We start from the raw sequence: 113,904 nt of genomic DNA, 5'->3' as shown, positions 1-113,904 counted from the left end.
ACCGAGGTGGCCGCAGGAGCTTCGTTACCGACCATGAAAATCGATACGGTCTCAGTCGACTTTACCGACGAGCAGAAACGCTATCTCGAAGGCTTCACGACGGGCTTGCAGATCAGCCGCGTCGGTCGCGGCCTTGGTGGCGGCGGCGGCAAGGCGAATGCCGAGCCGACCGATCCTGATGCCGTGCACATCAAGGCGCAGGACAAGGTCACCGCAGCAGGCAAGAAGCTCGCCGACCAGGAGAAGTTCAAGCGCGACGAGCATCCCTTCGATGCCTATCCGCGCCTTCGCCAGCAGGCGCTCGACAACACCCCGCCGAGCCCTGCGGACAATTTCCGCTGGCGCTATTACGGCATCTTCTACGTCGCGCCGACGCAGGATTCCTACATGTGCCGCCTGCGCATCCCGAACGGCATCATGAAGCACTGGCAGCTGTCGGGTCTTGCCGATCTCGCCGACGAGCTCTGCGGTCCCTACAGCCATGTCACGACCCGGGCCAATCTCCAGCTGCGCGAGATCCCGCCGAAGCACGCGATCAGAATGATCGAAGGCATCCAGGATCTCGGCCTGTGCTCGCGCGGCTCCGGCGCCGACAACATCCGCAACGTCACGGGAACGCCGACCGCCGGCATCGATCCGCAGGAGATCATCGACACGCGGCCCTATGCGCGCGAGTGGCACTACCACATCCTCAACGACCGCTCGCTCTACGGCCTGCCGCGCAAGTTCAACGTCGCCTTCGACGGCGCCGGCAAGATCGCGGTGCTGGAAGAGACCAACGACATCGCCTTCACCGCCTATGAGGTGAGGGACGGTTTCGGCGTCGAGCCCGGCGTCTGGTTTCGGCTCGGCCTCGGCGGCATCACCGGCCACAAGGATTTTGCAAAATATTCCGGCATCATCGTCAAGCCGGAGCAGGCGACTGCCGTCGCGGATGCCATCGTTCGTGTCTTCATCGATCATGGCGACCGCACCAACCGCAACAAGGCGCGGCTGAAATATGTGCTCGACGCGATGGGCCATGACGGCTTCCTCAAGCTGGTCGAGGAGCGGCTGAAGACGCCGTTCACGCGCGTGCCGGAAGAGGCGTTTCTCCCGCGGCCCGCCGCGGATCGCATGGCCCATATCGGCGTGCAGAAGCAGAAGCAGGACGGCCTCAATTGGATCGGCGTGTCGCTGACGCTCGGCAAGCTCACCTGCGACCAGATGCGCGGCCTTGCCAAGGTTTCGCGCGACCTCGGCGACGGCGAAATCCGCCTGACGGTCTGGCAGAACCTTCTGATCTCGGGCGTGCGCGACGAGAATGTCGAGCTCGCCATTGCCGCAATCAAGCAGATCGGGCTCGCGGTCGAGGCCTCGCACATCCGTGCCGGCCTGATCGCCTGCACCGGCAATGCCGGCTGCCGCTTCGCGGCGTCCAACACCAAGCGCAACGCGGCCGAGATCGGCGACTGGTGCGAACCGCGCGTCGCCATGGACAAGCCGGTCAACATCCATCTGACGGGCTGCCACCATTCCTGCGCACAGCACTACATCAGCGACATCGGACTGATCGGCGCGCGCGTGCCCGTGAACGAGGAGGACACCGTCGAGGGCTATCACCTCTTCACCGGTGGCGGGTTCGGCCCCGACGCCGATGTCGGGCAGGAGGTCTATCACGACCTCAAGGCCGAGGATGCGCCGAAGACCGTCGAGGCGCTGCTCAAGGCCTATCTCGCCCATCGCTCTTCGCCCGACGAAACCTTCCTCTCCTTTGCGCGCCGCCACGACGGCGAAACGCTGCGCAAGCTTGCCGATGCACAGGTGTCCGCATGAACCAGATCACCCCTCCGCCGAAACTCGATATCATTCCCGCCAGCGCGCCGTTCTCCGACGCGCAGCGCTCCTGGCTGAACGGCTTCTTTGCCGGACTGCTCTCGCCTGATGTCGCAACGCCATTGTCGGCGGAGCAGGGCGCCGCCGTCATGCAGGCCGGCGACGGCGACGACGGCGAAGCGCCATGGCACGACCAGACCATGCCGATCGCCGACCGGATGAAGCTCGCCGAGGGCCGTCCCGTCCGCCGCAAGATGATGGCGGCGATGGCGCAGCAGGATTGCGGTCAGTGCGGCTACAATTGCCACGATTATTCGGAGGCGATCGCGGGCCGCAGCGAAGCGCGGCTCAATCTCTGCGTTCCCGGCGGCAAGGAAACCGCGCGGATGCTGAAGTCGCTGTACGAGGAGCTCGACAAGGCGCCTGCGGCAAAGGCACCTGAGAAGACGGACACAGTGGCCACGCCCGCGGTGACGGTGACCATCGCCGAGCCGGGCCGTTCGCGCGATAATCCGACCGAGGCGACCTTCCTGTCGCGCCGTCTCCTCAACAAGGGGAAGTCGGAGAAGGAGACCTATCACATCGAGTTCGATCTCTCCGCGAGCAAGCTCGACTACGTGGTCGGCGATTCCTTCGGCGTGTTCGCGCGCAACGACGTCGGCCTCGTCGACCAGATCATCGCGCTGCTCGGCGCCTCCCACACCACCAAGGTCAACGGCAAGACGCTGCGCGAGGTTTTGATCGACGACGTCTCGCTGTCGCCGGCACCGGACTCGCTGTTCGAGCTGATCTCCTTCATCACCGGCGGCGCGCAGCGCGAGAAGGCGCGTGCGCTGGCGCAGGGCGAGGATCCCGATGGCGATGCGGCGACGCTCGACGTCATGGCGGCGCTGCAGAAATTCTCGGGCACACGGCCGCATCCCGAAGCCTTTGTCGAGGCGCTGGAGCCGCTGCAGCCGCGGCTTTATTCGATCTCGTCCTCGCACAATGCGACGCCGGGAAAACTGTCGCTGACAGTCGATTCCGTGCGCTACGTGATCGGCAAGCGCAAGCGCATCGGCGTTGCCTCGACCTTCCTCGGCGAGCGCATCGCCGAAGGCGAGAAGCTCAAGGTCTATGTGCAGAAGGCGCACAATTTCGGCCTGCCGCAGGATCCGAAGACGCCGGTCATCATGATCGGCCCCGGCACCGGCATCGCGCCGTTCCGCGCTTTCCTGCTCGACCGCAAAGCGACCGGTGCGCCCGGCAAGAACTGGCTGTTCTTCGGCCACCAGCGCAGCGATTGCGATTTCTTCTACCAGGAAGAACTCAATGCGATGAAGACGTCGGGCCAACTGACGCGGTTGTCGCTGGCCTGGTCGCGCGACGGCGAGAAGAAGTTTTACGTGCAGGACCGCATGCGCGAGGTCGGCCGCGAATTGTGGACCTGGCTCGCCGAGGGCGCGCATCTCTACATCTGCGGCGATGCCAAGCGCATGGCCAAGGACGTCGAGCGCGCGCTGGTCGACATCGTCGCCCAGTTCGGCGCGCGCTCGACCGATGAGGCCGTCAGCTTTGTCGCCGAGCTCAAGAAGACCGGCCGCTTCCAGGCTGACGTCTACTAAGCTTCAGCTAGATCAGGACGAGGATACTCGTTTCGAACTTGCTGGTGCTGTAGGGTGGGCAAAGGCGCGCCCTTCGCGCGCCGTGCCCACCATCCCTAAGTGGTGGGCACGCTTCGCTTTGCCCACGCTACGAGAGCTGTCATCCCAGCGTCATCCAGCGGGTTCCAACTGGCTTGGATCTTAACGAATAAGATTCTCGGAACCCAGACTTCAGAAGAATTTGCGCCTGCGATGGGGGGCTTTCAGAGAACCCTCATCGCTATTTCCGCCGCCGTCTTGCCTCCCGCCAGGGTTGATCCTTCATACTCCCGCAAATGGGGCGTTGGAGATCGACCATGCGCGAACTATCGGCGGAAGCCAGACTGCATTTCTACGCGCGCTCGCTCTCGCGTCGGACCGGGGCGAGCGCCCATCATCTGGCGCTCTACAGCGCCTTTGCCGTGATCGCAGCGATCGTGTTCGGCACGCTGTCGGTGCATCCGTTCTAACGAAGCTGCACTGCTCTCGTAGGGTGGGCAAAGGCGCTCTTCGCGCCGTGCCCACCATCTTTCAACATCTGAGGTCGAATTGGTGGGCACGCTCCGCTTTGCCCACCCTACGGCACCGAGCGCGCCTCACGCCCCGCGCTTGAACGGCGCGACCTCGATCCCCGCAGCCTTCAACGCCTGACGCAAGGTCCGCGCGATCTCGACCGCGCCATGCGTATCGCCGTGGATGCAGACCGTGTCCGTGCGCATCTTGATGACCTTGCCCGTCACCGACACCACCGCGCCGTCCTGCACCATACGCACCACGCGATCGGCGATCGCGTTGGCATCGTGCAGCACCGCGCCGGGCTTCTTGCGCGAGACGAGGTTGCCGTCATCCTCATAGGCGCGGTCGGCGAACACTTCGTGCACCATCGGTAGGTTGGCTTCTTCACCGGCCTTCACCAGCTTCGAATTGGCGAGCACGACGAAGATCAGGCTGGGATCGACAGCCTTGATGCCGGCGGCGATCGCCTTCGCCGTCATGTCATCCTCGCAGGCGACGTTGGAGAGCGCGCCATGCGCCTTCACATGCGTGACCTTGTGGCCCGCCGCGGTCGCGATCGCCTGCAGCGCGCCGATCTGGTAGGCGACGAGGTTCTCGATCTCGGACGCCTTGAGCCCTGCGATCGGATGCCGGCCAAAGCCGTGCAGGTCGCGATAGCCGGGATGCGCGCCGACCGAGACGCCGCGCGCTTTTGCGAGCTCCACCGTCCGGCGCATGATGTCGGGGTCGCCGGCGTGGAAGCCGCAGGCGACGTTGACCGAGCTTGCCAGCTCGATCATCGCGGCGTCGTTGCCCATCTCCCACGCGCCAAACCCTTCGCCGAGGTCGCAATTGAGATCGATCGTCTTCATGGTTGCTCTCCGCCTCTGGTCTTGCTGCGCTTACGGTTCCGCCGTGACCTGCCACGTTCCGGCATCGACGGCGCTGACCGCATAGCCGGCGACGTTAGCATCGCTGAGCGCCTCGATGTTGAGCTCGACGGTGTCGGAGGAGCGCAGGCGGTCGGGGAGGCTGCGGATCGCTTGCGCGAACTTGCGCGCCTCGTCCTGCGCCTCCGCCATGCTGACCTGCTTGAACCGGAACGCGGTTCCCGCCGAGGTTTGCGCAAGGCGACCGACATCGGCCGTGATCACGGTTGCGATCTTCGGATAGCCGCCGGAGGTGCCGCGGTCCATCATCAGCGCGATCGGCGAGCCGTTGCCGGGCACCTGGATGCTGCCGTTGACCGTGCCGTCGGAGACGATGTTGTGGCCGTGCAGGTGCTTGATCGCGGGGCCTTCGAGCCGGTAGCCCATGCGATCCGACGTCGCCGAGATCTTCCACTCGCTATCTAAGAACAGCGCCTTGTTGGCGTCGTCGAACTCGTCATCCTGCGGCCCCAGCAGCACGCGGATCGGACCTGTTGCGGGCTTCGGCAATTCGATGCGCAGCTCCGGTGCACCGCTCGCGGCATCGACCGTGAATTCGTCGCCAGCCTGGAGCGGGCGCGGGTAGGGGCTGCCGAGACCGGCGCGGGCGTTCACCGCAAGGCTGCCGAACACCAGCTCGCCTTTGATCCCGCCCTCGATCGCCAGATAGGTGAAGGCGCCCCCGCGGGCAAAACCGAGCGTCAGCGTCTCGCCGTCCTTCAGCGTCACCGATGTGTCCATCGCGACCGGCCGCCCGGCGACATCGGCGTTCCGCGGTGCACCGGCGATCGCCACGCGCACGGCGCCACCTTTCGCAGTGAATGTCGCGCCGAACGGGCCGATCTCGACGGCGGCGGAGAACGGTTCATTACCGACCAGCGTGTTCGCCGCCGCGAGCGACAGACGGTCCATCGCTCCGCTGACCGTCAAACCGTAGCGTTGCGCGCCATGGCGGCCGCCGTCCTGGACGGAGCTCGCAGGGCCGATGCTGGCGACGACGAGCCGGCTCATGCGACCACCTGCTCGGCGACGATCTCGCCGGCCTCGGCGGCGCGATCCATCTCCTCGAACGTCTTGTGATCGATGGCGAAAAACGTCACGCGATCACCGGGTTCGGTGAGGAAGGTCGGATTGCGGTGGAGCTGATAGGTTCTGACAGGCGTGCGGCCGAGCAGGTGCCAGCCGCTCGGGGCGGCCAGGCACTGGATTCCGGCCTGGATGCCGCCGATCGAGATCGTGCCGGCCGGCGTCAGCAGCCGCGGCGACTGCCGCCGCGACATGTGCAGGGACTTGTCGAGGCCGCTGAGATAGGACCAGCCCGGCGTGAATCCGATCATGGCGACCTTGTAGTCGCCGCCCGCATGCCGGGCGATGATGTCGTCGGGCGTGGTGTTCAGCGCCTTGGCGACATCCTCGAGGTCGATACCGTGTTCGCCGCCATAGGCGACGGGAATGCGCCAGCGCCGCGCCTTGGTGGCCGGCGGCAGCGGCCGGGTCGCGATCGGGAGGATCTTTTCGCCGAGCGCGTCGAAGCCGATCTTGCCGGGGTCGTAATGCACCAGCAGCGAGCGATAGGTCGGCACGGTTTCGGTGATGCCGTCGATGGGGCTCGCTGCGAGTGCCTTGTCGAGCGCCAGCACGCGCTGGTTGGCGTCGTCATCGATGGTGCGGCTGAACTCGACCGTGACGGCACTGTCGCCACTGGGCAGAAGGCGGGGCGGGGGAAGCGTCGCGGCCATTGAGCTGTCAGAGCGCTGTCGAAAACGGGCTTCTCAGGAAACGCGGGCTCGACTTTGAGTTCCGCTTGTCCCTGCTTCGCGTAAATGCTCCGGCAAGTCCAATAAATTAATGCAGGGGTTCGCGATAAAGCCTTGTTATCGCGTCGCATAACGGCCTTGCCGCCCTGCATTCCTGCAGGTCTTTTGGCCCTTGACGGAAAGCGCCCGGCTCGCAAGATGCGCGCGTTCTTTCCCGCCCATCCGGAGCTCGTTCTCGTCCATGTCGCTGTCCCCCGAAGCCCGCAAGACCCTCGCCGGCATCACCACTGCCACCATCACCACGGTCCTGCTGAAGAAGGGCCTGCGCAACGTGTGGATGCGCGGCGCGCGGCCGCTGCGCCCGGGCCTGCCGCGCCTGGTGGGACCTGCCTTCACGCTGCGCTTCGTGCCGGCCCGCGAGGATCTGGCGACGCCGGAATCCTGGTCCTCGCCGATCTCGACCCGCACCGCGATCGAGGCGATGCCGGACGGCTGCATCGCGGTGGTCGATGCCATGGGCATCACTGATGCCGGCATCTTCGGCGACATCCTCTGCGCGCGCATGGTCAAGCGCGGCGTCACCGCGCTCGTCACCGACGGCGTGGTGCGTGACGTCGAGGGCGTGCTCGGGACCAACCTGCCGGTGTGGTGCGACGGCTACGCCGCGCCGCCGTCGGTCGCGGGCCTCACCTTCGTCGGTTGGGGCGAGCCGATCGGCTGCGGCGGCGTTGCCGTTTTCCCGAACGACATCGTGGTCGCTGACCAGGACGGCTGCGTGCTGATCCCGCAGGCGATGCTCGACCACGTCCTCAATGAGGGCGTCGAGCAGGAGCGCATGGAAGCCTGGATCGTCAACGAGGTGAACAACGGCGCGGTGCTGCCGGGCCTCTATCCCATGAACGCCGAGACCAAGGCGCGCTACGCCGCCAGCAAGAAGTAACGGAAGCGAGGACCCCCATGGAGATCACCGTCGCAGGCACGCGGCCGACCCGCCGCGCGCCCAAGGAAAACTTCACCGGCACCGTGTGGCAGGACCCCGTCATCATGGCGCCCGCGCCCGCGCGGCTGAACTGCTCGCGCGTCGCGTTCGAGCCCGGCGCGCGCACCAATTGGCACCACCATCCGCTCGGGCAGACGCTCTACGTCATCTCCGGCGTCGGCCGCGTCCAGTCCAAGGGCGGGCCGATCCGCGAGATCCGCCCCGGCGACACCGTCTGGATTCCGCCCGGGGAATTGCACTGGCACGGGGCGTCACCGACCAACGGCATGTGCCACATCGCCATGCAGGAAGCGCTCGACGGCGTCTACTCGACCTGGCTGGAGCCGGTGACGGACGCGGAGTACGGCGCAGCGTTGGGCTAGTCTCGTGCCCCGGACAAGACGCATCGCTTTTAGCGATGCGCGCCGATCCGGGGCCCAGAGATTTTGCATCACGAAGATTGCTGGGTCCCGGCTCTGCGCAGCAACGCTTCGCGCCGCTGCTTGTCCGGGACACGGCGACTTACATCCTTTCCGCCGTCCACGTTCCCGTGCACATGGCGCCACGCCATGTGCCGGAGCCGGACGCCCCACTCAGCCGACCGAAGCCGACCGCGCGCTTGATGCCGCTGCTCAAGGTGACGTTGATGTTGCCGGCATTCGCCACGCGACCGGAGGCGCTCACTGCGGCGCTGCTTGATGCAATCTGACCGTTGTTGATGCCGATCGCGACGGTTGCGCCGTTGCCGCAGGTCTCGCTCGATGACGAGATGCGGACATTCCATGTCCCGTCGAAAGTGCTTGTCGCAGCACCAGCCTGCGTCAGCGGGAAGGCGATGGCGACAAGGGTAGCGAAAAGTCCTTTGCGAATGCCGTTCATGGCACGCCCCTTTGGTTGACCATGCAGGGGAACGTGGCATGGCGCGCGGAACCGGCGATGTGAGGGGGCTCACGCCTGCAGCAGGCTCTGTGAGGTGGCGCACGTCGGCATGACACCGCAGACAAAGCAAAGGGGCCCGGATCGCGGGCCCCTTGTTTGGTCAGAGCGTCGAAGCCGGTCTCAGTTCACCCGCGTCCAGGTCTGGCCGCCGCAGAACATGCCGCCGAAGGCGCAGCCCCGCACGTGCAGCCGGTCCGTGCCCTTCATGGCGATCGTGGAGTCGTAGGTCGATCCGCTGTTGGGATCGAGGATGCGGCCGGACCATTTCTGGTCCTTGCCCGGCTTCATGTTGATCAGAACCTGCTCGCCGTTCTGGTTCGACTTGCTGTCGACCGAGTAGCCGCAGAGATTGCTGCCGCACTGCTCGATGCGGACCTTGCCTTCCTTCTCCTCGGTGAGCCAGACACCCAACGGTGAATTGAGATCACGCGTGGGCGCGGCTGCCGGAGCGGGCGGGGCGACTGCGGCGGACTGGACCGGCGCGGGTGCAGGGGGCGGAGGCGGCGCCGGAGGTGCCGCGGCCACGGCCGGGGCTGGCGGCGGCGCCGGCGGCGCAACAGCCGCAGCGGCCGGCGGCGGGGGCGGTGCCGCGGGAGCTGCCTGTTGCTCAACGGGACCGGGGGCTGGTGGCGGTGCGGGAGGAGGCGCGACAGCCGTAGCGGCCGGCGCAGCCGCGGCGGTCGCCGGCTGTGCTGCAGGCGGTGCGGCCACGACGGGCGCGGGAGCCGGGGTGGCGGCGGGAGGTGCTGCTGCAGCGGCAGGTGGCGGCGCCGGCGCGGCCGGCGCCTGCGGATCGGTCTTGGCCTCCTGCGGCGCCTGCTGGCCTGGGCTCGTCTCGTTCTTCTTGGCCTTCTTGGCCTTGCCCTGGCCGGTGTTGTCGTACACGCCAGGAATTTGCACCGTACCGCGGTCCGGATCGATGCGGATGGTCCGCCCGCCATACTCGAAGGTGTACTGCGCCTGCGCAGCGGTGCTCGCCAACAAAAGGAATGCGGCCGTGGCCAACAGCTTCCTCATTTCCATCTCCTGAACAGGTGGTCCCCGCACCGACGCTTACGCGCCGGCTCCATTCCAAAACGTGATCTAGATCACTGTCTCGGTATGAGTCGTCGTCCCGCTGTTCCCGGTTCAATAGGCCTGGGGCCGGTCCAAAGTTTGGCAGAGGCAGGCGACAGGAGGACGAGGCCTGGAGCGCCGTTCCGATGGAATCGGAACGGGATCGGAGATCCAAACGCGCGAAAACGCTCTAATCGAACCAGGCGGCGTAAATCTTCTTGTAGCTGCCGTCTTCCATGGAAATGTGCAGCCACTGGTCGACGAACGCCTTGAGCGCCATGTCGCGCTGGAGCCAGTAGGCCTTCTCGGAGAAGTCGAACGGCTTTTCCGGATGCACCGCGCAGAGCACGCCTTGATGCTGCTTCTGCTGGTAGCGCGTTTCGGAGGCGTCGGTCATCATCAGATCAGCGTTGCCCTTGGCGATCTCGTCGAAGATCACGGTGTTGTCGGGGAAGACGGTGATCTCGGCGTCCTTGATGTTGGCGCGCGCGAAGCGTTCGTTGGTGCCGCCGGGATTGACGATGACGCGGGTGCCCTTCTTATCGATGTCGGGGAGCGTCTGGTACTTGCCGACGTCGGCGCAGCGCGCGATCGGCGTCTTGCCCTCGCGCATGATCGGGGTCGAGAATAACCCCTTCCTCTGCCGGTCGAGCGTCACCGACACGCCACCCATGGCGATGTCAAACTGGTCGGCCTCGAAATCCTTCATCAGCTTCGGCCAGGCCGTCGGCACGAATTCGACCTTGACGCCGAGCGCCTTGCCGAGCGCCTCCGCCATGTCGACGTCGAAGCCAGAGAACTGCTGCGTGGTCTTGTCGAGATAAGTGAAGGGTTTGTAGTCGCCGGTCATGCCGACGCGCAATGTGCCGCGCTTCATGATCTCGTCGAGGCGCGAGGGCGCCGCCTGCTGCGCGTGGGCCGAAAGGTTCATCAGCAGCGCCACGGCCAAAGCCGCCAAAACTCGAACGGATATTCGAACGGTCATCTCTTTCCCACCCAAGCCCGAGCTGTCATTGTGCAGCTCCTCTAACTTGGATTTAGACCAGATGCCCGTCGCTGGCGAGGTAGAATTGAAAGGAATGCTGCGGTGACGATTTCGATGTATGACGCCTCGGTTGGCCTCTTCGTGCCTTATCTGCGCAATCTGTCCGTCCTGCTCGACAAGGGCGTGGCCTATGCCGAGGCCCGCAAGTTCAATCCGGCGGTGCTGCTCGGCATGCGCCTTGCGCCGAACATGTACGATCTGGCGCAGCAGGTCGGCGAGGCCTGCCGCCACGCCACGGTTGCGCCTGCACTGCTGGCGCAGAGCGAGCCGGTGGCACTGCCGGTGCTGGAGCACGACATGGCCGGGCTCCAGGCCCGCATCGCGACCTCGATCGAGTTCATCGAGAGCCTGCCGCGTGCCGCGATCGATGCCGCGGCGGAGCAGAACGTCTTCTTCAGGCTGAAGAACGGCACCGAGCTGCCGTTCACGGGGCGGACGCTGCTGCTGACGTTCAGCGTTCCGCAGTTCTTCTTTCACGTCACGACCGCCTACGACCTGTTGCGGCACGCCGGCGTCGAGCTCGTGAAGAAGGATTATCTCGGAAGGAAGTAGCGCCAGGCTATGTCCACCTCTCCCCGACGGGGAGAGGTCGGATTGCGAAGCAATCCGGGTGAGGGGCCGCAACGCGCAGTGAGACCTGAACCCCTCACCCGGATCGCATCTTTTGATGCGCTCCGACCTCTCCCTGCGGGAGAGGTGTAGGGAGACACCCTGTTAGGCGGATAGGGCCTACGCTTCGCCCTTGCGCTCGTAGTCGGCGAGCGAGCTGCGGCCGGCGATCTCGCTGCGGAGCAGCTCGAAACGCCTGTTCGCCTCGTCCTGCTGTTCGTCGACGAAACGCACGGCGGCCTCGCTCGTCATGGGGCCGCTGACCACGGGCGCGGACTGCTCGCCGATGGTCTCGTGGACGTAGTACTGGCCATCATCGCCGCGATGCACCGTCCATTTGAGACGGATCGCCACCATTGGCCCCGGACCGACCTTGCTGTAGCCGTCGGCATCAGTGTGCTCCGGCACCAGCGGCTGTTCCTCGACGACGGGATGCTCGTGCTCAGCGAGCACCGGATGCTCGTCAGCGTCGGCTGAAGGCTCGTTGACGTCAGCATTCTCTTCAGCGGCCGCCGTCTCGGCGTCGCGGACGACGAGCACGGGCTCGGGGTGCTCCAGGATGCTGGCGATGGTCGCCAGCGCATGGTCGGTCGGGTCGATCTCTGACAAGGCTCCATCCTCCAGCTCGACGCGGCCGGCAAGTCTGTCCCACTGCCGCCGCGGCCGGGAACATTAGGCGCGTTTGATTAAGGCTGAGTTGGGGCCCGATCTGCACCAAAATGGGACGCTTCCTGGCGTCCCGAAGGCGGGCGGATGCACCGTCCGCCTTCGTTTGCTCAGCTGAGCACGTCCTGATTGATGACATTCTGCCGGATGGGGTCGCCGTCCAGCACGCTCAAAATGTTGCGCGCGGTCTGCTCGCTCATGCGCTGGACCGCCTCGACCGTGACGCCGGCGACGTGCGGGGCCATGATGACGTTGGGCAGCGCGAACAGCGCGTTGCTGATCGGCGGCGGCTCCACCTCGAACACATCGATGCCGGCCCCGGCGAGCTTTCCGGACACCAGCGCGTCATAGAGCGCCGCCTCCTTCACGATCCCGCCGCGCGCGGTGTTGATGAGGTAGGATTTCGGCTTCATGCGGCCGATCCGCGCCGCATCGAACAGGCCGACCGTCTCCGGCGTCTTCGGGCAGTGGATGGTGACGAAGTCGGCGTGAGGCAGCGCGGCGTCGAGGTCGGTGACCGGCTCGCATCCGGCCGCCCTGATGTCGGCAGCGGGCTTGTAGGGATCGTAGACCTGCACCTTCATTTCCAACGCCAGGCAGCGCTTGGCGGTGCGACTGCCGATGCGGCCGAAGCCGATGACGAGCACGGTCTTGCCGTAGAGGTCGAACGGCAGCATGCCGAGCCGGTCGGCCCATGTGCCGTCCTTGACGCAGGAATGCAGCTCCTGCGCGCGCTTCGCCAGCGTCAGCATCATGAACAGCGCCGCTTCCGCGACCGAGGGCGAGTTGGCGCTGCCCGCCACCATCAGCGGCACCTTGCGGCGGGAGAGGGCGGGCACGTCGACGGCGTCGTAGCCGACGCCGATGCGGGTCACCACCTTCATGTCCTTTGATGCCTCGAGCTCGGTCTCGCCGAAGGCGGTGGCACCTAGCGCCACGCCATGGACCGGCGCATGGCTCTTCAGCAAGGCCTCGAAGTCCTTGGCCGAGATCAGGTTGGAAAACTCGATGAGCTCGATATCGTCCCGCTGGGTGAGGAGGGCGCGTGCCCCTTGCGACAAAGTTTGTGTAACGAAAATCTTCTTCTTGTTGGTCGCCATCGCTCCCCTGCCTGCTCCCGTTTCTTAAGCCGGCGTCACAGCACGACGCCGGTTTCTTCGTTTAGCAGGTGCATATTGTTGAGGTCCATCGCCAAACGCATGGGAGCCCCGTCCTTGGCGCCGGCATTGGGATCGACACGGCCGCAGACCGGCGTGCCGTCGAGCCCGAAATAGACCAGGGTCTCCATCCCCATCGGCTCGGTGACGTCGAGCACGGTGTCGAAGGTCTCGACCCCCGGCGCAAGATGCGCATGCGACTCGGTGAGGTGCTCGGGCCGGATGCCGAGCAGCAGCTTGTCGGTGCGCGGCAGCGCGTTGTAGCGCGCAGCGCGGGCCGGCGGCAGCGCAAACGCGATGCGGTCGGTGAGACGAAGCTGAAGCGCACCCCCGACATCCTCGAGCCGGCAGGGGATGAAGTTCATCGCGGGCGAGCCGATGAAGCCCGCCACGAAGCGCGTCGCCGGCTTGTGGTAGAGCTCGTTCGGCGTGCCGATCTGCTCGATGCGGCCCTTGTTCATCACCACGACGCGATCGGCCAGCGTCATCGCCTCGACCTGGTCGTGGGTGACGTAGACGGTGGTGGTGCGCACCTTCTGGTGGACCTTCTTGATCTCGATCCGCATCTGCACGCGCAGCTTGGCGTCGAGATTGGACAGCGGTTCGTCGAACAGGAAGACCTTGGGATTGCGCACGATGGCGCGGCCCATCGCGACGCGCTGGCGCTGGCCGCCGGAGAGCTGCTTCGGCTTGCGGTCGATCAGGTCGGTGATGTCGAGGAGCCGCGCGGCTTCCGTCACCCGCGCCTTGATCTCCGCCTTCGGATAGTGCTTCAGGCGCAGCCCGAACGACATGTTCTCGGCGACCGTCATGTGCGGGTAGAGCGCGTAGTTCTGGAACACCATGGCGATGTCGCGGTCCTTCGGCGGCACGTCGTTGACGATGTCGCCGCCGATCATGATGTCGCCGTCGCTGATATCCTCGAGCCCGGCGATCATGCGCAGCGTGGTCGACTTGCCGCAGCCGGAGGGGCCGACCAGCACGATGAACTCATGATCGGCGATGTCGAGGTCGATGCCGCGCACGGCTTCGACATCATCGTAACGCTTGACTACCTTCCGCAAAGCAACGTCAGCCATGAGTCATCAACCCTTTGTCGCACCGGCGGTCAGGCCGGCAATGTAGTAGTCCATCAGGAATGCGTAGATGATCAGCGGCGGCGCGGCACCGAGCAGCGCGCCGGTCATGATCTGTCCCCAGTTGAACACGTCGCCCTTGATCAGGGTGGTGGTGATGCCGACCGGCAGCACGAGCTGATCAACGGACGTCGTGAACACCAGGGGATAGAGGAACTGCGCCCAGGACACCGTGAACGCGAAGATGGTCGCGGCGATCAGCCCGGGCAGTGCGACCGGGATGAAGATCCGCGTCAGGGTCTGCAGCCAGGAGGCGCCGTCGATCAGGGCGGCTTCATCGAGCTCCTTCGGGATCGAGGCGAAATAGCCGATCATGATCCAGGTGCAGAACGGCACCGTCAGCGTCGGATAGATGAACAGCAGCACGTACCATCGGTTCAGCAGCGTGATGCCGGTCAGGTCCTGGACCAGCGCCAGCATCTTGAACAGCGGAATGAACAACAGGCTGTCCGGAATGAGGTAGGTGAGGAAGACGCCCGTCGCCAGCGTCGTCGAGCCCCAGAACTTCATGCGCGCCAGTGCAAATGCCGCGGGAACGCTGATCAGCATGGTCACGAGGACGACCGCCAGCGATACGATCGACGAATTCCAGAAGAAGCGCAGGAACTGGTTGGAGGTCAGGAGCTCGACATAGTTCGACAAGGTGGGATGAAACACCCACCAGGGATTGGTTGCGGCCGATATCTCCGCGCTGCTCTTGAGCGAGGTGATCAGCATGTAGATCGGCGGCGTCAGGAAGAAGATCGCGAACAGCACCAGGAAGAAATAGGACCAGCGCAACGCCCAGGCGCGGTCCCGGCTCATGCTGCCATATTTGACCTTGCGGGAGGGGCCGGCCTTGTCGATTGCAAGCGTGCTCATCAGGCTTCGTTCCCGCGTTTGGAGATATCGCGAAGGATGAAGATCGCCGCGACGGCGAGGATCGGCACCATGAACAGCGAGACGCTGGCGCCGAGCGGAATGTCGCTGCCCTCGATGCCGACCTTGAAGGCCCATGTCGCGAAGATATGCGTCTGGTCGAGCGGGCCGCCCGAGGTCAGGATGCGCACGATGTCGAAATTGGCGAACGTCACGATCAGCGAGAACAGCGCCGTGATCGCGATGATGTTTCGCATCATGGGCAGCGTCACGTACCAGATCTTCTGCCACCAATTGGCGCCGTCGATCGCCGCGGCCTCGTAGAGCTGATCCGGCACGGATTTCAGCGCGGCCAGATACATGATCATGAAGAACGGCGCGCCGTACCAGATATTGACCAGAATGACCGAGAAGCGGGCCCACACATTGTCGCCGAGCCAGTTGATGGGGCCGATGCCGAAGAAGGAGAGCGTGTAGTTGAACGCACTGTAGGAGGGGTCGAACAGCCACAGCCAGGCCAGCGTGCTCATCGCCGGCGGGATCACCCAGGGTACCAGCAGCATGCCGCGCCATTTGCGCTGGCCCTTGGCCGGAATGTTGTGCACGAAATGGGCGACGATGAAGCCGATCAGCGCCTTGAAGAACACGGCGGTGACGGCAAAGATGCAGGACTGCTTCACCACCATCCAGAACGTGTCGCGCTTGAACAGAAACAGGAAGTTGCCGAAGCCGACGAACTTCTGCATCGACTTGTTCAGCGTTGCCAGATGAACGGAATAGACGGCGGGATAAAGCACGAGCAGCGCGATCAGAAGGATCAGCGGCAGCGTCAGGAAGAACGCAACCGTCGATTTTCGTCCCAGGACGTTGCGGAGGCCTGTCGGCTTGCGCGCGCGCGCCGCACGGACTGTGGGACCTTGCTCAACGACGACATCGGCCATGGCGTAGCTTTCTCGGAGAATTGTCCACTGGCGAAGCCGGCCGATCGGTCGGCTTCCTGCGATAGGCGGCAGCACGCGATGCGAGGCGGCTCACGCGTCGAGCGTGAACCGCCTGGCACACACCCGGCATCAACTCCGCATGAAGCCTTCGCACTCGCCTTCGGCCCAGGCGAGCGTGGCCTCCATCTTTTCGCCTTGCGCATAGCGCAATGCCATCTTGGTCAGCGTCGCCTGGAAGTAGATCTGCTGTGCGATCTTGGGCGGCGCCGGAGACGCTGCGATCGACAGCGTCTGATGGTTATACGGGTTCGGATAGTGATAGAGCGTGCCTTTCGGCGGCCCTTCTTCCTGCCAGGTCTTCAGCGTCGTCATGTTGGCATAGGCGGGCAGATCGTAACCGCCGCTTGCCGCGACAAACTTTTCGATCGACGACGGCTGTGACAGGTGGGTGAGGAGGCTCTTGGCGGCTTCCTTGTTCTTGCTGAAGCTCCAGAGACCCCAGAAGTAGGGAAGGTAGGGCGCGAAGCGGCCCTTCGGCCCGGCGGGGAATCCGTGGGTCCAGCATTGCTCGGCGACCTGAGGTGCGTCGCGCTTGGCGACGGCCCAGGCGCTCGGCGGGTTCAGGATCATCGCGCCACGGCCCGAGATCAGCCATTTGTTGTTCGAGGCGTCATCCCAGGACGGCGCGTCCGGGGGCAGAAAGGCAATCAGCTTCTTGTAGTATTCGAGCGCTTGGCGAACCGTGTCGGTCTTCACCGTGACCTCGCCCTTGGCGTTGACGAGCTCCGCCCCGAACGACTGGAAGATTGCGCCCGCGGTGTCGACGCTGTCGGTGGTTTCGCCGAGGCCGATACCGAAGGGGAAGCCGCCCTTCTGGCAGGCCTCGGCCGCCTTCAGGAACGTGTCCAGGGTCCAGTTGTCGGCTTTTGGCGGCCCCCCGACCGGATACATTTCCTGGACGTCGATGCCGGCGAGCTTCTTCATCAGGTCGATACGGGTGCAGGGCCCCTTGATCTGGCTGCCCGGCGTAGCGGGTACAGCGAGCCATTTGCCGCCCGACTGACCGAGATATTTGACGGTGCCGTTGACGTCGCCATTCTGCTTGATGAGCGGCTCCATGACGTCATTGAGCGGCTCGAGATTTTCGGAATAGGCATGCGGCCACCAGGTCGGCATCTGCAGGATATCATGGCCGGATTTGGCCTGGGCTTCCGCAGCGACCGTGAGCTGGATCTTGTTGTTGTTGCTGGTGATGTAGTCGATCGAGACTTCGACCTTCTCCTTGGCCCCCCACTCGTTGACGAGGGCCGTGGAGGCGTTGTTGGCGCCGGGCACCCAGTGGTCCCAGAAGCCGATCGAGATTTTGCCGGCGGCGTAGGCGCCCCGGACGTAGGGCGCCGTGATCAGCGCCGCGGAGGACATTGCAGTGGCAGCCACAAATTGACGTCGCGTCAGTGTCTTGCGTGACATCTCGTTTCCTCGCTTGGGTGTTTTATTGTTCTGGTGTTTCCTCTGAACTCTTCCGAGTTTTGCTTTTGATTTTCTTGTTGGCTTTTCTTGTTGGTCGTTTCTTGCGAGTGCCGTCAGCGTCGATCTGGATCATGCGCCGCGTGGCAAATTGGTAGCGCGATCAGATCATGATTGATCGCGTCTGTCGAGAAAGCCGAAGGCGCCTCGTCTAGAACTAACGTTGTGCCTGAATGCGCGGCGGTGCCTCTGCCATCGCGCGCCGGAGGTGAATCGCGCTCCCTCGTTTTTGCGACGCACACATCGCGTGAGCCGCTCGGGAACGATCCGTGCGCAATTACGCCGCAGTTCCGAATAAGCCTCCATAACCGCTTCGCGCGAAACACTTTTCGGGCGTGGACAGCAATCGGCTGCGTCTGGACCTCGAAGCGGCGAAAACGATAGAGTTGCAATCAGCGGGGTAAGTCCCACCCCGACAGAGGCCAATCAGTTCGACGATGGAGACGAGAATGATCCACCCGGCGCCGCCAGCGCGACATTATTTGCGACGATCGCTCGCGCTGGGGTCTGTGCTCGCGTTGCTGCTCGGTGTTGCCGCGGTTGCGAACGCTCAAGGATTGGTCAAAGGCGTCCAGGAGGGGGCGGCTGCCGGGAACAAGGCGGCCGGCCCGGTCGGTGGTGTGCTCGGCGGCGCGATCGGCGGTGTGGTCGGCGTCTTCACCGGCGTGCTCGGGGTCGGCAACAACAACAATCCCAACCAGGCGCCAGCCGCCAAGGATGCCAGCAAGGATGCGGGCAAGGACGCCAAGCAGCAGCAGGGCGCCGGCAAGGACAAGGATGCCAAGAGCGCCAAGGAGAACGCCAAGGCGGGCAAGGGCACCAAGGCCAGCAAGGAAGCCAAGAACGCGCCGAGCGCGCCGCAGGACAACAAGGACAACAAGGACGTTACCGTCCTCACCCAGCCCGGCGCGCCGCAACAGACCGCCGAGCAGATCGTGGCCAACAGCGACTCCTACATCGATCGGATCAAGACCGAGTTGAATCTCACGCCCGACCAGGAGAAGCATTGGTACGGCTTCTCGAGCGCCATGCACTACTTGGGGCATAATGGTGCAGAGCGGCTCAACCTGCGGGTTGCGCGCGCCAAGCGGGATCCACCCGACGACATCATCGAGCAGATGCGCAACGAGGCGCAATTCCTGATCGACCGGGCCGCCGACCAGCGCAATGTCGCCGACGCCGCCGAACCGCTCTATTCGAGCCTCGACGACAAGCAGAGGCAGGTCTTCATCCAGGAGATGGTGCGCCTCAGCCACGAACGCGGACTGGATTGATCAAGTTGAATCGGATTGCGGGCGCCTGAATTAACGGCGCCCGCCACGATTTCGTGAATCCTCTCCGCAATTCGGTTATGATTAGTTTCGCGAGGCTGACTGCGGGGTTGATATGGCGGACGGACTCTCCGTTTTCCTGGTCGAAGACGAGGCGTTGATCCGGATGATGATGGCCGACATGGTGGTAGAGCTCGGCCACCACGTCGTCGCGGAAGCGGACAATGTCCGGGACGCAAGTGCGTTTGCGATGACCGCGCAATACGATTTCGCCATCCTCGACATCAATCTCAAGGGTCTCTACGTCGATCCCGTCGCCGACCTGATCGAGCGCCGCGGCAAGCCGTTCCTGTTCGCCACCGGCTACGGCCCGGAATTGCTGCCGTCCTTGCTTCGCCGCAGGCCGATCCTGCGCAAACCGATTTCGATCGACCAGCTCAAGGGGATGATCGATTCGATGTTTCCCGAGCCGTCGGCCACAATTCCAGGCTGATTGATCACGCGTGCGTCTCGGCGAATAGCCGGACAACCTTGCGCTGGGCAGGTGAAGGCGTGGTTCGGCCATCCTGCCGTGCGGCAGGCGCGCGCCACAATCCTGCGTGGTGCGGGCGCCTATCGAATGTGCAACCGTTTGTTGCCATGCCATCACACCGAGACACAAATCGGCGGCCCCCTCCGTTAAAGAGATGTCCGCCCATGGTCCAGAACCCGCGAAGCAGCTACGTGTTTCTCATTTGCAACAATGGCAATACAGCGCATCAAGGGGCGCGGTGGAATTGGAATGACTGGGGCAGGCATTTTGTGGCCCACGCGTCGGGCCTTTTCAGTTGGGGGATCGAGGTCGCTCACATCCAGCAGGTCCGGGGTCGGCAGCCCTTTCACGGCAGCGGTTGATCGCGTGTTCAAGCTCGGCTTGGCCGGCATCATCTTGACGGGCCTCGCCACGTCGACCACCCAGGCGCAGACCTACACCTGGGGCGGCTCCTTCTCGACCACGACCACGAGCAACTACGATCTCGACACCAACTGGGGCCCGCCCACGGGTGCGCCGCCCAACAGCGCGGGAAAGTCCGCGATCTTCAGTTCGATGGGAAGCACGATCGTCAGTGTGACCGCGAGCCCGATCATCACGGATTCCTGGACCTTCGACGCGACATCGCAGAACTATGACGTCTCCGGACAGTTCGTGACCTTCAACGGTGCCGGGCCAAATCTAATCAATGCAGGCGGAACAAATACGATCAGCAACAACATGACCGGTGCCGGCATTTCGGTGACGGGTGGGTCGCTGGAGCTTGCTGGAGTAAACAGTTTCGTAACGACGAGCGTCCTGGGCGGTACTTTCATCAACAGCGGGAGTCTCGCCAGCTCCGTCACAAGCAGCGCCACTTTCACCAACTCCGGCATCCTGACTGGTAGCGTCAGCAACACCGGAACGTTCACCAACAGTTTCGGAGCGACGGTCACCGGAGCACTGACGCAATCGGCGGGCTCGTCCAGCAACAGCGGCACAATTCAGAACGGCGTTGCGCTGACGGGTGGAAGCTTCACGACCACCGGCTCCATCGCCAACGGTTTGAGCAGCGTCAGCAGTACCGTAAACGCTGCGGGAACGATCAATGGCGGCATCACCAATCTGGTCTCGAGCGTGTTTACGGTTACGGGATCGCTTTCCGCGAATGGATTCTTCGCCAACGGCGGCAGTGCGCAGGTTGCAATATCGGGCGGCAACCTGACCGGAGTCACGTCATTCACCAATAATTCCATCTCGGCTTCCGCAGTTTCGGTGAGCGCAACGCGTACGCTGAGCGCGACGACCGTCGCCAACAACTTTGGCACTTTCGTCAATAGTGGCACCGTTTCAACGACGGGAGGGACCAGCAATGCCTCCGGAGCCACCTTCACCAATGTCGGAATTTTGAACGGGGGGCTGAATAACGGGGGCACCACCAACAATTCGGGCACTGTCAACGGGGGGCTGACCAACTCCTCGCTCTACAGCCAGACGGCCGGTGCGACCAATGGCGGCATCACCAACACCAACAACGTGACCGCTTCCGGCGGATCGTTCGGAGGCGCCATCGCCAGCAACGGCAGCGGCAGTTTCAATGTCACCGGCGGCGCCGTAACCGCCAATGCGGGCTTCACGAACAACGGCACATCCGAACTCGCCGTCTCCGGTGGAAGCTTCACGGGCTTGACGGCGCTAACGAACAATTCGACCAGCCTCAACGCGGTCCAGGTATCGGCGGGCGCGGCGCTGAGCGCAACCAGCATCGCCAACAATGCCGGCACCTTCACCAACAACGGTACGGTGACCACGACCGCGGGAACGACGAACGGCGCCGGAGCGACCTTCACGACGACCGGAACCCTCAACGGCGGACTGACGAATACCGGCACCGTGAATGCCGCCGGCACCATCAACGCCGACATCGATCATCAGAGCGGCTCCTTCACGGTGACCGGCCCGCTCACCGTCAACGGCACCCTGACCACCGGAGCGGCATCCGACCTCTTTGTGTCCGGCGGCAACCTCAACGTCACGACGCTGATCAACCAGTCCAACGCAATGGTTCACGCGATCTGGATTGACGCCGGCCGCACGGTCACCGCCACCACCTTCACGAACGCCGGCGGCAATGTGGACGTTGCGGGGACGCTCAACGCGACCAACACGATTCTGAACGACGGCGCCCTGATCATCGAGGCGACCGGCACGGTCAATGCATCGGTCAACAGTATCTCCAGACTCATTGGTCTGGACGGAACGATCAATGGAAACGTCACCATCTCCAATCCCAGCCAGTTGAACTCGGGCGGCGGCAGCGTGACGGGGCGGGTGACGCTCGCCACTTCCGGCGCACTCGTCGAGATCACCGGCGTCGGCGCCACCTTCGGGTCGGTGGCAGGCGTGGCAGGCAGCGTGCTCAATACCGGCGCCTACACCATGACGGTCGGCGGCGACAATTCGTCCTCGACCTTCGCCGGCTCCTTGATCGGGAGCGGCAGCTTCGTGAAGACCGGTTTCGGCATCATGACGCTGTCGGGCGACGGCAGCGCCTACACGGGCACGACGACGGTCAACCGCGGCACGCTCGTTGTCGATGGCTCGATTGCGTCATCGAGCCTCACCACGGTGAACGCAACGGGCGCGCTGGCCGGCATCGGCACGGTGGGCGCCCTCCAGATCAACGCGGGTGGCATTTTCTCGCCGGGCGGCGCGGGTGGGCCGGGAACGTCCATGACCGTGGCGAGCCTCGCGATGCAGTCAGGAGCCCTTTTCAGTGTTTTCGTCGATCCCGCAACCTCCAGCTTTGCCAATGTGACCGGAATCGCAACACTTGGCGGCGCCACCGTCGGTGCGCATTTTGCCGCCGGCTCTTACGTCGCCAAGCAGTACACGATCCTGAATGCGAGCAGCATCACCGGCCAGTTCGATCCTGTCGTGGCCAACACCGGCCTGCCGTCGGGTTTCCACACGACGCTGAGCTATGACACCAACCATGCCTATCTGAATCTTGCGCTGAACTTCGCGCCGCCGTCCGGCAACCTCAACGGCAACCAGCAGACCGTCGGCAACGCCATCATCAACTTTTTCAATGCCAACGGCACGATCCCGATGGCGTTCGGTGGCCTGACGCCGGCCGGACTGACGCAGCTTTCCGGTGAGGTCGGCAGCGCTCCGCAGCAGACGACGTTCAGCGCGATGGGGCAGTTCCTGGGCCTGATGACCGATCCGCTCGTCGCCGGCCGCGGCGATCCCGTCGGGGCCGGCGGCACGCCGACCGCCTATGCCGAGGAGGGCACGGCCTATGCAGCCAGGAATGGAGGCCGCGGCAAGAGCGAACGCGACGCCTATGCTGCGATCTACGCCAAGGCCGCACCGATCGCGCCAGGCTTCGAGCAGCGCTGGAGCGTTTGGGCGGCGGGCTTTGGCGGGTCGCAGAGCACCGACGGCAACACCGTGGTCGGCTCGAACAACACCACGAGCAGCCTCTACGGCACCGCGGTCGGCGCGGACTATCGCATCTCGCGCGACACCCTGGTGGGCTTTGCGCTCGCCGGCGGCGGCACGAACTTCACCGTCGCGAACGCCCTTGGCGGCGGCCGGTCCGATCTGTTCCAGGCTGGTGCCTTCTTCCGCCACATCGTCGGGCCGGCCTACATCACCGGCGCGTTCGCCTATGGCTGGCAGGACATCGTCACCGATCGCACGGTAACCGCCGCCGGCATCGACCGCCTGCGCGCCGAGTTCAACGCCAACGCCTGGTCCGGCCGGCTCGAAGGTGGCTATCGCTTCGTTGCACAGGGCATCGGCCTCACCCCGTACGGCGCAGCGCAATTCACGACCTTCGATCTGCCGGCCTATGCCGAGCAGGCGATCGTCGGCAGCAACCTGTTTGCGCTTGCCTATGCTGCCAAGAGTGTCACCGACAGCCGCAGCGAACTCGGCCTGCGCTCCGACAAAGCGTTCGCGCAAGCCGACGGCATCGTCACGCTGCGCGGGCGTGTCGCCTGGGCGCACGACTTCAATCCGGATCGGGCGATCGGAGCGACGTTCCAGACGCTGCCGGGCGCAAGCTTCGTCGTGAACGGCGCGGCAATGGCGTCCGATTCCGCACTGGTCACGGCGGCCGCCGAGAAGAAATGGCTGAATGGTTGGTCGGCGGCGGCCAGCGTCGAGGGCGAGTTCTCCAACGTCACGCGTTCCTATGCCGGCAAGGGCCTCGTGCGCTACGCGTGGTAGGGAGCGGTTGAGCGGAACGAAAATGGCCGCCCGTGGGGCGGCCATTTCACGAAGAAATCCGTCACGACCTCAGATCAGGCCGGCACCGAGATCAATGCCGCGCGCCATCAGGCCGAACGAGGCGAGGAGGCCCGCGCAGCAGAACAGCAAGATGGTCTTGAACGAAGATCCGGCGAAACGCGCTTCGGCGACGGCCGGCATCGCGGCGAGCGAAATCATGCTCATGTTCATTCCCCCCTTTGTTGATCCTGAATTGCATCAGGTGAGGGAACTCCTAGAGCAAAAAGTTTGACGTGAGATTGCGAGGGATCCTTAACGGAATCGCAGCCGGCACGCTTCAGCGCGCGTGCCGTCCCGGGACCGCACGTCTCAGCTGCGGCCGTTCCTCAAGACGGTGGCGATGGTATGGGCGGTCATGGCGGCGCGATCCGAGGCGCGCTGGGCGGCCAGCCGGTCTCGCGCTTTCTCTTCGATCAAGAGCTCGATCAGGGCGAGCCGCTTGTCCTCGTCGTCCGCCTCGGTCAGCAGGCGGTGATAGCGGTGATAGTCGAACCCTACGTCCTGCTTACGCATGTCACGCCCCCCGCAACTAACGCCACACACTGGGTGGATTGTTTCCCAAGGGAAACAATCGGGCAAGCACGATCCTGCGTGGAACCCCGCTTTCGATGCAATCAGCTGTGAATTGGTTAACGGACCGGACGGCCTCTGCCGGCTGTGCTTCAATCCGGATTGTGGTCGGCAAACATCTTCAAGCCGAGGAAGCTCGCATCGGGCCTGGTGACCAGCCGGGTCGGAATGTTGCGCAAGTAATCCTGGAAGCGTCCCTTGGCCTCGAAGCGCGCGCGGAAGGCCGAGGCGGCAAGGAACTCGGGAAAGCGCGGCACGATCCCGCCGGCGATATAGACGCCGCCGCGGGCGCCGAAGGTCACCGCGAGATTGCCGGCGACAGAGCCGAGGGTGGCGCAAAACATCTCCAGCGTCGCGCGGCTGTGCGCGCAACTGCCGTCCAGGGCCGCCTTGGTGATGGCAGCGGCATCGCGTTGCGGCACCTGGGTGCCGTCGACCTCCGCCAGGGCTTCATAGAGGCTTTGCAAGCCCGAGCCCGACAGCGCGCCGCGCTCGATCGAGACATGGCCGAGGCGCTGGCGCAGGCACGCGATCACGCGCTCCTCGCGCTCGTTCTCGGCCGGCAGCGTCGCGTGCCCGGCTTCGGTGACGACAGCCAGGCGCGCTCCATGACGCTCGACCAGGCAGGAGACGCCAAAGCCGGTTCCAGGCCCGACCACCAGCAGCGGTTCTCCGGGCAGGCCATCTTGCCCGCCGAGCGGGATCAGATCGGCCGGCTGCAAGGCCGGCAGCGACCAGGCCACCACCTCGAAATCGTTGAGCACGTGGACGCTGTCGAAGCCGAGGGCCGGCTGGAGTTCGTTGCCGTCGATGACCCAGGGGCTGTTGGTCATGACGCAGCGGTTGTTGGTGACAGGGCCCGCCACCGCCAGCACGGCTCGTCGGGGCGGCTCGCCGCCAGATTTGCGCGCCAGCACATCGACAATGGCTTCCCGGACAGTCGGGAAGTCAGCAACCTTCACATAGTCGATCGGTCCCGTCTGGTCGCCATCGCGCTGGCTCAGCGCAAAGCGCGCATTGGTGCCGCCGATATCGGCGAGAAGAATTTGCCCTGTCCTGCCGATACCCATGGCCCTGCGGCTGCCGCGGCCTTGTCGGCCTACGGGAACCCCTGTCTCCGTTCCTGATCCGATCCGCAACTGCGCGGACGGTCCGAGAATCCTCGCTTGATTGTGCCTAGTCAACACGGACAAGGCCAAACCGTTGCATCCCGGCATGCCCCCTGGCCATCAGTGCGGTATCGCCGCATGCTGTCGGTGGTTGCGAAGCTGCGCCGGAAGATCGACACTGGAGCGAGCGTTCGGCGCCAGGCGCCGGGCGGCTGGAACGGAGCCTTGCGATGAAGATTGCCGACCGCGACGTGCTGCTGGTGATCGACGTGCAGAACGACTTCTGCACCGGTGGCGCGCTGGCCGTGCCCGGCGGCGAGAAAGTCGTGCCCGCCATCAATCGCATCGCCCAAAAATTCGCCAATGTGGTGCTGACCCAGGACTGGCATCCGGCTGATCATGTCTCCTTCGCGCCGAACCATGCGGGCAGGCAGCCGTTCCAGACCATCGAGCTGGACTATGGCACCCAGGTGCTCTGGCCGTCGCATTGCGTGCAGGGCACGGCCGGCGCCGAATTCCACGAGGAGTTGGACCTCACGAGGGCGAGCCTGGTGGTGCGCAAGGGCTTTCGCCGCGGCATCGATTCCTATTCGGCGCTGTTCGAGAACGACCACAGGACGCCGACGGGCCTGCTCGGCTATTTGCGCGAGCGCGAGCTGAAGACCGTCTTCGTCGCGGGACTTGCGCTGGATTTCTGTGTCCGCTTTTCGGCGGAGGATGCCCGCAAGGCGGGATTCGAGGTCGCGGTGATCGAGGATGCCTGCCGCGGCATCGACCTCGACGGCTCCATGGCTGCGGCCCATCGGAGTTTTGGCGAGCTCGGCATTTCCGTCATCAGCTTCGAGGCGTTCCTGTGAGGAGTGCGAGATAGAGTGGTGGACAAGACAGGCAAACAGTCCAGCGGACCGGATCGCGTCCAAGACGACCCGCTGCTGTGGCCGTTTGCAGCGGCCCGGCTCGCCATGGATGCCTGCTTCTGGTGGATGGAGCGCGGGCCGGCGGAGCCGGCTGACAGCAGCCTGCCGTGGACGACGCCGAGCACGGTGGCGCTGGAGCTTGCAACCATGCGCCTGCGCGAATGCACGACGGACCAGTCCGGCCAGCCGGCGCTGGTCTGCGCGCCCTATGCGCTGCACCGGGCCCTGATCGCCGACTTCGCGCCGGGCCACAGCGTGGTGCAGTCGCTGCAAAATGGCGGCATCGACCGGGTCTATCTCACCGACTGGCGGTCGGCGACATCAGATATGCGCTATCTCTCGATCGACAGCTATCTGACGGATCTCAACGTCGCCATCGACGAGATCGGCGCGCCGGTTGATCTCGTCGGTCTGTGCCAGGGGGGCTGGCTGTCGCTGCTCTATGCGGCGCGCTTTCCCGCCAAGGTGCGGCGCCTGGTGTTGGCCGGCGCGCCGGTCGACCTGTCGATCGACTCGGCGATGTCGCGGCTCGCCCGCAACGCGCCCGGCATGGTCTTCGACCAGCTCGTCGCGCGCGGCGGCGGCAATGTTAGCGGCGAGGAGATGCTGCGCTTCTGGTCGAAAACGCCAAGCCGCGACGATATCGCGGCCGCCTTGCAGAGGGAGCTCGCGGACGAGGAGGGGGCGGCGCTGCTCGCGCGCTTCGACCAGTGGAACGTGGAGACGCTCGATCTGCCCGGGACTTATTATCTGGAGATCGTCAACTGGATTTTCCGGGAGAACCGGATCGCCGCCGGCAATTTCGTCGCGCTCGGCCGAAAGGTTCGTCTCAAGGACGTCAAGGCGCCGATCTTCCTGCTGGCCGGGCTCGACGACGAGGTGGTGCCGGCAACACAGGCGCTCGCCACGGCCAAGCTTGTCGGTACGCCGCCCGCCTTCATTGCGGCGGCGTCCGAGCCGAGCAATCATCTCGGCCTGTTCATGGGCGCGCGGATCCACGCGCACGCCTGGCCCCGGATCGCCGAGTGGCTGCGCGGCGATCTGTCCGGCGTCCTGGCCCGCAGCGCTTGAGCTCGCCGGGCGCCGGACCGGCCGGGGCGCAAATCCGTTATGCATGATGGCGGATGGCCTGCACGGGGCCAGATCGATGGGCTACATATGACTGGAGCTGACGGCTGCGGCCGGAAGAGATTTAAGGGTACTGCGCTTGATGACTTTCCACTCGATCTACACCCACGGATTTGCGCGCGTGGCAGCCTGCGTGACCACCTCCCATGTGGCCGATCCCTCGGCTAATGCGAAGGCGATCCTGGCGGCGGCCAATGCCTGCCACGAGCAGTCGGTGGCAGTTGCCGTGTTTCCCGAGCTGTGCCTGTCCGGTTATGCGATCGAGGACCTGGTGAAGCAGGATCCGCTGCTCGATGCGGTCGAGCGCGGGCTCGCCGCCATCGTTGAGGCCTCCGCCGCAATGATGAGCGTCCTGATCGTTGGTGCGCCGCTGCGCTTTGGTCACCGCATCTACAATTGCGCCGTCGTCGTCCATCGCGGCAACGTTCTTGGTGTCGTGCCGAAATCGTACCTGCCGACCTACCGCGAGTTCTACGAGGGACGCCATTTCGCCTCCGGCGCCGGAATTGCCGGCGAGACCATTTCCTTTGGCGGTCTGCACGCACCATTCGGCGTCGACCTGCTGTTCGCGGCCGAGGACGTCCCAGGCCTGACCATCGGCGTCGAGATCTGCGAGGACATGTGGATCCCCGTGACGCCGGCCTCGGAGCTCGCGCTGGCGGGTGCCAGCGTGCTGATCAATCTCTCGGGCAGCCCGATCACGATCGGCCGGGCGCGCTCGCGTGCGCTGCTGTGCCAGTCGACCTCGGCGCGCTGTCTTGCGGCCTACGTCTACTCCGCCGCCGGGGCCGGGGAATCGACCACCGATCTGGCCTGGGACGGCCAGACCTCGGTCTACGAGAACGGCGAGCTGCTGGCCGAAGGCGAGCGGTTCCGCCAGGGCGGCCAGATCACCTATGCTGATGTCGATCTCGATCTGCTGAGGCAGGAGCGCGCCCTGATGGGCACGTTCGACGACAACCGCCGCCAGCGCGAAGCGTTCTTCCGCAAGGTAACGTTCGCCCTGAAGCCGCCGGCTGCCGATATCGGGTTCCTGCGCAAGGTCGAGCGCTTCCCGTTCGTGCCGAGCGACGAGAGCCTGCTCGAGTTGGACTGCTACGAAGCCTACAACATCCAGGTCGCCGGCCTCGTGCAGCGCATGCGCGCGACCGGCACCAAGCGCGTCGTGATCGGCGTCTCGGGCGGCCTTGATTCCACGCATGCTCTGATCGTCGCGGCCAAAGCGGTCGACCTGCTCGGCCTGCCCCGTGAAAACATCCTCGCCTACACCATGCCGGGCTTTGCCACCGGCAGCGAGAGCAAGACCAACGCGCTGGCGCTGATGAAGGCGTTGCAGACGAGCTGGCAGGAGCTCGACATCCGCACCACGGCGACGCAGATGCTGAAGGACATCGGCCATCCCTTCGGCAAGGGCGAGAAGGTCTACGACGTCACCTTCGAGAACGTGCAGGCTGGCCTGCGCACGGATTATCTGTTCCGCCTCGCCAACCATCACGGTGGCATCGTCATCGGCACCGGCGATCTCTCCGAGCTCGCGCTGGGCTGGTGCACCTATGGCGTCGGCGACCAGATGGCGCATTACAACGTCAATGCCGGCGTGCCGAAGACACTGATCCAGCATCTGATCCGCTGGGTGATCGCCTCGAAACAGTTCAGCGGCGACGTGAACCGAACCTTGGGCTCGATCCTCGCCGCAGAAATCTCGCCTGAGCTGGTTCCCGTGCAGCCCGGCGAGAAGCCGCAAAGCACGGAAGCCTCGGTCGGTCCCTACGAGCTGCAGGATTTCAACTTGTTCTACACGCTGCGCTTCGGCATGCGGCCGTCCAAGATCGCCTTCATGGCGCTGCAGGCGTGGAAGGACGTGGCCAAGGGCGAATGGCCGCCGGCGTTCCCGACCGATCGGCGCAAGGCCTATGATCTTCCCGAGATCCGGCGCTGGCTCGAGATGTTCCTGCGCCGCTTCTTTGCCTTCAGCCAGTTCAAGCGCTCGGCCATGCCCAACGGCCCGAAAGTGTCGGCCGGCGGGTCATTGTCGCCGCGCGGCGACTGGCGCGCGCCGTCGGATTCGAGCGCCGCGGCGTGGCTCGAGGATCTCGAACGGAACGTGCCCAACTGATTAGCGCGGCGGATCGATATTGCCGGGAGACGATCTGATGTCGGCCGGGGAAGGCTCAGAGGCGAGTGAAGGGGCCAGCGTCGTCAACGGCCTCTACATCTTCGACATCGAAATGCGCGAGGGCAAGCGCGGGCAGGCGAGAGGCGTAGTCGTGCTCTGCGACGGCCGCATCATGGGCGGCGACAGCTATTTCTACTACACCGGCAGCTACACCTTCCGGAACGGGAAGTGGCGCGGTGACATGATCGTCAACCAGCACACTGAAGCGGTCGGCCGGACGCTTGTGTTCGGGGGCAGGGAGGTCACCTGCGGCTTTTCCGGCGACTATTTCCCCGGTGGCGCGGAAGTCGAGGGAATGGCGCTGGTCGGCAAGATCAGCGTGACGTTCACGGCGCGGCTGACGCTGAAGGATGCGATGTGAGCGCGACCTGATCCGCTCGCTGGTGAATGGCTGCGTTCCCGCTCAGGAACATTCGCACGAACAGAACGTTCGCGTCTGTTGTTGCGATTTGTTGAGGAGAGGGACAATGCGTAAGCACTTGATGTTATCGACTGCAGCCGTCGGCCTTATGCTCGCGTCCGGCATTGCCTATGCCCAGGCGCCCGAGCGCAGAGACGAGCCGAAACGGACCGAGGAACCGGCGAAGGGCGCTGCACCGCAACGCGGTGGCGCCCAAGATCGCGTTCAGGAGCGCGCGCAAGGCGCCCAGGAGCGAGCGCAGGGCGCGGGGCGCGAGGACAAGGGCGGCGCCAAGCGCGAGGCCAGCGACGACAAGCGCCAGCCGGCCAATTCTGCCGAGCGCAATCAGCCGAAGGCGAAGGATCAGGCGCAAGACTCTCGCGAGCCTTCGCGCGATCGCGGCCGCGAGGCCGAGGGTACGAAAACCGGACGCGACGGCGGCAAGAGCAGCGCGGAGACGAAGCAGGACAAGTCTGCGCCGCAGAAATCAACGGCCGAGTCCGAGAAATCCAGGAGCGGCCCCGCTGCCCAGCAGAACGAGCGCAACCAGAACCAGCCTCCGCGCAATGCGGCGGAGCAACAGCCGCCGGCGCCGCAAACCAACCGGCCGGCGACCGCGACGGACACGAGCCGGACTGCTCCGAGCACCAATGCGCAGACCGCACCGTCTCAGACCGGTACGCAGACCAATCAAGCCAACCAGACGACCCAGACCAATACGCAGGTCAATCAGCAGGCCCAGGTGACCTCCGAGAGGCAGGTGCGGCTCTCGGAAACGGTCAGCCGGGCACGCCTCGCGCAGCCTGAGCGCAATCTGAACATTTCGATCCGGGTCGGCGAAACGATTCCCTCGCGCGTGCGTCTCTACCGCTTGCCGCCCGAGATCGTCGCGATCGAGCCCCAATATCGGGACTACGAGTATTTCGCGACGGCTGACGACGTCGTCATCGTGGAGCCGCGGACGCATCGGATCGTCAGCCAGGTGCCGCGCGATCCGTCGCGGGCCCGCGCACAAATGGGCGGCGCTGCCACATCGAGCATGGCTGCCGCCGGCAGCAACGCGAGCAACAACGTGAATTGCCGGATCATGCGGCGCGATGCCTCGGGCAATGTTGCGGAGGCGGAGCCCACGACAGTGGGTTCGACGGCGCGCATGGATTCGTTGAGCGTGACGGTTCAGATGCCCGGCGGCGGCTCGTCTGCGCCGATTCCCCTCGGTGCCGCCACGGGCGACATTGTCGTCGCGACGCAAGGGCAGGGTGATTGCACGGTCACGATCGAGCCGCAAACGCGCTGAGCGAGAGGCTGGCAAGACGGCCCTGAAACGACGACACGCCGCTCGGCTGAGCAGCCGGACGGCGTGAAATCGCGTTCAAAAAGTTCCGAGGTCCGGAGTGCCTAGGAGTCCGGACCTCGTCACCTTGCCCCAGCCTTCGATCCCCCGCCCCATGTGGTCCCCCAACCCCTTGGTGCGCGATCAGAGGGTGATGCCCCTGGAAGTGGCCGCCGATCGATGTCGCGCGATGTACGCGAGATCGGAATAGGATTCCATTCCGGAGCACTACGGACACGATTCAGCTTGCTTCTGCGGCAAACTGCACGTGCCTGCATCGACGGCAGCCCTGCTGCACAAGATCGATGCTGGCGATGTGCAGGATGTCCACACCTGCTCGACGCCGCGGAATCTCGATTTCACGGGCCTGTCACTGAACTGGTCTAGCGCTGCTCCCCGTCATCGCTGACGACCGAAGGAGCAAGCCATGTCGAAGCCGGTGTTGGGCGCCGCGTTGTCCATCAGATCGATCCCCGCGCATCGCGACTGGCTCCTGGAACGGCAACGCGATCTCGAAATCCAGGATTTTTTCCGCGCCGATCTGCTCGATAGCGACTTGCGCGCGACCGCGAGCGAGATCAAGCAGATGCTCGCCGGTCACACCGGCCGCCTCGGCATCCACGGGCCGTTCTGGGGCTTCAAGATCGACAGCCACGACCCGATGATCCGCCAGGCCGTGACCAAGCGCCTGCTGCAGGGGCTTGATGCAGCGGAGTTCCTCGGTGCGACGCAGATGGTGATCCATTCGCCGTTCACTACCTGGGACCACAACAACCTCGATCTCTATCCTGACAACCGCAGCAATCTGGTCGAACGCGTCAAGGCAACGCTCGCCGAAGTGATCGCGCGTGCCGAGACGATCGGCTGCGAGATCGTGATCGAGAACATCGAGGACAAGGATCCGCGCGACCGCGTGCGCCTCGCCAAGGCACTCGAAAGCAACAAGATCCGCGTCTCGCTCGACACCGGCCACGCCAACTACGCCCACATCTCCACCGGCGCGCCGCCGGTCGACTATTACGTCGAGACCGCCGGCGACATGCTGACGCATGTGCATCTCCAGGACACCGACGGTTTTGCCGACCGGCACTGGGCGCCGGGCGAAGGCAATATCCCGTGGGTCGCTGTGTTCCGCGCGCTGGGACGGTTGACCTCCAACCCGCGGCTGATCCTCGAACTCCGCAATCACGACGACGTCCGCGCCGGCGCGGCCCATCTCGCCGCGCTTGGCCTCGCCGAATAACCGACATCACAGAGGGCAGGGCTTATTGTCATGAGCAAACTCACCCGTCGCACCATCCTGAAGTCCGGCGGCGCGGCCGCGGGCACGCTGCTGCTGCCGCGCTTTGCCATCGCGCAGAGCGACAACCGCCCGTCGGTGACGATCGCCGTGCAGAAAGTGACCAATTCGAACGTGCTCGACGTGCTGCGCGAGCAGTCCAATGTCGGCGAGCGCGTGTTCTTCTCCTCGATCTGGGAAGGCCTGATCTCCAAGAACTGGCGCGGCAGCCTCGAGGCCGTGCCGGGGCTCGCCACCGAATGGCGCCGCATCGACGACCAGACCGTCGAGGTGAAGCTGCGCCAGGGCGTCAAGTTCCACAACGGCGACGAGCTTACTGCAGAAGACGTCGTCTTCACCTTCAGCCGCCAGCGCATGTTCGGCGAGACCGAGGCCAAGAGCCGCTCCACCATCCAGGCCTTCGAGAAGATCCCGACGCCGCGTCCGGGCAAGGAGCTGCCGCCGGACGTTCCCGCCGTCGCCCGCCGCATCTGGCCGGACCTCGTCCGCGTCGACGCCGTCGACAAGTACACGGTGCGCTTCTACAACGCGACGCCCGACGTCACCATCGAGGGCCGGCTGTCGCGCTACGGCTCCGACATCATGAACCGCCGCGCCTGGGAGGAGTCCGCCAGCTATCTCGACTGGGCGCGCAAGCCGATCACCACGGGTCCGTACAAAGTCGTCGAGCTCAAGCCCGACGTGTCGCTGACCCTGGAAGCGCATGACGAATATTGGGGCGGCCGTCCGCCGCTCAAGCGCATCCGCTTCCTCGAGGTCCCTGAGGTCGCGAGCCGCATCAACGGGCTGCTCTCGGGCGAATACCAGTTCGCCTGCGACATTCCGCCGGACCAGATCGCCGGCATCGAGAAGAATGCCGCGTTCGAAGTGCAGGGCGGCACCATCCTCAATCATCGCCTGACCGTGTTCGACAAGAACCACGCCGTGCTCGCCAATCCGCTTGTCAGGCGCGCCTTCACCCATGCGATCGACCGCCAGGCCATCGTCGACAGCCTGTGGGCCGGCCGCACCCGCGTGCCTAAGGGCCTGCAGTGGGAGTTCTATGGCGACATGTTCAACGCCGACTGGAGCGTGCCGGCTTACGATCCTAAGCTCGCGCAGGATCTGCTGAAGCAGGCCAATTACAAGGGCGATCCGATTCCCTATCGCCTGCTCAACAATTACTACACAAACCAGGTCGCGACCGCGCAGGTGCTGGTCGAGATGTGGAAGTCGGTGGGCCTCAACGTGCAGATCGAGACCAAGGAGAACTGGTCGCAGATCATGGAGCGGGCACCCACGCGCGCCGTGCGCGACTGGTCGAACTCGGCCGCCTTCAACGATCCGGTGTCCTCGCTGGTCGCCCAGCACGGGCCGAACGGGCAGCAGCAGCAGATCGGCGAGTGGACCAACACCGAGCTGAACACGCTCTCCGAGTTCCTGGAGACCTCGACCGACCGGGCCGCTCGCAAGAAGGCGTTCCGCCGCATGCTGGAGATCGCCGAGCGCGAGGATCCCGCCTATACGGTGCTGCATCAGAACGCGACCTTCACCGCCAAGCCGAAATCGATCAAGTGGAAGGCCTCGCCCGCCTTCGCGATGGATTTCCGCGCCGGCAATTTCGAGGTCTGAAGGGTGTCGCCGCTGGTCAGCATCGAAGGCCTGAGCGTCGCCTTCAATGGCGTGCCGGTGCTGCGCTGTGTCGACCTCGCTCTTGGCAAGGGCGAGGCCCTCGGCCTCGTCGGCGAGTCCGGCTCCGGCAAGTCGGTGACGTGGCTTGCCGCGCTGGGCCTGCTGCCGCGGCAGGCAAGAGTCTCGGGCTCGGTGCGGCTCGACGGACGTGAACTCCTTGGCGCGCCGGCCGCCGAGCTCGATCGTGTCAGGGGCGGGCGCGTCGCCATGATCTTCCAGGATCCGGCGAGCGCGCTCAATCCGGTGCTGACCATCCGCAAGCAGCTCTGCGAGGCGCTGGCGCTGCATCGTGATCTCCAGGGCGAGGCAGTGAAGGCCGAAGCGAAGCGGCTGCTCGACCTCGTCGGCATCCCCGACGCGGCGCGGCGGTTGTCGGCCTATCCGCACGAATTCTCCGGCGGCCAGGTCCAGCGCATCATGATCGCGATGGCGCTCGCCGGAAATCCCGACCTGTTGATCGCGGACGAGCCGACCACGGCGCTCGATGCCACCATCCAGGCGCAGATCCTGGAGCTGCTCTCCACCATCCGCCGCGAGATGAACATGGCGATGGTGCTGATCAGCCACGATCTCGGCGTCGTCGCCGAGAACTGCGACCGCGTCGCCGTGATGTATGCCGGCCGCATCGTCGAGCAGGCACCCAGCAACCAGCTCTTCGCGGATCCCGTGCACCCCTATGCACAGGGCCTGATCGGCGCACTGCCGCCGCTCGACGGACCGCGTCGGCGCCTCACAGCCATTCCTGGCACCGTGCCTGATCCCGCGCAGATGCCCAGCGGATGCGCCTTCGCGCCGCGCTGCGCGCTGGCGGCCGAGCCGTGCGGCCTTGCCACGCCGAGCCTGGCGCTCATCAGCGACGACCGTACCGTCGCCTGTATCCGTGCCGAGGCGTCGCGCCGCGCGCTGCTCGGGATCGCCGCCGAATGAGCGCGCCGCTCGTCGAGGTCTCCACGATCTCCCGCAGCTACAGCATGCGCTCCGGAATGTTCGGCCGAGCCACCGCCATACATGCCGTCGACGGCGTGTCGCTCACGATTGGCAAAGGCGAAACGCTGGGCCTCGTCGGCGAGTCCGGTTCGGGCAAGTCCACCACGGGCCGCATCGTGCTCGGCCTCGAGCCGCCCGATCGCGGCGAGGTGCGGTTCGACGGCAAGCCCATGGCCGCGCTAGGGACGGCCGCGTGGCGCACGCAGCGTGCGCGGATGCAGATGATCTTTCAGGACCCGCTCGGCGCGCTGGACCGGCGCCTGCCGGTCGCAACGCAAATCCGCGAGCCGCTCGACATCCACGGCCTCGGCACGTCCGCCGAGCGCGAGGAGCGCGTGCGCGAATTGCTGCGCGCCGTCGAACTGACGCCGGCGCACGGCGCGCGCTATCCCGGCGCGCTTTCGGGCGGGCAGCGCCAGCGCATCGTGCTGGCGCGCGCACTGGCGACGAAACCGGATTTCCTGGTCTGCGACGAGCCGGTCAGCGCGCTCGACGTGTCGATCCAGGCGCAGGTGGTGAACCTGCTTTGCGATCTCCAGGCGCAGCTCGGGCTGACACTGCTGTTCATCAGCCACGATCTGCGCGTCGTCAGGCAGATCAGCAATATCGTCGCCGTGATGTATCTCGGCCGCATCGTCGAGATCGGCAGCGCCGACGATCTGTTCGCGCGACCGGAGCATCCCTACACGCAAGCGCTGGTCTCGGCTTCGCCCGCACCGGGCCGCCGCAGCGCCGGCCGCATCGTGCTGGCGGGCGATCCGCCGAACCCGGCCGCACGGCCGCAAGGCTGCGCCTTCCATCCGCGCTGCCCGCGCGCCGTTGCGCGCTGTGCCAGCGAGGTACCGGCGCTCTCGGCCGTCGGCGGTGACAGGCAGGTCGCCTGCCATCTTGTCACGGGCGCCGAGACGCGGGACGCGGCGTGATGGGACGCTATTTCGCCATTCGCATCGGACGCGCAGCACTCACGATCGTGCTTGTCGTCACCTTCGCCTTCGTCGTGCTGCGGCTGTCAGGCGATCCGGCCCTGATGATTTTGGGGCCGGAAGCGCCGCCGGAAGTCATTGCCGCATTCCGCAAGGCGTGGGGCCTCGATGATCCCATCTGGTTCCAGTATCTCGATTACTTCAGCGCCATCGCCAAGGGCGAGCTCGGCCGCTCCATGCGCGACGGCCGTCCCGCGATCCAGCTCGTGCTGGAGCGGATCCCCGCGACATTGGCCCTGACGCTGCCGGCCTTCTTCTTCAAGGTCGCGCTCGGCGTTCCCGCCGGTATCTACGCGGCGTTGCACCGGGGCTCGGCGATTGATCGTGCCGTGATGATGACGGCGGTCGCCGGCTTCACCGTGCCGAGCTTCGTGCTCGCGTTGCTGCTGGTGCTGGTCTTCGCCGTGCAGCTCGGCTGGCTGCCCTCGGGCGGGCAGGAGAGCTGGCGGCACGCGATCCTTCCCATCGCGACGCTCAGCCTCGGCGGCGCCGCGGTGCTGGCGCGCTTCACCCGCAGCGCCATGCTGGAGGTGCTGGGCCAGCCCTATATCCGCACCGCATCCGCAAAAGGCGTGCCGTGGCACAAGGTGGTGACCTCCCATGCGCTGCCGAACGCGGCGATCCCGACCGTGACCATTCTGGGCTTCATGGTGGGCACGCTGATCGCGGGCGCGGTCGTGGTCGAGAGCGTGTTCGCCTGGCCGGGAGTAGGGCGCCTCCTTGTGGTCGCCGTCGCCAACCGCGACCTCGCGGTCGTGCAATGCATCCTGCTGCTGGTGGCCATGACCATGGTGACGTCCAACCTGATCGTCGACTTCCTCTACGGCTTCCTCGATCCGCGCCTGCGCGCCAAGGGAGCGCATGCATGACCGACGCCACGCTGAAGGATTCGGCCGCGCGCCGCCGCATCAGCCTTCCCGCGATCCCGGTCTCGGTTGCGCTGGCGGTCACCTGGATCGTCGCGATGCTGGTGATCGCCGCCTTCGCCGAGAAGATCGCGCCCTACGGCTTCACCCAGCTCGACCTGCGCAACCGTCTCGCCGCGCCCGGCAATGCCGCGCATTGGCTCGGCACCGACGAGCTCGGCCGTGACGTGCTGTCGCGCCTTCTCGTCTCCATCCGTATCTCGCTCCTGATCGCGTTTGGGGCCACCGCGATCTCGGCAGTCGTCGGCACCACGCTCGGTTTTCTTGCCGCGCATTTCCGTGGCGCCGTCGAGCAGCTCGTGCTGATGCTGACCGACTTCCAGGCCAGCATGCCCTTCCTGATCATGGCGCTGGCGGTGCTCGCCTTCTTCGGCAATTCGCTGCCGCTGCTGATCGGGCTGATGGGGCTGTTCGGCTGGGAGCGCTATGCCCGCATCGCGCGCGGCCTTGCCATCTCCGCCAATGCGCAAGGCTACGCCGCGGCCGTCCGGCAGTTAGGGGCAACGCCGTCGCGGATCTACCTCCGGCACATCCTGCCCAACATCGCTTCCACCCTGATCGTCTCGACCACGCTGGTCTTTCCCGAGGTGATCCTCATGGAATCCGGCCTGTCCTTCCTCGGTCTCGGCGTGCAGCCGCCGATGACCAGCCTCGGCAACATGGTCGGCTATGGCCGCGAATACCTGACCCGGGCGCCCTGGATCATGCTGGCGCCGGCCACCACCATTGTGATCACCACACTGGCCGTCTCCGTAATCGGCGACTGGCTGCGCGATCGGCTCGATCCGACTCTGCAATAGGGCGACTGGCCTGACGCGTGCGCCGATTTGCCGTCGGACACCCGCTTTTAGCCTTGGACCTCCGGCGTCCTGCCGCGCCCGAGCGCGAATTGACCGACCGGGCCCTCGGTATGGAATTCCAACTCCGTCATTTTCGCGAACAGATCGATGTTGGTGCTGCCAATGGCGCAGCCGCCGAGGCCCATATCGGTCGCCGCCAGGTAAAGCGTCTGAATCAGGCTGCCGACATCCTTCAGGATCAACGAATATGCGATTGAGCTGTATTTCCAGGAGACCCGCCCAAAACGCGCCGCGATCGTGATAAGGATTTGGGGCTGACCCGGCGTGTCCATGGCGAACTGGGCAGCCGCCAAATGCGCCTCGAGTTGTTGGAGGGAAGCGCTGATTGCGACTAGCGCGTGGCTCCCTGCATCGTAGTGGTAGAGTCCGCGCGCAAGCCCGTCGCAGTTCGCAACGGTAAGGTACAATTCTAGCTCGTACGCGCTGCCCGCCGACGGATAGGGCCTTGTGCTGTAGGTGACGTCGGAACCGCCCTCGAAATAGGGCTCGCTCTTCCATTCGGACACGACGCGCGCGGTGGTGTCGAGAAACTGCGCGAGTTCGCCGAGCGTGACCGGATTCTTGTCGTCGAAATCCCGTGTTGAATGGCGTTCGCGCAACAGCTTCGGGAAGCGGGAGTTCGGCTCCGGGGAGGAGAATTTGTGCAGGTCAATCTTGCTGCCGGCCCAGGGCGGACGCACCGCCGGCGACGGCGGAACGACGCTGGCATAGGTGAAGGCGGCGCCGACCGGATTGGCTTGCCGACCCTCCGTGCTCCGCGTGTGAAACACCAGATCGTGGAAATCCCAGAGTACGAGGTTGCCGTCGCCTTCGTTCACCCGCAGGCCTTGTCCGTCCTCCGCATCGAGCTTGAGCAGGATCTGGCTGTCCAGCAACAGCTCAAGCAGATGGAGGGTGGAGGAAGCTATCTTCCGGTTGAGCTTGCCGATCTTCCGAGGCTGCGACAGCGCAGCAAGGGTGGCGGCGATGGCGGGATCGCCAATCCGGAACAGTGCACCGGCGCGTGGCGATTCCAGCACCATCTCATTGCCGCGCCGGCGCAGATAGGCAAAGCGCGACAACACAACGGTATCACGACTGCCCAGCTTCGCGCGCCGCGGCCAGTATTCGGGGACTTGGGGCTCGATGATCACGAAGTCCTGCGTGTTACGCGAAGAGGAGAGGCGGTATTCCAGAAGTCCCTGCCGGGCCAAGCGATGCACCAGGGCGTCGACGTCTCTCGCGAGGGCGCTCTTGCCTGCAAAGGATGCGAGCGGAAGGCCGGTGCTCAGATGTCGCGCGCAGTCCATCGCGGCCGCGCTGAATTGTCCGACGTTGACGGAATAGTCGTCCAGAAAGGCGACGATGTTTCCGTCCGGCTGCATCTGGAGGGAGAAGTGATGGCTCAATCGGGCGGCAATGTCTGGCGCGATCTTCCTGGTCGGCCTTTTCCGGGGAGCGCGCACGAAAGAGCAACCCTTCAGGTGTGTGGGAGGAATGAAGTCAGATCGCTTTCCGGTCGCGGCCGGTCCAACAATCCGAGCTTCACCGGCACATCGTAAAGGCGGCCCGGTGCGAAGCGGCGATAAAAATGACGCAAGCCGGGAACAAGCACTCTGACGACCGGAACCTCGACGTCGGGACGCGTCTGGTCGAGGACGAGGAAATCGTAGCCCGCACGGGCTGCGATCTCGACGCAGGCGATGACCTGGTCCCGCGTATTGTCGTGAAGCTTGAGGCTCGGCGCTGGGGGGACGATAGGGCGATCGCTCGGTATCAGGAACGGGTAGTCTTCCAGGTGCAACGGTGTGACACCGTCGAGGGTCGGCTTCTCGCCGCTCGCACCGCCCATCATGCCGACGGACATGAATTGGGTCAGCTCGGTGAGGGAGCGCAGCAGGGCTATGCGGCGGTCGAAATGCGCGCCGGAACCGAACTCGATATTCTCGTGTCCATCCTGCATCCAGTGCATGATCGCCACGTAAGTCGGAATGCCGAGATCGGTGGTGATATCGAGCACCCACAGCTTGCGACCGGCTTCTGCAAATTGAGTTTGGAGATCCCGGACATAGAAATCGTCGAACTGCTCGAGGTCGACCTCGGCGCGCTGCACCCGGTTGTACCACCAGATCGCGTAGGCATCGCGCTCGATCAGTTCGAGGAAGCCCTGGACAATCGCTTCGTCGCGGGTATTGCCGGCCGCGCAGCCGTTGGAATCCGTATGAAAGCCGCCATAAAAGAAGTACAGGAGGCCCGTCGGCAGATATTTGAAGCGTTTGTCGCGCAACGATGAGACCGGCGACCACTCGCTCCTCGTCGAGGGATCAAACGGCTCGGGAACCGGATGGGGATCGTCCGGTTGCTGGAGAAACCTGGTCTTGAACTGCGTTTCACTAAAGAGCTGGATATCGTTGGGAAGAAGCGCGTCGCCGGGCGCGAAATCGGCAAATCGACGCGTCGTCCTGATCTCATCGCCCTGGAAAATGCCCGAATAGCGTTCGATCGACTCCATCAGCGCGCTGGCTTCGCCCTGCTCGGCGGTCGAGCCCTTGCCAAAGCTGCCCCCGCTCAATCCGGACCTAAGCTGGTCGATGCTGTGGGCCGGCGCGGAGAAATTGTGCTGGGCGAAGTAGTTGGTGTTCATCGGCAGGTCGACGTCGATTCGCTCGAGCCTGGTCACCACCCCTGTCAGTGGGCTCACATGCTTGCGGAAGCGCGACACCGTCGACCGCGACGTCACGGTGCGATATCCACCGCTGGTCATGACGAGCCTCTTGCCCTCGGCAATCTCGACCAGGGCCGGAGATCGGCGCGGGTTGTTCAGCTTCCTGTTGCCGCAGGTCGGACATTGCGGACGTCGCGTCACGTAGTGCTTGGCGATGGCGGCGCCGGTCAGGTCGAAGCTTGCGATGTGATCGCACAAATCGGTGCGAAAATCCGAGGCAATTGCCTTGGCGATCTCGACGGCCGCAAAATGGATTCCAGTCTGGCCGACGCTTTCTCTGACGAGCGGCGATGTGGCAACCGCACGCGCCGGTCCCCGGTCAAGAAACCCCTTAATCTCCCGGTTGCGGATCATGCGATCGAACAGGCAGGTCCAGCAGGCGCTCTCGCCCGGTTTGAACACGGGCCCGACCAGCGGAAACGGGCCGGATGGCTGTACCAGCAACCAGGGCGTCTTGCCGGCCGCACGTTCCTGGTTCAGTTCAGCAAGTCGCCGGTCGAGATAGTCGTTCGCCAGCGTGATCGTGAACTTGGGCGCTCGCTTGGCGATTTGAACACCGAGCTTGCTCAACGCCGCGGTCAGCTCCTTGGCGCCTTTGACGTCAATCGACTCGACCCGCACGGGGCAATTGCGAAGGTTTTGTCCCGCGATCTCCAAAGGCATGCCGAGGCTTGCCAAGAAACCGCCGACGGCATCGTCAAGTGCTTTCGAGGTCCGTGCAACGATATATCGGCGATCGAGGAGCCGCTTGATCGCTTCCTCGATCTTGTCGGCGGGAAACTGCTTCGAAAGCTGGCGAATGATCTCCGGCCAAGCCTTGCCATGTTTTCCGATCGCGGTGGCCAAGGCACAGTAGAGCTCGCCGTGCAGGAAGAACTTGCGATCCTCGGAATAGAGGCAAACCGCATCGGGAGGCAGTACGTAAGCGGTGAAGTTCGGTGCAAATCGGAGAATGTCTTTGCGGGTCTGCCGCGCAACGCGGGTCTTGCGAGTAGCAGTCATTGAGTCAGCACGCTGATCCTGTTGCCGTCACGCCAGTCGTCGCGAAATCAAGCAATTAGCCGGCCCCTTGAGGCCGGCCAATGACCTATCAACCCGTGAATTTGACATTCGGAACGCGCCGGAGCCTAGCACCAGCGGCAACGGCCCCACGATGCGCAGCAACCCGCGCATGATACGGCGCATCCCACCACACCAACGCCACAGCCGACGGCACAACCCGCACATCGGCAACCGACGCCACATCGGCAACTACGGCAACCCCTACAGCCCCTGCAACCGCGGCAACCGCCGCAACCGCGCCATGCCAGCTGCACGCGGCTACCGGCGTTTTCCTTGTCGAAGAGATGGAAGGTGGCCAGGCTGACGTCAGCCATTTCCTCTTCATCGAGCGTGATTGCCTGACCCGTGTCAAAGTACGGCAGTTTTTGTACGTCGGTTGTCGGCACGGCGGACGCCGATGCGCCTCCGGCCAGCGAGAACGTCAACCCTGCGGCTCCGAACGCCGGCACGGCGACTTTGGTTACTCGCTTCTTCCCTTTAGAGGTCTTCTTCGCCTGCCGCATGGTCGAACCTCCGAGCATTGCAAGAAGCATCCCAGCCGCGGTAAGTCTACGCTCAGGAAATAACGCGAGCAACAATTACGCGCACAAAGGCGCGGCGCCGCACGTTCAGGATGCATTCATCTTCATGAACGGCAATCGGCACGGCCAGTTGACACAACGCGTCAACGATCCACGCTCTCGGTGCGGGTGCAGCTTGTTGCAGTGCCGCAAGCGCATCGAGTCTTGAACGGAGAGTTCGGCGTGGCAGATCGATCAGGGCGTTTCGCTTGGTATGAACTTCTGACCACGGATGTCGCAGCGGCGGGCGCATTTTATCGCAAGGCCATCGGCTGGGGCGTGAAGGATGAATCGACCCCGGAACTGCCTTATACGGTGCTTCGTAGCGGCGGCGCTCCGCTGGGCGGACTTATGGATATCCCGGAAGAGGGGCGGAGATTGGGGGCGACGCCGCGGTGGATGGGATACGTCGCCGTCGACGATCTGGACGCAACCGCGGCGCAGATCAGGCGTCTTGGAGGCACGATCCTTGTGCCGCCGACCGACACCAATATTGGCCGCATAGCAGTCGTTGCCGATCCGCAGGAGGCAACGTTCGGGCTGATCAAAGGACCAACATATGGCCGACGGAAACCGGGCCGGCTGGACGAGCCGGGGTGCGTAGGCTGGCATGAGTTACTGGCCGCCGACCGGACCGTGATCTTCGATTTCTACAGAGAGCTATTCGGTTGGCAGAAGGCCGACGCTCAAAGCGAACCAGCGGCCTGGTATCAACTGTTTTCGGCGGGTGGGCAGACGGTCGGCGGAATGCTCACGAAACTTCCGAGCGTAACGCAGCCGAGCTGGCTGCATTACTTCAATGTCGACGACATCGGTGCTGCCACGAAACATGTGAATGCTGGCGGAGGCCGGATCCTCCAGGGTCCGATCGAATTGCCCGATGGCTGCTGGATCGCACGATGCGTCGATCCCCAGGGTGCCCTGTTTGCACTGCAGGGCGCCCGAGGTCAGACAAGCATTGAGCCATCCTCGACCTCGGAAATCGGCTGGTCCGCCAAGTGGGGTGGCATTGCCTCCCAGGGGAGAATTGTGCTGCCCAAGCCGAAGCCCTAGCTACAGCGTCCGTCCGGCGCTGACGCGACCTTGCAATAGCCCGCGCCGGGAGCAGGGGAGGTCTGCTCCGGGCCGATCCGGGGCTATCAGGGCCAAGTTCCCGTTGCGCCGGCCCGGCCCGTGCGCTATCCGGCCGGAAAGGCCTGAGGCGGCTCGACATTTTCCCCGCCCGGCCGGTCAAACCCGAGGACGGAAACCGCCATGCCAGCCTATCGCTCCCGCACCACCACCCACGGCCGCAATATGGCGGGTGCCCGCGGCCTCTGGCGCGCGACGGGCATGAAGGACGGCGATTTCGGCAAGCCGATCATCGCGGTGGTCAACTCCTTCACCCAGTTCGTGCCCGGCCACGTCCATCTGAAGGACCTCGGCCAGCTCGTCGCCCGCGAGATCGAGCAGGCCGGTGGCGTTGCCAAGGAATTCAACACCATCGCGGTCGACGACGGCATCGCCATGGGCCATGACGGCATGCTCTACAGCCTGCCGTCGCGCGAGCTGATCGCCGACAGCGTCGAATACATGGCCAACGCGCACTGCGCCGACGGCCTCGTCTGCATCTCCAATTGCGACAAGATCACCCCCGGCATGCTGATGGCGGCACTGCGCCTCAACATCCCCGCCGTGTTCGTTTCGGGAGGGCCGATGGAGGCCGGCAAGGTCAAGCTCCAGGGCAAGACCAAGGCCGTCGACCTCATCGACGCCATGGTCGCCGCGGCCGACTCCAAGGTCAGCGACGAGGACGTCAAGGTGATCGAGCGCTCGGCGTGCCCGACCTGCGGCTCCTGCTCGGGCATGTTCACCGCCAACTCGATGAACTGCCTGACCGAGGCGCTCGGCCTCGCGCTGCCCGGCAACGGCTCGGTGGTCGCAACCCATGCCGACCGCAAGCGCCTGTTCGTCGAGGCCGGCCACACCATCGTCGATCTCGTCCGCCGCTATTACGAGCAGGACGATGCTAGCGTGCTGCCGCGCAACGTCGCCAACTTCAAGGCGTTCGAGAACGCGATGACGCTCGACATCGCGATGGGCGGCTCGACCAACACCGTGCTGCATTTGCTTGCGGCCGCCCATGAAGGGCAGGTGGAGTTCACCATGCGCGACATCGACCGGCTGTCGCGCCGTGTGCCCGTGCTGTGCAAGGTCGCACCATCGGTCGCCGACGTCCATGTCGAGGACGTGCATCGCGCCGGCGGCATCATGGGCATTCTGGGCGAGCTCGATCGCGCCGGCCTGATCGACACCTCGGTCCCGACCGTGCACGCGCCGACCATGAACGATGCGCTGGAGCGCTGGGACATCAAGCGCTCCAAGAGCGAGGCGGTGCGCACCTTCTATCGCGCCTCGCCCGGCGGCATCCCGACCCAGGTCGCGTTCAGCCAGGAGCGCCGCTACGACGAGCTCGATGCCGATCGCGAGAAGGGCGTCGTGCGCGATCTCGAGCACGCCTTCAGCAAGGACGGCGGGCTTGCCGTGCTCTACGGCAACCTCGCGCAGGACGGCTGCATCGTGAAGACCGCCGGCGTCGACGCCTCGATCCTGAAATTCTCCGGCCCCGCGCGCGTGTTCGAAAGCCAGGACGCGGCCGTCGAAGGCATTCTGGGCGGCAAGGTCGTTGCCGGCGAGATCGTCGTCATCATCTACGAAGGCCCGCGCGGCGGCCCCGGCATGCAGGAGATGCTGTATCCGACCAGCTACCTGAAATCGATGGGCCTCGGTAAAGCCTGCGCGCTCGTCACCGACGGACGCTTCTCCGGCGGCTCGTCCGGCCTGTCGATCGGCCATCTGTCGCCGGAAGCCGCCGAAGGCGGCAACATCGGTCTCGTGCGCACCGGCGACCGTATCGCCATCGACATTCCGAACCGCAGCATCAGCCTCGAGGTCTCCGACGAGGAGCTTGCGAAGCGCCGCGCAGCGGAGGAGGCGAAGGGCGATGCTGCCTGGCAGGCGACGGGCCGCAAGCGCAACGTCTCGACCGCGCTGCAGGCTTACGCTGCGCTCACCACCAGCGCCGCGCGCGGCGCGGTGCGCGAGGTGAAGCGTCGATCGAACTGAGCGCTGCATCGTTCGCGCCTCACGTGCATGGTCAACAAGTTCTGAACGGCCGGCGAAAGCCGGCCGTTCGCATTAAGGATGCCTCAACGAACTTCGGCAGCTCAGGATTTTACGGCGTATACTGTTGCGACCTTCGCAAATCCATTTCGGGCAACTGGGGCACCACATAATGTCTCGTACTCTTGCTGTTGTTTTCTCTGCGGCCGTCGCTGCGATTTCGATGACGGGCGCAGCCTCCGCCGGCTGCTACAATTGCTACACGCCTCCGCCGTGCCAGACCTGCTATCAGCAGCAATACGTCGCGCCGCAATACCGCACCGTCGATGAGACCGTCATGGTGTCGCCGGGCTCCGTCGTCGCGCATCGCACGCCGGCGCAGTACCGCACGGTGATGGTGCCGCAGACCGTGATGGTGGCGCCGCCGGGCGTCCAGTACGAGCGCATCCCCCCGCAATACGCCACGCGCCAGCGGGTCGAGATGGTCTCGCCGGGCTATTCCTATTACGCCCCGGTGCAGATGGGCTGCGCGTCCTGCGGCTACTGACGCCAACGCAGCAATTAAGAGTTTCGAGCGGCGCTCCCACGGGGCGCCGTTTTCTTTTGCGCATCCGCAAACGAGGCCCGGAATTGGAGGTGAACCCAACCGGGCCTCGTAACCGGCGACGCCCTGGGAGATGTCGCCAGTGTCGGGGATTGCCGAGGACGACAGGCTAAGGGACCAGGCTGACGCTCGCCTGACAGATCGCGGATAAAGAAACGATGCCTGATCGTTTCCATATTGCGCGGGACGCGCTTTCGATGAGAAGGGGGACATGACAAAAGCCGGGTGTATCGGGCATCGCGAGAGGAAGGCATGGTCGACATATTTTGCAGCGACGACGCACTCGCCTACGAACGCAGCCGGACGCGTTTCGCCGCCGGTGAGGGCATGTTGCTCGACGATGCCTACCGTTTGGCGCATCTGCCTCTGGTCGCCCCTCACGATCCTCGCGTGATCGCAGCGAAGGAGGGCACCTCGTACGATAGGGGACGCCACCCCACGGCGTACTCGATGGTGCTGCCCGTCTCGGCCGACGCACTCGAAGCCTCCCCGGCCTATCAGGCGCTCGATGCGGAGCTGCGGACGGCTCCGTTTGCTCACAAGGTGGCGTGGCACGTGCTGGACAGGCGGCGGGAGCGTCTGCACGCCACCATCTGCGGTGGCCTCGGCTCCGTGCCGCCGGCCATCGAACCCGCCCGTCGCTCGGCCCTGGCCGGGCTCGGACCCATCAGGGCCGAGATCCGGGGACTGTTCTCCGGGAATGTGAACCGGGGACGGCTCTATCTTCGGGTCTACCCCGAGCAGCGCGATGGCGCGAACCTCTTCCATGCGGTCCAGCGCGTGCTCGGTCGCCCGACGACGGACCTCTACGTGGTCGGGCTCTGGAATCTGATCGACGATCTCGATGCCGACGAGGCCGCAATCCTGGCGGCGATGATCGAGCGCTGGTGGTCACGGAGCTTGCTGCGGGTCGAGGCGGACGAGCTTTGGTTGCTCGGCGCACGCGATGACCTCGTGCTGGACGCGGAGATCAGCGCGCGCCTGCGGCTGCGTTGAGGTGCCGTTCGACCGCCGGAAGCAATCGGTCGGTCCGGGCGGCGCCCGATGTCGCTGTGGGGCCGGAGAAGGATGAAGGATGGAACGCCTCGGGACTGGCGGAAGGGGTGGGATTCGAACCCACGGTACCCTTGCGGGCACGCCGGTTTTCAAGACCGGTGCCTTAAACCACTCGGCCACCCTTCCAGCGCAATAGTTTCAACCACTTAGCGGCTGATCCCCGTCGAGCGCGATGCGAACAGTCCCTGGTTCCGGGACATGTTACGGACAGACGTCTCTTACGGCCTGAGAAAGCCCGCCGCAAGCGCGGTGAAAGGCTCTCGATGCGCCTCGGCCTCCTTGCTGCGCTTCCGCCTGTTGTCGTTCCCAGGCGTTGGGCGAGCGGATCGAGCGCGTTCGAACTCCGAGCTAAGTTCGCGTCCCATAGCTCGTCTCCCGGCTTTGACGTGTGCTCCAGCCAAACCGCATCGCGGACACTCGCGGCCGTGACTGCCGTCACAATGCTGCGACTCTGTGGGCGGCGCCGATTGCGTCCTAGCGGGGCGAGATTTCGTAATTCTCCAATCGCTCAATGGCTGCTTGGCGTTCGTGCTGGCCGAGCCAGATCAGCGCCAAAAGCAGCGTGCCGCAAAGCGCCGCAAGCCCGAAAACCAGACGCTTCATCGCCTGTGAATTCAAGTGCGTGGGTAAGGTTCCTGACGAGCCCCGATCCCGGCATCCGGCCATTCGCCACCTTGTGCGCTGCGTGGGGCGATGGAATGTCCCTCACGTCGCGCGTGGTGCGGTTGGCGAGATGATCCTATTTCTTGACCGGCTCGGTGATGGGCTTGCCCTTCTCGACGACAAAGACGTTGAATGTCTTCGCAGGTGAGGCCGATTTGTTGTTGGCCTCGTGAACGACACCCGGCTCATTGTGATAGGACTGGCCCGCCGCGTAGGTTTTGGCCTCAGCGCCTTCTTTCCGGCCGATCACTTCGCCTTCCAGGACGGTCGTGTATTCGTCACCAGGATGCGTGTGAAGCCCTGTCCCGGAGCCCGGAGGCCACTCGACAATGAGCGCAACGACCTCCTTGCCAGGCTGGCCGGTCAGCGGCTCCTTCTGCAGCGGTGTGAACTTAAGCTTGGGGGCGTCTTGCGAGAGCAGGGGTGTCGGCGCGCAAAGGCCGGCTACCAGCACGAGCGACAGCAGCAACTCGGACAATCTCATTGGCTTCCCCCTATAAGTCACTGTTGATGAAATCACTGCGGATCATGACGACGCTCGATGACCTCATGGGTCACGGCGCCTGTCCTTAAAGAAGGAAGCCTAGAGCGCAGTTCTTGCCGACGCAAGTCAGGCGGGAAAAAGTGGCAAATCCCGACAGGGAATCAGGTAAGCTCCACTGTGCGGCCGGTGTCCATTGGAAGCCCCTATCGGCCGCAAATCTGGGAATGCACGGCCTTGCTTTCTCTGCCCGGAGAGAGCGGGGCCGTTTTTATGATGCAGACCGTTTGGCGGTTGCGCAGGAAGTCAGTCCGGTTGCAACGCAGGTCGCCAATTCACGAAATCAAACTTGCCCTGCCATGGGTGGACGATCGCTTTGCAATAGGCGCAGCAGAACTGGCGAGGCTCATGGTCGTTTCGGGACATCTGATCGGTCACGAATGCCGCGCACATTTCGGGCAAGCAAAGACAACTCGCGTCATCAAAATTGCCATCGCTTCTGTTTGAGGCAGGGCAATTGGAAGTGGTGCGACGGGCCGCCGGCGATATTGAGACGAAGAGCCGGCGGCCCACTTCAAGAACTATATTGAAACGATGTTCCCAATTGCGGGAATCCGTCTCGCTTCTAGCGTCGGTTCTTGTTTCTCTCGCAGAACAGAAGGCCCGCTACTTTTGATTTTGGCGCAGTGGCTCCGCCTCCAGCGTCTGCGACGGTAAAGGATGGACTTACTCCGTTTGCGCCGAGCTGGAACGTGTTGCCGACCCCTGCAACAAGGGCTCCGGCAGCGGGCGTGTACTCCTGCCATCCCTTCGGACAGCTGGGCAGATTGAAGGCCAGGACTGTGTGCTCTGGCAGGTCTTGTGCCTGGGCCGGAAAGTTGAACGCACTCAGAAAAACGATCGATACTGCGGCAGCAATTCTCATGGCTTGCAATCCTCTCAGCTAATGGTCACCGGCGCAGCATAGTTTGCGCAGTGTATTTTCGCGTGCCCAAACAGGAAGCTGTTGCACAAGATTGAGGCCCGCGCGGCGCCCGCGCGATCGACCTCGCGCGCAATCCATGCGGCCAGACCGCGCACCAATGACGTTTCGATTTGCTGAGTAGCTTCGCCGCGCGCGGTGATGATCACGCTTTTGCCCAGGGGAGAACCCAGATCTGCGGCAGCTCGTGGCTCACATCCTGCCGGCGGACTGTATGGCCGGCGAACCCAGTGAGGTCCCCAGAAAACCCGCAGGCTCACACCAGCGGGTCTTTCGCGTCATACAAAGAAGGCCACAATGGCCAGCGCGACGTCGGCGCCGAGCTCGCCTGAATACATCCAGAAAGCAATTCCAGCACCGAGAGTCAGCGTAATCACCTTGAGAGCAATCATCTTCAGTCTCCCCTTGAAACTCCGGGAAAAACTAGCAGCGTTATGTTTCCGGGATGCTTCGAGCGGGGAGGTAAGTCGTTTCGTTCACCGAACCGTTATCGGATCTCGTCCCTGGCAGCTTCCCCGCGCCCCCGGGGTTTTGACGTTGCTGGCTCCGACGACGGATTTTCCGAAGGTCGCAGGATGCCACTGTTTTGCCCGACGGGTCAAACGCCCTTCGTGGATACGAAAAGTCGTTGTGCCGACACGACTTAGCTACTGTGCATGGGGTTGTTTTTCGACATTTTGTTTGAGCGGCCTCAGGCGGGTGGACGGATTCCGCATTGGGCGGGCCGCTGGTCCGGGCGCGAGCTTCTGCCGGTAACACCCTGAAAAGGCGGGAATTTCGGCTTGCCTCGCCGCACGCGGGATCCGGCACGCGGAACTCATTCCTCACCTCCGCGTTGTCCCGCCATGACTGATGACCTGTCCTTCCGACGCAAACCCCTGACCCCCGAACAGCGCCAGGCGCGCGATGCGGCTCGCCGGATCGAGGCCGAAAAGGCCATGCGCGATCACGAGGCGGCGCAGAAGGCGTTTTACGCCAACAAGGATCGGCTGAAGGCCGAGCGGCTCGCGCGTGAAGCTGCAGCCGCGAAGGGCTGACGGCGCCCGGTCGCAAACCCGCCGATATCGCCAGGATCGACCGTCCGACGCCTAGTGGCGCTTGGAGGTGCCCTTCGCACTCAAGGCCAGCTTGAGCGCCTGGACGGCTTCTGCGAACGCCCCGCGCGGCGATTGTGCCTCGATGGCTTCGGCCGCAATGCGGCAATCATTGGCGACCTTGAGCAACCCGCTTCGTGCCAGGTCCATGGTGGAAAGGGCGGCCTGCTCCAGGCAGAGACGTTCAAGCCGTCGAAACTCGCGCAGCTCTCTGTTCATGCGTCAGCTCTCGATGGCCCCCGATCATGCGGCGCTGAGTCTGCCTAACAAACGGTAAACATCTTTTTGTAGCCGATCTGGCTGGCACGGAGCTGGCGGCTGCAGTGGACACCTGCGCCTGTCGCGAGCGGCAGGCTTGACGGCGTTTGCCTTCCGCCGGAAGCTTCAAATGATCCTCAACTGACGCGAAATACGGAGACGTTCGCTTCCGGCCAATCCGATCCTCTTCAGTGACAACGCAATGGAGCTGACCATGACCACGTTCGACAAGCGCGAGCAGGGCTTCGAGGCCAAATTCGCCCACGACGAGGAACTCATGTTCAAGGTGACGGCCCGGTCCAACAAGCTGCTTGGACTCTGGGCCGCCAGCCAGCTCGGCCTCAGCGGCGATGCCGCGGCAGGCTACGCGGCGGCGCTGGTGACGGACCATCTGGAGAGCCGGACGATCGACGAGGTCCTGGACAAGGTGTCGGGCGATCTTGCCGGCAAGGGAGTGACGCGCGGGCAGGTCGCCGAGAAGCTCCAGGAATGCCTGCATCAGGCCATGCAGCAACTGGAAGCAAAAAAGTGAGCGCCGGCCGGTCTGGTGCTCACAGCTCCATATGGATCATCTCGATGGGCTCGCCGCCCGCTATGGCGCGAGCCGCGCCTCGGCGAAATCGAACGCCTCACTCGGCGTGTCTGCGCATTCCGGAATCGCTGAGCTTGTCGACATAGGCAATTCCGAGCGCCGAGACGATGAAGGTGATGTGGATCAGCACTTGCCACATCACGCCGGTCTCGGTGAAGCCGGCGCGGCTCGAGCCGAGATTGCCGGCCTCGATGAAGGTGCGCAGCAGCGCGATCGAGGAGATGCCGATGATGGCCATGGCGAGCTTGATCTTCAGCACGCTCGCGTTGACATGGCCGAGCCATTCCGGCTCGTCCGGGTGGCCCTGCAGGTCGAGCCGCGAGACGAACGTCTCGTAGCCGCCGACGATGACCATTACGAGCAGATTGGAGATCATCACGACGTCGATCAGCGCCAGCACGCTCATCATGATCTGCTGCTCGGTGAGATCGAGGGCGTGCCAGGAGAGGTGCCAGAGCTCCTTCAGGAACAGCGCGATGTAGACGCATTGCGCCACGATCAGCCCGAGATAAAGCGGCAGTTGCAGCCAGCGCGAGCCGAAGATGATCATCGGCAGCACGCCAAGACGCGGCGCGGGCAGGCGGGCTTCGTTCCTGGGCTCAGGCTCAACCGACATTCAGGCAGCATCCTCGCGAGCAGAGACGATCGCTTTCATGTACCCCGACAAGATGGCCGGCGGAAGACGTGCGGCGCGCTTGGCGAGGCTTCCGGCGATCGCGCCGTTTCGTGCTAGCGTGGACGCGGCCGCCATGCGACGGCCCGGGTGCAGGAGGAGTGACGTGCCGAACGGCTTTGGCGGCGGGCTCGGGAGAACCGCGCTTGTTGTGGCGATCATGCTTGGCGCCGGCGGGGTGTCGGCGACGCCGCTGACGCCGTTTCGCTACGAGGCGCAGGCGCAGCGCCATTGTCCGCATGACCAGGTGGTCTGGCTGGATTTCAGGAAGGGCGTCTACTACGCCAGGGGCCAGAAGCGCTACGGCCAGGGTTTTGACGGCAGCTTCGTCTGCCTCAGCGAAGCCCGCGAGAGCCTCTATCGCCGGTCGCTGCTCGGCCTGCGCTGAGCGCGTGACCGGCGCTTCAGGACGCCGGTTATTTCTGGCCCGGCAGCTTCACCGGCACGTGTGGGGCGGTGCTGATGATGCGGGGGCTTCCGTCGGGATAGGTGCGGTCGCCGCGGATCAGTGATTCCAGAACCAGAAAAAATTTCTCAGAAAGCATTTGCGTCACCTTCGTTGGTGATGGCCTCTTGAAATAAGTCGAGGCGCCGAATGCAGAAATTCAATCAACTAAAAGAGAGCAGGGCAATCCGAAACGGATGGCATGCTGCGTCGCGGTGTAGTTGTGGTTAGAGATCAGGAAAGGCGTGGTGGTGCTCAGGCGAAGGCCAGTGCCACCAGGCTCGAGCACAACAGCACCAAGCCGCCTGCGGTCAATGCCAGGAAGCCATCGGATACGAGGTCATGATTGTGCATGGGACACCTGCCGCTCTCGTCTTCGATGCTCGGTCGGATCGATCAAAAACTGTCCGAACGTGCCGCCTTGAAAGAGGTGATGCTTGCCGCCCGCGCGAGTGCCTTCAGGCCCTCGTCCGGTAACCTTCAAACGCATGGGCCAGGAAGATCCCCGCGCTTACCAGACCCATCAGTGCCGAAACCGTCTCGATCATCGTTAAATTCCAAATCCCGCCCTTGCATGCGAGAGAACGCGTGCGGCCTTGCACAGTCAAAAGAATTCCAGTGAGCGGCGTGACAATGGGGGTGGGGTGAGGATTTGGCGCAACAGAATGTCCAGGAGTGGCACAGAGCAGGCGGGCTGCGCTCCGTAGATCAACGGGGAGAAACGAACGTGGCGTTTACCATCCCGGCGTGATCGCCGCGGGCTCCCCATTTCCGCCGTGTTCGGGTTGCGTTATCCTTACCACATCCGATGCGGTGGTGGGCCGCCTCGGAGCAAAGGACCGGACAGCGCACGCCCGTCACTAGAGCGGGCTGGGTACGCCTCCGGCGGAATGGTATTGGGGCGTATGGGGATCCGACGGTCAGATTCGGTTTTGCGGGCCGCGCGTGGGGTTGCGGCGGCCGCGACCTGCCTCGCGCTCGCCAATTGCGCGTCCTCCAACAAGTTCGCCAGCCGCGTCGATCCGAAATACGGCGTGTCCTCGAGCCCCCGGGTCGTGGCCTGGGGCGATCCGGTCCCGAAGGGCGGCGGCACCTACCGCGTCGGCAAGCCCTATGTGGTGGCCGGCAAGACCTACGTACCGGAGGAGGACGTCAACTACCGCGCCGAGGGCATGGCGTCCTGGTATGGCGATGACTTCCACGGCCGCCTGACGGCGAATGGCGAAGTGTTCGACATGGGCTCGCTGACCGCGGCGCATCCGACCCTGCCGATGCCGTCCTATGCGCGGGTGACCAACGTGTCGAACGGCAAGTCGCTGATCGTCCGCGTCAATGACCGCGGGCCCTATCACGGCAACCGGCTCATCGACGTCTCGAACAAAGCCGCCGAACTACTTGAATTCAAAGGAAATGGTGTCGCCAAGGTCCGTGTCGAATATGTCGGCCGGGCGCCGCTCGAAGGCTCCGACGACCGCCAGCTGATGGCCACCTTGCGCACCGGGATCCCGGCGCCGTCGCCCTCGATGGTCCGGGTCGCTTCGGCGAGGCCCTTCGTGCCCGAGTTGCCGTCATCGACCCGCGGCGCCATTCGAGGCGAGGTTCCGATGCCGGAGGGGCGGCCCTACAATCTCGGCAACTCTTCGGCCGACATGGCTTCGCTCAACGCGACCTCGGAAATGTCGGCGTCGAGCCGCAGCCGCGGCCGGGCGCTCCAGAACGCGCGCGCCGTGTCCTATGACGAGGACGGCCGCTACGCCACCGAGAGCGCTCCGTCCGCCGCCTATGCCTCGGAGGGCGCCGCCGAAGCCCGCAGCATCCTCAGCGGTCGCGGCCTCTACTAAGCCCGGAAAATTCGGCGAGCGGCGCAGCCCGTTGCCGGCTGCGCTCAGAACGGGATGCGTGCGCGTCCTGTGAACGTCCAGATCTGCGTGTTGCTGCCGATGCCGCCAAGCTCGGCGCCGAAGCCGACCGTGGCGCCACCTGCGAGCCTTGCGCCGATGCCGCCCGTGACACGCGCCGACCAGCCCTGGAGCAACGGTGTCGAAGCCAGCGGGATGCCGCCCGCGGCAATGATTGCGGCGGCATCGTCCTGGGTGAAGTAGTAGTCGGCATAGACACCGGCATAGGGCAACAGCAGCACGCTATCGAGCCAGGGCACGGGATAGGAGACCCTGCTGCCCGCCGAGGCGCGGCCGCTGGAGAAGGTGCGGGCGGCCTGCGGAGTGCCGAGCGAATCGACATAGGCGTTTTCCCGCTCCCACAGCGCGTACACCTTGGCCGACGGCTCGATGTTGAAATTGGCCCAGCTGTAGCTGCCGGTGAAGCCGGTCGCGAACATCCAGCGATTGCCGTTGAAATTGCCCTGGGCCGTGCCGGCGGTGCCGTCATAGCCGATACCGGAATAGGTCACCGCTGCGTCGTAACGCAGCGTCGGGATGATCTTCCAGCCGAGATAGGCGCCGACTGTCCAGCCGTCGCCCTTCAGCTTTCCGTTGATGTCGGTCTCGGTGTAGCTGAAGTTCTCGTAGCCGCCGACCACGCCAAGCAAGAGATTGGGAGCAGCCCGATAGGTCAGGCCGGAGATCAGGTTGATCTGCTGGCCGTAGAGCGTGGCCTGGGTGGCTCCCTGTCCGATATTGCCGGACGAGCCCCAGCGGTCGATGCCGGTGCCGCGTACATCAATCCAGAACAACCAGTCCTGCTGCTGCTTGAACCGCGGGGTCGGTGCCTTGGTCGGCGCCGCCCGATCGATCGCGGCGAAGGCGTCATCGACCCGCGAAGACCCACGGCCGGTCCTGCCGGCGCGTCCATCGCCGGCATAGGCATTGGAACTCTGAGGATCGATTGGGCGACCAGCCGTCGGCTCGTCGTCGCCATCGGGCGCGGCGGCGAAGTTGACGCGCACCCCGCCACCGCCCGGCGTGATGTACTGTCCGCCATTGCTGAAACCTTCGGAGATGGCGGTGTCGATGGCGCCGGAGATCGCCTGTCCCGAGTTTTGCGCGACGATCTTGGTGACGTTGACCTGAAGCGCGCGCAGCCTGGCGCTGTCGGCGGGAATATCGACCGACTGGGTCAGAGCCGGGGAGGTCGAGGCATTGAACGCCGGCGAGCGGTTGTAGGTCGCGGTGATCGTGTGATTGCCGATGGTGAGCGTGGCTGTCGCGAAAGTCGCGACACCTGCCGACAGTGCTGACGTTCCGATCGGCGTGCCGCCGTCGTTGAACGTCACCGTTCCCGTCGGCGTTCCGCCCAAGCTCCTCACGGTGGCCGTGAAGGTGACGGACTGGCCGTAGCTGCTCGGATTCTGCGACGACGTCAGCTCGGTCGTCGTCGTGGAGGACAGATAGGTGAACCGGTCTGCGGCCAAGGTGGGCGAGGTGCCGCCGACCGTGGTCACCGTGATGTCGACCGTGCCGGAGCCAGGCGGCGAGGTCGCCGTGATCGACGTTGCCGAGTTGACCGTAAAGCTCGCCGCATTGTTGGTGCCGAATTTCACGGCGGTGACGCCGGTAAAGCCGGCCCCCGTGATCGCCACGGACGTGCTGCCCAGCGCAGGGCCCGATGTCGGCGAGATCGAGTTGACGGAGGGCGCCGGCGAGTAGTTGAATTGATCCGATGCGGATGTCGCGGATGTCCCCCCTGGCGTTGTCACGGTGACATCGACCGTGCCGGCGCCGGCCGGTGAGGTCGCCGTGATCGACGTCGCCGAATTGACAGTGAAGCTGGTTGCATTGGTTGCGCCGAACTTCACGGCGGTCGCGCCGGACAAGGCGGTGCCCGTGATGGTGACCGACGTTCCGCCCGTCGTCGAGCCCGCATTCGGCGTGACCGAGGTCACCGTCGGAGCCGCAGCGTAGGTGAATTGATCGGCGGCGGAGGTTACCGACGTTCCACCTGGTGTCGTGACCGTGAGGTCAACTGTGCCCGTTCCGGCAGGGGAGGTCGCGGTGACCTGGGTTGCCGAGTTGACGGTGAAACTCGTCGCATTCGTCGTGCCGAACTTGACCGCGGTCGCACCAGTGAAATTGGTGCCGGTGACCGTCACCGACGTGCCGCCGGCCAGCGGTCCGCCCGTCGGCGAAATCGACGTCACCGTCGGCGTTCCGAAATAGGTGAACTGATCAGCCGCTGATGTCGCCGATGTGCCGCCGGTGGTTGTCACCCTGACGTCGACGACGCCGGCCCCGGGCGGCGAGGGCACGGTGATCTGCGTCGCGGAATTGACGGTGAATCCTGCCGCAGCCGCTGCGCCGAACGTCACCGCGGTCGCACCGGTGAAATTGGTCCCGGTGATGGTCACTGTCGTTCCACCGGCCTGCGGGCCGAGAGTCGGCGAGATCGAGGTGACAGTCGGGGTCGCAACATAGGTGAACTGGTCCGCCGCAGATGTCGCCGAGGTGCCGCCGGCTGTCGTCACCCTGATGTCGACGGTGCCGGCCCCGGCCGGCGAGGTCGCGGTGATCTGGGTCGCGGAATTGACGGTGAAGCCCGCCGCAGCCGTGGCCCCGAACGTCACCGCGGTCGCGCCGGTGAAATTGGTGCCGGTGATCGTCACCGAGGTGCCGCCTGCACCCGGACCTGCGGTCGGCGAAATCGAGGTCACCGTGGGTGCAGGGACATAGGTGAATTGATCGGCGGCCGAGGTGGCCGACGTCCCGCCGGCGGTCGTGACGGTGATGTCGACAGTGCCGGTGCCCGCCGGCGACGTCGCGGTGATCTGGGTCGCCGAATTCACGGTGAATCCGGCCGCCGTTGTGGCCCCGAATGTCACCGCCGTCGCGCCAGACAAATTGGTGCCAGTGATGATCACGGTCGTGCCGCCGGTTTGCGGCCCCGACGTCGGCGAGATCGAGGTCACACTCGGCGCGGCGAAATAGGTGAACTGGTCCGCCGCCGAGGTTGCCGACGTGCCGCCCGGCGTTGTGACCCTGACGTCGACCGTTCCGGCCGCCCCCGCCGGCGAGGTCGCGGTGATCGTCGTCGCGTTGACGGATGTGAAGCCGGCCGCCGCTGTCGCGCCAAAGGTTACGGCCGTGACGCCGGTGAAATTGGTGCCGGTGATCGTCACCGATGTGCCGCCGGCCGTGGGGCCGGCCGTCGGTGAGATCGAGGTGACAGTGGGGGCGGCGATATAGGTGAACTGGTCCGCCGCCGACGTGGCCGATGTACCGCCGGTCGTCGTCACCGTGACGTCGACTGTGCCGGTCCCCGCCGGCGCGGTCGCGGTGATCTGGGTCGCGGAATTGACGGTGAAGCCAGTCGCAGCCGTCGCACCGAAGGTCACTGCCGATGCACCCGAGAAATTGGTGCCGGTGATCGTCACCGTCGTGCTGCCTGAGGCTGGACCTGATGTCGGCAAGATCGACGTGACCGTCGGCGCGGCGACATAGGTGAACTGGTCGGCAGCTGAGGTCGCCGACGTTCCCGCTGACGTCGTGACCGTGACGTCGACGGTCCCTGCCGCTCCGGCCGGAGAGGTCGCCGTGATCTGGGTATTGGAGTTGACGGTGTAACTCGCCGCATTGGTGGCGCCGAACTTCACGCCGCCGACGCCAGTGGTCGTGCTGAGATTGGTGCCGGTGATGATCACCGTTGTGCCGCCGGTGGTTGGGCCGGCAGTCGGCGATATCGAAGTCACGGTCGGCGGGTTGGGCAGATTGACCGTGATCGTGAACGAGGTGTCGGTGAGATGGACGCCGGAGGTACAAGGCACGCTCTGCGAACAGGAGCTCGTGTACCAGAGGGTGATCGTATCGGTGCCGGATCCGGAAAGTGTATTGATCTGGATGTCGTATTCATCGGTATGCTGGTTGTTGACCCCGTTGTTGACAGGGACCAGCGTGTATGTGGCCTTGGCTGTCGTGTAGCTCAGGTTCGTGAGGCTCAACCCCCCGGCGGTCATCGGATAATTGTTGAAGGCATCAATGCTCGGATTGGTGCCGTTCGAGGAGCCGTAGAGACCCCAGCGTACCGTATCGTCGCTCACGCAGAGACCGACCGCATTGCCGGCCCCGGTCCCGGTCATCGTGATCGTGCCGCCGGTCGGCGAGGCTGATGAAAAATTGCACGCCGCGTTCGCCGCGACCATGGCGCCGAGCATCAGGACGACCGCGATGCAGATGCGTTGAACCGCGCGCCAAAGAGTCCGCGAGATGTGTTGAGACAGGGCTCCGCCATTGCGCGCGGAGATCGCCGATTCCCCGCTCATTTCTGGCACGGCCACCGCAATTGCGTGACTCACCGGCCCCCCTTCGCGGCACCCTTTCGAAGAGCTCCGCCCTGAAATCCCTGATTGTGTAAATTTTCACGTATATCGTTGCGTGCATTTGGCTGAGACGCGGTGCACAACGCAAGCGGTGAGCGGGCCAAACCGTTGAAAGCCCTGCCCGTAACGCAACTTTCCAGCGAACCGTTGCGAAACAGCAACAAAAGCGTGATCGTGTAGAGATACTCTATATGACAACAAGCGCATTTCAGGTTGTGCTGGAGCTTGACTGTTGACGCGAGCTGATTAACAATCTTAGCGAGTAGATCGTTTGCCGTTCATTTCTTAATTTAGAAGCTGTCGTCGTCGCATCACGACACGACGGGGCGCCTGATCTTTTTTGGGGGAGGGGTCATGCCGTACCAGCCAGTTATCGGCCAGATCATGCCTTTTGCGGGCGCCATCGTTCCCAGAGGCTGGGCGCAATGCAACGGTGCGTTGCTAGCCATCCCAACCAATCAGGCGCTGTTCTCGCTGCTCGGCACGTATTACGGCGGTGACGGCGTGCGAACCTTCGGGCTTCCGGATCTTCGGGGCCGCGCCATCCTCGGCTCGTCAGGCGGTAGCGGCCAATATCCGCTGGGCATGACCAGCGGATCGATGTCGGTCACGCTCACCGCGCCTCAATTGCCTGCTCACAATCATCTGATCCAGGTGGTTGCAACGCAGGGAAGTGGACGTGGTGCTTCGGCTGCCGGCAACATCTTCGGCACCAACACGCTGCCATCCGATAATCCGAAGAAAATTTTCGGGACAGCCGGGAGCGGGGACACGCCATTGGCGTCCGGCACCAATCTGGTGAACGAAGGCGGAGGCGCGCCACACAACAACATGCAGCCCTATCTCGCCATCAGCTATCTGATCGCGACGCAGGGAATTTATCCGACTCGAAACTAGGCGGCTGCGCAGCGACATTTTCGCAGCCGAATTCTTCTCACATCAATTTCGAAGCTGGCGCATTCCCCGATCGGATCGGGACGCCCGGGCAGAGGATCAGAGGCGATGTCAGATCCATTTGTTGGCGAGATCAGGTTGTTCGGCTTTCCGCGGGTGCCTACTGGCTGGTTCGCCTGCAATGGCCAGGCGATGTCGATTTCCCAATATCAGGTGCTTTATACCGTGATCGGCACGACCTATGGCGGCGATGGCGTCAACACCTTCAATCTTCCCGATCTTCGCGGCCGCGTTCCGATCGGACAGGGACAGGGGACAGGCTTCCCGTTCTATGTGCTGGGTCAGATCGGGGGAGAGGAAACGCACACGCTGGTCGAAGGCGAAATGCCGACCCATAGTCATGCGCTGATGTCCTCGACAGGGACGGGAGAGACATCCGAGCCCGGACAGACGGTCCATCTTGCCACCGCATCAACGGGCAATCTCTATGCACCGGTTGCGAACGCAGCGCCCTACGCGACGATGGCCGCCTGCGTCGCACCAGCGGGTAGTAGCATCGGGCACAACAACATGATGCCGAGCGTCGTCGCCAATTACTGCATCTGCAACGATGGCATCTTCCCTTCGCCCGGCTAGCCTGCGCCGATCCGTATTCAGTCTCGAGGAGACACCATGTCAGATCCGTATATCGGAGAAATACAGGCCTTTACGTTTCAGTTTGCCACAAGCGGATTCAACTATGCCTGGCTGCCATGCTTTGGCCAGCTCGTTGCTATTCAGAGTTTCTCCCCGCTATTTTCGCTCATCGGTACTAACTACGGCGGCAATGGCACGACCAATTTCGCCCTGCCGAATCTCAACGGTTCGATCGCGATCAGCCAGGGCCAGGGTCCGGGATTGCAGAACTACGTCATCGGCGAGGTCGTCGGCAGTCCGACGGTCAACCTGTGCTCGGGCGAGATGGCCATGCACACGCACGCCCTGCAACTCGGTGCTGGCAACGCACCGAACGCCGCGCCGGGTCCCGGAACGTCGCAGAACATGGTTGCGATCGATCCCCAGTTCAACGGCTTCATCGCTCCACCCGGTAATCTCACCTTGGCGCCCAATGCCGTCACGCTGACCGGGCAGGGGCTCCCCCACGACAACATGCAGCCGACCCAGGCCCTCATCTGGTGTATCGCCTATGCGGGAATGTTTCCGTCCTTCGGCAACTCCTGAACGTGGCGGCGCTGCGTGACGGCATGATCGATGGCACCTCGCTCGACATCGTCCCGGACGATCCGGCTCTGCGGCTTCGGTCCGACAGCCCGATCGACGCGCCGTTCATCCGCCATCTGTTCGAGGAGGTGAGGACAGCCCAATTCACCGCGACGGGCTTGTCCGGACCGATCGTCACGCAGATCATTGCGCAACAGTTCCGCAGCCAGATGGCCGGCTATGCCGCGCAATATCCGGAGGCGATTTCGCTGATCGTCGCGCGAGACGGGACCGCGATCGGGCGGCTGCTGCTTCATTGCGCGCGCGACCGCTGGCACATCGTCGACATTGCACTGCTGCCGGCCGATTGTGGTCTGGGCGCCGGGACGAAGATCGTCGCGGCTCTCGGAGCGGGCGCACGGCGGCAGGGCGTCTCGGCACTGACGCTCACGGTGCTCGCAGACAACCGGGCTGCGCGCCGGTTCTACCAGCGGCAAGGATTTGCCGACACCGGCCCAGTGGGCGCCGCACACGTCGCGATGCGGAAGGACCTTGCGGCATAAAGCGCGAAACCGCTTCGCACTCTTCTGGATCTTGGCTTTAGCGCGCCGCCGCCTCGCGCAGGAATCCGACCAGTGCCGCATTCACCTCTTCGGGCCGCTCCTGCTGCACCCAATGGCCGGCGCCCTCGATGATCAGCCTCCGCTTCAGATTGGGGAGCACGCGCTCGAGCTCGTTGACGCGCTTGGCGCCGATCAGGCCGGTGATGACGGCGTCTTTCGAACCGGCAATGAAGAGGGAGGGCTGGTGGATCCGCGCATCCTGCCAGGGCGCCGTCAGCTCCCAGTTTCGGTCGAGGTTGCGATACCAGTTCAGCCCGCCGCGGAAGCCTGACTTGCGGAAGGCCTCGGTGAAATAGACGAGGTCAGCCTCGCTGAGCCAGGTGGGCAGCGGCTCGCCGGCGCTCGCGTGGCCGAGAAAGCCCTTGCCCTCCTGCACGAACATGGCGGCGGTGGGATCAGCGAGGCCGCGTCCGCCGAGCACGATGCGCATGGTGCGGGCAACGTCTCGCTCGAGCTCGGCCTCGGCAACGCCCGGCGCCTGGAAATACTGCCAGTAGAAGTTGGTCACGCCGCCCTCGCGCAGCAGGTCGAGTGGCTTGCCGCGGCCGCGGAATGGCGGCGGCACGCTCAGGCCCGCCACCGCCGTGAAGATGTCGGGTCGAAACAGCGCCGCGTGCCAGGCCACCGGCGCACCCCAATCGTGGCCAACCACCATGGCCTTGGGTTCGCCGAGCGCCTGCACGAGGCCAACGACGTCGCCGACGGTGTCGAAGATCGAGTAGGCGTTCACGTCGGCCGGCGCCGCGCTCTGGCCGTAGCCGCGCATGTCGGGGGCGACGACGTGAAACCCGGCGTCCGCCAGCGCCGGGATCTGGTGGCGCCAGGAGTAGGACAGTTCCGGCCAGCCGTGGCAGAGCACGACCAGCGGACCCTGGCCGGCTTCGCGGATGTACAGGTCGATCCCGTTGGCCTTGATCGTGCGGGTGGAAGACATCGCTTTTCCGCCTTGTTTCAGGGGTTTGGTCGCTAAATATAAGGTGTCACGATAGGGTCGTGACGAGAATCATGCAAACTCGGGCGCCGGCGCCAGCCTCGTGTTGTTCGCACCGGTTCCAGCTGTTAGAACGCCGCTCTCAGGGCTTGGCCATGGCATTTCGTCTTTTTCCGCTCCGTCACACCCGGCTCACCGCCGGAGGGCTGGCGCGCGGGCTGATCGCTGCCGTTCTGGTGGCGGGGATCGGCTGGAGCGGGGCGCTCTACGCGGCCAACCAGAGCGTCCAGGGCGCCAAGAAGGCGGAAGACGCCGGTTTCGACGGCGATGCGCCCACCGCGATCCTGATCGAGGCTTCCAGCGGCAGCGTGCTGTTCGAGAAGAATGCCGACGAGCTGCGCGCGCCGTCCAGCATGATGAAGCTGATGACGGCCGAGGTTGTTTTCAACGCCATCAAGAAAGGCGACATCAAGCTCACCGACGAGTACCGGATCAGCGAGAACGCCTGGCGCAGGGGCGGCGCGCCCTCCGGCGGCTCGACCATGTTCGCCGCCATCAACAGCAAGGTCTCGGTCGACGATCTCCTGCATGGCGCGATCATCCAGAGCGGCAACGACGCCTGCATTGCGCTCGCCGAAGCCATGGCGGGCAACGAGCGGATCTTCGCCGCCGACTTCATGACCAAGCGGGCCCGCGAGCTCGGGCTCACCAAATCGACCTTCGCCAATTCCAACGGTCTGCCCGACCCCGGCAACAAGATGACGGTGCGGGAGCTCGGGGTCCTCGCTCGGCACATCATCCTGGACTTTCCGGAGTTCTACAAACTGTTCGGCGAGAAGGAGTACACCTGGAACAAGATCCGTCAGCCCAACCGCAATCCGCTGCTCAATTCGATGGAAGGCGCTGACGGCCTCAAGACCGGCTACACCAAGGAGGGCGGCTACGGCATGGTCGGGTCTGCGGTGCAGAACGGCACCCGGCTGATCGTCGTCGTCAACGGGCTGGAAGACCCCGAGGATCGCGCCACCGAAGCCAAGAAGATGCTGGAATGGGGTTTCCGCAACTTCGAGACCCGCACCCTGATCGCGGCCGACCAGCCGGTCGGCTACGCAAAAGTCTTCGGCGGCGAGAGCCGCTCGGTGAAGCTCGTCGCCAAGACGCCCGTGAAGGTGATGGTGCACAAGAATGGCAGCGACAAGCTGATCGCGCGCGTCGTGTATAAAGGTCCCGTGCGGGCGCCGATCGAGGCCGGTCAGCAGGTCGGCGTGGTCAAGGTCTGGCGCAGCGGCAACATCGCGGTGGAGACTCCGGTCTATGCAGGTGAAGCGATCGGCACCGGCTCGACCATGCGGCGCGCGATCGACGGTGCCAGCGAGCTCGTGATCGGCATGTTCCGCGCGGGCGCCGAGAAGCTCTGATCATGAGTGAGAGCAAGGTACAGCGACCGTCCGGACGCGGACGCTTCGTCACCTTTGAAGGCGGCGAGGGGACGGGCAAGTCAACCCAGATCAAGAAGCTCGCCGACCGCCTCAAGGCGGCACGGATGCGCATCCTCGTCACGCGCGAGCCGGGGGGATCGCCGGGCGCCGAGATCATGCGCCATCTGGTGCTGTCGGGCATGGGCAAGCTGCTCGGGCCCGAAGCCGAGACGCTGCTGTTTGCCGCCGCGCGCGACGATCATGTCCGCACCGTGATCCAGCCCGCGCTGAACCAGGGGGCGTGGGTCCTCTGCGACCGTTTTGCCGATTCGACGCGAGCCTATCAGGGTAGCCTCGGCAGCGTCCCGATCGGGCTGATCAACGCGATGCAGCGGGTCACGATCGGCGATCTCAAGCCGGATCTCACCCTCATCCTCGATCTGCCGGTCGAGGTCGGCCTCCAGCGTGCTGCCGTACGCCGCGGCACCGGCACGCCCGACCGGTTCGAGAGCGAGCAGCTCAGCTTTCATCAGGGCCTGCGCGAAGCCTATCGCAAGATCGCTGAGGAAGAGCCCGCGCGCTGCGTGCTGATCGACGCCAACTCCGATCCCGACACCGTCGCAGGCCGCGTCTGGAGCGCGGTACGCGAGCGCCTCCTTCCCACAACCGCCTCGGTGATCTCAGCATGAGCCCGCGTCAGGCCCAGCGTGAGACCGCCATTCCGCATCCGCGCGAGACGGGCCTTCTGTTTGGCCATCGCGAGGCCGAGACGGCGCTGCTGACGGCATATCGCAGCGGGCGGATTCCGCACGCCTGGCTGATCGGGGGACCGCAAGGCATCGGCAAGGCGACGCTGGCCTATCGCATGGCGCGCTTCGTGCTCGCGCACGGCCAGCCGCTTGCATCTTCCGTGCAGCGGGCCGAAGACCTCGCCATCGATCCTGATGACGCCGTGGCGCGGCAGGTCGCGGCCGGCTCGCATGGCGGACTGCTGACGCTGGAGCGCACCGCCAACGACCGCGGCGTGATGCGCACCGTCATCACCGTGGATGAGACACGTGAGACGATCGGCTTCTTCGGCTCGACGGCGGCGGCTGAAGGCTGGCGGGTCTGCATTGTTGACACCGTCGACGAACTCAATCCGAATGCGGCCAACGCACTACTGAAGATCCTTGAGGAACCGCCGCAGCAATCGCTGTTCCTTCTGGTGAGCCACGCGCCCGCACGCGTGCTCGCCACGATCCAGTCGCGCTGCCGCAAGCTGCGCCTGCGGCCGCTCGGAACGGACGAGGTGATCGGTGCGGCGGCCGCAACGGCCGACCTTGCTCCGACCGATCTGGCGCTGCGCGAGGCCGCGGAGGCCTCCGAAGGCAGTGTCGCTCGCGCCCTGACGTTGCTTGGGGGTGACGCACTGAAACTCCAGCAGCGCACCGCGGCGCTGCTGGCGCGACTGCCGCAGGTCGACCCGCGCGAATTGCACACGCTCGGCGATTCGCTCGGCACCAGCGACCGCGTCGCGCTCGCGGCCTTCATCGACGGCATCGACCGCTGGATCGCGGAGCGCCTGCACGCGGACGAAGCCAATGCCAACCAGAACCTGCCGCGCCTTGCGCGCCTAGCTGAGGTATGGGAAAAGATCGTCCGCGCCGCGCGCGACACCGAAACCTACAATCTGGAGCGAAAGCCCTTGGTTTTCTCGGTGTTCGGCTGGCTGGCGGACGCAACGCGCTAGAGCATGATCCGGAAAAGTGTGGTGCGATTTTCCGAGAGGATCATGCTCAAACAATAACCTAACGCAGGTTCGTTTCCAAATTTCGAGAAGCCGGTAAAGGAATTCGTCGTGGCAACGCGAGCTAAGAAAACCGTCAAAGCCAAGAGCAGCAAGAAGAAGGCTGCCAAGAAGGCCGTGAAGAAAGCCGCGAAGAAGGCTGCAAAGGCGCGTGCGTCTAAGGTCGCCAAGAAGACCAAGAAGGCTGCCGCCAAGAAGGGCGTGAAGAAGAGCGCTGCGAAGACGTCGAAGAAGCGTGGCAAGAAGGCTGCGAAGAAGCAGGTCGTCGCCAAGAAAGCCTCGACGAGAACGACCGCGAAGAAGCCAGCCAAGACTCCGGCGGAGAACAAGACTCCGGCGAAGAAGGTCGCGAAAAAGGCGGCTGCGCCTGCCGTGATCGCCGCGCCGGCTCCTGTCGCCGCGCCCCCGAAGGCCGAAACGCCTAAGGTGTCGAAGCCCAAGGTTTCAAAGCCGAAGGTTCCGCCTGCGCCGAAGCCCGTCGCAGCTGCGCAAGCGGCCACGCCTGTTGCCGCGCCCGCGCGCGACAACGCGTTCTACATCACGACCGCGATTGCCTATCCCAACGGCAGTCCGCATATCGGCCACGCCTATGAGGCGATCGCGACCGACGTGCTGGCGCGCTTTGCGCGCCTCGACGGTAAGGACGTGTTCTTCCTAACCGGCACCGACGAGCACGGCCAGAAGATGGTTCAGACGGCGGCCGGCGAGAACATGTCCGTCTCTGCGCTCGCGACCCGCAATGCCGGCCGCTTCAAGGAGATGGACCAGCGTCTGAACGTGTCGTTCGACCGCTTCATCCGCACCACCGAAGAGCAGCATCATCGCTCCAGCCAGGAGATCTGGCGGCGCATGGAAGCGAACGGGGACATCTATGCCGACACCTATGCCGGCTGGTACTCCGTGCGGGACGAGGCGTATTACGCCGAGGATGAGACGCGGTTGAACGATGACGGCGTTCGGCTCGGACCGCAGGGCACGCCGGTCGAATGGGTCGAGGAGAGGAGCTATTTCTTCCGTCTGTCCGCCTATCAGGACAAGCTCCTGAAGCTGTACACGGACAACCCCGACTTCATCGGCCCGGACTCTCGCCGCAACGAGGTGGTGAGCTTCGTCAGGAGTGGCCTGCGCGATCTCTCGATCTCGCGCACCACCTTCGACTGGGGCGTCAAGGTGCCCGGCGACGAGGAGCACGTGATGTATGTCTGGGTCGACGCGCTCACCAACTATATCACCGGCATCGGCTTTCCGGACGAGAGCGACGGCAACTGGCGCTACTGGCCGGCTGACGTGCATATCATCGGCAAGGACATCATCCGCTTCCATGCCGTGTACTGGCCCGCGTTCCTGATCTCGGCCGGCATTCCCGTGCCGAAGCGCGTCTATGCCCACGGCTTCCTGTTCAACAGGGGCGAGAAGATGTCGAAGTCGGTCGGCAACGTCGTCGACCCCTTCAACCTCGCCGACCAGTATGGCGTCGACCAGATGCGCTATTTCTTCCTGCGCGAGGTGCCGTTCGGCCAGGACGGCAACTACAACCATGAGGCCATCGTCGCGCGCATCAATGCCGACCTCGCCAACGATCTCGGCAACCTCGCGCAGCGCTCGCTGTCGATGATCGCAAAACAGCTTGGCGGCGTGCTGCCGGAGCCCGGCGAGTTCAGCGACAACGACAAGGCGATCCTGACGATGGCCGACGGCATGATCGCCGCATCGCGCGAGGCAATGGCGACGCAGCAGATCCATCACTGGCTCAACGCGGTGTGGGCCGTGGTCGCGGAGGCCAACCGCTATTTCGCGGGCGAGGCGCCGTGGGCGCTCGCCAAGACCGATCCGGCCAGGCAGAAGACGGTCCTCTACGTCACCGCCGAGGTCGTGCGCCAGATCGCGATCCTGGCCCAGCCGGCGATGCCGACAGCCTCGGGCTTGCTGCTCGACAGCCTCGGTATTCCCGAGGACGAGCGCAACTTCGCCATGCTCGGCGGTGGGAAGCGGATCGCGCCAGGCTCGACGCTGCCGGCGCCGACGCCGGCGTTCCCGCGCTACATCGAGCCGGCGGCCTGAGGCGTTCAGACGATGCTGGTCGACAGTCATTGCCATCTGGATTTTCCGGACTTTGCGGAAGATCTCGACGGGATCGTGTCGCGTGCGCGCGCGGCCGGCATCACCCGTTTGGTCACGATCTCGACGCGGGTGCGGAGGCTGAACCAGCTTCTGGCGATCGCCGAGCGCTACGACGATGTCTACTGTTCGGTCGGCACTCATCCGCATAACGCGGATGAGGAGGACGGCATTTTGCCGGATGAGCTGATCGCGCTGACGCAGCATCCCAAGGTCGTCGCGCTCGGAGAGGCCGGGCTCGACTATTTCTACGACAATGGCTCGCCGGAAGCGCAGGCGAGGGGCTTTCGCGCCCATATCGCCGCCGCGCGCGCCACCGGCCTGCCGCTTGTGATCCACACCCGCGAGGCCGATGCGGATTGCGCCCGCATCCTGGAAGAGGAGGCGGCACGCGGATCGTTTCGCGCGGTGCTGCATTGTTACACCGGCGGCCGCGAGCTGGCGCTGAAGGCGGTGTCGCTCGGGCTCTATATCGGATTCACGGGCATCCTGACGTTCAAGAAGTCGGAGGCCCTGCGCGCGCTTGCGGCGGAGTTGCCGCCCGACCGTATTCTGGTTGAAACAGACTCGCCCTATCTTGCGCCGGGCAAGTTTCGAGGCAAGCGCAACGAGCCGGCCTATGTGGTCGAAGTGGCCAAAGTGCTTGCCGAGACGCGCGGCGTGTCGTTCGATGAGATCTCACGCCAGACAAGCGAAAACTTCTTCCGCCTGTTCTCCAAGGTGAAAGCTTGAGACTGGAAGCCGCATGACGCTGACGCTGACGATCCTGGGCTGCGGCTCCTCCGCCGGCGTGCCGCGCCCGGCCCTCGGTTGGGGCGCCTGCGACCCGAGCAATCCGAAGAACCGCCGCCGCCGCTGCTCGCTGCTGGTCGAACGGAAGTCCGAGCACGGCACCACGCGGATCGTGATCGACACCTCGCCGGATCTGCGCGAGCAATTGATCTCGACCAATGTCGACCACATCGACGCGGTGTTCCTGACTCACGAGCACGCCGATCAGACCCACGGCATGGACGATCTGCGTTCGGTCGTCATGCACATGCGCCGCCGCATCCCGACCTATTTCAACCTGTCGACCGCCAAGGACATCATGGCGCGGTTCTCCTATTGCTTCATTTCGCCTGAGGGCAGCGACTATCCGCCGATCCTGACGCGGCATTCGATCGAGGCGGGCGAGAGCCAGATCATTCTGGGGAAGGGCGGTGCCGTGACGATGACGGCGTTCCTGGTGCAGCACGGCGCCATTCCCGCGCTCGGCTATCGCATCGGGGATGCCGCCTACACGCCGGATCTCAACGACATCCCGCGCGAGAGCTGGGGCGCGCTGGAAGATCTCGACCTCTGGATCGTCGACGGGCTGCGCTACACCAGCCATGTCAGCCATTTCAGCATCAACGACGCGCTGTCCTGGATCGAACGCTTCAAGCCGAAGCGTGCGGTCATCACAAACATGACGGCCGATGTCGACTATGAGGTGATCAGGCAAACGCTGCCTGCTGGCGTGGTGCCGGCCTATGACGGCCTGCAGCTGGAGACGCATTAGAGCGTTTTCGAGCGAAGTGGGACCGGTGCGCGTCAAGAAAACGCGTCAAACCGAAAAGCGCGCGCCTACCAGCTGTAGCGCAGCGCGGCCTTGCCGGTGTAGGCGCGTATCAAGCTCGACACTTCGCTGTCGAAGCTCGCCGAGGCGGACCAGCCGTTCACGGCGCGCAGCTCGAGCGCAACGCCCGTGAGCGCTGCGTTCGGCGCCAGGGCCGCACCGCTCGCGGTCAAGGCCTGACCGGGCAAGGACAGGAACGCGGCCGGGATCGATTGCCCCGCGCTGAAATCATGCGCCCAGGCGAGCCGCCCACGCAGGCTTACCACGCTTCCCGGCAACGCAAGCTGCGTGCTCGTGCGCAGGCCGAGCTCGGTGCGGCTGTCGGTGAAGTTGTCGCTGCCGGCTCCGGTTGAAAATGCATTGGCCGCCTCCGGCGCCTGCGTCCCACCCGAGGAGGGTAGGCGGAATGTGGTGACCTGCGCCGCCGCATAGGGCGTGATGCTGAGCCACGGTGTGGCCAGACGATAGCCGCCCTCGACGCGGCCGGAATAAGCATTGGCGTTGATCGCCGCGGCGAGCTGTCCGGAGCCGGCCGGCGTCACCGGATGATCGTTGCTGATGGCTTGCCAGCCGTAAGCGAGACCGGTGGAAACATAGGCCGATCCGACGCTGTGCCGGACGAACGCGCCGGCCTGAAACAGGTCGGAGCGGCCATTCGAAAAATTGTTGGCGAAGCCGGTGCCGCCCCCGGCCAGCGCAAAGCCCATCCGGGTCTGCGGTGAGAGCGAATAATCAGCTCCGGCCACGGTCCCAAAACTGCGGCTGGCCGATCCGGTGCCGCCGGTCGATACCTGCGAGCCGCCGAAACCCGCAGCCCAGACGCTCCAGTGGGGGGCCGCGAGCGCCGGCCTGCCGTAGATCGCCGCATAGGCCTCGCGTCCGATGCCGCCATGCGTCTGGTCGTTTGCGATATCGGCGTAGGCTGCCAGCTCTGCGTCCAATTCGGCCGGGCCGATGCCGCGGCCATCGGCGGCGGGATCGAGCAGGGCGAGCGTGAACTGCCTCATCGCCAGGAAGGTGGCCTGTGCCGTCTCGCCGCGCGGGGCGCCATCGGAGCCGCCGCCCAGGGCATGTCGCATGCCGAACCGTGCCGCGCCGGCAAGTCCGGGCGGCTCGCTGTTCCAGCCGTAGTTCGGCGGCATGCCGCCGCCATTGCCGTTGCCGAACGGCGCTCCGCCAAAACCGGACGCCTGCGGCCCGCCGAACATGGAGCCATTCATGCCGCCGAAATTATTGAAACCGTTGCCGGGCGCGTTCGGACCAGGGGGACCGAAATTCTCGGCGCCCCCGAACGCGCCGAATTCGCGCATGACCTGCGCATCCGCCGCGCGCGGTAGCAGCAATCCAGTCGTCAATAGCAGCAGCGCCAGACGCGCACACACGTCTGCGCTCAAGACACAAACCGCATGAAGCGCCCCAACCGCGCCGGACGCCGGCCGCGCAGCCCGCGCGGCGAATCAGGTGAAAGCAGCGAATCCGACGGAGCTGAATCGTAAATGCGTCTCTAACGTTTTCCAATCTTTTCCTGGCGTGTCTCGATGTCGTCGAACTCGCGCGGACGGTTTCGAGACGATGCGCAGTCGCCGTCGAGATGCGGTCATTGTTTCAAAATGTGTCCAAGGCTCAGGCCGAGATCGCCTTGACCGAGCCCACTTCGTTGCGCAGCAGGAATTTCTGGATCTTGCCCGTGGACGTCTTCGGGATCGGCCCGAACACGACCGCCTTCGGCGTCTTGAAGCCGCTCATCTGCGAGCGGCAGAAGGCGATGATCTCGGCTTCGCTCGCGCTGGCGCCGTCCTTCAGCTCGACGAAGGCGCAGGGCACCTCGCCCCATTTCGGATCGGGTTTTGCGACCACTGCTGCGAACAATACGGCGGGGTGCTTGTAGAGGATGTCCTCGACCTCGACGGACGAGATGTTCTCGCCGCCGGAGATGATGATGTCCTTGGAGCGGTCCTTGATGATGACATAGCCGTGCTCGTCGAGCACGCCGAGATCGCCGGTGTGAAACCAGCCGCCCGCGAAGGCTTCCGTCGTCGCCTTCTCGTTCTTCAGATAGCCCTTCATCACGATGTTGCCGCGGAACATAACCTCGCCGATGGTCTCGCCGTCGCGCGGCACTTCCTGCATGGTCTGCGGATTGATGACGGTGACGCCTTCCTCGAGCGGGTAGGGCACGCCCTGCCGGCGCTTCATGCGTGCGCGCTCGGCGGCCGGGAGCTCGTCCCAGCCGGGCTGCTCGGCGCAGACGGAGGCGGGACCATAGACCTCGGTCAGGCCGTAGACATGGGTCAGCTTGATGCCGATGTTTTCGGCGCCTTCCAGCACCGCGACCGGCGGCGCTGCGCCCGCGATCAGGCCGACGACGCGGCGGGCTGCACTGCCTTTCGGTGCATCGGGCGCGTTGATCAGAGTATTGTAGACGATCGGCGCGCCGCACATGTGGGTGACGCCGTGCTGCCTGATCAGCTCGAAGATTTTCGTCGGCTCGACCTTGCGCAGGCAGACATTGATGCCGGCCGCGGCCGCGATGGTCCAGGGGAAGCACCAGCCGTTGCAGTGAAACATCGGCAGCGTCCAGAGATAGACCGGATGTTGGCCGAGATTGCCGGCGAGGATGTTGCTGACGGCGTTCAGATACGCGCCGCGGTGATGGGTGACGACGCCCTTGGGATTGCCCGTCGTGCCCGAGGTGTAGCTCAGCGCGATCGCGTCCCATTCGTCGCTCAGCGGGATCGCCGCGAATCCGGGATCGCCCTGCGCGACGGCGGCCTCGTATTCGATCTCGCCAATACGTTTGCCGCCCTTGAAGGCAACATCGTCGACGTCGATCACGAGCGGCTTTGGCCCGCTCATCTGCGCCAGCGCATCGGTGATGACGCCCGAAAACTCGGGATCGACAAGAATGATTTTTGCCCCGCCATGATCGAGCTGGAACGCGATCGAGGGCGCATCGAGACGGATGTTGAGTGCATTGAGCACGGCGCCGGTCATCGGCACCGCAAAGTGCGCCTCGTTCATCGCGGGGATGTTCGGCAGCATCGCCGCCACGGTGTCGCCGACGCCGATGCCCTTGCCGGCGAGATACGACGCAAAGCGCCTGCAGCGTTCATAGGTCTGCGCCCAGGTGAAGCTGCGGCCCTCATAGACGGTGCTGACGTGATCGGGATAGACGGCGGCGCTGCGCGCGAGGAAGCTCAGCGGGCTCAGCGGCACGTAGTTGGCTGGCGTCTTGTCGAGGCCGATATTGTACGGGTTCTGTCGCTCACTCATCGACACCCTCCTTAAATCGCGTCAAAGAAATCCGATCGAGATCCAGGGGAAGATCGCAACGATGATCAACCCCACGAGCAGCGCGAGCAGATAGCCCCAGATCGGCCTGATGCCCTCGGCCGGATCGACGCGTCCGATGGCGCAGGCGGCATAATAGCCGACGCCGAAGGGCGGAGCGAATAGCCCGATACCCATGGCGAGAATGATCACCATCGCATAGTGCACCTCGTGCACGCCGACGGCGCGGGCGATCGGGAACAGCAGCGGCCCGAACAGCACGATCGCCGGGATGCCCTCCAGCACGCTGCCGAGGATCGTGAAGGCCAGGATGGACACGGCGATGAAGGTTGCAGGCCCACCCGGTAATCCGGTCATGGCCGCCGCCAGCGAGCGCGAGAAGCCGGATTGCGTCAGGCCCCAGGCCATGCCGGTGGCCGTGCCGATGATCAGGAGGATCGCGCCGGAAAGCGCCGCGGTCTCGACCAGCATCGGAAACAGCCGCCGCCAGTCGAAGCGGCGGTAGACGAGGAGGCCGACCAGGGCGCCATAGACGATGCCGATGGTGGAGACCTCGGTGGCGGTCGCAATGCCCTCGACCACGGCGTAGCGGATCACGAAGGGCAGTGCGAGCGCGGGCAGGGCGATGACGAAGGTCTTGCCGATCTCGCTCCCCGTCGCGCGGCGGACGTGGCTCATGTCCTCGTGGCGGTAGCGCCACCACACCAGCATGCAAAGCGTGATGGCAAGCACGACGCCGGGCAGCAGGCCGCCGGTGAACAGCGCCGCGATCGAGACGCCGGTGACCGAGCCGATGGTGATCAGCACGAGGCTCGGCGGAATGGTCTCGGTCTGGGCGCCGGTCGCCGCAAGCAGCGCAACGAGATCGCCGGGCTTGGCGCCGCGCTGTTTCATCTCCGGGAACAGAACGGGTGCGACCGCGGCCATGTCGGCGGCCTTGGCGCCTGATATGCCTGAGACCAGGTACATGGCGCCGACGAGGACGTAATGCAGGCCGCCGCGGACATGGCCGAGCAGGCTCGCCAGGAAGGCCACCATGGCCCGCGCCATGCCGGTCATCTCGATCAGCAACCCTAAGAACACGAACAGCGGCACCGAGAGCAGGATCAGGTGGCTCATGCCCTCGTCCATCCGCCCGACCAGCACCATCACGGGCGTGCGTGTGGTCAGCGCCAGATAGCCGAAGATCGCGAGACCAAAGCCGAACGCAATGGGAACGCCGGCAAAGACGCAGAAACCGGCGACGCCGACGAAGAAGATGACAAGGTTGAGATTGCCGAGCGGCCGCAAGTATGGCTGCGCCAGCCAGAACAGGCCGACGACGACGGCAACCGAGATCACGGCCGCAAGCACCATCCGGTAGTCGGCGGCGCGGAGCAGCCGCAGCAGCGCAAACGCCGCCATCAGGCAGATGCCGGCCGGCAGCGCCGCGGCGCGCCACATGTTCGAGATCTGCAGCGCCGGCGTGGTGATGAAGCTTTCCTCGTAGGCGTATTCGGCGGATGGCCACACGATCAGCGCCAGGAACGCCAGCGCCGCAGAGGTCGCGACCACGTCGAGATAGGCTCGCATCGCGGGTCCGGCGCTCGCGACGACGGCGGTCATGCGCATGTGCTCGGAGCGGCGGAATGCGACCGCCGCGCCCAGCATGGCCAGCCACAGGAACAGGATCGAGGCGAGCTCATCTGACCAGATCAGCGGCCGGTGCACGCCGTAGCGTGCGACCACACCGGCAAACAGGATCACGATCTCGGCGACCACCAGAATGGCCGCCGGGATCTCGACGGCAAGGCCGAGGATGCGCTCCAGCGAGGCCAGCAATGAGGATCGGCGAGGGGACTGCACAGCCGCCTCGCCCGCCACTTCCATCACCTGAACCTCGACACGAGCCATGGCGGCCCCGCGTTACGACAGCTTGCCGACGGCCTTTTCCAGGAGGTCCCAGGCCTGGTCGCCATATTTACCCTTCCACTCGGCATAGAACCCGGCGGAGCGCAGCTTGTCGCGGAACGGCGCGACAGTGGGCTGGTTGAAGGTCAGGCCCTTGGCTGCGAGCTCCTGCTGCAGGTTGGCATTGAGCTTGGCGGTATCCTCGCGCTCCTTGACGGCGGCGGCATTGATGTTCTTGGCAACGATGGTGCGCACGTCCTCCGGCAACGCGTTCCAGGCTTTACGGTTGGCCAGGAACCAGAAGCCGTCCCACATGTGGTTGGTCAGCGAGCAGTACTTCTGCACCTCGTAGAGTTTTGCGGTCGAGATGATCGCCAGCGGGTTCTCCTGGCCCTCGACGATCTTGGTCTGGAGCGCGGAATAGACCTCGGCGAAATTGATCGAGGCGGGCGCGGCGTCGAACGCCTTGAACATCGAGGTCCACAGCGGCGACACCGGGACGCGGATCTTGAAGCCCTTGAGATCGTCCGGGCCGGCAATCGGCTTGGACGAGGACGTGGTCTGGCGGAAGCCGTTGTCCCAGATCTTGTCCATGACCTCGAGGCCGGCCTTCTTGATCTCGCCACGGACATGGGCACCGAGGTCGCCGTCCATGGCCTTCCAGACCGTGTCGTAGTCCGGGAACGCGAAGCCGATGCCGTTGATGGACGCCGCCGGCACCAGGGTCGACAGGATCAGGCCGGACAGCGTGAAGAACTCGACGCCGCCGGAGCGGATCTGGCTCAGCATGTCGGTGTCGGAGCCGAGCTGGTTGTTCGGGAAGATCTGGAGGTCGAACTTGCCGTTGGTCTCGGCCTTGATCGCCGCCGCCATCTCCTTGGCGCGCACGTTCAGCGGATGGGTGTCCGGCAGGTTGTTGGCATATTTGTAGGTGAACTCGGTGCTCTGGGCGCGGGCCACGTGGGGCGCGCCAATGCCGCCCAGGACCGCGGTCGCGGCGGAGGCCTTGAGAAGCGTGCGTCGGGAAAAGCTCATGGGTCTGCTTCCTCGGAAGGATTGTTTTTGTTGTGAGATGCAAACCTATACGGACGTCGCGTCAGAAGGTCATCTGCGATCTCGCGAAGCTCGCTTATTGCAGCCGGACAACGTCACGGCAATATCGGCTTTCGCCACATGGGGCCGGAAATAAAATGGCGAAAACAACCCCATGCACAGTAGCCGTCAAGAGCTGGGACGATGGTCGAGCGCTAGGCCGGAAACGGCGCTGGAGCGAAGGTATGGTGACAGGAATTTCGCCTAAATATCTGATCCAATTGTATATAAAGATATTCCATAATATACCTTATGCGAATTACGGATATGGCTGTCCGGGCTGGGCCCGCTTGGCGTCTGGCCGCCTAAATCCCTCCTCACCGTTGATTGCCAGACCGCGCGGCAGCCGCGGCCGTGGCGACTCATTGTCACCCGAGCGGGCTTTGGCTGCGCCATTTTCCAATTGAGTGACGCTCGTGAACGGCGTCACCCGAGAGCGTATAGTCGGCAATCAGGACGGCGCCGCGAAGTCGTAGGAGATACGTCCGGCGGGTAGATAGAACAGCGCGATGACGGCGCCGCCGCGGACCTCGGGATAGTGACGGCTGCCGGGATCGGGCGCGGTCCAGCCGGGCCCCTGCCAGCCCTGCAGCCCCTTCAGCTCGGCGCCCTTGTCCAGCGGCACGACCAGGTTCAGCTCCCCGTAAGGGTGACCATGATATTGCCCGCGCAGCACGTCGTGGTCGTCCTCATCCTTGAAGCGGCGCGGATCGGCGCTGTTCATGTAGACGGCCGTGATGCTGAACTGGAACGTCTCGGGCACCGGCTCCAGGATGCGGCTGCGCCGATAGTTGGGTCCTTCGACCTCCTGGTTCGCCGCCCAGCCTTCCTCGACCCCGAGTTTAATCAGGCGCGCCAGGTCCCGGTAGAGCTGGCTGCCCTCGCCGTATCTTTCATTGAGCCACCGCTCCATCTCCGCGCCGGGCGTCATGTCCTTGACCTCGCGTAGAAACGGAATGCTGCACTGAATCAGCTCGTCTCGGCTTCCCATGGCCGTGTCCCAATTGGGTTGCACTCTGGTCCTCGAAGCCCGCGAACGAGGCGAACTCCGCGATATCCGCGCGCGGCATCAGCCTGCCCGCGGTTTGGCTCTTGGCGTGGCCGATCGAGATGCCGCAGACCACCATCCGTTCCGCCGGGATCGACAGCAGCGGACGCAGGATCCGGTGGTATCTGGAGAACGTCTCCTGCGGACAGGACTGAAGCCCGTGGCCTGCCGCGGCCAGCAACACGTTCTGGACGAACATGCCGAGGTCGAGCCAGCTGCCCACCTGCAGGCGCCGGTCGATCGTGACGATCAGCCCGATAGGCGCGCCGAAGAACGCATAGTTCTTGGCGGTTTGGCCGCTCCTGGCTTCGAGATCGGTCTGGGCGATGCCGAGCGAGCCGTAGAACAGCCGGCCGAACTCCTGGCGTCGCCGCAGGTAGGGTTCGGGCAGGTCGCTGGCGTAGTAGCTGTATTCCGACACGTGCTCGTCGCGGGCGGTTTCGTGCGCCTCGCGCAATGCCGCCGACACCTTATCCTTAGTGGCGCCCGCCAGCACGTAGACGTGCCAGGGCTGGATGTTGGCGCCGCTTGGCGCAAACCGCGCCACGCGCAGGATCTGTTCGATGGTCCCTCGCCCGACCGGCGCGTTTGAGAAATCGCGGCACGCAAAGCGGCCTGCGATGATCTCGTCGATCGGGCTTCGCGCAGCCGCGCCCGCGCCGGTCATGGCTTCTTCAAGAGCGGACATCCGCCTTGCTCCATGGGTCGGAAGGCTTCCTCTCCCGGGATCGTTGCCAGCAGCTCGTAATAGTCGAACTTGTATTTGGACTGCTCGGGCGACTTGACGCGAAACAGATACATGTCGCGGACCAGGCGGCCGTCCTCGCGGATCCGGCCATTCTTCGTCATGAAATCGTTCACGGGCATGTCGCGCATCCCGGCGGCGACGGTCGGCCCATCCAGCGTGCCTGCCGCCTGGACTGCTTTGAGGTAGTGCGTCACCGCACCATAGGTGCCGGCGTGGATCATGGTCGGGACCTTCTGGGTCTTCGCGATGAAGCGCTTCGACCAGGCACGCGTGTCGTCATTCACGTCCCAGTAGAAGGCCGAGCTCAGCATCAGGCCCTGGGCGCTCTGCAGTCCGAGGCTGTGAATGTCTGCGATGAAGACGAGCAGCCCGACCAACTTCTGCCGCTGCGTCATGCCGAATTCGCCGGCCTGCTTGACGGCGTTGATGAAGTCGCCGCCGGAGTCAGCGAGCGCGATCACCTCCGCCTTCGACGACTGCGCCTGCAGCAGGAAGGATGAGAAATCCGGCGTGTTGATCGGATGCTTCACTGCGCCGAGGACCTTGCCGCCCATGGCGTCGATGACCTTGCGGCTGTCGGCCTCCAGCTGGGCGCCGAGGGAATAATCGACCGAGATGAAGTACCAGGAGTTTGCGCCGAGACGCGACATCGCTCGCGTCGTTCCCTGCGACAGCGCATAGGTATCGTAGGTCCAGTGAATCCCGGTCGGCGAGCATTCGTCACCGGTCAGGCGCGAAGTGGCGGCGCCCGTGGCGAGGAATAGCTTTTTCTTGTCGCGTGTGATGCCCTGCACCGCCAGCGCGACCGCAGAATTCGGCACGTCGAGAACGACTTCGACGTTTTCATTTTCGAGCCAGCGCCGCACGATGGTCGATCCCACGTCGGCCTTGTTCTGATGGTCGCCAGCGACGATCTGGATGCTGCGCCCGAGCACCTGGCCGCCGAAATCGTCGACGGCCATTTGCGCCGCGACCACCGAGCCCTGCCCGCCATTGTCGGCATAGAGCGAGGACATGTCGGTGAGGACGCCGAGCTTCACCGGACCATCCTGCGCAATGGCCGGCGCCGTGAACAGCGCCAGTGCAACTCCGAGAGCTCCGATCGACATCCCGCAGGATTTCATTTGCCCGTCTCCTCCAAATCCGGCGCCGGGATCATGACGGGATCGCGCGATTGCGGAAGTGAAACTCTTGCAGAGTGATCCTGAACCGCCTTCAGTTTGGTGTGGCGAGCGGCCAAGCGTCGCGCGCCGGGCGCCCTGCTCGGTTGCGTCGGCTGCGTGGTTGGCCTTAACTGCAAGCGATCGCAGGTACGCAACGGGCGCGCGATCCGCCTTGAGACGGTGTGCTGCGCGTGGCTGTTTCCTTCAAGACTCTGGACCTGAACCTGCTCAAGGTCTTCGACGCCGTGATGGAGGAGCGCAGCGTGCTGCGGGCAAGCCAGAGGGTTGCCCTCAGTCAATCGGCCGTGAGCCATTCGCTCGCCCGGCTGCGCGAGATGCTCGAAGACGATTTGTTCGTGCGCACGTCGACCGGCATGCAGCCGACAGCGCGCGCGCTGGCGATGGCGCCGCAGGTTCGCGAGGCCCTGCGATCTCTCGAGGCTGCGGTCGAACTGCCGAGCTTCGTTCCGGCGGCCTCCACCAGGCAGTTCACCCTCGCCGCCAACGACTTCACCACGATGGTGCTGGCGTCACCGCTCCTGAAGATACTCGGTCGAGAAGCGCCGGCGATCGACCTGATCATCAAACCGGTGACGCGGATCGACCTCGCCGAGCAGATTGATCTCGGCCGTATCGACGTTGCGATCGGCGTCTTCTCGGATCCGCCCAGCCGTTTCCGCACCTCGCTGTTGTTCGAATATGACGACGTGCTGATCGTCGGCGGCAAGCGCAAGCTCGGCCGGATCGACAACGCGGCTCTGGCGCGCATGCCGCTGGTCGTCGTCTCCTTCGGCGGCGAACAGGAGGGCGCGATCGGAGGCTTCATCTCCGAGCGCGGCCTCGCCAGGCGATCGGAAATGTATGACCGCGCGGCGCTCGAACGGGCCCTATCCGAAAGCGACCGGCCGCCGCGCATAGCCGTTTCGCTGCCGCATTTTCTTGCCCTGCCCGCCCTGCTCGCGGACTCCGAATTGGCGGCCATCGTTCCGCGTCCATTGGCGCGGGCATTCGAACGCGCCCATGCCGTCACTGCGTATGAGCTGCCTTACGCCACAACTCCGGTCGAGGTCCGGCTGTTGTGGCACGAACGTATCGAGGGCGAGCCGGCGCATGACTGGCTTCACGACATCCTCAGGCGCGCGACCGAGGACCTCCGGCGCGGACGCTAGCGTCCCGGCTCGCTCTCACGGCCAGTCGGCAAAATTCAGCGTCGGCCTCGATCGTCCGGCTCGCACGCGTGCGGCAACGCGCCGGCGCCAGACGCCCGGGGCCTCGCCGGTGTGCTTGCGGAAGAAGCGGCTGAAATATGCGGTGTCCTTGAAGCCCAGCGCAAAGGCGATCTGCTTGACGGCAACGGTGCCGGCCTCGAGCCGGGTCGCGGCTTCCCTGACGAGGCGCTGCTGGATCAGTTCGCTCGGCGAACGCTTCAGCTCGCGGCTGCACAGCGCGTGCAGACGGTCCGGCGTCATGCCGAGAAGCTTGGCGTAATCGCTCACGCGCAGATGCTGCTGATAGCGCTCCTCGAGCAGCCGGCGGAAGCGGCTCAATATCTCGGTACTGCTCCCCTCCTCGTCCCGGTCGTCGTGATCGCCGGCGAACAGGCGCCAGAAGCGCAGCACGCACAGCGTCAGCTCGGCCGACAGGATCGATGCCGCACCGCTGCGGGCAGGCGACGCGATCTCGGCGGCGATCGCCGCAATCGAGCGTGACATCGTGGTCACGAGGCCGGGTTCGACTGGCCGCGCCATGATGCCGCCGGCGGCTTCGAGCGCGAGATAGGCAGGTTCGGCCGACGGCGGCAGATAGCGATGCCACACGCCGGCGCGCAGTTGCAGCAACTCGGCGGTCGCCCCGGCCGGCACCTCGAGCCATTCGGCTGATTCCGCCGGCAGCCAGACGATGGCAGGCCCGGTAAACGTCGTCGTCTTGCCGGCCTGGCCGACTTCGGCGGCGGCTGCGCCGTGCAGGCAGAGCAGATGGATGAACGGCCGGGCCGCTTTCGATGTCAGCATCCAGCGCCGCGCAACGTAGTGCGAGGTGATCAGCTCGGCGCCGACGGGCGCAGCGCCGCTCGCGGCCGCTGGACCGGCGCCCGCGACGCCTCGACGCAGCTGGCCGTCGCCGCCAGAAAAGTGCAATCTTTCGCCGGATCTGTCCATTGTGCGAACAAACCCCTCGGTGCTTGCTAGGTCAAGTCCTGGTCGCGGCCGGCTTCCCGAAGCCGCGCCGAAAAGAAACCGGGACCAAGAGGAACGACCCACTCGCTTGCGAACAACCGCTTGAGTGAAACACGAGGGAGGATCGACATGTTTTCGGCGAACCGTCGAACGTTGCTGCGCGTCACTGGCCTGGTGGCTGTCGCCACGGCTCTCGGGACCTTTGCGACCACGGCCGATGCGCAGGAGAAGATCCGGATCGGCTATGCCATCTCCAAGACCGGTCCCTATGCCGGCGGCGCCGGCATCACCACCCTGCCCAATTACGAGCTGTGGGTGAAGGACGTGAACGCGGCCGGCGGCATCAAGCTCGGCGACAAGAAGCTGCCGATCGAGGTGGTCGAATATGATGACCGCAGCAGTTCCGAGGAAGCCGTCAAGGCGATCGAGCGCCTCGCCAACCAGGACAAAGTTGATTTCATTCTGCCGCCCTGGAGCACCGGCCTCAACCTTGCGGTCGGCCCGACGCTGAACCGCCTCGGCTACCCTCACCTCGCGGTGACCTCGGTGACCGACAAGGCGCCGGAGCTCGCCAAACGCTGGTCGAACGCGACGTTCTGGCTTGGGACGTCGGCGCAGATATCCGAGGGGCTGGCCGATCTGCTCGGCAAGCTGAAGAGCGAAGGCAAGATCGGCGCGAACGTTGCGATGGTCAGTGTCGCCGACCAGTTCGGCATCGAGCTCTCCGCCGCCGGCCGCGAGGCCTTCAAAAAGCACGGCTTTACCCTCACCTACGACAAGACCTACCCCATGGGCGCGCAGGATCTTCAGCCGCTGCTGAAGGACGCGATCGCGTCTAACCCGGATGCGTTCGTCGCCTTCAGCTATCCGCCGGATACGATCGCGCTGACCGAGCAGGCGCAGCTCCTGAAGTTCAATCCGAAGGTCTTCTACGTCGGCGTCGGCACCGCCTTCCCGCTCTACAAGGGCAAGTTCGCAGCCAACAGCGACGGCGTGATGGGGATCGGCGGCTGGAACGCGGACTCGCCGCAGCTGAAGGACTATCTCTTGCGCCACAAGGCCGCGACCGGCAAGGAGCCGGATCGCTGGGCGAGCTCGATCACCTATGCGAGCCTCCAGGTGTTGCAGCAGGCGATCGAAAAGGTCGGCAAGCTCGATCGCGCCGCCGTCGCGGCGGAAATCCGCTCGGGTACGTTCGACACCATCATCGGCAAGGTCAAGCTGAAGGACGGATTGCTCCAGGAAGTCTGGAGCGTCGGCCAATGGCAGAACGGCGAGTTCTACGCGCTCGCGCCGGCCTCTCTGCCGGGCGCGCGTGCGCCGGTCGTGCCCAAGGCGCAGTGGCAGTAAGGCTGGTTGGCAGGCCTTGCGCCCGCGAGGCCTGCCTGCCGTCCGCTCGAGGGGACGCGGTTTCATGCTGCTTGTCGACATCATCCTGCCGGGCCTCGTGCTCGGCGGCATGTACGCGCTGATCGCGCTCGGGCTGACGCTGCAATATGGCGTGGCGCGGATCATGAACCTGTCCTACGGGGAGTCGCTGGTCGCGGCCGCCTTCGGCGCGTTCTCGCTCTACAGCGGACTTGGGCTGAGCCCGCTGGCCGCGCTGCTGCTGGCCGTCCCAATCGCGATGGCGCTGAACTGGCTGCTCTATCGCTTCCTGCTGGAACGGCTGATGCGGCGGGGCAAGGACCGGGGCGCGCAGGAGATCGACAGCATCCTCGTGACTTTCGGCGTGCTGTTCGTGATCCAGGGCGCCATGCTGGTCGCCTTCGGCGGCCAATACTACAGCTACAGCTATCTCTCCATTCCGCTGACGATCATGGGCTCGACGCTTGCGGTCAATCGCCTGGTCGCGCTGCTGTTCGCGGCCGTGGTCGGCGGCGCGGTGTATCTCGCCCTCACCCGGACGCGGATCGGCACCGCCGTGCGCGCCATCGCGGTCGATGCCAATGCCGCGCGCCTTGTCGGGATCGACGTCGCGGCGTTGTCGGGGCTGGCGTTTGCTTTCGGCGGTGGCCTCGTTGCCGTCGGCGGCGTGCTGGTCAGCATGTTCCTCACCTTCAATGCCGCGATGGGCGTGGTCTTTACCATGAAGGCGCTGGTCGTGGTCATTATGGGCGGCGTCGGCAACGTCATGGGCGCGCTGGCTGCCGGGCTGCTGCTCGGCGTGGTCGAGACGGCGGTGGCACGGCTGGTCGACCCCGGGCTGACGCTGGCCGCGACCTACGCGCTGTTTCTCGGCGTGCTGCTGATCAGGCCGACCGGCCTGTTCGGGAGAGCTGCGTCGTGACCGGGGCCATGCGCGCATTGCTGTGGTGTGCCGCCCTTGCGCTGGCTGCGGCTGTTGTCACCTATCCGCTTTATGCCAACGGCTATTATCTCGCGCTCGGCATCAGCGTCCTCTATTTCACGATCCTTGCGACCGCATGGGCAATGTTCTCGGGTCCCACCCGCTACATCTCGCTTGCGACGGTCGCCTTCTTCGGCCTCGGCGCCTACACGGCCGCGGTGTTAGGTGAGACCATGCCCTGGCCGGTCGTGCTGCTTGCCGCGGCCGGCGTCGGCGCCCTCACCGCCGCCATCACCGGGCTTTCGACGCTGCGGCTGTCAGGCATCTATTTCGTGATCTTCTCCTTCGGGCTTGCCGAGCTGATCCGGCAGCTCGTGATCTGGTACGAGGTCAACATCCACAAATCGGTCGGCCGCTATCTCTTCAGCGCGGTGACGCAGGACATTCTCTACTGGCAGCTGCTGGGCTTGACCACCATCGTCTTCCTGGTGGGCTGGCTGCTCGGGCGCTCGCGCTACGGGCTGGCCTTGCGCGCCATCGGCGCCGACGAGACCGCGGCCAGCCATTCCGGCATCGACGCGACGCGCATCAAGCTCGGCGTCTTCATCCTGAGCGCGACGTTCATGGCGATGACGGGCGCGGTGATGGCGCCGCGCTGGACCTATATCGATCCGGCGATCGCCTTCAATCCGACGATCTCGTTCCAGGTCGTGATCATGGCATTGCTCGGCGGCGCCGGCTCGCTGTTCGGGCCTGTACTCGGCGTCATTCCGCTGGTGCTGCTGTTCGAGGTGCTGACCGCGACGCTGCCGAACCATTTCAGCATCGTGCTCGGCATCATCTTCGTCCTCATCGTCATGGTGCTGCCGAATGGCGTGATCGGCCTGTTCGGGGCAGGCCGCTGGCGCGTTCCGGCCGGTCATCCCGCCGCCGCTTCCGCCCGCAAGACGGATGCAACGCTGCTCGCGGTCGACGCCGTCAGCAAATCGTTCAGCGGGCTGCGCGCCGTCGAGGACGTCAGCTTCACCGTCGCGCCGGGCGAGATCATCGGCATCATCGGTCCGAACGGCTCCGGCAAGACGACTCTGCTGAATACGCTGTCGGGAGCCCTGCGCCCCTCGGCGGGCACGATCCGCTTCAGTGGGACCGTCCTCAACGGCCTGCGCGCGCATCAGATCGCGCGCCTTGGGCTTGCGCGTACGTTCCAGCTGGTGCGCGTGATGCCGGACCTGACGGTCGCCGAGAACGTTGCAGCGGCGCGGCTGTTCTCCACGTCAAGCGGTTCGGACGCAACGGGACGTGAGCTGCTGGATCTGGTCGGGCTCGGCACCATGCACGAGGCCCCCGCCAGCGAATTGACCTATATCGACCAGAAGCGGCTCGAGCTTGCGCGCGCACTGGCGCTGCAGCCGCGCCTCGTGCTGCTCGACGAATGGCTGGCGGGCCTCAATCCGAGCGAGCTCGAGACCGGCATCGCCCTGATCGCGAAACTGCGCGATCGCGGCCTTACCATCATCATGGTCGAGCATGTCATGGATGCGATCCGCGCGCTGTGCGGCCATTGCATCGTCATGAACGCCGGCAGCGTGATCGCGCGCGGCACGCCGGACGATGTCCTGGCCGATCCGAAGGTCGTCGCCGCCTATCTCGGAGGTGACGATGCTTGAGGTCGCCGCCCTCTCCCACTTCTATGGCAAGCACCAGGCCCTGGCCGAAATTGCGCTCGGCATCAAGCAAGGCGAGATCGTCGCGATCCTCGGCGCCAACGGCGCCGGCAAGTCCACCCTGCTCAAGAGCATCGCCGGGCTGGTCAGGCCTGCGCCGGGCGCGACGATCAGGTTCGAGGGACAGGGCATTGCCGAGCTGCCCGCCCATCTGATCGTGGAGCGCGGCATCGCCCTGGTGCCTGAGGGACGCGGCGTCTTCGGCGAACTGACCGTTGCCGAGAATTTGCAGCTCGGCGCCTATCCCGCGCGCGCCCGCGCCGGCGAAGCGGACCGGCTCGCAAGGATCCTAAAACTGTTCCCGCGCCTTGCCGAGCGTATGACCCAGGCCGTCCGCACCATGAGCGGCGGCGAGCAGCAGATGGTGGCGATAGGCCGTGCGCTGATGTCGAACCCGCTGCTGCTCCTGCTCGACGAGCCCTCGCTCGGCCTGTCGCCCCTGCTCAGCCGCGAGGTGTTTCGCGCGCTGACGCAGATCCGCGCCAGCGGCGTCGGCGTGCTGCTGGTCGAGCAGAACGCACGCGCCAGCCTCGACATCGCCGATCGCGTCTACCTGATCGAGTCCGGCCGCAACGCCGGCAGCGGACCGGCGGCCGCGATGAAGAACGATCCCGAGATCCAGCGCGCCTATCTCGGCAAGGCGCGTGCCGCATCGTCCCCACATTGATCACCCCATGGAGAGCGCCATGAACGCAATCGACCTTCTCATCGGCGGCAAGGACCAGTCGGCCAGCAACCAGCGGACCTTCCAGCGCCGCAATCCGATTTCCGGTGAGGTCGCGACAACAGTGGCCGCGGCCTCGATCGACGATGCGATGCGCGCCGCCGACGCTGCGGCCGCGGCCTTTCCGGCCTGGTCGCAGCTCGGCCCCTCCGAGCGCCGCAAGCGGCTCAACGCGGCCGCCGACATCCTCGCGCGCCGGGCCGCGGAGTTCACCGCGCTGATGGTCGCCGAGACCGGCGCCACCGCGGGCTGGGCCGGCTTCAATGTGCATCTCGCCGAAGGCATGCTGCGCGAGGCCGCCGCCATGACGACGCAGATCTCGGGTGAGGTCATCCCGTCCGACAAGCCCGACAATCTCGCGATGGCCTTCCGTCAGCCGGTTGGCGTCGTGCTCGGAATTGCGCCGTGGAATGCGCCCGTCATCCTCGGCGTGCGGTCGGTCGCGATGCCGCTTGCCTGCGGCAACACGGTGGTGCTGAAGGCGTCCGAGATGAGCCCCGGCGTGCACCGCCTGATCGGAAACTGCCTGACGGAGGCCGGCGTGGGCGACGGCGTCGTCAATGTCGTGACCAATGCGCCGGAGGATGCGCAGGCCGTGGTCGAGGCGCTGATCGCCCATCCCGCCGTCCGCCGCGTCAACTTCACCGGCTCGACCCGGGTCGGCCGTCTCATCGCCCTCGCCTGCGCCAAGCATCTCAAGCGCGCGCTGCTGGAGCTCGGCGGCAAGGCCCCGCTCGTCATCCTCGACGATGCTGACCTCGATGCCGCCGTGAATGCCGCGGCCTTCGGCGCCTTCATGAACCAGGGGCAGATCTGCATGTCGACGGAACGCATCGTCGTCGACGACAAGGTCGCGGACGCCTTCATCGCCAAGTTCGCTGCCAAGGCCAAGAGCCTTCCTCACGGCGATCCCCGCAAGGGCAATGTCGTGCTCGGCTCGCTGATCAGCGGCGCAGCCAGCGACCGCGTACGCGGCCTGATCGACGACGCCGTCGCCAAGGGAGCGGTACTTGCGGCAGGCGGACACGGCAGCGGCACGATCATGCCGGCCACCATCGTCGATCACGTCACCCCGGCGATGCGCATCTATGGCGAGGAAAGCTTTGGTCCGGTCGTGACCGTCGTGCGGGTCAGCGGGGTGGACGAGGCGGTGCGGGTTGCCAATGACACCGAATACGGCCTCTCCTCCGCCGTGTTCGGCCGTGACATCGCGCGCGCCCTCGGCGTCGCCAAGCGGATCGAAGCCGGCATCTGCCACGTCAATGCGCCGACCGTGCACGACGAGCCCCAGATGCCGTTTGGCGGCACCAAGGCGTCGGGCTACGGGCGCTTCGGCGGCAAGGCTGCCATCGACGAGTTTACCGAGCTGCGCTGGATCACCATGCAGACGGGACCTCGCCATTATCCGTTCTGAAGCGAGACCTGCGCTCGCCGTGTGACCCGCTTAGCGCAGCGGCAGCAGGTCCAGCTGGCTCTGCGCCTTCTTCACTGCTGCTCCGAACCAGCTCTGGCCCGGCGCTTCCTTGGCGAAGCATTTTGTGTAGGCGTCCATGGCCTGGTCCTCCTTGGCCATGGCGTCCTGCGGGGTCTTCCTGGCCATCATCTGCGTCCAGACCTTCTCACAGGCCGGGATCTCGGCCGTCTTCACGGCGTCGGTTGCGGAAAGGAAAAAGACCTTCTCGCCCTGGACCGCGACGACGTCGATTTCATGTGGCGGCCCCTTCAGGTCGCCGTTGCCGCGCACGCCCAGCACGGCCACCGCGGCGCTCGCGGACGCGGGCTTGGTGACCGGCAGCTCCGCATATTTGGCGAAGGCGGCGTCCTGGATCGCCTGATAGTAGAAGCGGTCCGACTTGATCGCTGCGCCGATCTCCTGCGGCATGCCGTCCTCGCGATGCTCGCCCAGCCAGTGCTTCAATAGTCCGGTCGTGGTCACCACGGCCTGCATCTTGTCGCCTTCGGAGGCGAAGCCGAGTCCGTCGAGATGCCCGAAACCAGAATCGCCCTTGAACAGGGTGTCGACGTTCGACTTGCCGTCTGCCGGGAGGCCTTTGATCGTGACCGGACCGACCAGGCCGCGCAGGACGCGCGCCAACTCGCTCAATGCGGCGTCGTGCTGTTTGAAAGTCTCGTCGTTCTCCTTGGCCTTGGAGAATTTCGCGATGTAGCGATCGCGCAGGTCGAGATAATTCTGCTCGGGCCCGGCCGCATGGGCTGATGTCGCGAAGGCGAGCAGGCAGAGCAAGGCGAGCGATCTCATTGCAATATCCGAAAAGACTGGAAACGACCTCCAGTCTTTGTGCCGCTGCCGCGCGGGAAGGTTCATCCGCGAGGGCGGGCCCTACTCCGCCGGCGTGAGCTGCCGGGTCAGGCGCATCGCCGCGGTCTCGCGGACGCGAACACGGGCGCGGCGCTTGCGCCACCAGATCACGACCCCGGTGACCGAGAGCGCGGCCACGACCAGCCCCATGATCGAGATCAGGATACGGCCGGGCAGCCCGACGATGCGGCCCGAATGCAGCGGAAACTGCGCCTGCACGAAGATGTCGGCGGCGGTGCCGACCCAGGGCAGCCGCTCGCCGATCGGACGGCCGTCCTCGCTGTCGTAATAGAGCTGCGCCGGGCCGACGCCGCCGGCACCGTGATCATCGCCGGGGTGGAAGTAGGCCGCGGCATAGACGCCATGGGCCGGGCCATAGCTGAGCGCGCCGACCGGGGTGGTCCAGCCCCGTGCCTTGCCGTCGGCGGCGGCGCGCGCGGCAATCTCGGCGAACGTCATCCTGGGCTCGATGGGATCGTCGAGATTGCGATAGGGCCGCTGCTCATACGGCGTCGGCGTGTAGTTCGACACCATCTTCATCAGCGGCGAGAACACCTCGAAATAGAGGTTCAGCGAAAATGCCGTGAAGGCGATGATGAACAAGACGCCCCAGGTCCACAGGCTGAAGGCGCGGTGGATGTCGAAATTGATCCGGTAGGCGCTGCCGGAGGTCTTGATGGTCCAGGCCGGCGCCCAGCGCGCCCAGAAGCCGCGGTCGAGCTGCCGCGCGACCTCGGGCGCCCGCGCCGCCTTGGCACGTCGCCGCGAGGGCAGCGTCAGATAGAAGCCGACGAAGCAATCGATGGTCCAGATGATGGCGATGATGCCGAGCACGCGCATGCCCCAGCGGTCGCTGCCCCAGAATTCCGGGATGTGCATGGTGTAATGCAGCTTGTACAGGAACGAGACGAAGTTTTCGCGGGTCACCGGCCACACCGCGCCCCAATAGCGGCGGCCAAGCTCCACGCCGGTGTTGGGATCGAGGAAGACCTGGTTGTAGTCGAGCGGATAGCGTTTGCCGGTCGCCGGATCGATCCGCGGCATGATGAAGAACCACAGCGAGTGGCCCTCCTCCGGCGTCATGAAGAGATAGACGGCGCGCGCACGGGGATCGCGCTCCTCGATCATCTTCGCGAGCTCGATCGAGGGAATGGCCGGGCCCTTGGTCGAGACATCGAACAGATGGCTGTTCAGGACGTCGTCGATCTCGTGGTCCCAGGAGATGATCGCGCCGGTGATGCCGGAAAAGAACAGAAATCCGGCCGTGAGCAATCCCGCCCAGCGATGCAGCTTGCCGAATATCGCTCTCATCGTCTTCCACTCTCGTCCAGCACGTCCGACTCCCATCGCCGGACTATCTTCAGTTCGAACTCACCACCGGTAGGTCAGCTTGCCGATGGCCTTACGTCCCTCCGCATAGAAGCAGCCCGACAGGTTGTAGCAGGCGGCGACGTATCGGGTGTCGGCGAGGTTGGTGACGTTCAGCGACAGGCGCCAATTGTCCCTGGTGTAGGCCAAAAGCGCATCCAGCACGGTCGAGGCTCCGACCTTGAACGTGTTGGCGTCATCGCCCCAGGTCGCGCCGACATAGCGGATGCCGCCGCCGAACTGCAAGCCCGCCAGCGGCCCATTCTGGAGCGTGTAGTCGCTCCACAGCGAAGCGCGATTGAGCGGAACCGTCGTTGGCGCCTTGCCGACATTGACCGGATCCTGCGTGACGATGGCATCGACATAGGCATAGGCGGCGCGCAGGTTCCAGCCGTCGGCGAGCGACATCGTGCCTTCGAGCTCGATGCCGCGCGATTTCACCTGGCCGGTCTGGTCGGCGAAGACGGACCCGGGCGCATAGGTGACGACGTTGTCACGCGTCAAATCGAAGGCCGCGAAGGTGAACAGCGCGTTCCAGCCGAGCGGCTGGTACTTGACGCCGACCTCGTACTGCACGCCCGTCTCTGGATTGAGCATCTGGCCGCCCGGCCCTGTCGCCAGCACGGGCAGAAACGATTCCGAATAGCTGAAGTAAGGCGCGATGCCGTTGTCGAAATTGTACATCACGGCGGCGCGGCCGGTGAAGGCCGAGGCATCCTTCGAGACCGACGTGTTGGCGATGCCGCTGTCGACCTGCGTCGTCACGAAATCCTGGCGGCCGCCGAGCTGGAACGACAGCCGGCCAAGCTTGATCTGGTCCTGCGCATAGAGGCCGACCTGCGACTGCTTGACGCCGGTGTTGTCGCTCATCGCGCCGATGGTCCAGTCGTAGCTGTAGACCGGATTGAAGACGTTGATCTCGGGCGCCGACGTCGTGACGCTGAACGCGGTGTCGCGGAACGTGGTGTTGCGATAGTCGATCCCGACCAGCGTGGTGTGGCTCAGGATTCCGGTGGTGAACTTGCCCTGGAGCTGATTATCCACCGCAAAGGAGTTGATGTAGGAGTTGCTGTAGCTGCCGTAGCGCGCGAGCTGCCCCGCGGCCTCGTCGGTATAGCCGCCGCCGTAAAACACCTTCTCCTCGTTGTGCTGATAGGCGTAGCGCAGGTTCTGCCGGAAGGTGATGTTGTCGGTGAAGTCGTGCGAGAGCTGGTAGCCGGCGGTCGCGATCTCGGTGTTGAAGGCATCGAAGCTCGGTACGCCCGCGAAGAACGAGACCGGGATGGTGCGGCCGTTGTTCGGCCATACCGTGCCGGAAGCCGGCAGGAACTGGAGGCCCCACCCTGCCCGGTCCTTCTGGTAGTTGGCGAGCACGGTGATGGTGGTATCGTCGTTCGGCTTGAAGGTGACGGCGGGCGCGATGAAGACGCGGTTGTCCTTGCTGAAGTCGACCTGGGTTTCGCCGTCGCGAACCACGCCGGTCAGGCGCCACAGTACTGTGCCTTCCTTGTTGGCGGGGCCGCCCATGTCGAACTGGCCCTGATAGCGGTTGAAGCTGCCACCGGAGATCGACGCCTCGCCGAACTGCTGCGCGGTCGGCAGTTTTGTCACGTAGTTGAGCAGGCCGCCGGTGCCGCTGCCGCCATACATCGCCGAGGACGGGCCCTTGAGAACTTCCAGGCGCTCGGCGCCGTAGGGATCGAGTCCGTTGAAATGCACGTAATTGCTGGACGGGATTCGCAGGCCGTCGATGTAGAGGCCCGGCATGGTCATGTCGAAGCCGCGGATCTGGAGGCCGCCGAAGCGGGTGTCCGAGCCGCCATTGACGTCGCCGCTGACGCCGGCGGTGTAGCGCAGCGCCTCGCCGATCGAGACCGCGCCCTGGTTCCTGATCTGATCGGTGGTGACGATGGACACCGACTGCGGGGTCTCGATCAGTGGCGTGTCGATCTTGGTGGCGGTGCCGCTGCGCGTGGCGACGAAACCGCGCACGGGGCCGCCGGCGCGTTCACCTGTCGCGCCATTCGACGCCGACTGGGCCGGCGCGGCTTGCTGCGCGGGAGCGCGACGGCTGGCGCGGGAGGTGCGCGTCGATGCCGATCGTCGCGACACGGCGGTCGCGGCCGGACGTGCACGCTGGGCCGGCGCGTCAACGGTGACAGAGGGAATTTGCGTCTGCGCCTGCACGGGACCAAGGGGAAGGATGAGAGCGGCTGAGCTGACGGCTCCGAAGAACAGCACCTGAGCTTGTCGAAGACGCGTGTCGGAACGCGAAGGAAGTTGGAAGTCAGTCACGTCTTGAGAGGCCCCACGCACTGCCGGCTTCGCCGGTATCGTTTTTGATGCCCCGCCCTAACGCAGGCGATTTCGGAGCGCGATAGGAACCGGGTTAGAACCTCTCCAGACCTGTGCGCAGCACGTGCGGCGAATGCGCTCAGGCGCCGAGAGAGGCGCGCGGATTTGGAATCTTTCTAGACGAACGTGGTCAATCGACGAAGCGCGGCCTCGAGTGACATCGAAAGCGGGCGCGGAGAACGAATCCTTTACCATGGCCTCGGCGCTTGATTGAGCGTGAGGAACCTCGAGGGTAGAATTTGTTGCGGGATATTTCATTTGCGTTGCAGAGCGTGCCGCAACGTTCTGTGCCAGCGCATGCTGGGCATCCGGGGTTCGACGTCCATGAGCGAATTGCGCGCTGCGACCAGGCAATCCACGGCGAGAACGGGGCTCGTCGAATTCGACGGCGCCAGGGGCATCGTCAGCATCCCCTGCACGATCGCGGACGTATCAGGCACCGGAGCACGGCTGAAGCTCGACTGGTCGCTGGCGTTTCCGAAAGAGGCCACGCTGATCTTTGCCGATGGCTTGCGAAAGACCTGTCGCGTGGCCTGGCAGAAGCGGCGGCTGCTCGGCGTCGCCTTCGCCGATGGCGTGGCGAGCCTCGACGAGCAGGCCCTCATGATGACCGAGGAAGAGCAGGCTCTGCACCGGCGGCATATCGGCGCGCAGGTCCGCGGCGCACGCGAGGCGCGGGGCTATACCGAGAGCCAGATGGCGAACCTCATTGGTATCTCACCCGACGATGTCTCCCGTGCCGAGCGTGGTGAGATCAGCATCCCGCTCCACCAGCTCACGCACATTGCCGATCTGTTACTGGTCGACCTCGACAGCCTGGTTGCGGGCCCGGCGTCGATTGAGGTGCCGCCAGCCAACGATGTCGAACTGGCTGCGGGCTGACTGCCGCGCCGCTAGTCCTTGTCGCAGCACGAGGCGCCGCCGCCTTTCCCCTCGCCCGCGAGCACGCTGCGGCTGTTGCGCTCCGGCGGAATGTCGAAGGCCGCGTTGGCGGCGAAGAAGCCGGTCGGCTTCAGCATGAAGCCGGCATATTCGACCGGCATGATCGGAAAGTCCTCGGGCTTGCAGACATGGGTGTGGCCGAAGGAGTGCCAGACCACGATGTCGGCATTCTCGATGTTGCGGTTCTGCGCGGCGTAGTGCGGCAGGCCGTCGCCGCCGGCATGGACGTTGGGATAGTCGCCGCTGGCGTACTTTTCCGCTGGATCGAAGGCCGTGACCCAGACGTGCCTGGTCGCAAAGCCGCCGCGCCTGCGCACATAGCTGCCCTCCTGTGCCAGCATCAGCGGGCTCGGATTGACGACGAGCTTGTAGGCCGGTGCATTGCCGACCGAATTGGTCTCGTTGGGATTGCTGATCTTCCAGAACCGCCCGGTCTCGCCGTTGGCGACCGCCGCCGCGTCACGCTCCCGCGACAGAACCCGCGTCGTGGTGTCGAACACGTTGCCATGCGGATTGTCGTGGCCCCAGGGCCGCGGCACGAAATCGTGCTCCGTCACCGTGTTGCCACCGCCGTCGAGATCCATGTGCAGGCGCACGTTGAAGAAGTGCTGATGCGTCGGACCGCCGAGATTGTCGTCGACCATGCCGCCCCATCTGTACGTTTCGCCTGATGGCACGGCGGCGGTCTGGATGATGCCGGTGAGTTTTGTCTCGAGCTGGATCGTGCCGTCCTGGTAGAGATACCAGTAGAAGCCGTAATCGTAATTGCCGACGGTCGCGAAGAACGAGATCACCAGACGCCGGGATCTGCGGACTTCGAACAGGCCGTTGCGGAATTCGTAGTGTTTCCAGGCAATTCCGTAGTCTTCTTCATGCATGCAGATAGCATTCTGCATGACGAAGGGCTCGCCCTTGCCGTCGGCGGCCGGCACGTCGAAATAGTGGATGCTGCCGAGGCAGTCGCAGCCGAGCTCGAGCGCGTTGGCGAGCATGCCGAGGCCGTATTCGCCGGCATCGAACGCCGACTTCCAGAAATGGTTGGCGGTCGGATCGGCGTAAGGCACCACCATCTCGGTGACGCTGGCGCGATGGATCAGCGAGCGCTTGCGATCGCCGTCCTGATAGGCGAGCTGGTGCAGCACCAGGCCCTCGCGCGGGGTAAAGCCGACGCGAAAGCTCCATTTCTGCCAGTCGACCTTCCAGCCGTCGACCTCAAAGCTCGCGCCTTCCGGCTGCTCGATATGCAGCGGCTTGATGTCGATGCGCGGGCTCGTGACTTCGTGCGCGCCGTAATTTCGTTTCTTGCGCGGGATCGGGACGATCGGGTCCGCGTCCGTGAGATCAATGACCTTGCCGCCGATCAGGTCGACCACGGCGACCACGCCTTCGATCGGATGGGCATAGCCGTTGTCCTGGAGGTGCTCGCGAAAATAGCTGACGGCACGCACGATGCGCGCGCCGCGCTCGAATTCCTTGTCGAAGAAACCCGACGAGAACGGATCGACCTGGATGAGCTCGATGTCCTTGTCGGCGAGCCCGCGCCGGACCATCGCCGCGCGCCAGCCCGGATCGGCCTTCACCACGGCTTCGCACTTGAAGAACTCTTCCAGCATCACCGGAGGTTGCGCGTAGGGCGCCTCGCGGTTGGGGATGATTTTTCGCGCGACGATCTCTTTGAGGGCGAGATCGACAATGTGCTCGATTGCCTCGCCCGTGGTCACGTCCAGTGTCAGGACGAAAGCGCGGCGCCCTGCTCTATCAGCGGCCAGCTCCTGCTTGGTCGGCTCTTCCAGCCGCACCGTCGGGAAGCGGCAGTTTTCGGGCGATGTGGCCGCCGCACGCACCAGCGTGCAGGCTGCGGTGATCTCTTCAGCCGTCAGCGGATCGAGCGCATGCGGCGTCGAGGTCTGTGGCTTGGCTTTGACGGTATCGAGCATGATGATGTCCAGATCTCAGCGCGGGGCGAGATGCGCGGTGATGGCGCCGAAGGCGGCGAACCAGCGCTGATCGATCGGCACGTCCATCGCCTTGGGCTGCGTCGCGAGCTTGACGATGACGGTATCCGAATCGAGATCGACATAGAGGTGCTGACCGTGAATCCCGATCGCGGTGAGCGCGTTGCGTGACGGATCGATCGTGAACCATTTGCTGCGGTAGCGCGCGCCCGGGAAGAACTCGGCGAGGTCGCCGTCGGCCCACGCCTTGGGATCGCCGTTCTCGCGAATGTCGTCGATCCACCAGCCGGGCACCACTTGCCGCCCCTCGACCACGCCGCGGCAGCGGATCATCTCGCCAAAGCGGATGAGGTCGCGTGCGGTGACGGAGATGCCGCCGGCGATGCGGCCCATGCCGTGGCTATCGAGCGTGAGCGAGCCATCCTCCTCCGCGCCCAAGGGCTGCCAGAGATATTCGGAGAGGATGCGATGGTATGGCATGCCGCAGGCGCGCTCATAGACCCAGCCGAGCACCTCGGTATTGGTCGAGACGTAATGAAAGACCTTGCCGTGCGGCTTGCCCGTCCCACGCAGTGTGGTGAGATAGGCGCGTTGATGGCTGGGATCGACGCCTGGCGGCGGCACGTCCCAGCCCGAGGAGAAGCGATAGCGCGCGACGTCGCCGGCGGGGTCCTCGTAATCCTCCTCGAACTGGATGGCGACGGCCATGTCGAGCAGGTTGCGGACGGTGCAGCCGCCGTAGACCGAACTCTCCAGCTCCGGCACGTAGCGCACCACCCTCGCCTCCGGATCGAGCAGGCCACGCGCGGCCAGAACGCCGCCGAGCGTGCCGGCGATCGCCTTGCTGATCGAGCAGATCAGATGCGGCGTGGTCGCGCTCATGCCGTCGCCGTACCATTCGTGGATCAGGGTGCCCCGGTGCATCACGAGCAGCGTATCGGCGAAGGTCTCGCGCAATGTCGCCTCGATCGTGGTGGGCTGCCCGTCCGGCGCGGTGAAGCCGAGCCTTTGCAGCTCGCGCGGTGCGCTTGGTATCGGTGATGGATGCGCGGAGCGACGGACCTCGGCGGTCGGCAGCACTTCGCGGGTGTGGGTAAAGCCCCAGCGGATCGCGGGAAAGCTGCGCCAGTTGGCGCGGGTCACCTGGGCCTCTGGCGCGGGCGGGCTGCCGCGCATGATGTCGCTCGGTCGCATCTCGATCCCTCCGCGAAACGCCATCCCGACTGCGATGTTCGGAACGGCTGAGAAGGAAGCCTGCACCGCGGCGCGGTCAGGCGTTATCGAAATCCCGCAATATTTTGCTGGACAGGGCTGTGGGGCGTGCCAGTCTCGACGCAGTCCCCGCTGTTTTCGGCTGGCAAATTCCGACGTATCGTCATGGCCTTAAGCGAAACTCTTCCGATTCAGGACTCGGCTGCCATCCTGCTTCAGGCTAGCAGCACGGACGTCGACGAGCATTGCGCCGCGCTCGGCCGCTGGCGGCTGAGCTACGACCAGATCAGCGCTGGTGCCTTCAGGGGCAGCTTCACCCAGCTCTCCCTGCCCCGCGTCGAGGTGTTCCGCGAGATCACCAGTCAGCAGGTTCGGCAGTATGGTCAGCTTGGCGCGGACAGCTTTGGCATCGGCCTGCCCTGGGACGGTGATGGCGAGGTCAATTGCAACGGAGCGAGCGTGGCCGGTGCCCAGGTCATTGCCTGCATCGACGCCGAGGTCGACATGTGCACGCCGAAGGCGTTCGAGCTGCGCGGCGTGGTCGCCAGCGCCGCGCTGATCGAGGAGCTTGCCGCCCGCCTCGACATCGCGCTGCCGCGCGCCGTCTGGCATCAGTTGCGGGTGATCGAGATGGCGGAAGCGCCGGTCGCGCGGCTGCGCGGCCATCTCGCCGCCATTCACGAAACCATCACGACGGCGTCCGAGCAGTTCGACGATCCCGCGGCACGGCAGGCGCTGGAGGATGCCCTCCTCGTCGAGATCATGGACATGTTGCCGACCGCACGGCCGACGAATCCCGGCCGCAGCGCCGCGGCACGCAGGCGCACCGTCGATCGCGCTCGCGAGCTGATGCATGGCAGCGGGCGAGCGTTCCCTATCGCTGCTTGAGGTCTGCAAGGCGGTCGGCGCCAGCCCGCGCAAGCTCGGCTATTGCTTCCAGGAGGTCTTGGGCACGAGCCCGATGCACTATTGGCGCGCGATGCGACTGAACCGGGTACGGCGCGATCTCAAGCGCACCGGCGGTGCACAGACTTCGGTCTACGACATCGCCGTGCAGCACGGCTTCTGGCACTTCAGCCAGTTCTCGCTGGACTACAAGCGCCACTTCTCCGAACTGCCCTCGGAGACGCTGCGGCGCGCCAGGCTGGCGGCCTGATCGCCCCTGGCACGAAAAAGGTGGCGAGCGGGTCGCTTGCGGCCATCCTTCGAGACGCCCGCCTTTGGCGGGCCCTCAGGATGAGGTCGCGTTCGCGGCGAGATGTCAAACCCTCATGGTGAGGAGCCCGCCAAAGCGGGCGTCTCGAACCATGCAGGCCGGGTACCGTTACCAGGTCGGCAGGTACGTTCCCTTGAAGCGCGTCTCCAGAAACGCCTTCACGGGCTCGGAGTGATAGGCCTCGATCAGCGGCTTCACCCACGGCTTGTCCTTGTCCTCCTCGCGGACGGCGAGGATGTTGACCCAGGGTCCGTCAGGGTTTTCGCGGGCGATCGCGTCGGTCGCGGGATTGAGGCCGGCCTGCACCGCATAATTGTTGTTGATCGAGACGACGTCGACATCCTGGAGCGCGCGCGGGAGCTGGGCGGCATCGAGCTCGACGAAGCGGAGCTTCTTCGGGTTGTCGGTGATGTCGGCGATGGTCGAGGAGACGTTGTTCGGATCCTTCAGCTTGATGACGCCATGCAGCGCCAAAATCATCAGGCCGCGCGCGCCGTTGGAGGGATCGTTGGCGATCGCGACGCGGGCGCCCTCGGGCAGATCGGCGAGCTTCTTGTATTTCTGCGAGTAGACGCCCTGCGGCGAGCCGATCGTGTTGGCGACCTTGACGATCTTCCACCCGGTCTTGGAGATCTGGTTCTTCAGGTACGGCTCGTGCTGGAACGAGTTGGCTTCGAGGTCCTTCAGCGCCAGTGCCTGGTTCGGGATCACGTAGTCGGTGAACTCGACCACCTTGATGTCGAGGCCGCGCTCGGCGCCGACCTTCTTCACGACATCAAGGATCTCGGCATGGGGGCCGGCCGTTACGCCGATGCGGATTGTTTCGGCTTGAGCTGAGGTCGCAAGCAAGGCTGCAGCCGCAAGGGTTGCGAGAAAACGCATTGATGTCTCCAGTTTCAGAAAAGTTGTATCAGCGATGCCGCAGCCGGCGGTTGACCCGGCGCGCCAGATAGTCGCCCGCGCTCTGCACAATCTGCACCAGCGCGATCAGCACGACCACGACGGCGAGCATCATCTCCGGCATGAAGCGCTGGTAGCCGTAGCGGATGCCGAGATCGCCTAGGCCCCCGCCGCCGACCGCGCCAACCATGGCGGAGTAGCCGAGCAGGCTGACCACTGCGAGCGTCAGCGCCAGCAACAGGCCCGGCAGTGCTTCGGGGATCAGCACCTTGAACACGATCTGGATCGGCGAGGCCCCGAACGAGGACGCAGTCTCGATCAGGCCGCCATCGACCTCACGGATCGCAGCCTCAACCAGACGCGCAATGAACGGTGTCGACGCGATGGTCAGCGGCACGATCGCCGCGGTCGAGCCGATCGAGGTGCCGGCGACGAGCCGGGTGAACGGGATGATGGCCACGACCAGGATGATGAAGGGCGTCGAGCGCGTCGCATTGACGATGGTGCCGAGCACGCGATTGACGATGGGGGCGGAGAACAGCTCCCCCTTCCGGCTGGTCGCGAGGAAGACGCCGAGCGGCAGGCCGAAAGCGGTGCCGAGCAACGCCGCGATGCCGACCATGTACAGGCTCTCGCCCGCGGCCTGGATGATCAGATTGATGAGTTCAGGCGACATAGCCGAGACGCTCCGCCGAGAATTGATATTGAGAGAGCCAGGCGAGCGTCCGCGTCACCGCGTCCTCGCCGCCGGGAATTCCGAGCGTGAGCGAGCCCACATGCTGGCCGCCGATCTCGTCGATACGCGCCGACAGCAGCGACAGGTCGAGCCCGAGCTCGCGCGCCAGCCGCGCCACCACGGTATCGCCGGCTCCTGCCCCACGCACCTGGACGCGCACCACGGCCTGCCCGCCGGCAGACGGCTCCGGAACGATCCGGCTCGCAAGCGACACCGGCAGACTGTCGCCGACGACTTCGGCCAGGAAGGATTGCGTGATCGGATGCTTCGGGTGAGTGAAGATATCGGCGACGTGGCCGCTCTCGACGACGTGGCCGGCATCTAACACCACCACTTCCTTGGCGAGTTGGCGCACCACGGACATTTCGTGCGTGATCAGCACGATGGTCACCCCGAGCTCGCGGTTGATGTTGGCGAGAAGATCGAGGATCGCGCGCGTGGTCTGCGGATCGAGCGCCGAGGTCGCCTCGTCCGACAGCAGCACGCTCGGTCGCGTGGCGAGGGCTCGCGCGATGCCGACGCGCTGCTTCTGTCCGCCTGACAGTTCCGACGGATAGCGGTCGTGCTTGTCGGCGATGCCGACGAGCGCGAGCAGCTCAGTCACGCGGGCCTTGATGTCAGCCTTGGACCAGCCGGCGATCTCGAGCGGCAGCGCGATATTGTCGGCGGCCGTGCGCGACGACAACAGGTTGAAATGCTGGAAGATCATGCCGATCGAGCGCTGCGCCAGCCGCAGCTCGCGGCCTGCAAGCGCCGAGATTTCCCTGTTATCGACGATGACGCGGCCCGTGGTCGGCTTCTCCAGCCCGTTGATCAGGCGCACCAGGCTCGACTTGCCGGCGCCGGAGCGGCCGATAACACCGGTGATGGAGCCGCGCGGAATGGCGAAATCGATATTCTGCAGCGCGTTGACGCCGGGCTTGCCGCGATACGCCGGATAGGTCTTCGAGATGCCTTCGAAACGGACCATGGCGTCCGGCTCGGTCGCAGCGGGTGAAACCGCTTCAAGCGTTTCGATCGGTTGTCCGATCGCGAGCGATTGGTGGGCATTCATGGAGGCGGCCTTCATGCACAATAGTTCGCTGTCCCGTGTGCCCCAGCGGCACATGGAACCGGGTCGCTTCAAGCGACGGGGAGTGAAGCAGCGATGAGGGCCCGGAAGGAACACGCTGCACCGCAGCACGTACCATCGCCTTTTCCAGTCTTTCTTGCAATTTCAGATATTTGACGGGAGTTGGACGAACATTTCCCGATCCCTCCCCGGAGAGGAATATTCCTCCGCCGGGGGTATCAATCTCCCGCCCGGCTCACCGCATCTGCAACCAGGGCAGCACGATCAGCAGCAGCCCCGCGAAATAGAGCAGCCCGAAGATCAGTCCAAAACCCCAGAACTGCCCCTTCCCGATATAGCCGCTGCCGAAATACATCGGCGCCGGCCCCGTCGCATAAGGCGAGATCACGCCCATCAGGCCGAGCGAATACATGCAGAGCATCGCGAGCGTCGTGACCGGCAGACCGGGGATACCCGATCCGACCGCCAGCACCACCGGCAGCACGGCGGCCGCATGCGACGTGATGCTCGAGAAGAAATAGTGGATCCAGAAGAACAGCGCGACCAAGAGGAGCATCGCGGTTGACGGCGACAGCCCCGCGAGCGGTTTTGCGTATTCGGTCGCAAACCATTTGATGAAGCCGATCTCGTTGAGGCCCGAGGCCAGCGTCAGCAGCGAGGTGAAATAGAAGAACACCTCCCAGGCGCTCTTCTCGCTGACGATGTCGGCAAACTCGATCACGCCGGTGACCAGCATCAGCGAGATCACGATGAACACGACGGTGGTGGCGTTGACGAAGTTCGAGCCGAGCACCGGAACGTGGATGTCGGGGCTGGAACCGGCGATCCACAGGAACATCGCGAGCACGATCAGCGCCAGCATGATCCACTCGTTGCGCGACATCGGGCCCATGGCCGACAATTCCTTCGCCGCCCATTCGGAAATCTCCGGGCTGCGCTTCACCTCGGGACGGCAGACCAGATAGCTGAGCAGCGGCACGAGGATCATCAGGAGGATGCCGAGCGGCGCGAAGCCCAGGAACCACTGGCCCCAGCTCACCTCGACGCCGACGGTCTTCTTCGCGATCGCCAGCGCTGCCGCATTGGGCGCGAGCGCGGTGAAGAACAGCGAGCTGGTGACCGCGGTCGCAGCAAAAGCCGTCCACATCACGTAGGTGCCGATCTTGCCGGCGGTCGGTCCGGGCTCGGAGCCGTAGATGCGCGGGATGTTGCTGATGATGGGATAGACGATGCCGCCGCTGCGCGCGGTGTTGGAGGGCGTTGCCGGCGCGAGCAGGAAGTCGGACATCGCGACCGCATAGCCGAGGCCGAGCGTGTTGCGGCCGAGCCGCTGCACCAGCACCAGTGCGATGCGCCGGCCGAGCTGGCTCTTGCGGTAGCCGATCGAGAACACGAAGGCGCCGACGATCAGCCACACCGTGCTCTCGGCAAAGCCCGCCAGCATCCAGCGCAGCGACTTGCCGGGATCGGGATCGATATAGCCGGCGACGCCGGCGACCGTCAGGCCGATGAAGCCGACCGCGCCGACCGGCATCGATTCCAGGATGAGCCCGGTGATGACGGCCGCGAAAACGGCAAAATAGTGCCACTGATTGACGTTGAGCCCCGTGGGCACCGGCCACAGATAGATCGCCAGCCACACCACGAGCGGCGCGATCAGTTTCCAGCGAAACCCTTTCGCCTCAGGCGCCTGCGAGCTAGCGGCCATGGGCCCTCCCCCTTGATTGTCGTCGCGTTGGTCCGGCCAATCTGACCGAGCCGCTTTTGTCCCTGCGCCGCGTATACGGATTGTCCTCGGTGCAATCAATGGCCGTCCGGGACCATCTCTTGGGGGGGCTTCGCCAGATTGCCGGCGGCAATGTTAGCGCGTAACGGCGTCACGAACACGTGGCCGGATTGCGCTGCAACGAACGCTCGACAGAAACGGACCAAAGCGCCTATCTTTGCCGCCATGAGCCACGATCACGACCATCATCATCACCACGATCACGATCATTCGGAGCTGTCCGAGACCGAGCTGCGCGTGCGCGCGCTCGAGACGATCCTGACCGAAAAAGGCTATGTCGAGCCGGCCGCGCTCGATGCCATCATCCAGGCCTACGAGACCAAGATCGGCCCGCATAATGGCGCGCGCGTCGTCGCCAAGGCCTGGACCGACTCCGCGTTCAAGAAGGCGCTGCTGGAGGATGGCTCCAAGGCGATCGGCACGCTCGGTCATGTCAGCCGCGTCGGCGACCATCTCGTCGTGGTCGAGAACACGCCGGAGCGACACAACATGGTCGTGTGCACGCTGTGCTCCTGCTACCCCTGGGAGATGCTGGGGCTGCCGCCGGTCTGGTACAAGGCCGCGCCCTATCGCTCGCGCGCGGTGAAGGATCCGCGCGGCGTGCTCGCCGATTTCGACGTGACCCTGCCGAAGGACATGGAGATCCGGGTCTGGGATTCGACTGCGGAGACGCGCTTCCTGGTGCTGCCGATGCGCCCCGCGGGCACCGAAGGCTGGAGTGAGGAGCAGCTCGCCGAGCTCGTCACGCGCGATTCCATGATCGGCACCGGCTTTCCCAGGACGCCGGGGGCGCCGTCATGAACGGCGTGCACGACATGGGCGGCATGGACGGGTTCGGCAAGGTCGAGCCCGAGCCCAACGAGCCGATGTTTCACGAGGAGTGGGAGTCGCGTGTGCTCGCCATGGTGCGCGCGATGGGCGCAGCCGGCGCCTTCAACATCGACACCTCGCGCTTCTATCGCGAGACGCTGCCGCCGCATGTCTACCTCTCGAGCTCCTATTACAAGAAGTGGTTCCTCGGGCTCGAGGAGATGCTGATCGAGAAGGGCTACCTCACGAGGGAGGAGGTCGCCGCCGGCCACGCGATGCAAGCCCCGAAGGCGCTCAAGCACGGCAAGTTCGACCTCGCCAACGTTGAGCGCATCATGGTGCGCGGCAAGTTCGCCCGCCCGGCGCCTGCGCCGGCGAAATTCAACATCGGCGACCGCGTGCGCGCGAAGAACATCCATCCGGCGACGCACACGCGGCTGCCGCGCTATGTGCGCGGCCATGTCGGCGTGGTTGAGCTCAACCATGGCTGCCATGTGTTTCCTGACACGGCGGCGATGGAGCGCGGCGAGAATCCGCAATGGCTCTACACCGTCGTGTTCGAGGGACGCGATCTCTGGGGCGAGGACGGCGATCCGACGCTGAAGGTGTCGATCGACGCCTTCGAGCCTTATCTGGACCCGGCGTGATGACCGGTAGCGCTGCTGCCGCCGCGACGGCGGCGATCCCGAGCATTCCGCGCGATGACGACGGCCCGGTGTTCCGCGCGCCCTGGGAGGCGCATGCGTTTGCGATGGCGTTAACGCTGCACGAGCGCGGCGTGTTCACCTGGCCGGAATGGGCCGCAGCCTTGGCCTCCGAGATCAAGCGCGCGCAGGCCGCCGGCGATCCTGACACGGGCGAGACCTACTATCTGCACTGGCTGGCCACGCTGGAAGGCCTCGTCGCACGCAAGGGCGTTGCCTCGCTGGAGACGCTGCACCGCTACCGCGACGCCTGGGACCACGCGGCGGATCGCACGCCGCATGGCAAGCCGATCGAGCTGCGGCCGGAGGATTTTGCCGGGTAATCGCTTAGCGAGTTGTGTAGGCGCTGCCGCCTCACCCAAAACTGTCATCACCCGCGAAGGCGGGTGATCCAGTATTCCAGAGACAGCAGTGATTGAATCGAGAATCCGCGGCGTACTGGATTCCCCGCCTTCGCGGGGAATGACAGCGGAGATCGGAGCGCTATTTGCGCCCCGCCACGTACTCGTTCCACCCCTTCGCCCGCAGGCTGCACGCCGGGCACTCCCCGCACCCATACCCCCAATCATGCTGCGCGCCGCGTTCGCCGAGATAGCAGGTGTGCGACTGCTCGCGGATCAGGTCGACGAGCCCGTCGCCGCCGAGATCATGCGCCAGCTTCCAGGTCGCGGCCTTGTCGATCCACATCAGCGGCGTGTGCAACTCGAACTTGCGCGCCATGCCGAGCGAGAGCGCGGCCTGCATGGCGCGGATAGTCTCGTCGCGGCAATCGGGATACCCGGAGTAGTCGGTCTCGCACATGCCGCCGACGATGTGGGCGATGCCGCGCCGGTAGGCCAGCGCCGCGGCGAAAGTCAGGAACACGAGGTTGCGGCCGGGCACGAAGGTGTTGGGCAGGCCGTCGGCCCCCATCGCGATCGCGACATCGCGGGTGAGCGCCGTCTCGGACACGGCGGCGAGCGTTGGAATCGACAGCGTGTGGCTCTCGCCGAGCTTCGCGGCCCAATCGGTGCGCAGGCCCTTGATGCCGTCGAACAGGCGGTCGCGGCAGGCAAGCTCAATGGCGTGGCGCTGGCCGTAGTCGAACCCCAGCGTCTCCACGCGGGCAAATCGGCTCAGCGCCCAGGCGAGGCAGGTGGTGGAATCCTGGCCGCCGGAGAACAGCACCAGCGCGGTTTTGGAGGAAAATGCGTCAGTCATGGCCCGCGCTTTAGCACTGCGCACCTCGCCCGCCAATCGGTGGAAATCGGCCTGTTCCGTGTGCCGGCGCTGGGAACGGCGGCCCGCTTTTGGCATAAGGCTTTGGACCCAGGAGAACGGCCCGCAATGACCCCTTCCCGCGACATTTCCCGCCTGATCGAGATCATGGCGGCGCTGCGCACGCCGGTGACCGGCTGCCCTTGGGACCTCGAGCAGGATTTTGCTACGATTGCGCCCTACACGATCGAGGAGGCCTATGAGGTGGTGGACGCCATCACCCGCGGCGATCTCGACGACCTCCGCGAAGAGCTCGGCGATCTCCTGCTCCAGGTCGTGTTCCATGCCCAGATGGCATCAGAGCAGAACGCCTTTGCCTTCGGCGACGTCGTCGAGGCCATCACGCGAAAAATGATCCGCCGCCATCCCCACGTCTTCGCCGACAAGGACGGCAATCTCGCCTCCTCCCACGTCAAGGAAGTCTGGGATCGCATCAAGACCGAAGAGAAAGCCGAACGCGCCGCGCGCCGGCCGCCGGAGGCGACGCCGACGCACAAGTCACTGCTGTCAGGCGTCAAGGCCGGCCAGCCGGCGCTGACCCGCGCCATGGAGCTTCAGCGCACGGCCTCCACCGTCGGCTTCGACTGGAACGATCCGCGCGCGGTGCTGCAAAAGATCCGTGAGGAAGCCGATGAGATCGAGGCCGCGCTGGATCGCGATGACAAGCAGGAGATCGCCGAAGAGACCGGCGATTTGATGTTCGCCCTCGTCAACCTCGCCCGCCACGTCGATGCCGATCCGGAGGCCGCACTGCGCGCGACCAACGCGAAATTCGAGCGGCGCTTTGCGTTCATCGAAAAGGCGTTGGAGGCGCAGGGGCGCACGCTGGAGCAGGCCTCGCTGGAAGAGATGGACGCGCTGTGGAACGAGGCCAAGACGGCAACGTGACACGAGGGCACACCGTGGACATCAGGCAGGACGATCCAAGGGCGCCACATGTCGCCGAGTTGCTGGCGCATCATCTGGAGGAGCTCCGCAGCGTCATGGGCGAGCACGCACAAGCGCTCGACGCGAGCGGCCTTTCGGCTCCGAGCGTGACGTTCTGGACGGCCTGGCAGGACGGTGTGCTAGCTGGCTTCGGTGCCTTGAAGCAGCTGGATGAGACGCATGGCGAGGTGAAGTCGATGCGCGCTGCGCCCACGGCACGGCGCACCGGGGCCGGACGCGCGATTTTGAGCTACATCATCGCCGAAGGCCGCCGGCGAGGCTATGCGCGTCTCAGCCTGGAGACTGGCACGGCGCCGCTGCACGTTCCCGCCGTCGCGCTCTATCGCAGCGCGGGCTTCGTATCCTGCGAGCCGTTCGCCGACTATCAGGCGAGCCCGCACAACCAGTTCATGAGCCTCGATCTGTCCAGGTGATCTTGGGCGTGCGCCTCCACGGCCGTTCCTGGCGAAAGCCAGGACCCATTACCCCACAAAGCAGTTTGGCGAAGACTCGGAGTTAAACGTTCGTCGGTACCCAGACCTCGCTGTCTCGACAGATCACGCGGTATGGGTCCTGGCTTTCGCCAGGACGACAGATGTTATGTGGCCGACAGATGCGGCACGGCGTCGAACCTGTTCACCACGATGTCACGCTTGGTCTCATCCACCCGCACCGTCATGTCGAAGCGGCCGTCGTGCAGCTCCTTGGCCAGCACCTCGGAATTGCGGTGCAGCCAGCTGATGCCGGCGCCGTCGGCGGCGTCGATGGAGAGATCGAGCGTGGTGCGCTTGGCAGCTAACCGCTGCTCGATCGCCGCGAGCAACGCGTCGATGCCCTCGCCCGACACGGCGGAGACCAGCATCGCCGGATGATCCTCTGGCCGGCGCGCGGCGATGTTCAGAAGCTCTTCGCGCTGTTCGGCGTCGTAACGGTCGATCTTGTTCCAGACCTCGATAATGCGGCCGGAATCATCAGGATTGATGCCGAGCTGGCGCAGCACGGCGTCGACGTCGCTCTGCTGCGCCTCGGCATCTTCATGCGAGATGTCGCGCACATGCAAAATCACGTCGGCCTCCAGCACCTCCTCCAGCGTGGCGCGGAAGGCGGCGACGAGCTGCGTCGGCAGATTGGAGATGAAGCCGACGGTGTCGGACAGCATCGCCTTGCCGCCATGCGGCAGGTTGAGTGCGCGCAGGGTCGGATCGAGCGTCGCAAACAGCATGTCGGCGGCCTGCACGTCGGCGCGGGTGAGGCGGTTGAACAGCGTCGACTTGCCGGCATTGGTGTAGCCGACCAGCGCAACGACGCGATACGGCACGCGCTGGCGTCCGGCGCGATGCAGCCGCCGTGTCGCCTGCACCTTCTTGAGCTCGCTCTCGAGCTTGGTGATGCGCTCCTGGATCAGGCGGCGGTCGGCCTCGATCTGGGTCTCACCCGGACCACCCATGAATCCGAAACCGCCGCGCTGGCGTTCGAGATGGGTCCAGGATCGCACCAGGCGCGAGCGCTGGTAGTTGAGATGCGCGAGCTCGACCTGGAGCGAGCCCTCCTTGGTCTTGGCGCGGCGGCCGAAGATTTCCAGAATGAGACCGGTGCGGTCGAGCACCTTGGCGTGCAATTCCTTCTCGAGATTGCGCTGCTGGATCGGCGCCAGCGCGCAATCCATCACCACGAGTTCGACGTCGAGGCTCTTGGCCAGCGCGGCGATCTCCTCGACCTTGCCCTTGCCGATATAGGTCGCGGGCCGGATCTGGCTGATCGGCGCGATGATCGCATCGGCAATGACGAGGTCGATCGCGCGCGCAAGGCCGGCGGCTTCATCGAGCCGGGCCTCGGCATCTCGCACGACATGGCTTTCCGATTGCGCGTCGGCACTTCCCGCGCGCGCTCGCAAGTAGGGGCCGATGACAAACACCCGCCCCGTCTGCTGAGCCCCTGCCGACCGCGGACGGTCGGCATCCCCGTCGAAATTCCGGGGTTCCAATCAGATCACTCTCAAGCCGGCTGATCCTCGCCGCCTTCGAACAACTGGATGGGCGCGCCCGGCATGATGGTCGAGATCGCATGCTTGTAGACAAGCTGCGAGTGACCGTCGCGCCGAAGCAGCAAACAGAAATTGTCGAACCAGGTCACGATGCCCTGGAGCTTCACTCCGTTGACCAGAAAGATCGTCAGTGGCGTCTTGGTTTTGCGAACGTGATTAAGGAAGGTGTCCTGTAGGTTTTGTGCGCGGTCTGCCGCCATTGTTTTTTTCTCGCTTTGAGTTTCTTTTTATTGCGCCGGATGCGGCCCTCTTTGTGGAGTTTGGGGCCTCCTCCGGTTGCCGTTCCTCATGAGATCCCCCTCGGAAGGAACAGCGGTTCAATTAGAGGACAGGTCGGCATATTAGGCAAGCCGCTTCACGCGGCAGGCCACGTTCTATTGCCCCGAAAAACTACGGAAATCGATGATTTTCCTCGTTTTTCCCTGGCGTGCCGGCCGCAATGTCGCGGCGTTGGCTTCTTGTTTGACGCGTTTTCTGTATGCGGGCCGGTATCCACTTCGCTCGCAGCGTTTCAGCCGACGCCGAGCGCCTTCAGCTTCCGATGCAGTGCCGACCGTTCCATGCCAACGAACTCGGCCGTGCGAGAAATATTTCCTGAAAAACGGCTGATCTGTGCAATCAAATAGTCGCGCTCGAACACTTCGCGCGCTTCGCGCAGCGGCAGACCCATGATGTGCTCGCCATTGTTGCTGGTCGGCATCGCCGGCACCATCGAGCCGACGTCCTGCGGCAGCATGTCGGCGGTGATGATGACCTCCGGTCCGCCGGCCGCCAGAATCATGACTCTTTCAACGTTGTTGCGGAGCTGGCGCACATTGCCGGGCCAGACATGCGATTGCAGCACCGCCATCGCGTCCTGCCCGATCTGGCGCTTGGGCAGGCCGCTGCCGGCTGAGATCTGCTCCATGAAGTAGTCGATCAGCTCCGGAATGTCCTCGCGCCGTTCCGACAGCGCCGGCACGCGGATCGGCACCACCGAGAGCCGGTGGTAGAGGTCCTCGCGGAAATGGCCGGCCGCGATCTCCTCTTCCAGGTTGCGCGCGGTGGAGGAGATGATGCGCACGTCGACCTGCACCTTGGCGGTGCCGCCGACGCGCTGGAACGACTGCTCGACCAGCACGCGCAGGATCTTGTTCTGGGTCTCGCGCGGCATGTCCGCGATCTCGTCGATGAACAGCGTGCCGCCATGCGCCTCTTCGAGCGCGCCGGGCTTGCGCGGCTGCTCGCCGTTGGACTGCTCGATGCCGAACAGCTCGTGCTCCATCCGTTCGGGCGTGATCGCAGCCGCGTTGATCACGACGAAGGGACCGTCGGCACGGCCGGAGGCCGCATGCAGCGTGCGCGCGGTCAGTTCCTTGCCGGCGCCGGCAGGGCCGACGATCAGGATGCGGCTGTTGGCCTTGGCCGCGCGCTCGATGGTCTGGCGCAACTGGTTCATGCTGGGCGAGCGGCCGACCAGCTGGCTGGCGCTCGGCGCGAGCTGCTTCAGCTCCTTGACCTCGCGCTTGAGCCGCGAGTTCTCCAGCGCGCGATTGGCGACCAGGATCAATCGGTCGGCCTTGAACGGCTTCTCGATGAAGTCGTAGGCTCCGCGCTTGATCGCGGCGACCGCGGTCTCGATGTTGCCGTGGCCCGAGATCATCACGACAGGCAGGTCGGCATTGTCCTTCTTGACCTGCTCCAGCAGCTGCAGGCCGTCGAGCTTGGAGCCCTGCAGCCAGATGTCGAGGAACACCAGGTGCGGCCTGCGATTGGCGATCTCGGCGAGTGCCGAGTCGCTGTCGCGTGCGGTCCTTGTGACGAACCCTTCGTCCTCGAGAATGCCCGCAACGAGATCCCGAATATCGGCCTCGTCATCGACAATCAGAATTTCACTAGCCATGGGTCGCGCCTGTTTTCTCAGCTGCCTGTTGAGGCTTCGATTTTCGTTGAATCATTGGTCTTTTCAGCCGGCTCTTTGGTTCCGGCCGCCGGGTCTTTTGTTTCCTGCGTCGTGACGGAATCCGCAGCCGTTGCCGCAGCCCCACCCTTGGCCGCCGCCGCCTGCTCGGCTCCCTCGGACTTCTTGGCCTGGCCGGAGATTGCGAAGCGCATGCGCATCCAGGCGCCGCGCTGGCCTTCACGGAAATCGGAGGCGTCCTTCAGTTCGATGCGCCCGCCATGGTCTTCCAGCACGCGGCCGACGATCGCAAGGCCAAGGCCGGTGCCCTTGGCGCGCGTGGTCACGTAGGGCTCGAGCAGCCGCGAACGCGCGACCTTGGGCAGGCCGATGCCGTTGTCGATCACGTCGATCAGCACGTCGTCGCCCTCGCGCGACACGACCACGTCGATGCGGCCCTTTCCACCATCCTTGCCGAGCTCCTCCGGCGGGACCTGCTCGATCGCCTCGGTGGCGTTCTTGACGATGTTGGTGACCGCCTGCGAGATCAGCCGGCGGTCGAACTGGGCGCGCAGCGGATCTTCCTTGAACTCGGCCTCGATGTCGATTTCGGGATGGGCGACCTTCATCAGGAACACCGCCTGCCGCACCGTGTCGGCGACGTCTTCGCCCTCCATCACGGGCTTGGGCATCCGGGCGAAACGCGAGAACTCGTCGACCATGCGCCTGATATCGTCGACCTGGCGCACGATGGTGTCGGTGCACTGGTCGAAGATCTGCTTGTCCTTGTCCTCGGTGATGGTCTTGCCGAACTTGCGGCGGATGCGCTCGGCGGAGAGCTGGATCGGCGTCAGCGGGTTCTTGATCTCGTGGGCGATGCGGCGCGCCACGTCGCCCCAGGCCGAGGTGCGCTGCGCCGAGACCAGCTCGGTGATGTCGTCGAGCGTGATGATGTAGCTGTCGTGCGGCTGGTTCTTCTCGGCGCTGACGCGGACCGAGAGGTTGCGCTCGGTGCCGTCGCGGGTGATCGTGATCTGGCCCTGCACCAGGCGCTGGGTCCCCTCCCGCGCTGTCTTCATCATCTCGTCGAGCTCGGGCAGGACGTCCGAGAGCGGATGGCCGAGCGTCTCCGCTTCGGAGTGCCCGATCAGCTTCTCGGCGGAGCGGTTGAGGATGCCGACGCTGCTGGACGCATCGACGCCGATGATGCCGGCGCTCGCCGACGACAGCACGGCCTCGATGAAGCGGCGGCGGCTGTCGATGAGATCGCTGGCGTTGACGAGCTCGTCGCGCTGGCTGCGCAATTCCTGCGTCATCTTGTTGAAGGTCTCACCCAGCTGGGCGAGATCGCCTTCCGACTGGTGCACCGGCACTTTCACGTGGAGATCGCCGGTCGAGACCGTATGGGCCGCGTTCATCAGCCGCCGGATCGGCGCCACCAGCGAGTTGGCGAAGTTGAGCCCGATGAGCACCGAGGCCATCAGGATGGTCAGCGCGATCACCGCGAACATCAGCGCGAAGGCGACCTGGATGCCGAGCCTCCGCGACTCGATCTGGGCATATTCGGCGACGCTGACCTCGGTCTGCTTCAGCTGATTGACGACATTGGGATCGAGCGGCCGCGCGACATAGAGGAAAGTGTCGCTGAAGGCGCGCAGGCGGATCACGGCCGCAACGAAGCTCGCATCCGGCAGCACCGCGATCTCGGGCTCGTTCTCGTTGACGTTGCTGAGGAAGTCCGGCGCCGGCGGTGAATAGGCCAGCCGCATGCCGGTGTCGGCGGATTCCAAGATGTTGGTGTTCTTGTCGATGATCATAGCGCCCGGCAGATTGCGGGAGCTGGCGCTGGCGGTCAGCATCTCGCGGAACGAACGCCGGTCCTGGTCGTAGAGCGGCCTCGCATGCGCGATGTCGTTGGCCATGCCGAGAATGTCGCCGCGGATCAGCTGCGCATGGTCCTGCATGTAGGCGCGCGCGATGTTCAGCGAGTTCTGGATGACCTCCTTGGTCGGCCCCGAGAACAGCCGGTCGAGACCGCGCTCGAGGGTGACGTTGGCGACGACGGAGACCAGCACCGCCGGCAGCACCGCCACGATTGAGAACAGGCTGACGATCTGGACATGGAGGCGCGCCGCCGCCCTGCCCCGCCGCCGCGCCAGGATCAGCTGCCAGAGCTCGCGGACGATGATCCCGACCAACAGCAGGATCGTGCCGGCGTTGATCAGGTAGAACGAGCGGACCACCTCCGGCGTCGGATCGATCCGCGTCAGTCCGGTCAGGACCAGGAAGGTCAAAAGGCCCGACAGCAGTGCCAGCGCCACGGCGAAGGGCGCCAGCCAGCGTCGCGGCGACCAGCGCCGCGGCTCTTCGGCTGGGGCCGTGTCAAAGGATGCGGCCGAGGTATCTGCGCTGGTCATTCCGACAATGGTGCTGAAAACGGGTCCGCGGCGGGCGGCAACTGATGTATTCGTACCACATTGTTGCCGAGACACTACAGTGTCAAATAGCCACGTAATCTCAGTAACTTACTGAATGCAACTTCTTCTTTTGGCCACGATTTACCAAATCGCACACGACGGGATTCGATCATCGCCGGCCGCTCGACGAGGCCCCTACGACTGTCTCACTTCAGCGAGATCGTGACCTGGCTGATGTTGGCCGCGAGCTCCAGGCCCACCTTGGGACCCTGCAGCACGAGGGTCACGCCCTTTTCGTTGCGCAGCTGGACGCCGTTGATGCCGCCAACGAGGGCGAAGCCGCCGCCAACGGAACTGTACGTCCCGGCAAAGTCGGCGACGTCCCGGATACCAGACGCCCGTCCCTCGAACCGGCCGACGCTCGCGCCAGCCGTGATGCCCAAGCTGAGGCCGGCGATGTTGAACGGATAGTTCCGGCCGCGATAGTTCAACACGCCGCTGCCGGCGCCGCCCCCGACCAGAAGGCCGGCCTTGACGATCTTGACGCGCACATGGCCGCTCGCCTGTGCGAACGATGGCGTCGCCGGCATCGCAAGCAGGACCAGGGCTGCGAGGCCGGTTGCGATAGCGCGCAGAAGGCGTCCCAGTCTAAGGCTTCCCGGCATCGACCTTCTTCCACGTCTGGTCGGGATCGAACAGCGTCGTGCGCGGCGCGATGGAGCTGGTCCGCGTGCCGAGATCCTTCTGGTAGACGGTTCCGGCATGGTTGACCAGAAAGGTCATCACGCCGGAATTGCCGTACTCAGCGGGCCACGCGATCAGCGCGAAGCCGCCGATCATCTTGCCTTTGACGACGTAGTTGAGCGCGCCGCCGGGCGCGTCCGCCCCCTGGCCTTTCAGGATGCGGAAGTAATAGCCGCGATAGGGCGCCGGCCCGTCGCCCGCGCCCTGCTTGTAGCGTTCGGCCGCAGCCTCCGCGACCAGCGCGCCGAGCGGACTCGGATCCGCATCGTCGCGCCAGAACAGGCCGTCCTTCTTGCCGGCCGTGGAGAGGAAGCGCTGCGCGTAGACGCCGGCGCCCTCGCCGCGATCCTTCTCGGCATATTCGTTCTGCGCGTCGACATAGGCGAGCGCGGTCTGGATCGCGTCGAGCTCGTTGCGGCCGATGCGGCGGCGAAGCACCTCGATGCGTCCTTCGTCGGTATCGAACTCCCAGCCGTTCTTGTTGTTGACCAGCGGAATCGGGAACGGGAAGTCGTCCGGGCCGAGCAGCAGCGTGGCCTTCTTGTTGCCTTCGGCTTTGATCGCGTGTTTGGCCTCATACATCGAGACGAACCGCGCACGGATGTCGGCGTCGGCGACCTCGTCGCCGGACGAGACGATGTCGTCCGCCGCCCTGCCCAGCACCTTCAGGAGGTCGCGCGGGCCGCTCTTGGCCGCAGCTGCGAGTGCGGCGGCCGCGTCCTCCGGCGTCTTGTAGGATTCCTGCGCCTGTGACACCGATCCCAGAAGCGCAAGCACCATGATGCCCGGCAGAACCGCGCGATGAAGCGACTTCAGACCGATCATGGTGCGACCTCCGCAGGAATCTTCGCGCCGCCGGCGAGCCAATCGCTGTAGGTGCGGAACTTCAGACCAAGCTTTTCGTAGTGGACGCGCAGATAGCCGTCGCTGCCGCGGGTCACCGCATCAGGCATCACGCCTTCGACCTCCTGCGCCATCACGCCGACATAGGCCTTGTCGCTGCCGATATAGCTGAAGCGGTAATAGCCGAGGCCGTTGCCGAGATGGCCGAGCAGGGCGATGTCGTGCTTCAGTGCGATATCGGAGCGCCGGCCACCGCCGCCGCCACCACGGAAACCACCTCCTCCGCCTCCGCCACGGAAGCCGCCGCCTCCACCGCCACGCATCGCCATTCCGCCACCGCCGCCGCGACCGGCAAAGCTCGGTCCGCCGCCGCCACCGCGCGGCATGCTCGCCATGCTGGCGCGGCCGCGCGCCGATGCTGCGGCCGCCGCCCGGCCGGAGGAGACGTTCATCGCGTCGCCACGATTGCCGCCACCACCACGGTTGCCTGCGCCGGCTCGGTTTGCAGCCTTGGCGCGGTCCCCCCCGCCCTTGGCCCGGTCCCCGGCACCGGCTCGATCGCCGCCGCCCGGCCGGTCGCGCGTCCCTGCGCTGGGACGGTCCCCAGCACCAGGACGATCGCCGCGATTGCCGGCGCGATCACCGGGCCCGCCACGGTCGCCTGCACGATCGCCTGCACGATCGCCGGCGCGGTCGCCGGCGCGGTCGCCCGCACCCTGATTGGGACGCAGCACCTGATTGCCGTCACGGCCGCGAAAATCCATCCGGTCCGATACACCGGCCTTCAGATTGTTGTTGCCGAAGCGCTGCTGAACATTGGTGTTGTTGTAGCGCACGCCCTGGCGATGCGCCGGATTGTGCTGCCAGCCGTTGCCGATGTTGGTGGTGCGATGGTTGACATAGACATTGCGGTTGCCCCAGTTGCAGCCGCCGCCCCAGTAATTGCCCCAGCGTCCGATCGCCCAGGCCGTGCCGAAGGCGAGGCCCGCCGCGACCACGCCGGCCCCGATATAGGAGGGATAGCCCCAATAATACGGCGGATATTCCGCGTAGGGCCAGGTGCCGTAGACCGTCGCCGGATCGTAATACGGCACATACATCGTCGCAGGATCGGCCTGCTGGATGACGACGACCTGCTTGCCTTCCTGCGACTGGACGCTGACCTTCTGCTGCTTGGTGGT

General features: G+C 64.9%; 102 protein-coding genes, 1 tRNA gene and 1 pseudogene (1 of these 104 only partly in view). 53 read left to right on the top strand and 51 right to left on the bottom strand.

All coding sequences use genetic code 11. The features are described 5' to 3' along the window. Positions 1-33 precede the first annotated feature (33 nt). From ACVJ19_RS30485 to ACVJ19_RS30475, 3 genes are all read left to right on the top strand, one after another. A complete protein-coding gene (locus ACVJ19_RS30485) occupies positions 34-1,815 on the top strand; it encodes a NirA family protein (RefSeq protein ID WP_453952856.1) in 1,782 nt (593 codons plus the stop codon). Next, positions 1,812-3,419 (top strand): sulfite reductase subunit alpha, encoded by a 1,608-nt coding sequence (locus tag ACVJ19_RS30480; RefSeq protein ID WP_453952855.1) that lies wholly within the window; start codon positions 1,812-1,814, stop codon positions 3,417-3,419. The genes ACVJ19_RS30485 and ACVJ19_RS30480 overlap by 4 nt, the downstream gene beginning before the upstream one ends. Before the next feature lie 335 nt (positions 3,420-3,754). Continuing rightward, entirely contained in the window at positions 3,755-3,907 is a 153-nt protein-coding gene (locus ACVJ19_RS30475) for a hypothetical protein (protein ID WP_035666020.1), read from the top strand. Positions 3,908-4,033: 126 nt separating this feature from the next. On the opposite strand, the gene ACVJ19_RS30470 is transcribed toward ACVJ19_RS30475, so the two are convergent. Genes ACVJ19_RS30470 through pxpB form a run of 3 tightly spaced genes read right to left on the bottom strand, consistent with a single transcriptional unit; the run spans position 4,034 to position 6,600 of the window. Continuing rightward, on the bottom strand, positions 4,034-4,804 hold the full coding sequence (locus ACVJ19_RS30470) for a LamB/YcsF family protein (RefSeq protein ID WP_453952854.1): 771 nt from the start codon (positions 4,802-4,804) through the stop codon (positions 4,034-4,036). Between the two features lie 30 nt (positions 4,805-4,834). Further along, the gene (locus ACVJ19_RS30465) at positions 4,835-5,872 is read right to left on the bottom strand and encodes a 5-oxoprolinase subunit C family protein (RefSeq protein ID WP_453952853.1); all 1,038 of its coding nucleotides are present in this window, start codon (positions 5,870-5,872) and stop codon (positions 4,835-4,837) included. Continuing rightward, positions 5,869-6,600, bottom strand: a complete 732-nt coding sequence (pxpB, locus tag ACVJ19_RS30460) for a 5-oxoprolinase subunit PxpB (RefSeq protein ID WP_453952852.1) — start codon at positions 6,598-6,600, stop codon at positions 5,869-5,871. The genes ACVJ19_RS30465 and pxpB overlap by 4 nt, the downstream gene beginning before the upstream one ends. Before the next feature lie 259 nt (positions 6,601-6,859). On the opposite strand from pxpB, the gene ACVJ19_RS30455 reads away from it, so the two are divergent. Together ACVJ19_RS30455 and ACVJ19_RS30450 are read left to right on the top strand one after the other, a co-directional pair. Then, positions 6,860-7,558, top strand: a complete 699-nt coding sequence (locus ACVJ19_RS30455; protein ID WP_008564879.1) for a ribonuclease activity regulator RraA — start codon at positions 6,860-6,862, stop codon at positions 7,556-7,558. 17 nt (positions 7,559-7,575) lie between these two features. Beyond that, the gene (locus ACVJ19_RS30450; RefSeq protein WP_260424074.1) at positions 7,576-7,980 is read left to right on the top strand and encodes a (R)-mandelonitrile lyase; all 405 of its coding nucleotides are present in this window, start codon (positions 7,576-7,578) and stop codon (positions 7,978-7,980) included. A 139-nt stretch (positions 7,981-8,119) separates the two neighbouring features. Here the strand turns inward: ACVJ19_RS30450 and ACVJ19_RS30445 are convergent, their stop codons facing one another. From ACVJ19_RS30445 to ACVJ19_RS30435, 3 genes are all read right to left on the bottom strand, one after another. Next, on the bottom strand, positions 8,120-8,476 hold the full coding sequence (locus ACVJ19_RS30445) for a hypothetical protein (RefSeq protein WP_453952851.1): 357 nt from the start codon (positions 8,474-8,476) through the stop codon (positions 8,120-8,122). A gap of 180 nt (positions 8,477-8,656) precedes the next feature. Continuing rightward, complete coding sequence (locus ACVJ19_RS30440) at positions 8,657-9,553, bottom strand: DUF2147 domain-containing protein (RefSeq protein WP_453952850.1); 897 nt, start codon at positions 9,551-9,553, stop codon at positions 8,657-8,659. A 229-nt stretch (positions 9,554-9,782) separates the two neighbouring features. Beyond that, positions 9,783-10,577, bottom strand: a complete 795-nt coding sequence (locus tag ACVJ19_RS30435; protein WP_453952849.1) for a transporter substrate-binding domain-containing protein — start codon at positions 10,575-10,577, stop codon at positions 9,783-9,785. A 114-nt stretch (positions 10,578-10,691) separates the two neighbouring features. On the opposite strand from ACVJ19_RS30435, the gene ACVJ19_RS30430 reads away from it, so the two are divergent. Further along, entirely contained in the window at positions 10,692-11,189 is a 498-nt protein-coding gene (locus ACVJ19_RS30430) for a DUF1993 domain-containing protein (protein ID WP_453955247.1), read from the top strand. Positions 11,190-11,366: 177 nt separating this feature from the next. Here ACVJ19_RS30430 and ACVJ19_RS30425 read toward each other — a convergent pair whose 3' ends face one another. From ACVJ19_RS30425 to ACVJ19_RS30400, 6 genes are all read right to left on the bottom strand, one after another. Further along, on the bottom strand, positions 11,367-11,855 hold the full coding sequence (locus tag ACVJ19_RS30425) for a hypothetical protein (RefSeq protein WP_453952848.1): 489 nt from the start codon (positions 11,853-11,855) through the stop codon (positions 11,367-11,369). A gap of 167 nt (positions 11,856-12,022) precedes the next feature. Beyond that, positions 12,023-13,012 (bottom strand): hydroxyacid dehydrogenase, encoded by a 990-nt coding sequence (locus ACVJ19_RS30420; RefSeq protein WP_453952847.1) that lies wholly within the window; start codon positions 13,010-13,012, stop codon positions 12,023-12,025. A gap of 35 nt (positions 13,013-13,047) precedes the next feature. Then, on the bottom strand, positions 13,048-14,148 hold the full coding sequence (locus ACVJ19_RS30415; RefSeq protein ID WP_453952846.1) for an ABC transporter ATP-binding protein: 1,101 nt from the start codon (positions 14,146-14,148) through the stop codon (positions 13,048-13,050). Positions 14,149-14,154: 6 nt separating this feature from the next. Next, positions 14,155-15,066 (bottom strand): carbohydrate ABC transporter permease, encoded by a 912-nt coding sequence (locus ACVJ19_RS30410; protein WP_453952845.1) that lies wholly within the window; start codon positions 15,064-15,066, stop codon positions 14,155-14,157. Next, positions 15,066-16,004 carry a carbohydrate ABC transporter permease gene (locus tag ACVJ19_RS30405; protein ID WP_453952844.1) on the bottom strand — a complete coding sequence of 313 codons (939 nt, stop codon included), beginning with the start codon at positions 16,002-16,004 and terminating at the stop codon, positions 15,066-15,068. Before ACVJ19_RS30405 ends, ACVJ19_RS30410 begins: the two co-directional genes overlap by 1 nt. Positions 16,005-16,133: 129 nt before the next feature. Next, positions 16,134-17,474, bottom strand: coding sequence for an ABC transporter substrate-binding protein (locus tag ACVJ19_RS30400; RefSeq protein ID WP_453952843.1), 1,341 nt, complete (start codon positions 17,472-17,474; stop codon positions 16,134-16,136). Positions 17,475-17,980: 506 nt separating this feature from the next. Between ACVJ19_RS30400 and ACVJ19_RS30395 the strand changes: the two genes are divergently transcribed. From ACVJ19_RS30395 to ACVJ19_RS30385, 3 genes are all read left to right on the top strand, one after another. Continuing rightward, positions 17,981-18,805 (top strand): Spy/CpxP family protein refolding chaperone, encoded by an 825-nt coding sequence (locus ACVJ19_RS30395; protein WP_453952842.1) that lies wholly within the window; start codon positions 17,981-17,983, stop codon positions 18,803-18,805. Between the two features lie 112 nt (positions 18,806-18,917). Beyond that, positions 18,918-19,295 (top strand): response regulator, encoded by a 378-nt coding sequence (locus tag ACVJ19_RS30390; protein ID WP_453952841.1) that lies wholly within the window; start codon positions 18,918-18,920, stop codon positions 19,293-19,295. Positions 19,296-19,700: 405 nt separating this feature from the next. Continuing rightward, positions 19,701-23,552, top strand: a complete 3,852-nt coding sequence (locus tag ACVJ19_RS30385; protein ID WP_453952840.1) for an autotransporter outer membrane beta-barrel domain-containing protein — start codon at positions 19,701-19,703, stop codon at positions 23,550-23,552. Between the two features lie 69 nt (positions 23,553-23,621). Here the strand turns inward: ACVJ19_RS30385 and ACVJ19_RS30380 are convergent, their stop codons facing one another. From ACVJ19_RS30380 to glk, 3 genes are all read right to left on the bottom strand, one after another. Continuing rightward, positions 23,622-23,777, bottom strand: a complete 156-nt coding sequence (locus ACVJ19_RS30380; protein WP_453952839.1) for a hypothetical protein — start codon at positions 23,775-23,777, stop codon at positions 23,622-23,624. Between the two features lie 144 nt (positions 23,778-23,921). After that, positions 23,922-24,125 carry a hypothetical protein gene (locus ACVJ19_RS30375; RefSeq protein WP_018642023.1) on the bottom strand — a complete coding sequence of 68 codons (204 nt, stop codon included), beginning with the start codon at positions 24,123-24,125 and terminating at the stop codon, positions 23,922-23,924. Positions 24,126-24,274: 149 nt separating this feature from the next. Beyond that, a complete protein-coding gene (gene glk / locus ACVJ19_RS30370) occupies positions 24,275-25,252 on the bottom strand; it encodes a glucokinase (RefSeq protein ID WP_453952838.1) in 978 nt (325 codons plus the stop codon). A gap of 269 nt (positions 25,253-25,521) precedes the next feature. Here glk and pncA point away from each other — a divergent pair, with 269 nt between their 5' ends. The 11 genes from pncA to ACVJ19_RS30315 all read left to right on the top strand — a co-directional run bounded on the left by pncA (position 25,522) and on the right by ACVJ19_RS30315 (position 37,912). Next, positions 25,522-26,148, top strand: a complete 627-nt coding sequence (pncA, locus tag ACVJ19_RS30365) for a bifunctional nicotinamidase/pyrazinamidase (RefSeq protein WP_453952837.1) — start codon at positions 25,522-25,524, stop codon at positions 26,146-26,148. Positions 26,149-26,163: 15 nt separating this feature from the next. Beyond that, positions 26,164-27,279 carry an alpha/beta fold hydrolase gene (locus ACVJ19_RS30360; protein ID WP_453952836.1) on the top strand — a complete coding sequence of 372 codons (1,116 nt, stop codon included), beginning with the start codon at positions 26,164-26,166 and terminating at the stop codon, positions 27,277-27,279. A 139-nt stretch (positions 27,280-27,418) separates the two neighbouring features. Further along, positions 27,419-29,452 carry an NAD(+) synthase gene (locus ACVJ19_RS30355; RefSeq protein ID WP_453955246.1) on the top strand — a complete coding sequence of 678 codons (2,034 nt, stop codon included), beginning with the start codon at positions 27,419-27,421 and terminating at the stop codon, positions 29,450-29,452. Between the two features lie 37 nt (positions 29,453-29,489). Further along, positions 29,490-29,873: a GrlR family regulatory protein gene (locus tag ACVJ19_RS30350; RefSeq protein ID WP_453952835.1), complete on the top strand. Its 384-nt coding sequence runs from the start codon at positions 29,490-29,492 to the stop codon at positions 29,871-29,873. Between the two features lie 106 nt (positions 29,874-29,979). Beyond that, positions 29,980-31,209: a DUF1236 domain-containing protein gene (locus ACVJ19_RS30345; RefSeq protein WP_453952834.1), complete on the top strand. Its 1,230-nt coding sequence runs from the start codon at positions 29,980-29,982 to the stop codon at positions 31,207-31,209. 463 nt (positions 31,210-31,672) lie between these two features. After that, a complete protein-coding gene (locus ACVJ19_RS30340) occupies positions 31,673-32,488 on the top strand; it encodes a sugar phosphate isomerase/epimerase family protein (RefSeq protein WP_453952833.1) in 816 nt (271 codons plus the stop codon). Positions 32,489-32,518: 30 nt separating this feature from the next. Further along, on the top strand, positions 32,519-34,156 hold the full coding sequence (locus ACVJ19_RS30335; RefSeq protein ID WP_453952832.1) for an ABC transporter substrate-binding protein: 1,638 nt from the start codon (positions 32,519-32,521) through the stop codon (positions 34,154-34,156). A 3-nt stretch (positions 34,157-34,159) separates the two neighbouring features. Next, entirely contained in the window at positions 34,160-35,143 is a 984-nt protein-coding gene (locus ACVJ19_RS30330) for an ABC transporter ATP-binding protein (protein WP_453952831.1), read from the top strand. Next, a complete protein-coding gene (locus ACVJ19_RS30325) occupies positions 35,140-36,126 on the top strand; it encodes an ABC transporter ATP-binding protein (RefSeq protein ID WP_453952830.1) in 987 nt (328 codons plus the stop codon). The genes ACVJ19_RS30330 and ACVJ19_RS30325 overlap by 4 nt, the downstream gene beginning before the upstream one ends. Next, positions 36,126-37,055, top strand: a complete 930-nt coding sequence (locus ACVJ19_RS30320) for an ABC transporter permease (protein WP_453952829.1) — start codon at positions 36,126-36,128, stop codon at positions 37,053-37,055. Before ACVJ19_RS30325 ends, ACVJ19_RS30320 begins: the two co-directional genes overlap by 1 nt. Further along, positions 37,052-37,912 (top strand): ABC transporter permease, encoded by an 861-nt coding sequence (locus tag ACVJ19_RS30315; RefSeq protein ID WP_453952828.1) that lies wholly within the window; start codon positions 37,052-37,054, stop codon positions 37,910-37,912. Before ACVJ19_RS30320 ends, ACVJ19_RS30315 begins: the two co-directional genes overlap by 4 nt. A 47-nt stretch (positions 37,913-37,959) precedes the next feature. Here the strand turns inward: ACVJ19_RS30315 and ACVJ19_RS30310 are convergent, their stop codons facing one another. Beyond that, a complete protein-coding gene (locus ACVJ19_RS30310) occupies positions 37,960-39,336 on the bottom strand; it encodes a SagB/ThcOx family dehydrogenase (RefSeq protein WP_453955245.1) in 1,377 nt (458 codons plus the stop codon). A gap of 95 nt (positions 39,337-39,431) precedes the next feature. Beyond that, positions 39,432-41,678 carry a TOMM precursor leader peptide-binding protein gene (locus tag ACVJ19_RS30305; protein WP_453952827.1) on the bottom strand — a complete coding sequence of 749 codons (2,247 nt, stop codon included), beginning with the start codon at positions 41,676-41,678 and terminating at the stop codon, positions 39,432-39,434. A 405-nt stretch (positions 41,679-42,083) separates the two neighbouring features. Here ACVJ19_RS30305 and ACVJ19_RS30300 point away from each other — a divergent pair, with 405 nt between their 5' ends. The 5 genes from ACVJ19_RS30300 (at position 42,084) to ACVJ19_RS30280 (ending at position 47,000) form a co-directional block, all read left to right on the top strand. Next, positions 42,084-42,467 (top strand): hypothetical protein, encoded by a 384-nt coding sequence (locus tag ACVJ19_RS30300; RefSeq protein ID WP_453952826.1) that lies wholly within the window; start codon positions 42,084-42,086, stop codon positions 42,465-42,467. Between the two features lie 14 nt (positions 42,468-42,481). Continuing rightward, positions 42,482-43,351: a VOC family protein gene (locus tag ACVJ19_RS30295; RefSeq protein ID WP_453952825.1), complete on the top strand. Its 870-nt coding sequence runs from the start codon at positions 42,482-42,484 to the stop codon at positions 43,349-43,351. Positions 43,352-43,552: 201 nt separating this feature from the next. Continuing rightward, complete coding sequence (gene ilvD, locus ACVJ19_RS30290) at positions 43,553-45,403, top strand: dihydroxy-acid dehydratase (RefSeq protein WP_453952824.1); 1,851 nt, start codon at positions 43,553-43,555, stop codon at positions 45,401-45,403. A gap of 220 nt (positions 45,404-45,623) precedes the next feature. Next, a complete protein-coding gene (locus tag ACVJ19_RS30285) occupies positions 45,624-45,947 on the top strand; it encodes a hypothetical protein (protein WP_027559170.1) in 324 nt (107 codons plus the stop codon). 309 nt (positions 45,948-46,256) lie between these two features. Next, a complete protein-coding gene (locus ACVJ19_RS30280; protein WP_453952823.1) occupies positions 46,257-47,000 on the top strand; it encodes a hypothetical protein in 744 nt (247 codons plus the stop codon). A 96-nt stretch (positions 47,001-47,096) separates the two neighbouring features. Here ACVJ19_RS30280 and ACVJ19_RS30275 read toward each other — a convergent pair. From ACVJ19_RS30275 to ACVJ19_RS30265, 3 genes are all read right to left on the bottom strand, one after another. Further along, positions 47,097-47,186 (bottom strand) — tRNA-Ser (locus ACVJ19_RS30275). A 348-nt stretch (positions 47,187-47,534) separates the two neighbouring features. Then, complete coding sequence (locus tag ACVJ19_RS30270) at positions 47,535-47,678, bottom strand: hypothetical protein (RefSeq protein WP_453952822.1); 144 nt, start codon at positions 47,676-47,678, stop codon at positions 47,535-47,537. A 121-nt stretch (positions 47,679-47,799) separates the two neighbouring features. After that, positions 47,800-48,207: a cupin domain-containing protein gene (locus ACVJ19_RS30265; protein WP_456739470.1), complete on the bottom strand. Its 408-nt coding sequence runs from the start codon at positions 48,205-48,207 to the stop codon at positions 47,800-47,802. A 270-nt stretch (positions 48,208-48,477) separates the two neighbouring features. On the opposite strand from ACVJ19_RS30265, the gene ACVJ19_RS30260 reads away from it, so the two are divergent. Next, entirely contained in the window at positions 48,478-48,711 is a 234-nt protein-coding gene (locus ACVJ19_RS30260; protein WP_453952820.1) for a hypothetical protein, read from the top strand. A gap of 432 nt (positions 48,712-49,143) precedes the next feature. On the opposite strand, the gene ACVJ19_RS30255 is transcribed toward ACVJ19_RS30260, so the two are convergent. Next, entirely contained in the window at positions 49,144-49,335 is a 192-nt protein-coding gene (locus tag ACVJ19_RS30255) for a hypothetical protein (protein WP_453952819.1), read from the bottom strand. 696 nt (positions 49,336-50,031) lie between these two features. On the opposite strand from ACVJ19_RS30255, the gene ACVJ19_RS30250 reads away from it, so the two are divergent. Further along, complete coding sequence (locus ACVJ19_RS30250; RefSeq protein ID WP_453952818.1) at positions 50,032-50,223, top strand: hypothetical protein; 192 nt, start codon at positions 50,032-50,034, stop codon at positions 50,221-50,223. Between the two features lie 51 nt (positions 50,224-50,274). Here ACVJ19_RS30250 and ACVJ19_RS30245 read toward each other — a convergent pair whose 3' ends face one another. Continuing rightward, positions 50,275-50,499, bottom strand: a complete 225-nt coding sequence (locus ACVJ19_RS30245) for a hypothetical protein (protein WP_453952817.1) — start codon at positions 50,497-50,499, stop codon at positions 50,275-50,277. Between the two features lie 253 nt (positions 50,500-50,752). On the opposite strand from ACVJ19_RS30245, the gene ACVJ19_RS30240 reads away from it, so the two are divergent. Then, complete coding sequence (locus tag ACVJ19_RS30240) at positions 50,753-51,070, top strand: DUF1476 domain-containing protein (RefSeq protein WP_453952816.1); 318 nt, start codon at positions 50,753-50,755, stop codon at positions 51,068-51,070. A 97-nt stretch (positions 51,071-51,167) separates the two neighbouring features. On the opposite strand, the gene ACVJ19_RS30235 is transcribed toward ACVJ19_RS30240, so the two are convergent. Continuing rightward, the gene (locus tag ACVJ19_RS30235; RefSeq protein WP_453952815.1) at positions 51,168-51,746 is read right to left on the bottom strand and encodes a TIGR00645 family protein; all 579 of its coding nucleotides are present in this window, start codon (positions 51,744-51,746) and stop codon (positions 51,168-51,170) included. Between the two features lie 133 nt (positions 51,747-51,879). Between ACVJ19_RS30235 and ACVJ19_RS30230 the strand changes: the two genes are divergently transcribed. After that, positions 51,880-52,191, top strand: a complete 312-nt coding sequence (locus ACVJ19_RS30230) for a hypothetical protein (protein ID WP_453952814.1) — start codon at positions 51,880-51,882, stop codon at positions 52,189-52,191. A 28-nt stretch (positions 52,192-52,219) separates the two neighbouring features. Here the strand turns inward: ACVJ19_RS30230 and ACVJ19_RS30225 are convergent, their stop codons facing one another. Further along, on the bottom strand, positions 52,220-52,348 hold the full coding sequence (locus tag ACVJ19_RS30225; RefSeq protein ID WP_453952813.1) for a hypothetical protein: 129 nt from the start codon (positions 52,346-52,348) through the stop codon (positions 52,220-52,222). An 805-nt stretch (positions 52,349-53,153) separates the two neighbouring features. Between ACVJ19_RS30225 and ACVJ19_RS30220 the strand changes: the two genes are divergently transcribed. Further along, entirely contained in the window at positions 53,154-54,089 is a 936-nt protein-coding gene (locus ACVJ19_RS30220) for a septal ring lytic transglycosylase RlpA family protein (protein ID WP_453952812.1), read from the top strand. A gap of 44 nt (positions 54,090-54,133) precedes the next feature. On the opposite strand, the gene ACVJ19_RS30215 is transcribed toward ACVJ19_RS30220, so the two are convergent. Continuing rightward, complete coding sequence (locus ACVJ19_RS30215; RefSeq protein WP_453955244.1) at positions 54,134-58,351, bottom strand: beta strand repeat-containing protein; 4,218 nt, start codon at positions 58,349-58,351, stop codon at positions 54,134-54,136. Between the two features lie 519 nt (positions 58,352-58,870). Between ACVJ19_RS30215 and ACVJ19_RS30210 the strand changes: the two genes are divergently transcribed. From ACVJ19_RS30210 to ACVJ19_RS30195, 4 genes are all read left to right on the top strand, one after another. After that, complete coding sequence (locus ACVJ19_RS30210) at positions 58,871-59,413, top strand: phage tail protein (protein WP_453952811.1); 543 nt, start codon at positions 58,871-58,873, stop codon at positions 59,411-59,413. Positions 59,414-59,518: 105 nt separating this feature from the next. Next, on the top strand, positions 59,519-60,046 hold the full coding sequence (locus ACVJ19_RS30205) for a phage tail protein (protein WP_453952810.1): 528 nt from the start codon (positions 59,519-59,521) through the stop codon (positions 60,044-60,046). A 36-nt stretch (positions 60,047-60,082) separates the two neighbouring features. After that, on the top strand, positions 60,083-60,631 hold the full coding sequence (locus ACVJ19_RS30200; RefSeq protein ID WP_453952809.1) for a phage tail protein: 549 nt from the start codon (positions 60,083-60,085) through the stop codon (positions 60,629-60,631). A gap of 2 nt (positions 60,632-60,633) precedes the next feature. After that, positions 60,634-61,173 carry a GNAT family N-acetyltransferase gene (locus ACVJ19_RS30195; RefSeq protein ID WP_453952808.1) on the top strand — a complete coding sequence of 180 codons (540 nt, stop codon included), beginning with the start codon at positions 60,634-60,636 and terminating at the stop codon, positions 61,171-61,173. A 37-nt stretch (positions 61,174-61,210) separates the two neighbouring features. Here the strand turns inward: ACVJ19_RS30195 and ACVJ19_RS30190 are convergent, their stop codons facing one another. Next, a complete protein-coding gene (locus tag ACVJ19_RS30190; RefSeq protein ID WP_453952807.1) occupies positions 61,211-62,167 on the bottom strand; it encodes an alpha/beta fold hydrolase in 957 nt (318 codons plus the stop codon). A 152-nt stretch (positions 62,168-62,319) separates the two neighbouring features. Between ACVJ19_RS30190 and ACVJ19_RS30185 the strand changes: the two genes are divergently transcribed. The 6 genes from ACVJ19_RS30185 (at position 62,320) to ACVJ19_RS30160 (ending at position 69,032) form a co-directional block, all read left to right on the top strand. Then, positions 62,320-63,582: a D-alanyl-D-alanine carboxypeptidase family protein gene (locus tag ACVJ19_RS30185; RefSeq protein WP_453952806.1), complete on the top strand. Its 1,263-nt coding sequence runs from the start codon at positions 62,320-62,322 to the stop codon at positions 63,580-63,582. A 2-nt stretch (positions 63,583-63,584) separates the two neighbouring features. Beyond that, on the top strand, positions 63,585-64,271 hold the full coding sequence (gene tmk / locus ACVJ19_RS30180; protein ID WP_453952805.1) for a dTMP kinase: 687 nt from the start codon (positions 63,585-63,587) through the stop codon (positions 64,269-64,271). Next, the gene (locus tag ACVJ19_RS30175) at positions 64,268-65,314 is read left to right on the top strand and encodes a DNA polymerase III subunit delta' (protein WP_453952804.1); all 1,047 of its coding nucleotides are present in this window, start codon (positions 64,268-64,270) and stop codon (positions 65,312-65,314) included. Before tmk ends, ACVJ19_RS30175 begins: the two co-directional genes overlap by 4 nt. A gap of 108 nt (positions 65,315-65,422) precedes the next feature. Further along, a complete protein-coding gene (gene metG / locus ACVJ19_RS30170; RefSeq protein WP_453952803.1) occupies positions 65,423-67,432 on the top strand; it encodes a methionine--tRNA ligase in 2,010 nt (669 codons plus the stop codon). A gap of 12 nt (positions 67,433-67,444) precedes the next feature. After that, positions 67,445-68,221 carry a TatD family hydrolase gene (locus ACVJ19_RS30165; protein WP_453952802.1) on the top strand — a complete coding sequence of 259 codons (777 nt, stop codon included), beginning with the start codon at positions 67,445-67,447 and terminating at the stop codon, positions 68,219-68,221. A 13-nt stretch (positions 68,222-68,234) separates the two neighbouring features. Beyond that, positions 68,235-69,032 (top strand): MBL fold metallo-hydrolase, encoded by a 798-nt coding sequence (locus tag ACVJ19_RS30160; protein ID WP_453952801.1) that lies wholly within the window; start codon positions 68,235-68,237, stop codon positions 69,030-69,032. A 65-nt stretch (positions 69,033-69,097) separates the two neighbouring features. On the opposite strand, the gene ACVJ19_RS30155 is transcribed toward ACVJ19_RS30160, so the two are convergent. From ACVJ19_RS30155 to ACVJ19_RS30125, 7 genes are all read right to left on the bottom strand, one after another. Then, complete coding sequence (locus ACVJ19_RS30155; protein WP_453952800.1) at positions 69,098-70,399, bottom strand: autotransporter outer membrane beta-barrel domain-containing protein; 1,302 nt, start codon at positions 70,397-70,399, stop codon at positions 69,098-69,100. A gap of 313 nt (positions 70,400-70,712) precedes the next feature. Then, a complete protein-coding gene (locus tag ACVJ19_RS30150; RefSeq protein WP_453952799.1) occupies positions 70,713-72,362 on the bottom strand; it encodes an acyl-CoA synthetase in 1,650 nt (549 codons plus the stop codon). Between the two features lie 21 nt (positions 72,363-72,383). Continuing rightward, positions 72,384-74,273, bottom strand: a complete 1,890-nt coding sequence (locus tag ACVJ19_RS30145) for a TRAP transporter large permease (protein ID WP_453952798.1) — start codon at positions 74,271-74,273, stop codon at positions 72,384-72,386. A 12-nt stretch (positions 74,274-74,285) separates the two neighbouring features. Beyond that, positions 74,286-75,305 carry a TRAP transporter substrate-binding protein gene (locus ACVJ19_RS30140; RefSeq protein WP_453952797.1) on the bottom strand — a complete coding sequence of 340 codons (1,020 nt, stop codon included), beginning with the start codon at positions 75,303-75,305 and terminating at the stop codon, positions 74,286-74,288. A 508-nt stretch (positions 75,306-75,813) separates the two neighbouring features. Beyond that, complete coding sequence (locus ACVJ19_RS30135) at positions 75,814-76,353, bottom strand: 4-hydroxylaminobenzoate lyase (RefSeq protein WP_453952796.1); 540 nt, start codon at positions 76,351-76,353, stop codon at positions 75,814-75,816. Then, positions 76,256-77,077, bottom strand: coding sequence for a nitroreductase (locus ACVJ19_RS30130; protein ID WP_453952795.1), 822 nt, complete (start codon positions 77,075-77,077; stop codon positions 76,256-76,258). Before ACVJ19_RS30130 ends, ACVJ19_RS30135 begins: the two co-directional genes overlap by 98 nt. Beyond that, positions 77,074-78,282 (bottom strand): ABC transporter substrate-binding protein, encoded by a 1,209-nt coding sequence (locus ACVJ19_RS30125; RefSeq protein ID WP_453952794.1) that lies wholly within the window; start codon positions 78,280-78,282, stop codon positions 77,074-77,076. Before ACVJ19_RS30125 ends, ACVJ19_RS30130 begins: the two co-directional genes overlap by 4 nt. Before the next feature lie 230 nt (positions 78,283-78,512). Between ACVJ19_RS30125 and ACVJ19_RS30120 the strand changes: the two genes are divergently transcribed. Beyond that, entirely contained in the window at positions 78,513-79,490 is a 978-nt protein-coding gene (locus tag ACVJ19_RS30120; RefSeq protein WP_453952793.1) for a LysR family transcriptional regulator, read from the top strand. 15 nt (positions 79,491-79,505) lie between these two features. On the opposite strand, the gene ACVJ19_RS30115 is transcribed toward ACVJ19_RS30120, so the two are convergent. Continuing rightward, positions 79,506-80,459 (bottom strand): helix-turn-helix domain-containing protein, encoded by a 954-nt coding sequence (locus ACVJ19_RS30115; RefSeq protein WP_453952792.1) that lies wholly within the window; start codon positions 80,457-80,459, stop codon positions 79,506-79,508. A gap of 168 nt (positions 80,460-80,627) precedes the next feature. On the opposite strand from ACVJ19_RS30115, the gene ACVJ19_RS30110 reads away from it, so the two are divergent. The 5 genes from ACVJ19_RS30110 to ACVJ19_RS30090 all read left to right on the top strand — a co-directional run bounded on the left by ACVJ19_RS30110 (position 80,628) and on the right by ACVJ19_RS30090 (position 86,650). Further along, entirely contained in the window at positions 80,628-81,848 is a 1,221-nt protein-coding gene (locus ACVJ19_RS30110; protein WP_453952791.1) for an amino acid ABC transporter substrate-binding protein, read from the top strand. A gap of 64 nt (positions 81,849-81,912) precedes the next feature. Then, complete coding sequence (locus tag ACVJ19_RS30105; RefSeq protein ID WP_453952790.1) at positions 81,913-82,788, top strand: branched-chain amino acid ABC transporter permease; 876 nt, start codon at positions 81,913-81,915, stop codon at positions 82,786-82,788. Then, positions 82,785-84,455 (top strand): branched-chain amino acid ABC transporter ATP-binding protein/permease, encoded by a 1,671-nt coding sequence (locus ACVJ19_RS30100; protein WP_453952789.1) that lies wholly within the window; start codon positions 82,785-82,787, stop codon positions 84,453-84,455. The genes ACVJ19_RS30105 and ACVJ19_RS30100 overlap by 4 nt, the downstream gene beginning before the upstream one ends. Beyond that, positions 84,448-85,179 (top strand): ABC transporter ATP-binding protein, encoded by a 732-nt coding sequence (locus tag ACVJ19_RS30095; RefSeq protein WP_453952788.1) that lies wholly within the window; start codon positions 84,448-84,450, stop codon positions 85,177-85,179. The genes ACVJ19_RS30100 and ACVJ19_RS30095 overlap by 8 nt, the downstream gene beginning before the upstream one ends. 19 nt (positions 85,180-85,198) lie before the next feature. Continuing rightward, positions 85,199-86,650, top strand: a complete 1,452-nt coding sequence (locus tag ACVJ19_RS30090) for an aldehyde dehydrogenase (RefSeq protein WP_453952787.1) — start codon at positions 85,199-85,201, stop codon at positions 86,648-86,650. 30 nt (positions 86,651-86,680) lie between these two features. On the opposite strand, the gene ACVJ19_RS30085 is transcribed toward ACVJ19_RS30090, so the two are convergent. From ACVJ19_RS30085 to ACVJ19_RS30075, 3 genes are all read right to left on the bottom strand, one after another. Next, positions 86,681-87,496 (bottom strand): hypothetical protein, encoded by an 816-nt coding sequence (locus ACVJ19_RS30085; protein WP_453952786.1) that lies wholly within the window; start codon positions 87,494-87,496, stop codon positions 86,681-86,683. A gap of 81 nt (positions 87,497-87,577) precedes the next feature. Then, positions 87,578-88,867, bottom strand: coding sequence for a siderophore utilization protein FsrB (gene fsrB / locus ACVJ19_RS30080; RefSeq protein WP_453952785.1), 1,290 nt, complete (start codon positions 88,865-88,867; stop codon positions 87,578-87,580). Between the two features lie 60 nt (positions 88,868-88,927). After that, positions 88,928-90,916, bottom strand: coding sequence for a TonB-dependent siderophore receptor (locus ACVJ19_RS30075; RefSeq protein ID WP_453955242.1), 1,989 nt, complete (start codon positions 90,914-90,916; stop codon positions 88,928-88,930). Between the two features lie 687 nt (positions 90,917-91,603). Between ACVJ19_RS30075 and ACVJ19_RS30070 the strand changes: the two genes are divergently transcribed. Then, a complete protein-coding gene (locus tag ACVJ19_RS30070) occupies positions 91,604-92,161 on the top strand; it encodes a helix-turn-helix domain-containing protein (protein WP_453952784.1) in 558 nt (185 codons plus the stop codon). Positions 92,162-92,172: 11 nt separating this feature from the next. Here ACVJ19_RS30070 and ACVJ19_RS30065 read toward each other — a convergent pair whose 3' ends face one another. Together ACVJ19_RS30065 and ACVJ19_RS30060 are read right to left on the bottom strand one after the other, a co-directional pair. After that, positions 92,173-94,158, bottom strand: coding sequence for a primary-amine oxidase (locus ACVJ19_RS30065; RefSeq protein ID WP_453952783.1), 1,986 nt, complete (start codon positions 94,156-94,158; stop codon positions 92,173-92,175). A gap of 15 nt (positions 94,159-94,173) precedes the next feature. Beyond that, positions 94,174-95,370 (bottom strand): serine hydrolase domain-containing protein, encoded by a 1,197-nt coding sequence (locus tag ACVJ19_RS30060; RefSeq protein WP_453952782.1) that lies wholly within the window; start codon positions 95,368-95,370, stop codon positions 94,174-94,176. A 183-nt stretch (positions 95,371-95,553) separates the two neighbouring features. On the opposite strand from ACVJ19_RS30060, the pseudogene ACVJ19_RS30055 reads away from it, so the two are divergent. Next, positions 95,554-96,544: pseudogene (locus tag ACVJ19_RS30055) on the top strand (helix-turn-helix domain-containing protein). Between the two features lie 168 nt (positions 96,545-96,712). Here the strand turns inward: ACVJ19_RS30055 and ACVJ19_RS30050 are convergent. The 4 genes from ACVJ19_RS30050 to ACVJ19_RS30035 form a co-directional block, all read right to left on the bottom strand. Then, positions 96,713-97,486: a MetQ/NlpA family ABC transporter substrate-binding protein gene (locus tag ACVJ19_RS30050; protein WP_453952780.1), complete on the bottom strand. Its 774-nt coding sequence runs from the start codon at positions 97,484-97,486 to the stop codon at positions 96,713-96,715. Between the two features lie 28 nt (positions 97,487-97,514). Beyond that, entirely contained in the window at positions 97,515-98,180 is a 666-nt protein-coding gene (locus ACVJ19_RS30045; protein WP_453952779.1) for a methionine ABC transporter permease, read from the bottom strand. Then, positions 98,170-99,309 (bottom strand): methionine ABC transporter ATP-binding protein, encoded by a 1,140-nt coding sequence (locus ACVJ19_RS30040; protein WP_453952778.1) that lies wholly within the window; start codon positions 99,307-99,309, stop codon positions 98,170-98,172. Before ACVJ19_RS30040 ends, ACVJ19_RS30045 begins: the two co-directional genes overlap by 11 nt. Positions 99,310-99,547: 238 nt before the next feature. Further along, entirely contained in the window at positions 99,548-101,020 is a 1,473-nt protein-coding gene (locus ACVJ19_RS30035) for a DASS family sodium-coupled anion symporter (RefSeq protein WP_453952777.1), read from the bottom strand. A 243-nt stretch (positions 101,021-101,263) separates the two neighbouring features. Between ACVJ19_RS30035 and nthA the strand changes: the two genes are divergently transcribed. From nthA to ACVJ19_RS30020, 3 genes are read left to right on the top strand one after another with little or no spacing between them, the layout of a single operon-like run. After that, the gene (gene nthA / locus ACVJ19_RS30030) at positions 101,264-101,899 is read left to right on the top strand and encodes a nitrile hydratase subunit alpha (protein ID WP_453952776.1); all 636 of its coding nucleotides are present in this window, start codon (positions 101,264-101,266) and stop codon (positions 101,897-101,899) included. Further along, a complete protein-coding gene (gene nthB / locus ACVJ19_RS30025) occupies positions 101,896-102,555 on the top strand; it encodes a nitrile hydratase subunit beta (protein ID WP_453952775.1) in 660 nt (219 codons plus the stop codon). Before nthA ends, nthB begins: the two co-directional genes overlap by 4 nt. Then, on the top strand, positions 102,555-102,935 hold the full coding sequence (locus ACVJ19_RS30020; RefSeq protein WP_453952774.1) for a nitrile hydratase accessory protein: 381 nt from the start codon (positions 102,555-102,557) through the stop codon (positions 102,933-102,935). Before nthB ends, ACVJ19_RS30020 begins: the two co-directional genes overlap by 1 nt. A 160-nt stretch (positions 102,936-103,095) precedes the next feature. Here ACVJ19_RS30020 and queC read toward each other — a convergent pair whose 3' ends face one another. After that, entirely contained in the window at positions 103,096-103,812 is a 717-nt protein-coding gene (gene queC, locus ACVJ19_RS30015; protein WP_453952773.1) for a 7-cyano-7-deazaguanine synthase QueC, read from the bottom strand. A 126-nt stretch (positions 103,813-103,938) separates the two neighbouring features. Here queC and mazG point away from each other — a divergent pair, with 126 nt between their 5' ends. Then, positions 103,939-104,757, top strand: coding sequence for a nucleoside triphosphate pyrophosphohydrolase (mazG, locus tag ACVJ19_RS30010; protein WP_456739469.1), 819 nt, complete (start codon positions 103,939-103,941; stop codon positions 104,755-104,757). Positions 104,758-104,771: 14 nt separating this feature from the next. Next, complete coding sequence (locus ACVJ19_RS30005; protein WP_456739468.1) at positions 104,772-105,230, top strand: GNAT family N-acetyltransferase; 459 nt, start codon at positions 104,772-104,774, stop codon at positions 105,228-105,230. Positions 105,231-105,394: 164 nt separating this feature from the next. Here ACVJ19_RS30005 and hflX read toward each other — a convergent pair whose 3' ends face one another. The 7 genes from hflX to ACVJ19_RS29970 form a co-directional block, all read right to left on the bottom strand. After that, on the bottom strand, positions 105,395-106,780 hold the full coding sequence (gene hflX, locus ACVJ19_RS30000; protein WP_453952772.1) for a GTPase HflX: 1,386 nt from the start codon (positions 106,778-106,780) through the stop codon (positions 105,395-105,397). Between the two features lie 11 nt (positions 106,781-106,791). Further along, positions 106,792-107,040 (bottom strand): RNA chaperone Hfq, encoded by a 249-nt coding sequence (gene hfq, locus ACVJ19_RS29995; RefSeq protein ID WP_007591126.1) that lies wholly within the window; start codon positions 107,038-107,040, stop codon positions 106,792-106,794. A 311-nt stretch (positions 107,041-107,351) separates the two neighbouring features. Continuing rightward, positions 107,352-108,722 (bottom strand): nitrogen assimilation response regulator NtrX, encoded by a 1,371-nt coding sequence (gene ntrX / locus ACVJ19_RS29990; protein ID WP_211401803.1) that lies wholly within the window; start codon positions 108,720-108,722, stop codon positions 107,352-107,354. Positions 108,723-108,739: 17 nt separating this feature from the next. After that, positions 108,740-111,136, bottom strand: a complete 2,397-nt coding sequence (locus ACVJ19_RS29985) for an ATP-binding protein (RefSeq protein ID WP_453952771.1) — start codon at positions 111,134-111,136, stop codon at positions 108,740-108,742. Positions 111,137-111,342: 206 nt separating this feature from the next. Then, the gene (locus ACVJ19_RS29980) at positions 111,343-111,801 is read right to left on the bottom strand and encodes a hypothetical protein (protein ID WP_453952770.1); all 459 of its coding nucleotides are present in this window, start codon (positions 111,799-111,801) and stop codon (positions 111,343-111,345) included. Beyond that, entirely contained in the window at positions 111,785-112,705 is a 921-nt protein-coding gene (locus tag ACVJ19_RS29975; RefSeq protein WP_453952769.1) for a DUF2950 domain-containing protein, read from the bottom strand. Before ACVJ19_RS29975 ends, ACVJ19_RS29980 begins: the two co-directional genes overlap by 17 nt. After that, positions 112,702-113,904, bottom strand: the 3' portion of a protein-coding gene (locus tag ACVJ19_RS29970) for a DUF3300 domain-containing protein (RefSeq protein WP_453952768.1). Its footprint extends 495 nt past the window's final position; 1,203 of the gene's 1,698 nt are visible here — the last part of the coding sequence; its start codon lies beyond the right edge, outside the window; the stop codon is at positions 112,702-112,704. Before ACVJ19_RS29970 ends, ACVJ19_RS29975 begins: the two co-directional genes overlap by 4 nt.

The organism is Bradyrhizobium sp. USDA 376 (assembly GCF_054063675.1).
This window is presented reverse-complemented; position numbering and strand designations above follow the sequence as displayed.

What these genes read in the sequence shown, in the direction of transcription:
- tmk (WP_453952805.1), top strand. Translation starts at nt 63,585, where the DNA reads ATGAGTGAGAGCAAGGTACAGCGACCGTCCGGACGCGGACGCTTCGTC.
- ACVJ19_RS30060 (WP_453952782.1), bottom strand. Translation starts at nt 95,370, where the DNA reads ATGCGACCGAGCGACATCATGCGCGGCAGCCCGCCCGCGCCAGAGGCC.
- ACVJ19_RS30145 (WP_453952798.1), bottom strand. Translation starts at nt 74,273, where the DNA reads ATGGCTCGTGTCGAGGTTCAGGTGATGGAAGTGGCGGGCGAGGCGGCT.
- ntrX (WP_211401803.1), bottom strand. Translation starts at nt 108,722, where the DNA reads ATGGCTAGTGAAATTCTGATTGTCGATGACGAGGCCGATATTCGGGAT.
- ACVJ19_RS30245 (WP_453952817.1), bottom strand. Translation starts at nt 50,499, where the DNA reads ATGAACAGAGAGCTGCGCGAGTTTCGACGGCTTGAACGTCTCTGCCTG.
- ACVJ19_RS30410 (WP_453952845.1), bottom strand. Translation starts at nt 15,066, where the DNA reads ATGAGCACGCTTGCAATCGACAAGGCCGGCCCCTCCCGCAAGGTCAAA.
- ACVJ19_RS30210 (WP_453952811.1), top strand. Translation starts at nt 58,871, where the DNA reads ATGCCGTACCAGCCAGTTATCGGCCAGATCATGCCTTTTGCGGGCGCC.
- ACVJ19_RS30400 (WP_453952843.1), bottom strand. Translation starts at nt 17,474, where the DNA reads ATGTCACGCAAGACACTGACGCGACGTCAATTTGTGGCTGCCACTGCA.
- ACVJ19_RS30260 (WP_453952820.1), top strand. Translation starts at nt 48,478, where the DNA reads ATGATGCAGACCGTTTGGCGGTTGCGCAGGAAGTCAGTCCGGTTGCAA.
- ACVJ19_RS30325 (WP_453952830.1), top strand. Translation starts at nt 35,140, where the DNA reads ATGAGCGCGCCGCTCGTCGAGGTCTCCACGATCTCCCGCAGCTACAGC.
- ACVJ19_RS29975 (WP_453952769.1), bottom strand. Translation starts at nt 112,705, where the DNA reads ATGATCGGTCTGAAGTCGCTTCATCGCGCGGTTCTGCCGGGCATCATG.
- ACVJ19_RS30480 (WP_453952855.1), top strand. Translation starts at nt 1,812, where the DNA reads ATGAACCAGATCACCCCTCCGCCGAAACTCGATATCATTCCCGCCAGC.
- ACVJ19_RS30215 (WP_453955244.1), bottom strand. Translation starts at nt 58,351, where the DNA reads ATGCTCGGCGCCATGGTCGCGGCGAACGCGGCGTGCAATTTTTCATCA.
- ACVJ19_RS30185 (WP_453952806.1), top strand. Translation starts at nt 62,320, where the DNA reads ATGGCATTTCGTCTTTTTCCGCTCCGTCACACCCGGCTCACCGCCGGA.
- queC (WP_453952773.1), bottom strand. Translation starts at nt 103,812, where the DNA reads ATGACTGACGCATTTTCCTCCAAAACCGCGCTGGTGCTGTTCTCCGGC.
- ACVJ19_RS30395 (WP_453952842.1), top strand. Translation starts at nt 17,981, where the DNA reads ATGATCCACCCGGCGCCGCCAGCGCGACATTATTTGCGACGATCGCTC.
- ACVJ19_RS30375 (WP_018642023.1), bottom strand. Translation starts at nt 24,125, where the DNA reads ATGCGTAAGCAGGACGTAGGGTTCGACTATCACCGCTATCACCGCCTG.
- ACVJ19_RS30415 (WP_453952846.1), bottom strand. Translation starts at nt 14,148, where the DNA reads ATGGCTGACGTTGCTTTGCGGAAGGTAGTCAAGCGTTACGATGATGTC.
- ACVJ19_RS30355 (WP_453955246.1), top strand. Translation starts at nt 27,419, where the DNA reads ATGACTTTCCACTCGATCTACACCCACGGATTTGCGCGCGTGGCAGCC.
- ACVJ19_RS30315 (WP_453952828.1), top strand. Translation starts at nt 37,052, where the DNA reads ATGACCGACGCCACGCTGAAGGATTCGGCCGCGCGCCGCCGCATCAGC.
- ACVJ19_RS30380 (WP_453952839.1), bottom strand. Translation starts at nt 23,777, where the DNA reads ATGAGCATGATTTCGCTCGCCGCGATGCCGGCCGTCGCCGAAGCGCGT.
- ACVJ19_RS30125 (WP_453952794.1), bottom strand. Translation starts at nt 78,282, where the DNA reads ATGAAATCCTGCGGGATGTCGATCGGAGCTCTCGGAGTTGCACTGGCG.
- ACVJ19_RS30175 (WP_453952804.1), top strand. Translation starts at nt 64,268, where the DNA reads ATGAGCCCGCGTCAGGCCCAGCGTGAGACCGCCATTCCGCATCCGCGC.
- ACVJ19_RS30070 (WP_453952784.1), top strand. Translation starts at nt 91,604, where the DNA reads ATGAGCGAATTGCGCGCTGCGACCAGGCAATCCACGGCGAGAACGGGG.
- ACVJ19_RS30130 (WP_453952795.1), bottom strand. Translation starts at nt 77,077, where the DNA reads ATGACCGGCGCGGGCGCGGCTGCGCGAAGCCCGATCGACGAGATCATC.
- ACVJ19_RS30200 (WP_453952809.1), top strand. Translation starts at nt 60,083, where the DNA reads ATGTCAGATCCGTATATCGGAGAAATACAGGCCTTTACGTTTCAGTTT.
- ACVJ19_RS30345 (WP_453952834.1), top strand. Translation starts at nt 29,980, where the DNA reads ATGCGTAAGCACTTGATGTTATCGACTGCAGCCGTCGGCCTTATGCTC.
- ACVJ19_RS30235 (WP_453952815.1), bottom strand. Translation starts at nt 51,746, where the DNA reads ATGTCGGTTGAGCCTGAGCCCAGGAACGAAGCCCGCCTGCCCGCGCCG.
- nthB (WP_453952775.1), top strand. Translation starts at nt 101,896, where the DNA reads ATGAACGGCGTGCACGACATGGGCGGCATGGACGGGTTCGGCAAGGTC.
- ACVJ19_RS30420 (WP_453952847.1), bottom strand. Translation starts at nt 13,012, where the DNA reads ATGGCGACCAACAAGAAGAAGATTTTCGTTACACAAACTTTGTCGCAA.
- ACVJ19_RS30090 (WP_453952787.1), top strand. Translation starts at nt 85,199, where the DNA reads ATGAACGCAATCGACCTTCTCATCGGCGGCAAGGACCAGTCGGCCAGC.
- ACVJ19_RS30155 (WP_453952800.1), bottom strand. Translation starts at nt 70,399, where the DNA reads ATGCGCGAATTCGGCGCGTTCGGGGGCGCCGAGAATTTCGGTCCCCCT.
- ACVJ19_RS30280 (WP_453952823.1), top strand. Translation starts at nt 46,257, where the DNA reads ATGGTCGACATATTTTGCAGCGACGACGCACTCGCCTACGAACGCAGC.
- ACVJ19_RS30450 (WP_260424074.1), top strand. Translation starts at nt 7,576, where the DNA reads ATGGAGATCACCGTCGCAGGCACGCGGCCGACCCGCCGCGCGCCCAAG.
- ACVJ19_RS30020 (WP_453952774.1), top strand. Translation starts at nt 102,555, where the DNA reads ATGACCGGTAGCGCTGCTGCCGCCGCGACGGCGGCGATCCCGAGCATT.
- ACVJ19_RS30335 (WP_453952832.1), top strand. Translation starts at nt 32,519, where the DNA reads ATGAGCAAACTCACCCGTCGCACCATCCTGAAGTCCGGCGGCGCGGCC.
- ACVJ19_RS30310 (WP_453955245.1), bottom strand. Translation starts at nt 39,336, where the DNA reads ATGCAGCCGGACGGAAACATCGTCGCCTTTCTGGACGACTATTCCGTC.
- ACVJ19_RS30140 (WP_453952797.1), bottom strand. Translation starts at nt 75,305, where the DNA reads ATGAGCTTTTCCCGACGCACGCTTCTCAAGGCCTCCGCCGCGACCGCG.
- ACVJ19_RS30250 (WP_453952818.1), top strand. Translation starts at nt 50,032, where the DNA reads ATGACTGATGACCTGTCCTTCCGACGCAAACCCCTGACCCCCGAACAG.
- glk (WP_453952838.1), bottom strand. Translation starts at nt 25,252, where the DNA reads ATGGGTATCGGCAGGACAGGGCAAATTCTTCTCGCCGATATCGGCGGC.
- fsrB (WP_453952785.1), bottom strand. Translation starts at nt 88,867, where the DNA reads ATGAGAGCGATATTCGGCAAGCTGCATCGCTGGGCGGGATTGCTCACG.
- ACVJ19_RS30305 (WP_453952827.1), bottom strand. Translation starts at nt 41,678, where the DNA reads ATGACTGCTACTCGCAAGACCCGCGTTGCGCGGCAGACCCGCAAAGAC.
- ACVJ19_RS30065 (WP_453952783.1), bottom strand. Translation starts at nt 94,158, where the DNA reads ATGCTCGATACCGTCAAAGCCAAGCCACAGACCTCGACGCCGCATGCG.
- ACVJ19_RS30160 (WP_453952801.1), top strand. Translation starts at nt 68,235, where the DNA reads ATGACGCTGACGCTGACGATCCTGGGCTGCGGCTCCTCCGCCGGCGTG.
- hfq (WP_007591126.1), bottom strand. Translation starts at nt 107,040, where the DNA reads ATGGCGGCAGACCGCGCACAAAACCTACAGGACACCTTCCTTAATCAC.
- ACVJ19_RS30150 (WP_453952799.1), bottom strand. Translation starts at nt 72,362, where the DNA reads ATGAGTGAGCGACAGAACCCGTACAATATCGGCCTCGACAAGACGCCA.
- ACVJ19_RS30445 (WP_453952851.1), bottom strand. Translation starts at nt 8,476, where the DNA reads ATGAACGGCATTCGCAAAGGACTTTTCGCTACCCTTGTCGCCATCGCC.
- ACVJ19_RS30095 (WP_453952788.1), top strand. Translation starts at nt 84,448, where the DNA reads ATGCTTGAGGTCGCCGCCCTCTCCCACTTCTATGGCAAGCACCAGGCC.
- ACVJ19_RS30110 (WP_453952791.1), top strand. Translation starts at nt 80,628, where the DNA reads ATGTTTTCGGCGAACCGTCGAACGTTGCTGCGCGTCACTGGCCTGGTG.
- ACVJ19_RS30350 (WP_453952835.1), top strand. Translation starts at nt 29,490, where the DNA reads ATGTCGGCCGGGGAAGGCTCAGAGGCGAGTGAAGGGGCCAGCGTCGTC.
- ACVJ19_RS30045 (WP_453952779.1), bottom strand. Translation starts at nt 98,180, where the DNA reads ATGTCGCCTGAACTCATCAATCTGATCATCCAGGCCGCGGGCGAGAGC.
- ACVJ19_RS30340 (WP_453952833.1), top strand. Translation starts at nt 31,673, where the DNA reads ATGTCGAAGCCGGTGTTGGGCGCCGCGTTGTCCATCAGATCGATCCCC.
- nthA (WP_453952776.1), top strand. Translation starts at nt 101,264, where the DNA reads ATGAGCCACGATCACGACCATCATCATCACCACGATCACGATCATTCG.
- mazG (WP_456739469.1), top strand. Translation starts at nt 103,939, where the DNA reads ATGACCCCTTCCCGCGACATTTCCCGCCTGATCGAGATCATGGCGGCG.
- ACVJ19_RS30265 (WP_456739470.1), bottom strand. Translation starts at nt 48,207, where the DNA reads ATGAGATTGTCCGAGTTGCTGCTGTCGCTCGTGCTGGTAGCCGGCCTT.
- ACVJ19_RS30205 (WP_453952810.1), top strand. Translation starts at nt 59,519, where the DNA reads ATGTCAGATCCATTTGTTGGCGAGATCAGGTTGTTCGGCTTTCCGCGG.
- ACVJ19_RS30035 (WP_453952777.1), bottom strand. Translation starts at nt 101,020, where the DNA reads ATGGCCGCTAGCTCGCAGGCGCCTGAGGCGAAAGGGTTTCGCTGGAAA.
- ACVJ19_RS30230 (WP_453952814.1), top strand. Translation starts at nt 51,880, where the DNA reads ATGCGACGGCCCGGGTGCAGGAGGAGTGACGTGCCGAACGGCTTTGGC.
- ACVJ19_RS30040 (WP_453952778.1), bottom strand. Translation starts at nt 99,309, where the DNA reads ATGAAGGCCGCCTCCATGAATGCCCACCAATCGCTCGCGATCGGACAA.
- ACVJ19_RS30220 (WP_453952812.1), top strand. Translation starts at nt 53,154, where the DNA reads ATGGGGATCCGACGGTCAGATTCGGTTTTGCGGGCCGCGCGTGGGGTT.
- ACVJ19_RS29985 (WP_453952771.1), bottom strand. Translation starts at nt 111,136, where the DNA reads ATGACCAGCGCAGATACCTCGGCCGCATCCTTTGACACGGCCCCAGCC.
- ilvD (WP_453952824.1), top strand. Translation starts at nt 43,553, where the DNA reads ATGCCAGCCTATCGCTCCCGCACCACCACCCACGGCCGCAATATGGCG.
- ACVJ19_RS30405 (WP_453952844.1), bottom strand. Translation starts at nt 16,004, where the DNA reads ATGGCCGATGTCGTCGTTGAGCAAGGTCCCACAGTCCGTGCGGCGCGC.
- ACVJ19_RS30225 (WP_453952813.1), bottom strand. Translation starts at nt 52,348, where the DNA reads ATGCTTTCTGAGAAATTTTTTCTGGTTCTGGAATCACTGATCCGCGGC.
- ACVJ19_RS30440 (WP_453952850.1), bottom strand. Translation starts at nt 9,553, where the DNA reads ATGAGGAAGCTGTTGGCCACGGCCGCATTCCTTTTGTTGGCGAGCACC.
- ACVJ19_RS30085 (WP_453952786.1), bottom strand. Translation starts at nt 87,496, where the DNA reads ATGAGATCGCTCGCCTTGCTCTGCCTGCTCGCCTTCGCGACATCAGCC.
- pncA (WP_453952837.1), top strand. Translation starts at nt 25,522, where the DNA reads ATGAAGATTGCCGACCGCGACGTGCTGCTGGTGATCGACGTGCAGAAC.
- ACVJ19_RS30240 (WP_453952816.1), top strand. Translation starts at nt 50,753, where the DNA reads ATGACCACGTTCGACAAGCGCGAGCAGGGCTTCGAGGCCAAATTCGCC.
- ACVJ19_RS30430 (WP_453955247.1), top strand. Translation starts at nt 10,692, where the DNA reads ATGTATGACGCCTCGGTTGGCCTCTTCGTGCCTTATCTGCGCAATCTG.
- ACVJ19_RS30485 (WP_453952856.1), top strand. Translation starts at nt 34, where the DNA reads ATGAAAATCGATACGGTCTCAGTCGACTTTACCGACGAGCAGAAACGC.
- ACVJ19_RS30105 (WP_453952790.1), top strand. Translation starts at nt 81,913, where the DNA reads ATGCTGCTTGTCGACATCATCCTGCCGGGCCTCGTGCTCGGCGGCATG.
- pxpB (WP_453952852.1), bottom strand. Translation starts at nt 6,600, where the DNA reads ATGGCCGCGACGCTTCCCCCGCCCCGCCTTCTGCCCAGTGGCGACAGT.
- ACVJ19_RS30435 (WP_453952849.1), bottom strand. Translation starts at nt 10,577, where the DNA reads ATGACCGTTCGAATATCCGTTCGAGTTTTGGCGGCTTTGGCCGTGGCG.
- ACVJ19_RS30475 (WP_035666020.1), top strand. Translation starts at nt 3,755, where the DNA reads ATGCGCGAACTATCGGCGGAAGCCAGACTGCATTTCTACGCGCGCTCG.
- ACVJ19_RS30050 (WP_453952780.1), bottom strand. Translation starts at nt 97,486, where the DNA reads ATGCGTTTTCTCGCAACCCTTGCGGCTGCAGCCTTGCTTGCGACCTCA.
- ACVJ19_RS30470 (WP_453952854.1), bottom strand. Translation starts at nt 4,804, where the DNA reads ATGAAGACGATCGATCTCAATTGCGACCTCGGCGAAGGGTTTGGCGCG.
- ACVJ19_RS29980 (WP_453952770.1), bottom strand. Translation starts at nt 111,801, where the DNA reads ATGCCGGGAAGCCTTAGACTGGGACGCCTTCTGCGCGCTATCGCAACC.
- ACVJ19_RS30135 (WP_453952796.1), bottom strand. Translation starts at nt 76,353, where the DNA reads ATGGGAAGCCGAGACGAGCTGATTCAGTGCAGCATTCCGTTTCTACGC.
- ACVJ19_RS30465 (WP_453952853.1), bottom strand. Translation starts at nt 5,872, where the DNA reads ATGAGCCGGCTCGTCGTCGCCAGCATCGGCCCTGCGAGCTCCGTCCAG.
- ACVJ19_RS30190 (WP_453952807.1), bottom strand. Translation starts at nt 62,167, where the DNA reads ATGTCTTCCACCCGCACGATCAAGGCCAACGGGATCGACCTGTACATC.
- ACVJ19_RS30455 (WP_008564879.1), top strand. Translation starts at nt 6,860, where the DNA reads ATGTCGCTGTCCCCCGAAGCCCGCAAGACCCTCGCCGGCATCACCACT.
- ACVJ19_RS30390 (WP_453952841.1), top strand. Translation starts at nt 18,918, where the DNA reads ATGGCGGACGGACTCTCCGTTTTCCTGGTCGAAGACGAGGCGTTGATC.
- ACVJ19_RS30165 (WP_453952802.1), top strand. Translation starts at nt 67,445, where the DNA reads ATGCTGGTCGACAGTCATTGCCATCTGGATTTTCCGGACTTTGCGGAA.
- ACVJ19_RS30320 (WP_453952829.1), top strand. Translation starts at nt 36,126, where the DNA reads ATGGGACGCTATTTCGCCATTCGCATCGGACGCGCAGCACTCACGATC.
- ACVJ19_RS30285 (WP_027559170.1), top strand. Translation starts at nt 45,624, where the DNA reads ATGACGGGCGCAGCCTCCGCCGGCTGCTACAATTGCTACACGCCTCCG.